The sequence below is a fragment of the Thioalkalivibrio sp. ALMg13-2 genome, from assembly GCF_000381185.1.
Lineage (GTDB): Bacteria > Pseudomonadota > Gammaproteobacteria > Ectothiorhodospirales > Ectothiorhodospiraceae > Thioalkalivibrio > Thioalkalivibrio versutus.
Window position 1 is genome coordinate 1 of sequence record NZ_KB906103.1, and the last position, 115,343, is coordinate 115,343.

100 protein-coding genes, 2 tRNA genes, 1 other RNA gene and 2 pseudogenes (1 of these 105 running past the window's edge) are annotated in these 115,343 nt (G+C 65.1%); 84 read left to right on the forward strand and 21 right to left on the reverse strand.

The genetic code is table 11. From position 1 onward, the window contains the following. From F618_RS14725 to F618_RS0103860, 10 genes are all read left to right on the forward strand, one after another. A partial coding sequence (locus tag F618_RS14725) for a cyclopropane-fatty-acyl-phospholipid synthase (RefSeq protein ID WP_019567786.1) occupies positions 1–878 on the forward strand: 878 nt, incomplete at its 5' end. Continuing rightward, positions 875–2,212 (forward strand): FAD-binding oxidoreductase, encoded by a 1,338-nt coding sequence (locus F618_RS0103820; protein ID WP_019567787.1) that lies wholly within the window; start codon positions 875–877, stop codon positions 2,210–2,212. The genes F618_RS14725 and F618_RS0103820, both read left to right, overlap by 4 nt. A 217-nt stretch (positions 2,213–2,429) precedes the next feature. Next, a tRNA-Val gene (locus tag F618_RS0103825) sits at positions 2,430–2,506 on the forward strand. 149 nt (positions 2,507–2,655) lie between these two features. Then, positions 2,656–4,218 carry a phospholipase D family protein gene (locus F618_RS0103830; RefSeq protein ID WP_019567788.1) on the forward strand — a complete coding sequence of 521 codons (1,563 nt, stop codon included), beginning with the start codon at positions 2,656–2,658 and terminating at the stop codon, positions 4,216–4,218. 49 nt (positions 4,219–4,267) lie between these two features. Then, complete coding sequence (locus F618_RS0103835) at positions 4,268–4,816, forward strand: RDD family protein (RefSeq protein WP_018145771.1); 549 nt, start codon at positions 4,268–4,270, stop codon at positions 4,814–4,816. Between the two features lie 49 nt (positions 4,817–4,865). Next, a complete protein-coding gene (locus F618_RS0103840) occupies positions 4,866–6,053 on the forward strand; it encodes an NAD(P)/FAD-dependent oxidoreductase (RefSeq protein ID WP_019567790.1) in 1,188 nt (395 codons plus the stop codon). 139 nt (positions 6,054–6,192) lie between these two features. Next, complete coding sequence (locus F618_RS0103845) at positions 6,193–7,197, forward strand: class I fructose-bisphosphate aldolase (RefSeq protein WP_018145769.1); 1,005 nt, start codon at positions 6,193–6,195, stop codon at positions 7,195–7,197. A 456-nt stretch (positions 7,198–7,653) separates the two neighbouring features. Continuing rightward, positions 7,654–9,387, forward strand: a complete 1,734-nt coding sequence (gene soxB / locus F618_RS0103850; protein WP_019567791.1) for a thiosulfohydrolase SoxB — start codon at positions 7,654–7,656, stop codon at positions 9,385–9,387. A gap of 103 nt (positions 9,388–9,490) precedes the next feature. Beyond that, positions 9,491–10,567 (forward strand): 23S rRNA (cytidine(2498)-2'-O)-methyltransferase RlmM, encoded by a 1,077-nt coding sequence (gene rlmM, locus F618_RS0103855; RefSeq protein ID WP_019567792.1) that lies wholly within the window; start codon positions 9,491–9,493, stop codon positions 10,565–10,567. Between the two features lie 224 nt (positions 10,568–10,791). Then, on the forward strand, positions 10,792–12,201 hold the full coding sequence (locus F618_RS0103860; RefSeq protein ID WP_018650178.1) for a magnesium transporter: 1,410 nt from the start codon (positions 10,792–10,794) through the stop codon (positions 12,199–12,201). Between the two features lie 300 nt (positions 12,202–12,501). On the opposite strand, the gene F618_RS0103865 is transcribed toward F618_RS0103860, so the two are convergent. Further along, positions 12,502–13,410 carry a competence protein CoiA family protein gene (locus F618_RS0103865; protein WP_026331132.1) on the reverse strand — a complete coding sequence of 303 codons (909 nt, stop codon included), beginning with the start codon at positions 13,408–13,410 and terminating at the stop codon, positions 12,502–12,504. A gap of 24 nt (positions 13,411–13,434) precedes the next feature. Between F618_RS0103865 and F618_RS0103870 the strand changes: the two genes are divergently transcribed. The 9 genes and pseudogenes from F618_RS0103870 to F618_RS14735 all read left to right on the forward strand — a co-directional run bounded on the left by F618_RS0103870 (position 13,435) and on the right by F618_RS14735 (position 26,521). Further along, positions 13,435–14,535: a hypothetical protein gene (locus F618_RS0103870; protein ID WP_019567793.1), complete on the forward strand. Its 1,101-nt coding sequence runs from the start codon at positions 13,435–13,437 to the stop codon at positions 14,533–14,535. 240 nt (positions 14,536–14,775) lie between these two features. After that, a complete protein-coding gene (locus tag F618_RS0103875) occupies positions 14,776–16,755 on the forward strand; it encodes a class I SAM-dependent DNA methyltransferase (RefSeq protein WP_019567794.1) in 1,980 nt (659 codons plus the stop codon). Beyond that, positions 16,752–18,167: a restriction endonuclease subunit S gene (locus F618_RS14730; RefSeq protein ID WP_019567795.1), complete on the forward strand. Its 1,416-nt coding sequence runs from the start codon at positions 16,752–16,754 to the stop codon at positions 18,165–18,167. The genes F618_RS0103875 and F618_RS14730 overlap by 4 nt, the downstream gene beginning before the upstream one ends. Further along, on the forward strand, positions 18,164–19,111 hold the full coding sequence (locus F618_RS0103885; protein WP_019567796.1) for a GIY-YIG nuclease family protein: 948 nt from the start codon (positions 18,164–18,166) through the stop codon (positions 19,109–19,111). Before F618_RS14730 ends, F618_RS0103885 begins: the two co-directional genes overlap by 4 nt. A gap of 149 nt (positions 19,112–19,260) precedes the next feature. Further along, positions 19,261–19,590: a type II toxin-antitoxin system RelE/ParE family toxin gene (locus F618_RS0103890; RefSeq protein ID WP_019567797.1), complete on the forward strand. Its 330-nt coding sequence runs from the start codon at positions 19,261–19,263 to the stop codon at positions 19,588–19,590. Beyond that, positions 19,583–20,677 carry a helix-turn-helix domain-containing protein gene (locus F618_RS0103895; RefSeq protein ID WP_019567798.1) on the forward strand — a complete coding sequence of 365 codons (1,095 nt, stop codon included), beginning with the start codon at positions 19,583–19,585 and terminating at the stop codon, positions 20,675–20,677. The genes F618_RS0103890 and F618_RS0103895 overlap by 8 nt, the downstream gene beginning before the upstream one ends. 41 nt (positions 20,678–20,718) lie before the next feature. After that, positions 20,719–23,913, forward strand: a complete 3,195-nt coding sequence (locus F618_RS0103900) for a type I restriction endonuclease subunit R (RefSeq protein WP_019567799.1) — start codon at positions 20,719–20,721, stop codon at positions 23,911–23,913. 577 nt (positions 23,914–24,490) lie between these two features. Next, positions 24,491–25,171 (forward strand): hypothetical protein, encoded by a 681-nt coding sequence (locus tag F618_RS0103905; RefSeq protein WP_019567800.1) that lies wholly within the window; start codon positions 24,491–24,493, stop codon positions 25,169–25,171. A gap of 626 nt (positions 25,172–25,797) precedes the next feature. Then, positions 25,798–26,521 (forward strand): annotated as a pseudogene (locus F618_RS14735) (transposase). A 129-nt stretch (positions 26,522–26,650) separates the two neighbouring features. Here the strand turns inward: F618_RS14735 and F618_RS0103915 are convergent. The 4 genes from F618_RS0103915 to ssrA all read right to left on the reverse strand — a co-directional run bounded on the left by F618_RS0103915 (position 26,651) and on the right by ssrA (position 29,412). Next, positions 26,651–27,616, reverse strand: a complete 966-nt coding sequence (locus tag F618_RS0103915) for a YihY/virulence factor BrkB family protein (RefSeq protein ID WP_019567802.1) — start codon at positions 27,614–27,616, stop codon at positions 26,651–26,653. 501 nt (positions 27,617–28,117) lie between these two features. Further along, entirely contained in the window at positions 28,118–28,336 is a 219-nt protein-coding gene (locus F618_RS0103920) for a hypothetical protein (RefSeq protein ID WP_019567803.1), read from the reverse strand. Between the two features lie 236 nt (positions 28,337–28,572). After that, positions 28,573–28,992 carry a secondary thiamine-phosphate synthase enzyme YjbQ gene (locus F618_RS0103925; RefSeq protein ID WP_019567804.1) on the reverse strand — a complete coding sequence of 140 codons (420 nt, stop codon included), beginning with the start codon at positions 28,990–28,992 and terminating at the stop codon, positions 28,573–28,575. 59 nt (positions 28,993–29,051) lie between these two features. Next, positions 29,052–29,412, reverse strand: a transfer-messenger RNA (tmRNA) gene (gene ssrA / locus F618_RS15360). A 133-nt stretch (positions 29,413–29,545) separates the two neighbouring features. Between ssrA and purL the strand changes: the two genes are divergently transcribed. The 34 genes and pseudogenes from purL to F618_RS0104095 all read left to right on the forward strand — a co-directional run bounded on the left by purL (position 29,546) and on the right by F618_RS0104095 (position 63,802). Further along, positions 29,546–33,421 carry a phosphoribosylformylglycinamidine synthase gene (gene purL, locus F618_RS0103930; RefSeq protein ID WP_019567805.1) on the forward strand — a complete coding sequence of 1,292 codons (3,876 nt, stop codon included), beginning with the start codon at positions 29,546–29,548 and terminating at the stop codon, positions 33,419–33,421. 59 nt (positions 33,422–33,480) lie between these two features. After that, positions 33,481–34,017, forward strand: a complete 537-nt coding sequence (locus F618_RS0103935) for a PilZ domain-containing protein (protein WP_019567806.1) — start codon at positions 33,481–33,483, stop codon at positions 34,015–34,017. 93 nt (positions 34,018–34,110) lie between these two features. Further along, positions 34,111–35,490 (forward strand): sigma-54-dependent Fis family transcriptional regulator, encoded by a 1,380-nt coding sequence (locus tag F618_RS0103940; protein ID WP_026331135.1) that lies wholly within the window; start codon positions 34,111–34,113, stop codon positions 35,488–35,490. A 211-nt stretch (positions 35,491–35,701) separates the two neighbouring features. Next, positions 35,702–37,060, forward strand: a complete 1,359-nt coding sequence (locus F618_RS0103945) for a sigma-54-dependent Fis family transcriptional regulator (RefSeq protein WP_019567808.1) — start codon at positions 35,702–35,704, stop codon at positions 37,058–37,060. Between the two features lie 113 nt (positions 37,061–37,173). Further along, the gene (gene fliE / locus F618_RS0103950) at positions 37,174–37,512 is read left to right on the forward strand and encodes a flagellar hook-basal body complex protein FliE (RefSeq protein WP_018949572.1); all 339 of its coding nucleotides are present in this window, start codon (positions 37,174–37,176) and stop codon (positions 37,510–37,512) included. A gap of 32 nt (positions 37,513–37,544) precedes the next feature. Beyond that, positions 37,545–39,218, forward strand: coding sequence for a flagellar basal-body MS-ring/collar protein FliF (gene fliF / locus F618_RS0103955; RefSeq protein WP_019567809.1), 1,674 nt, complete (start codon positions 37,545–37,547; stop codon positions 39,216–39,218). Further along, entirely contained in the window at positions 39,208–40,218 is a 1,011-nt protein-coding gene (gene fliG, locus F618_RS0103960; RefSeq protein ID WP_018949570.1) for a flagellar motor switch protein FliG, read from the forward strand. The genes fliF and fliG overlap by 11 nt, the downstream gene beginning before the upstream one ends. Continuing rightward, entirely contained in the window at positions 40,215–40,937 is a 723-nt protein-coding gene (locus F618_RS0103965) for a FliH/SctL family protein (RefSeq protein WP_018949569.1), read from the forward strand. Before fliG ends, F618_RS0103965 begins: the two co-directional genes overlap by 4 nt. Beyond that, a complete protein-coding gene (locus F618_RS0103970) occupies positions 40,934–42,313 on the forward strand; it encodes a FliI/YscN family ATPase (protein WP_019567810.1) in 1,380 nt (459 codons plus the stop codon). The genes F618_RS0103965 and F618_RS0103970 overlap by 4 nt, the downstream gene beginning before the upstream one ends. Then, the gene (gene fliJ / locus F618_RS0103975; protein WP_019567811.1) at positions 42,310–42,756 is read left to right on the forward strand and encodes a flagellar export protein FliJ; all 447 of its coding nucleotides are present in this window, start codon (positions 42,310–42,312) and stop codon (positions 42,754–42,756) included. The genes F618_RS0103970 and fliJ overlap by 4 nt, the downstream gene beginning before the upstream one ends. Before the next feature lie 65 nt (positions 42,757–42,821). Next, the gene (locus F618_RS0103980) at positions 42,822–43,934 is read left to right on the forward strand and encodes a flagellar hook-length control protein FliK (protein ID WP_026331136.1); all 1,113 of its coding nucleotides are present in this window, start codon (positions 42,822–42,824) and stop codon (positions 43,932–43,934) included. A 308-nt stretch (positions 43,935–44,242) separates the two neighbouring features. Further along, on the forward strand, positions 44,243–44,740 hold the full coding sequence (fliL, locus tag F618_RS0103985) for a flagellar basal body-associated protein FliL (protein WP_018949565.1): 498 nt from the start codon (positions 44,243–44,245) through the stop codon (positions 44,738–44,740). A 10-nt stretch (positions 44,741–44,750) separates the two neighbouring features. Next, positions 44,751–45,725, forward strand: a complete 975-nt coding sequence (gene fliM, locus F618_RS0103990) for a flagellar motor switch protein FliM (RefSeq protein ID WP_018949564.1) — start codon at positions 44,751–44,753, stop codon at positions 45,723–45,725. 10 nt (positions 45,726–45,735) lie between these two features. Beyond that, on the forward strand, positions 45,736–46,338 hold the full coding sequence (fliN, locus tag F618_RS0103995) for a flagellar motor switch protein FliN (RefSeq protein ID WP_018949563.1): 603 nt from the start codon (positions 45,736–45,738) through the stop codon (positions 46,336–46,338). Between the two features lie 2 nt (positions 46,339–46,340). After that, positions 46,341–46,787, forward strand: coding sequence for a flagellar biosynthetic protein FliO (gene fliO / locus F618_RS0104000; protein WP_026331137.1), 447 nt, complete (start codon positions 46,341–46,343; stop codon positions 46,785–46,787). Beyond that, a complete protein-coding gene (gene fliP, locus F618_RS0104005; RefSeq protein WP_018949561.1) occupies positions 46,787–47,539 on the forward strand; it encodes a flagellar type III secretion system pore protein FliP in 753 nt (250 codons plus the stop codon). The genes fliO and fliP overlap by 1 nt, the downstream gene beginning before the upstream one ends. A gap of 9 nt (positions 47,540–47,548) precedes the next feature. After that, entirely contained in the window at positions 47,549–47,818 is a 270-nt protein-coding gene (fliQ, locus tag F618_RS0104010; protein ID WP_018937634.1) for a flagellar biosynthesis protein FliQ, read from the forward strand. A gap of 4 nt (positions 47,819–47,822) precedes the next feature. Further along, positions 47,823–48,596, forward strand: coding sequence for a flagellar biosynthetic protein FliR (gene fliR / locus F618_RS0104015; RefSeq protein WP_018949560.1), 774 nt, complete (start codon positions 47,823–47,825; stop codon positions 48,594–48,596). A 1-nt stretch (position 48,597) separates the two neighbouring features. Beyond that, complete coding sequence (gene flhB / locus F618_RS0104020) at positions 48,598–49,749, forward strand: flagellar biosynthesis protein FlhB (RefSeq protein ID WP_019567813.1); 1,152 nt, start codon at positions 48,598–48,600, stop codon at positions 49,747–49,749. Then, on the forward strand, positions 49,749–51,851 hold the full coding sequence (gene flhA, locus F618_RS0104025; RefSeq protein ID WP_019567814.1) for a flagellar biosynthesis protein FlhA: 2,103 nt from the start codon (positions 49,749–49,751) through the stop codon (positions 51,849–51,851). Before flhB ends, flhA begins: the two co-directional genes overlap by 1 nt. Before the next feature lie 43 nt (positions 51,852–51,894). Next, positions 51,895–52,987: pseudogene (gene flhF / locus F618_RS0104030) on the forward strand (flagellar biosynthesis protein FlhF); the annotation flags it as partial. 168 nt (positions 52,988–53,155) lie between these two features. Next, positions 53,156–53,980 (forward strand): MinD/ParA family protein, encoded by an 825-nt coding sequence (locus F618_RS0104035; protein ID WP_018949556.1) that lies wholly within the window; start codon positions 53,156–53,158, stop codon positions 53,978–53,980. Further along, on the forward strand, positions 53,977–54,744 hold the full coding sequence (locus tag F618_RS0104040) for an RNA polymerase sigma factor FliA (protein WP_018949555.1): 768 nt from the start codon (positions 53,977–53,979) through the stop codon (positions 54,742–54,744). Before F618_RS0104035 ends, F618_RS0104040 begins: the two co-directional genes overlap by 4 nt. A 41-nt stretch (positions 54,745–54,785) precedes the next feature. Beyond that, positions 54,786–55,166 (forward strand): chemotaxis response regulator CheY, encoded by a 381-nt coding sequence (gene cheY, locus F618_RS0104045; RefSeq protein WP_018145741.1) that lies wholly within the window; start codon positions 54,786–54,788, stop codon positions 55,164–55,166. Positions 55,167–55,261: 95 nt separating this feature from the next. Continuing rightward, the gene (locus F618_RS0104050; RefSeq protein WP_019567816.1) at positions 55,262–56,038 is read left to right on the forward strand and encodes a protein phosphatase CheZ; all 777 of its coding nucleotides are present in this window, start codon (positions 55,262–55,264) and stop codon (positions 56,036–56,038) included. A gap of 44 nt (positions 56,039–56,082) precedes the next feature. Beyond that, positions 56,083–58,122 carry a chemotaxis protein CheA gene (locus F618_RS0104055; RefSeq protein WP_019567817.1) on the forward strand — a complete coding sequence of 680 codons (2,040 nt, stop codon included), beginning with the start codon at positions 56,083–56,085 and terminating at the stop codon, positions 58,120–58,122. Positions 58,123–58,124: 2 nt separating this feature from the next. Further along, complete coding sequence (locus tag F618_RS0104060; RefSeq protein WP_018949552.1) at positions 58,125–59,240, forward strand: chemotaxis response regulator protein-glutamate methylesterase; 1,116 nt, start codon at positions 58,125–58,127, stop codon at positions 59,238–59,240. Between the two features lies 1 nt (position 59,241). Continuing rightward, positions 59,242–59,985: a flagellar motor protein gene (locus F618_RS0104065; RefSeq protein WP_018949551.1), complete on the forward strand. Its 744-nt coding sequence runs from the start codon at positions 59,242–59,244 to the stop codon at positions 59,983–59,985. A gap of 7 nt (positions 59,986–59,992) precedes the next feature. Next, positions 59,993–60,895: a flagellar motor protein MotD gene (motD, locus tag F618_RS0104070; RefSeq protein ID WP_019567818.1), complete on the forward strand. Its 903-nt coding sequence runs from the start codon at positions 59,993–59,995 to the stop codon at positions 60,893–60,895. Continuing rightward, positions 60,892–61,692: a ParA family protein gene (locus F618_RS0104075; protein ID WP_018145735.1), complete on the forward strand. Its 801-nt coding sequence runs from the start codon at positions 60,892–60,894 to the stop codon at positions 61,690–61,692. The genes motD and F618_RS0104075 overlap by 4 nt, the downstream gene beginning before the upstream one ends. Further along, entirely contained in the window at positions 61,689–62,399 is a 711-nt protein-coding gene (locus F618_RS0104080; RefSeq protein WP_019567819.1) for a chemotaxis protein CheW, read from the forward strand. The genes F618_RS0104075 and F618_RS0104080 overlap by 4 nt, the downstream gene beginning before the upstream one ends. 127 nt (positions 62,400–62,526) lie before the next feature. Further along, positions 62,527–62,985, forward strand: a complete 459-nt coding sequence (locus tag F618_RS0104085) for a chemotaxis protein CheW (protein WP_019567820.1) — start codon at positions 62,527–62,529, stop codon at positions 62,983–62,985. A gap of 63 nt (positions 62,986–63,048) precedes the next feature. Continuing rightward, positions 63,049–63,234 (forward strand): hypothetical protein, encoded by a 186-nt coding sequence (locus F618_RS0104090; RefSeq protein WP_018145732.1) that lies wholly within the window; start codon positions 63,049–63,051, stop codon positions 63,232–63,234. Between the two features lie 142 nt (positions 63,235–63,376). Next, a complete protein-coding gene (locus tag F618_RS0104095) occupies positions 63,377–63,802 on the forward strand; it encodes a DUF2802 domain-containing protein (protein WP_019567821.1) in 426 nt (141 codons plus the stop codon). Here F618_RS0104095 and F618_RS0104100 read toward each other — a convergent pair. Both F618_RS0104100 and F618_RS0104105 read right to left on the reverse strand, forming a co-directional pair. Continuing rightward, positions 63,797–64,159 carry an EscU/YscU/HrcU family type III secretion system export apparatus switch protein gene (locus tag F618_RS0104100; RefSeq protein ID WP_019567822.1) on the reverse strand — a complete coding sequence of 121 codons (363 nt, stop codon included), beginning with the start codon at positions 64,157–64,159 and terminating at the stop codon, positions 63,797–63,799. The genes F618_RS0104095 and F618_RS0104100 overlap by 6 nt on opposite strands. 4 nt (positions 64,160–64,163) lie before the next feature. Then, positions 64,164–65,432 (reverse strand): flagellar hook-length control protein FliK, encoded by a 1,269-nt coding sequence (locus tag F618_RS0104105; RefSeq protein WP_019567823.1) that lies wholly within the window; start codon positions 65,430–65,432, stop codon positions 64,164–64,166. Positions 65,433–65,552: 120 nt separating this feature from the next. Between F618_RS0104105 and F618_RS0104110 the strand changes: the two genes are divergently transcribed. Continuing rightward, the gene (locus tag F618_RS0104110; RefSeq protein ID WP_026331139.1) at positions 65,553–66,044 is read left to right on the forward strand and encodes a low molecular weight protein-tyrosine-phosphatase; all 492 of its coding nucleotides are present in this window, start codon (positions 65,553–65,555) and stop codon (positions 66,042–66,044) included. A gap of 207 nt (positions 66,045–66,251) precedes the next feature. Here the strand turns inward: F618_RS0104110 and F618_RS0104115 are convergent, their stop codons facing one another. Continuing rightward, complete coding sequence (locus F618_RS0104115) at positions 66,252–69,287, reverse strand: Rne/Rng family ribonuclease (protein ID WP_019567825.1); 3,036 nt, start codon at positions 69,285–69,287, stop codon at positions 66,252–66,254. A gap of 435 nt (positions 69,288–69,722) precedes the next feature. Between F618_RS0104115 and F618_RS0104120 the strand changes: the two genes are divergently transcribed. Genes F618_RS0104120 through F618_RS0104130 form a run of 3 tightly spaced genes read left to right on the forward strand, consistent with a single transcriptional unit; the run spans position 69,723 to position 72,374 of the window. Beyond that, the gene (locus F618_RS0104120) at positions 69,723–70,703 is read left to right on the forward strand and encodes an RluA family pseudouridine synthase (RefSeq protein WP_019567826.1); all 981 of its coding nucleotides are present in this window, start codon (positions 69,723–69,725) and stop codon (positions 70,701–70,703) included. After that, complete coding sequence (locus F618_RS0104125) at positions 70,700–71,395, forward strand: HAD family hydrolase (RefSeq protein ID WP_019567827.1); 696 nt, start codon at positions 70,700–70,702, stop codon at positions 71,393–71,395. Before F618_RS0104120 ends, F618_RS0104125 begins: the two co-directional genes overlap by 4 nt. A 13-nt stretch (positions 71,396–71,408) precedes the next feature. Beyond that, the gene (locus tag F618_RS0104130; protein ID WP_018949540.1) at positions 71,409–72,374 is read left to right on the forward strand and encodes a S49 family peptidase; all 966 of its coding nucleotides are present in this window, start codon (positions 71,409–71,411) and stop codon (positions 72,372–72,374) included. A gap of 30 nt (positions 72,375–72,404) precedes the next feature. On the opposite strand, the gene F618_RS0104135 is transcribed toward F618_RS0104130, so the two are convergent. From F618_RS0104135 to F618_RS0104155, 5 genes are all read right to left on the reverse strand, one after another. After that, positions 72,405–73,082 (reverse strand): CsiV family protein, encoded by a 678-nt coding sequence (locus F618_RS0104135; RefSeq protein ID WP_019567828.1) that lies wholly within the window; start codon positions 73,080–73,082, stop codon positions 72,405–72,407. Further along, positions 73,083–76,553, reverse strand: coding sequence for a transcription-repair coupling factor (gene mfd / locus F618_RS0104140; protein ID WP_026331140.1), 3,471 nt, complete (start codon positions 76,551–76,553; stop codon positions 73,083–73,085). 134 nt (positions 76,554–76,687) lie between these two features. Next, positions 76,688–77,584 (reverse strand): carbon-nitrogen hydrolase, encoded by an 897-nt coding sequence (locus tag F618_RS0104145; RefSeq protein ID WP_019567830.1) that lies wholly within the window; start codon positions 77,582–77,584, stop codon positions 76,688–76,690. A gap of 22 nt (positions 77,585–77,606) precedes the next feature. Continuing rightward, complete coding sequence (locus tag F618_RS0104150) at positions 77,607–78,680, reverse strand: agmatine/peptidylarginine deiminase (protein WP_019567831.1); 1,074 nt, start codon at positions 78,678–78,680, stop codon at positions 77,607–77,609. After that, the gene (locus F618_RS0104155; RefSeq protein WP_018937610.1) at positions 78,677–79,042 is read right to left on the reverse strand and encodes a hypothetical protein; all 366 of its coding nucleotides are present in this window, start codon (positions 79,040–79,042) and stop codon (positions 78,677–78,679) included. The genes F618_RS0104150 and F618_RS0104155 overlap by 4 nt, the downstream gene beginning before the upstream one ends. Before the next feature lie 111 nt (positions 79,043–79,153). Between F618_RS0104155 and F618_RS0104160 the strand changes: the two genes are divergently transcribed. Both F618_RS0104160 and F618_RS0104165 read left to right on the forward strand, forming a co-directional pair. Then, complete coding sequence (locus F618_RS0104160; RefSeq protein WP_018937609.1) at positions 79,154–80,404, forward strand: lipoprotein-releasing ABC transporter permease subunit; 1,251 nt, start codon at positions 79,154–79,156, stop codon at positions 80,402–80,404. Beyond that, positions 80,397–81,119 (forward strand): ABC transporter ATP-binding protein, encoded by a 723-nt coding sequence (locus F618_RS0104165; protein ID WP_018145717.1) that lies wholly within the window; start codon positions 80,397–80,399, stop codon positions 81,117–81,119. The genes F618_RS0104160 and F618_RS0104165 overlap by 8 nt, the downstream gene beginning before the upstream one ends. Before the next feature lie 61 nt (positions 81,120–81,180). Here F618_RS0104165 and F618_RS0104170 read toward each other — a convergent pair whose 3' ends face one another. After that, a complete protein-coding gene (locus F618_RS0104170; protein WP_018145716.1) occupies positions 81,181–81,777 on the reverse strand; it encodes a DUF2062 domain-containing protein in 597 nt (198 codons plus the stop codon). 215 nt (positions 81,778–81,992) lie between these two features. Between F618_RS0104170 and F618_RS0104175 the strand changes: the two genes are divergently transcribed. The 17 genes from F618_RS0104175 to galU all read left to right on the forward strand — a co-directional run bounded on the left by F618_RS0104175 (position 81,993) and on the right by galU (position 101,493). After that, positions 81,993–84,296 (forward strand): DNA internalization-related competence protein ComEC/Rec2, encoded by a 2,304-nt coding sequence (locus F618_RS0104175; protein ID WP_019567832.1) that lies wholly within the window; start codon positions 81,993–81,995, stop codon positions 84,294–84,296. A gap of 9 nt (positions 84,297–84,305) precedes the next feature. Continuing rightward, the gene (mtnA, locus tag F618_RS0104180) at positions 84,306–85,382 is read left to right on the forward strand and encodes an S-methyl-5-thioribose-1-phosphate isomerase (RefSeq protein WP_019567833.1); all 1,077 of its coding nucleotides are present in this window, start codon (positions 84,306–84,308) and stop codon (positions 85,380–85,382) included. A 142-nt stretch (positions 85,383–85,524) separates the two neighbouring features. Further along, a complete protein-coding gene (gene gyrA / locus F618_RS0104185) occupies positions 85,525–88,152 on the forward strand; it encodes a DNA gyrase subunit A (protein ID WP_018937606.1) in 2,628 nt (875 codons plus the stop codon). Further along, positions 88,149–89,228 carry a 3-phosphoserine/phosphohydroxythreonine transaminase gene (gene serC / locus F618_RS0104190; protein WP_019567834.1) on the forward strand — a complete coding sequence of 360 codons (1,080 nt, stop codon included), beginning with the start codon at positions 88,149–88,151 and terminating at the stop codon, positions 89,226–89,228. The genes gyrA and serC overlap by 4 nt, the downstream gene beginning before the upstream one ends. A 50-nt stretch (positions 89,229–89,278) precedes the next feature. Then, a complete protein-coding gene (locus F618_RS0104195) occupies positions 89,279–90,442 on the forward strand; it encodes a 3-phosphoglycerate dehydrogenase family protein (protein WP_019567835.1) in 1,164 nt (387 codons plus the stop codon). 3 nt (positions 90,443–90,445) lie between these two features. After that, positions 90,446–91,561: a prephenate dehydratase gene (gene pheA / locus F618_RS0104200; RefSeq protein WP_018176813.1), complete on the forward strand. Its 1,116-nt coding sequence runs from the start codon at positions 90,446–90,448 to the stop codon at positions 91,559–91,561. 17 nt (positions 91,562–91,578) lie between these two features. Then, positions 91,579–92,736 (forward strand): histidinol-phosphate transaminase, encoded by a 1,158-nt coding sequence (gene hisC, locus F618_RS0104205; protein ID WP_019567836.1) that lies wholly within the window; start codon positions 91,579–91,581, stop codon positions 92,734–92,736. Next, positions 92,733–93,614 carry a prephenate dehydrogenase/arogenate dehydrogenase family protein gene (locus tag F618_RS0104210; protein WP_019567837.1) on the forward strand — a complete coding sequence of 294 codons (882 nt, stop codon included), beginning with the start codon at positions 92,733–92,735 and terminating at the stop codon, positions 93,612–93,614. The genes hisC and F618_RS0104210 overlap by 4 nt, the downstream gene beginning before the upstream one ends. Before the next feature lie 6 nt (positions 93,615–93,620). Further along, positions 93,621–94,925 (forward strand): 3-phosphoshikimate 1-carboxyvinyltransferase, encoded by a 1,305-nt coding sequence (gene aroA, locus F618_RS0104215; protein ID WP_019567838.1) that lies wholly within the window; start codon positions 93,621–93,623, stop codon positions 94,923–94,925. After that, positions 94,922–95,629: a (d)CMP kinase gene (gene cmk, locus F618_RS0104220; RefSeq protein ID WP_018937600.1), complete on the forward strand. Its 708-nt coding sequence runs from the start codon at positions 94,922–94,924 to the stop codon at positions 95,627–95,629. The genes aroA and cmk overlap by 4 nt, the downstream gene beginning before the upstream one ends. An 85-nt stretch (positions 95,630–95,714) precedes the next feature. After that, positions 95,715–97,385 (forward strand): 30S ribosomal protein S1, encoded by a 1,671-nt coding sequence (gene rpsA, locus F618_RS0104225; protein WP_018650149.1) that lies wholly within the window; start codon positions 95,715–95,717, stop codon positions 97,383–97,385. Between the two features lie 93 nt (positions 97,386–97,478). After that, positions 97,479–97,775 carry an integration host factor subunit beta gene (locus F618_RS0104230; protein WP_018937599.1) on the forward strand — a complete coding sequence of 99 codons (297 nt, stop codon included), beginning with the start codon at positions 97,479–97,481 and terminating at the stop codon, positions 97,773–97,775. A 9-nt stretch (positions 97,776–97,784) separates the two neighbouring features. Next, the gene (locus tag F618_RS0104235; RefSeq protein ID WP_019562483.1) at positions 97,785–98,102 is read left to right on the forward strand and encodes a lipopolysaccharide assembly protein LapA domain-containing protein; all 318 of its coding nucleotides are present in this window, start codon (positions 97,785–97,787) and stop codon (positions 98,100–98,102) included. A 69-nt stretch (positions 98,103–98,171) separates the two neighbouring features. Continuing rightward, the gene (locus F618_RS0104240) at positions 98,172–99,404 is read left to right on the forward strand and encodes a tetratricopeptide repeat protein (protein WP_019567839.1); all 1,233 of its coding nucleotides are present in this window, start codon (positions 98,172–98,174) and stop codon (positions 99,402–99,404) included. Beyond that, complete coding sequence (gene pyrF / locus F618_RS0104245) at positions 99,401–100,120, forward strand: orotidine-5'-phosphate decarboxylase (protein ID WP_019567840.1); 720 nt, start codon at positions 99,401–99,403, stop codon at positions 100,118–100,120. The genes F618_RS0104240 and pyrF overlap by 4 nt, the downstream gene beginning before the upstream one ends. Before the next feature lie 99 nt (positions 100,121–100,219). Then, on the forward strand, positions 100,220–100,501 hold the full coding sequence (locus F618_RS0104250) for a ComEA family DNA-binding protein (RefSeq protein ID WP_018937596.1): 282 nt from the start codon (positions 100,220–100,222) through the stop codon (positions 100,499–100,501). 113 nt (positions 100,502–100,614) lie between these two features. Further along, complete coding sequence (gene galU / locus F618_RS0104255; RefSeq protein ID WP_018169761.1) at positions 100,615–101,493, forward strand: UTP--glucose-1-phosphate uridylyltransferase GalU; 879 nt, start codon at positions 100,615–100,617, stop codon at positions 101,491–101,493. Positions 101,494–101,523: 30 nt separating this feature from the next. Here the strand turns inward: galU and F618_RS0104260 are convergent, their stop codons facing one another. From F618_RS0104260 to hspQ, 3 genes are read right to left on the reverse strand one after another with little or no spacing between them, the layout of a single operon-like run. Next, complete coding sequence (locus F618_RS0104260; protein ID WP_018145698.1) at positions 101,524–102,210, reverse strand: rhomboid family intramembrane serine protease; 687 nt, start codon at positions 102,208–102,210, stop codon at positions 101,524–101,526. Between the two features lie 22 nt (positions 102,211–102,232). Beyond that, positions 102,233–103,918 (reverse strand): dihydroxy-acid dehydratase, encoded by a 1,686-nt coding sequence (ilvD, locus tag F618_RS0104265; protein WP_019567841.1) that lies wholly within the window; start codon positions 103,916–103,918, stop codon positions 102,233–102,235. A 21-nt stretch (positions 103,919–103,939) separates the two neighbouring features. Further along, on the reverse strand, positions 103,940–104,260 hold the full coding sequence (gene hspQ, locus F618_RS0104270) for a heat shock protein HspQ (protein WP_018169763.1): 321 nt from the start codon (positions 104,258–104,260) through the stop codon (positions 103,940–103,942). Positions 104,261–104,402: 142 nt separating this feature from the next. On the opposite strand from hspQ, the gene F618_RS0104275 reads away from it, so the two are divergent. Further along, positions 104,403–104,957 carry an NUDIX domain-containing protein gene (locus F618_RS0104275; RefSeq protein ID WP_019562491.1) on the forward strand — a complete coding sequence of 185 codons (555 nt, stop codon included), beginning with the start codon at positions 104,403–104,405 and terminating at the stop codon, positions 104,955–104,957. A gap of 22 nt (positions 104,958–104,979) precedes the next feature. Here F618_RS0104275 and F618_RS0104280 read toward each other — a convergent pair whose 3' ends face one another. Beyond that, positions 104,980–105,651, reverse strand: a complete 672-nt coding sequence (locus F618_RS0104280; RefSeq protein WP_019567842.1) for an L-fuculose-phosphate aldolase — start codon at positions 105,649–105,651, stop codon at positions 104,980–104,982. A gap of 209 nt (positions 105,652–105,860) precedes the next feature. Between F618_RS0104280 and F618_RS0104285 the strand changes: the two genes are divergently transcribed. Together F618_RS0104285 and F618_RS0104290 are read left to right on the forward strand one after the other, a co-directional pair. Next, positions 105,861–106,328, forward strand: a complete 468-nt coding sequence (locus tag F618_RS0104285; protein WP_018937592.1) for a cytochrome c — start codon at positions 105,861–105,863, stop codon at positions 106,326–106,328. 39 nt (positions 106,329–106,367) lie between these two features. After that, positions 106,368–107,249, forward strand: coding sequence for a cytochrome c (locus tag F618_RS0104290; RefSeq protein WP_369772988.1), 882 nt, complete (start codon positions 106,368–106,370; stop codon positions 107,247–107,249). A 65-nt stretch (positions 107,250–107,314) separates the two neighbouring features. Here F618_RS0104290 and F618_RS0104295 read toward each other — a convergent pair. Then, positions 107,315–107,390, reverse strand: a tRNA-Asn gene (locus F618_RS0104295). Between the two features lie 83 nt (positions 107,391–107,473). Next, complete coding sequence (locus tag F618_RS0104300; RefSeq protein ID WP_019567844.1) at positions 107,474–108,664, reverse strand: pyridoxal phosphate-dependent aminotransferase; 1,191 nt, start codon at positions 108,662–108,664, stop codon at positions 107,474–107,476. A gap of 84 nt (positions 108,665–108,748) precedes the next feature. On the opposite strand from F618_RS0104300, the gene uvrB reads away from it, so the two are divergent. From uvrB to F618_RS0104325, 5 genes are all read left to right on the forward strand, one after another. After that, a complete protein-coding gene (uvrB, locus tag F618_RS0104305) occupies positions 108,749–110,779 on the forward strand; it encodes an excinuclease ABC subunit UvrB (RefSeq protein ID WP_019567845.1) in 2,031 nt (676 codons plus the stop codon). A 42-nt stretch (positions 110,780–110,821) separates the two neighbouring features. Then, positions 110,822–111,865 carry a beta-N-acetylhexosaminidase gene (gene nagZ / locus F618_RS0104310; protein ID WP_018951442.1) on the forward strand — a complete coding sequence of 348 codons (1,044 nt, stop codon included), beginning with the start codon at positions 110,822–110,824 and terminating at the stop codon, positions 111,863–111,865. A 114-nt stretch (positions 111,866–111,979) separates the two neighbouring features. Continuing rightward, the gene (locus F618_RS0104315) at positions 111,980–112,348 is read left to right on the forward strand and encodes a DsrE family protein (RefSeq protein ID WP_018145688.1); all 369 of its coding nucleotides are present in this window, start codon (positions 111,980–111,982) and stop codon (positions 112,346–112,348) included. A 140-nt stretch (positions 112,349–112,488) separates the two neighbouring features. Beyond that, complete coding sequence (locus F618_RS0104320) at positions 112,489–113,040, forward strand: hypoxanthine-guanine phosphoribosyltransferase (RefSeq protein WP_019567846.1); 552 nt, start codon at positions 112,489–112,491, stop codon at positions 113,038–113,040. A 22-nt stretch (positions 113,041–113,062) separates the two neighbouring features. Continuing rightward, the gene (locus F618_RS0104325; protein WP_018937586.1) at positions 113,063–113,815 is read left to right on the forward strand and encodes an S-methyl-5'-thioinosine phosphorylase; all 753 of its coding nucleotides are present in this window, start codon (positions 113,063–113,065) and stop codon (positions 113,813–113,815) included. Positions 113,816–114,063: 248 nt separating this feature from the next. Here F618_RS0104325 and F618_RS0104330 read toward each other — a convergent pair whose 3' ends face one another. Further along, positions 114,064–115,343, reverse strand: the 3' portion of a protein-coding gene (locus tag F618_RS0104330; protein ID WP_026331141.1) for an adenosylmethionine--8-amino-7-oxononanoate transaminase. It continues 79 nt past the right edge of the window; 1,280 of the gene's 1,359 nt are visible here — the last part of the coding sequence; the start codon falls outside the window, past its right edge — the gene reads right to left on this strand; its stop codon occupies positions 114,064–114,066.

The window sequence follows — 115,343 nt, forward strand, 5'->3', positions numbered from 1 at the left end:
TGCTGAGCTGGCTCGCCAACGAGCAGAGTCGCCGGCGCTCGCGGCGGGTCGCGGAGCAGCACTACGACCTCTCGAACCGGCTCTACGAGGCCATGCTCGGGCCGACCATGCAATACACCTGCGCCTATTACGGCCCCGACGGGGCCGACGCGACCCTGGACGAAGCCCAGCGCGCGAAGCTGGACCTGATCGCGCGCAAGCTGCACCTGGAGCCGGGTATGCGCGTGCTCGAACTGGGCGGCGGGTTCGGCGAGCTGGCCCGGTTTCTGGCCGCGGAGCACGGATGCGAGGTGGACAGCTACAACATCAGCAGTCAGCAGGTGGAGTACGCGAGAGGGCTTTGCGAGGGCCTGCCGGTCGACGTTCGGCAGCAGGACTACCGCGAGGCGGCCAATGAATCCCGGCAATACGACCGTGTCCTGAGTGTCGGTCTGATGGAGCACGTCGGGCCGAAGAACTTTCGCGCCTTCTTCGATCTGGCCCGGGCCCGCCTGAAGCCCGGCGGCCTGGCGCTGGTCCACACCATCGGCGGCAACATTAGCCGTGGCGGCACCGACCCCTGGATCGCGAAATACATCTTCCCCGGTGGCGTGATCCCATCCGAGGCGCAGCTCACCCGGGCCAAGGAGGGGCTGTTCGTGCTCGAGGACTGGCACAACTTCGGCCCGGACTATGACCGCACCCTGATGGCCTGGGACGACAATTTCGTCGCCGCCTGGCCGGAGCTGAAACAAAGCGAAGGCCTGGATGAACGCTTCTACCGGATGTGGCGCTATTACCTGCTGAGCTGTGCCGGCGCCTTCCGGGCGCGCCAGCTGAATCTCTGGCAGCTCGTGCTCAGCCACGGGGATCTGCCGCGTTACGAGCCGGTCCGATGAGCAGCGCCGCCTGGGCCGCCCACCGCAATCGTGTGGAGGCGATGGCCGCGGCGCTGGCCGGGTCGGACGGACCGGTGCGCCTGAGAAAGTCCACCAGCAACCTGTTCAGGCCGCGCCAGGAGGCCCGCCGGACCGAGATCGACGTGGCTTCGCTCAACCACGTGATCGAGATCGACGCCGAGGCCGGCGTTGCCGAGGTGGAGGGCATGACGACCTATGCCGACGTGGTCGACGCAACCCTGCCGCACGGCCTGGCACCGGCCATCGTGCCGGAACTCAGGAGCATCACGGTCGGCGGCGCGACCACCGGGATCGGCATCGAGTCGGGCGCGTTCCGCTACGGCCTGGTGCACGACACGGTGGACGAGCTCGACGTCATGGTCGCCGACGGCCGCGTGTTGACCTGTTCGCGCGAGCAGCGCCCGGAACTGTTCTACGGCTTTCCGAACTCCTACGGCAGCCTCGGTTACGCCACCCGGGTCCGGCTGCGGCTGATTCGGGTGGGGCCTTATGTGCGGCTCGAGCACACCCGCTTCCGCGACCCCGAAGAACTGTTCGCCGCGATCGCCGAGGAATGCGCGCACCCGACCTGTGCGTTTCTCGATGGCGTGTACTTCGCACCCGGCGATTACGTGCTGACCCGCGCGCATTGCGTGGAATCGCTGCCGGCGGGCACCGAGGCCAGCGACTACACCTGGATGCGCCAGTACTGGGAGAGCCTGCGCGAACGGCGCGAGGATTATCTGAGCATCCACGACTACCTCTGGCGCTGGGACACCGACTGGTTCTGGTGCAGCAGGAATGTCGGCGCCCACCTCAAGCCGGTGCGGCTGCTTCTCGGGCGCAAACGCCTGTCGAGCGTGACCTACCAGAAGATCATGCGCGCCAGCCGCCGCTGGCCGCTGAGCCTGCTCCACGCGGTTCGCCCGCGCAGCGAGGCGGTGATCCAGGACGTCGACATCCCGATCGCCAGCGCCGCGGCGTTTCTGGCCGATTTCGAGGCCGAAATCGGGATCCGTCCGGTGTGGATCTGCCCATTTGTCGTGCCCGAGGCCGGGTTCTCGTTGTTCCAGCTGCGTACCGATACCGCGTACATCAACTTCGGCTTCTGGGACATGGTCCGCTCCAGCGAGCCCGACGGCTATTACAACGCGAGGGTCGAGGCACTGGTCGCGAAGCACGGCGGCAAGAAGAGCCTGTACTCGCGCAGCACCTACGACGAAGCGACCTTCTGGCAGAACTACGACCGCCCGGCCTACGAGGCCCTCAAGCGCGAATGCGATCCCGAAGGACGCTTTCCGGGACTCTATGAAAAGGCGGTGCAACGGGGCTGAGGCCGGTTGGGTCTCGAGGCCGGAACCGCTCGTCCACACCCTGGTGCGTCGCGCGCCGGGAAACCGCGGCGACCGGCAAGAGCGCGATCGACGGTCAACGCAGCGTTGCGCGTCCAGGGTGCCGCGGGCCGACCCCGTTAACGCGGCACGCAAAATGAGTTAACGGATGCTTTGACAGGGGGCGGGGAGTCGGTAGAATACGCGGCTCGAAGACGACAGGCGCGTAGCTCAGCTGGTTAGAGCACTACCTTGACATGGTAGGGGTCGTTGGTTCGAGTCCAATCGCGCCTACCAATTTGTTGAAAAAAGCGAGTCAGGGTCCGCCCGGCTCGCTTTTTTTATGCCTGGGCGGTCGGTATCGACAGGGCGCGTACGCGGCGTCAGGCTGGCACCGGGCGTGCCATTCGATATAAGGGGGCATCGCGTCGGGCGATTGCTTGTTCATGCTTGATTCGTATCGGTTTTCCTGGCTTCTGGCAGTGCTGTTTCTGGCACTCGCGGCCGGTTGTGCGCCGTTGCAGCCGGCGCCGGAACGCGGATGGCAAGCGCTGGAGCCCCCCGCCTCAGAAGGACCGCTGGCGGAGTGGCTGGAAGGATTTGCGCCGGCCCGCGATCACGGCAAGACGGGATTCCGGCTGCTGGACGAGGGGGCCGAAGCCTTCCGCTGGCGGGTGATGAGCGTGCGCATGGCGCGCGAACGAATCCAGGTGCAGGCCTATATCTGGCGCGACGATGCTGCCGGACGGGTGTTGATGGGCGAATTGCTCGGGGCGGCCGATCGTGGCGTTCGGGTCTCGTTGCTCCTGGATGACGTCGACGCGCGTGGGCGGGACGCGACGCTGGCCGCGATTGCGCAGCATCCGAACGTTGAGGTTCGGATCTTCAATCCCTTCCGTACGCGCGAGGGCCTGCTGCGGGCCAGTGCCGAGTTCTTTTTTCGTGGTAGCGACCTGAACCACCGGATGCACAACAAGGCCTGGGTGGTGGACGGGCGCCTGGCGATTACGGGCGGGCGCAATGTCGGGGACGAGTACTTCGAGGCGAGCCCCGATTACAATTTTGCGGATCTGGATCTGGTGGTGGTGGGGCCGCTGGTGCGCGAGATCGACCGGTCGTTCGTGGAATTCTGGAACAGTCCGGGCGCGATCGGAGTCGAGCGCGTTGCGCGAAAGGACGGTTCGCCGGAGCGCCTGGCAATGCAGCAGGGGTCCTTGCGAGCCTGGCTGGCGCAGAATCACACCCATCCCCTGATGCAGATGGAACCCCTGAATGGGCAACCGGTGCCGCAGCCGATTGCCGACCCGGCGGCATATGTGTGGACGACGCAAGCCGAGTTCGTGGTCGATGACGAGGCCAAGGCGCGTGCACGAGGCGATGGCTCGCGCGTTGCGGACGCCCTGGGTGAGCGGCTGCTGGGGGTGGAGAAGGAACTGCTGATCGTCTCGCCGTACTTTGTGCCGGGGCGCGACGGGACGGCCCAGCTGTCGCGGATGAGCGAGTCGGGGGTGCGTGTACAGGTGCTGACGAACTCGCTGGCGGCCAACGATGTGGCCTTTACCCATGCCGGCTATGCGCGACGGCGACATGCGTTGCTGGATGCACGCGTCGAGCTGTTCGAGCTGCGTCCGACCGGGCCGCCGCGCTGGGCGCGCCTGGAGCGCGATCGCGGCATCGACGCCTCGCAGGCCAGCCTGCATTCCAAGCTGCTGGTTTTCGACCGCGAGGAGGCCTTTGTCGGCTCGTTCAACCTGGACCCGCGCTCGGCGCATACGAACAGCGAGTCCGGTGTGTTCCTGTCCGAGCCGGTTTTGGTGGAGCAGCTGGCCGCGCTGCATCAACGGGGGATTCGGCCGCAGGTGGCCTACCGGGTGGAGCGGGATGCATCCGGTGGTCTGGTATGGCGGGACGGTTCCGGAAATGCCTACCGCCAGGAGCCCAAGGCCGGTCTGTGGCGTCGGTTTGTGTCCGGGATGACCCGGATCCTTCCCGTCGAGCCGTTATTGTAGGCGGACCGTCCCGGCGAGAGCGCACAACATAAAGGGAGAGCGAGACATCATGGATTGTGGACAGTGTGGCAAGCAGAACCCGCCAGAGGCGCGGTTTTGTATTCAGTGTGGTGCGCCACTGGCGGCCGGAGTCGGTAGTGACGACGGCCCGCCCGAGGCGCGCGCAGCCTACGGTGGCTTCTGGGTGCGCGTGGGGGCCTATCTGCTGGATGCGGTGATTATCGGTGTGCCGCAGATCGTGGCGCAGGCGCTGATCAGTCCGGAGACCCTGGCTGCGCGCGGGCCGGATGATCCCGTGCCGCCGGGGGAGGCGGCCTGGTTTCTGGTGAATGTTGTGGTGGCCTGGCTGTATTGGGCCGGCATGCACAGCTCCCAGTACCAGGCGACGTTGGGCAAGATGGTGTTCGGGCTGCGGGTGGTGGACTTCCAGGGCGAGCGGATCTCGTTCCTGCGTGCGACCGGGCGGCATTTCGCGACCATCCTGTCCGGGCTGATCCTGATGATCGGCTACATCATGGTGGCCTTTACCAAGCGTCGGCAGGCCTTGCATGACCTGATCGCGCAGACCCTGGTGGTGCGCAAGGAGTGGGTGCGCTGATTGTGCTAGGGACGACGCCCGACTGCCGGTTCGAGCCGCAGCGCGCGCCATGAGTGAGGCGGCGAAGCATTTCGATGTGGTCGTGATCGGGGGCGGAGCGGCCGGGCTGATGTGTGCCCTGACGGCGGGCGACCGCGGGCGCCGGGTGCTGGTGCTGGACCACGCCAACCGGGTCGGGAAGAAGATCCTGATGTCGGGCGGCGGCCGCTGCAACTTCACCAACATGTACTGCGAGCCGGAGAATTTCATCTCCGCGAACCCGCATTTCGTGAAGTCCGCGCTCAGCCGCTACAGCCAGTGGGACTTCGTCGCCCTGGTGGACAAGCACGGCATTCCCTACCACGAGAAGAAGCTGGGCCAGCTGTTCTGCGACCATTCGTCGAAGGACATCGTGCGGATGCTGCTGGACGAGTGCGCGGCGGCCGGTGTCGCGGTGCGCACCGACACGCCGGTGACGGATGTAGAAACGGGCACGCCGCACCGCCTGCAGGCCGGTGCGGAGGCCATTGCCTGCGAGTCGCTGGTGATTGCCACGGGCGGCTATTCCATCCCGCGCATGGGGGCCACCGGATTCGGGCTGGACCTCGCGCGCTCGCTGGGGCTGCCGGTGCAGCCAACCCGTCCGGCCCTGGTGCCGTTCACCCTGAGCGGGCGGCCCCTGGAGGAGCTGGAGGGGCTGTCGGGGGTGGCGCTGGATACGGTGACGACGGCCGGGGGCATGGGGTTTCGCGAAAATCTGCTGTTCACGCATCGGGGATTGAGCGGGCCGGCGGTGTTGCAGGCGTCGTCCTACTGGGAGGAGGGGCAGGCGGTGGCGATCGACCTGTTCCCGGGCATTGATCTGGCGGCGCATTTGCGCGAACTGCGCGAACAGCGACCGAAGCTGGAGCTCAAGAGTGTGCTGGGCGAGCAGCTGACGCGCCGGGTTGCGCAGCGCTGGTGCGAGCTGTGGGTGGAGAACCGGGCGCTGGAGCACTTGAGCAACGCGGATATCGAGCAGGTAGTGGCCGCTTGTCAGCCATGGACGGTGTGGCCCGCAGGGACCGAGGGTTATCGTACGGCGGAGGTCACCCTGGGCGGGGTGGATACCGCTGCGCTGTCATCCAAGACGATGGAGTGCCGGACGATCCCGGGCCTTTACTTCATTGGCGAGGTGGTGGATGTAACCGGGCACCTGGGTGGCCACAACTTCCAGTGGGCTTGGGCCTCCGGACACGCCGCGGGCGAGTACGCCTGAGCGGTTTTCGTGCGCCGTGCACACGGCCTTTCGTGCTGTTCCGGAAACTGTGGTGGGGTTTTCCCTGTCGGGTTGGAAGAACCCGCGGAGGGTGACTACTCTTCGAAGGCAGTCCCACGCAGAAACCCAAGGAGCAGGCATGAAGATCGATCAGTTGGTAGAGACGGCCGAAGCGATGGTGGCCCCCGGCAAGGGCATCATCGCCATTGATGAATCCACCGGGACGATTGCCAAGCGCCTGGGCGCGGTCGGTGTCGAGAATACCGAGGAGAACCGTCGCACGTACCGCGAGCTGTTGCTGACGACGCCGAAGCTGAAGGAGTACATCTCGGGCGCGATCCTGTATGACGAGACGCTTCGCCAGTCCACCCGTGACGGCAAGCCGTTCGTGGACGTGATGAACGAGGCCGGCATCCTGCCCGGCATCAAGGTCGATACCGGCGCGAAGGATCTGGCCGGCTTCCCCGGGGAGAAGGTGACCGAGGGCCTGGACGGGCTGCGCGAGCGGCTCGAGGAGTACGCGCGGATGGGGGCCCGGTTTGCCAAATGGCGCGCGGTCATCACCATTGGCGAGACCATGCCCACGGATACCTGCATCGAGTCGAATGCGCATGCCCTGGCACGGTATGCCGCACTGTGCCAGGAGCACGGGATCGTGCCGATCGTGGAGCCGGAGGTCCTGATGGATGGCGACCATGACATCGAGACCTGTTACGGCGTGACCGAGGCGACCCAGCGGGCCGTGTTCCGGGCGCTGTACGAGCATCACGTGCTGCTCGAGGGCACCATCCTCAAGGCCAGCATGGTGCTGCCGGGCAAGGACTGCCCCGAGCAGGCCAGTGTCGAGGACGTCGCCCATGCGACCCTGCGCTGCCTGGAATCCGCCGTGCCGGCGATCCTGCCGGGGGTGGTGTTCCTCTCGGGCGGGCAGAGCGACGCCGATGCCACCAATCACCTGGACGCCATGAACCAGATCGGTGGGACACCGTGGCCGCTGTCCTTCTCCTATGGCCGTGGCATGCAGCAGGCCGCGATGGAGCTTTGGGGCAAGGATCCCGCCGCCAATTTCGAGAAGGCCCAGCAGACGGTGTTCGAGCGCGCCCGGGACAACGGGCTGGCGGCCCAGGGAAAGTACGGGGCCTGAGGTCGCCGCCTGCCAACCGCGGTGCGCAAGCGCGGCAAACGGATCGCCGTATATATTGATCTGGATCAAGAAAGACCGTCGGAAGGCTGGCTAGCCTGAGATCGTCGGATCCGATCCTCGGCCCAGCAAGGGATGCACGATCCCCCAGCGTGCGCTGCGGGCCGATTGCTTCCGACGGTGTATGTCGCGTCTTGGCCTGCTATCTCCGGATAGCAGGCTTTTTTGTGTCTGCACCGGTGCGAAATGTGACGGGCGTGGCAAAAAGATGGAAATTCGCCAACACTCAGGAAATGGCGTGTTTTCCTCCCGATCTCCATCAAACAGCGCCAAAATACGCTGTTGTTGTGCGCATTCCCCCGTCCGGTCCGGGGAACATTCGCGGTGGCCGTGCGTCGTGAGCTTGGTAAGGGGTGCGATTGGCGTCCCGGATAAAACCAAGCCACCAAGGAGATCCATATGAGTCTTACGCGCAGAGAGTTTCTCGAAGCCATGGTCGCGGCCAGTGCCGCCGGCTTCTCGATGAATGCCTGGGCAGGCGAGAAGGGGTCCTGGAAGCCGGCCGATGCAAACATGTACGACCTGCCGAAATTCGGCAACGTGTCGCTGCTGCACTACACCGACTGCCACGCGCAGCTGAAGCCGGTGCACTTCCGCGAGCCGGACGTGAACATCGGCGTGGGCGATATGCAGGGCAAGCCGCCAGTGCTGGCCGGCAAGGAAATGCTGGAATATTTCGATATCCAGCCGGGCACGCCGCTGGCGCATGCTGTCACCCATATGGACTTCAAGTATGCGGCCGAGAAGTACGGTCGTCTGGGTGGGTTCTCCCATCTGTCCACGCTGGTCCAGAAGCTGCGCGCGGATCGCCCGAATTCCCTGTTGCTGGATGGTGGGGATACCTGGCAGGGCTCCGCCACCTCGCTGTGGACGAACGGGCAGGACATGGTCGATGCGCAGAAACTGCTGGGCGTGGACATCATGGTCGGCCACTGGGAGTTCACCTTCGGCGACGACCGGGTGATGGAGATCATCGAGAACGACTTCAAACCCAATAACATCGAGTTCCTGGCGCAGAACATCGAGGATCGCGACTGGGGCGACCCGGTCTTCGAGCCCTATACCATCCGCGAGATGAATGGCGTGCCGGTCGCCGTGATCGGCCAGGCGTTTCCCTATACATCCGTGGCCAACCCTGACTACATGTTCCCGGACTGGAGCTTCGGTATCCGCGACGAGAACATGCAGCGCATGATCGACGAGTGCCGCGAGAAGGGCGCCAAGGTGGTGGCGATCCTGTCGCACAACGGCATGGTCACCGACATGGAGATGGCTCGTCGCCTGCGCGATGTGGACATCATCATGGGCGGGCACACGCATGACGCGGTGCCGGGCGCGATGGAGATCGAGAATGCCGGCGGCGAGACCACGCTGGTCACCAATGCCGGCTCCAATGGCAAGTTCCTTGGTGTGATGGATCTGGATGTGACCGATAGCGGCATCCGCGACTACAAGTTCACCCTGCTGCCGGTGTTCTCCAACCTGATCGAGCCGGACGCCGAGATGGAGGAGCACATCCGCACCGTGCGCGAGCCCTATGAGGACAAACTGAATGAAGAACTGGCCGTAACCGACGGTGTTCTCTACCGCCGCGGCAATTTCAACGGCACCTTCGACGAGGTCATCATGGATGCGATGATCAAGGAAATGGATGCCGAGGTGGCCCTGTCGCCCGGCTTCCGCTGGGGCATTAGCGTCCTGCCGGGTTCGCCCATCACCTTCGAGGAGTTGATGACGCAGACCGCGACCACCTACTCGGAGACGCAGCGCAACGAGATGACCGGTGCGCAGCTGAAGAATGCCCTGGAGGACGTGGCCAACTCGATCTTCAATGCCAACCCCTACCATCACCGCGGCGGGGACATGGTGCGGACCTCCGGCATCGAATACACCATCGATCCGCACGAATCGATGGGTAGCCGTATCAGCGACATGCACATCAACGGTGAGCCGCTGGACCCGGACAAGAACTACGTGGTGGCCGGCTGGGCCAATGTCCACGAGCCGCTGGATACCGATCCGGTATGGGATGTGGTCGCCGGGTATCTGCGCGATCGCGACACCATCAGCCCCGGCAAGCCCTACCTGCCGAAGCTGAAGAACGTGGCGGGTGATCCTGGCCTGGATCGCTGATCGGCGTTTGGCTTGGCCTGTGCAAGCGGGCCGGGTAGTCTCGCAGCCGCCGTGCACCATTGGGGTGTGCGGCGGCTTTTTTGTGTGGGAGAGGGGTTCTGGGATGGGAACGAGCGGATCAGGCTTTTCCGGCCTGCTGCTGTATTGTCGCGCGGGCTTCGAGGCGGACCTGACGGCCGAGCTGACCGACCGCGCAGCGCGCGCGGGGCTGGGTGGCTTTGCGCGGGTGCAGCCAGGCAGCGGGTACGTCCATTTCGAGCCGGCCGGCTGCACGGTGGAGGGGCTGGCGCGCGCCTTGCCCTTCGAGGAATTGATCTTTGCGCGGCAGGTCTTTCCGGCGTTGCCCGCACTCGAGGGCCTGGATCGCGCGGATCGGCTGACGCCCATCATCGAACAGGCGTTTGCAGCCGGATGCCCGGTGGATTCCATCTGGCACGAGATGCCCGATACCAACGAGGGCAAGGGCCTGCGCCGGTTGATCAAGGCCGTGGAACGCCCGCTGGCCTCCGTCCTGCGCAAACGCGGGGTGCTGCGGGCGCAGGCAGGCGGGCTGCGCCTGCATGTGTTCTGGCACTCCGGCGACTGCGTGCAACTGGGCCTTAGCCGGCCCGGTGAACGCAGCGAATGGCCGGGCGGGATCTTGCATCTGCGCTCGCCGCGCGAGGCGCCCAGCCGGTCGACCCTGAAGTTGGAGGAGGCCTGGCACACCTTCATCCCGCGGGGGGCCTGGGACACCCGCCTGGCGCAGGGGATGCAGGCCGTGGACCTGGGCGCGGCTCCGGGCGGCTGGACCTGGCAGCTGGTGCGACGCGGTATGTACGTGCACGCAGTAGATAATGGCCCGATGGATGCCCCGTTGATGGCAACCACCCAGGTGGAGCACCACCGCGAGGACGCCTTCTCCTGGGTGCCACCGAAATCAGTCACCTGGCTGGTCTGCGACATCGTGGACAAGCCCTCGCGGGTGGCCGCACGCATGGCGGACTGGCTGGAGGCCGGCTGGTGCCGCGAGGCCATCTTCAATCTCAAGCTGCCGATGAAACAGCGCTGGCAGACCGTATACGACTGCCTCGACCACATCGAGGAACGCCTGCTGGATGCCCGAATCACCCACCGGATGCGGGCGCGCCAGCTCTATCACGACCGCGAGGAGATCACCGTGCATGTAGAGCGGGGCTGAATTGGATGTACTCGCCCTGACGCGACCGTTTTGCGTCCGAAATTGCACGAATAAGCGTCCCATTGGGCGGTTTTTGTGGGCATAAAAGATTTGGAGTCAGGTGGTTACCGTGGTCCGACCCTGGCGGTCACCCGTCGGGCCGGGCGGTGGCCATGTACCATATTCCAGGACCGCAGGAGAGGGTTGCGGTCGGACCCCTGCACCTGGACTGAAGAGGCCTGCTAATGACTCCCGCCACCGAAGACGCCCCTGATCCGCAACGGGAGACTTCGGTTCCGGCCAGTGACGGTTCCGCCACGATCGAAGAGTTGTTGCTTGGCCTGCAGGCGCAGCTCGCCGAATCCGACTCCCAAGCCGCTGTCTGCGATTTCCTGCAAGGCCTGGATGAACAGGCCATCGCCTTGTTGCTGGAATCGTTTCCATTCCGTGAGCGGGAACGCATCTGGTCCTGCATACCTCAAGACCAGCGCGGGGAGGTATTGGCCGAAGTCGGCGTGGATGCCCGCGAGCATTTGATGGCGGACATGCCGGTCGAGGAGGTCACGGCCCTGGCGCAGGATCTTCCACCGGAAACGGTGGCGGAGCTCCTGGACACGATCGACGATCCGATCCGAGAATCCGTGATCGAAACGCTGGCCGCGGGAGTGCGACACCATGTCACGACGCTTCATGGCTACGATGACGATGCGGTCGGGCGTTACATGGATCCCGAAACCACCAATGTGAAACCGGATGTAACACTCGAGGCCGTTCAACGGTTTGTCCGCATTAGTCACTCGCTGGACAGCGAGTCGCAGGAATTGCTGGTCACGGACAAGGATGCCCGCCTCGTTGGCTCGCTACGTCTGGTCGACCTCGTGCGCAACCATCAAAAAAGGACGGTTGCCGATTTCATGTACATGCCGACGTGCCTGCTCGACACCATGGATATCCGCAAGGCGGCAACCATCCTGCGTGCCCGGGAACTGCCGTTTGCGCCCGTGGTAGACGCCGAAGGCGTCCTCGTAGGTCAGCTGAACATGAGCCACATCATGGAGATCGTGCGCGAGGATGCGGACGCGACCCTGCTCGGGATGGCCGGGGTCAAGGAAGAAGGCGAGCTGTTCGCACCGATCCGGTTCAGTATTCGCAGTCGGGGTATCTGGCTCGGCATCAATCTGGCAACGGCCTTTCTGGCCGCCTACGTCATTGGCCAGTTCGAGGCCGTGCTCTCGCAGGTCGTCGCCCTGGCGGTACTCATGCCCGTGGTGGCCAGCATGGGGGGTATTGCCGGGAGCCAGACCCTGACCGTGGTCATCCGTGGCCTGGCCATGGGTCAAATCGCCGGTACGAATCGCTGGTGGCTCTTGAACAAGGAGCTGTGGGTCGGCCTGGCCAACGGGATTATCTGGGCATTGGTTGTCGGCCTAGTGGCCCATTTGTGGTTCCAGGACCTGGCGATCAGCCTCATCATCACGCTGGCGATCATCATCAACATGACGGTGGCCAACGTGGCCGGGATCACCATACCGCTGACCTTGAAACGCCTCGGCATGGACCCCGCTCTTTCCGGAGCGGTCATCCTGACGACCGTCACCGACGTGGTCGGGTTCCTGTCATTCCTGGGGCTGGCGACGCTGCTGATTCTGGTCTGAGCTTCGTGTTTCAAGCCTTCCCGGGCCTCGCGGCATTCGCCGATCCGGGTACGCGTTGATGAGGTCCGGGATTACGGTGCACGTGGAGCGGGGTTGAGGCGGGTTCTACTCGCCCTGGACCGTAATCGTGAGCTTGCGCGAGTGGGCGGCGCCAGCGGTGCTCCCAGATATGGTTCGTGGGATCAACGGTCGTACCCTGCGTTAGGTTGACCGAAAGCCGCGATTCGCCCTGGACCGCGCACCAACTGTCGGTAGAGCCGCATCGGCCGTCGGGTTGACCGTACAGCGCGAATGTGGCGCCTATTCGCGCTGAGCGCCCCCCTCGCGCAGGGTTTCTTCGAGTAGTGTCTTCACGCCGGACGGAAACGACCAATTTGTGTATCGGGGTTTCCAGCGACCACCAAGGTTCCGGGCGGTTTCCTTAAGCCGTGCGTTGAGATCTTTGTCGAAGGCCGACCACAGCGTGATACCCCAAGGGTAAGTGCGGATTACGATGGGCACACCATCCCAACGCCATTTTTCTTGCTCGGGTTTCGTCTTGCGTTCTGAGGTCTCCGCCGGAACAGCCGGCTTGCGGGCATTCTCTCGGATTTGTTCAAGGATGGGATGGTAAAGCCACAGCCGGTTAAGAGGGTCCTCCAGAACTTGCTGGCGCAGCAGCTCCCAGCTCCATTCAAGGTTCGGGTTGCCCGCCAAGTGGATTTCCATGGCGGGATGTCCAAGATTGGCCAGGCGTTGTCTTTTCCCCTGGTCTGCGAAATGGCTGACGGCGATCTCGATCAGAATCGGTTGGCCGGCGTACTCAGCGACAACGTCCGCGCGGATCAGCCCGGAGGCAAGGGCCACTTCGGGCTTCGGGTCATGGAGGTTGGCAATCCCGTCGGGCGGCATCCATGCGCCGCCAGAGTCGCTCGGTTCACATTCCAAGCTCGTTAGTTCTCGCGCAAGTGGGGGCAGGGTGATCCATCTTTCTTGCAGGAGGATCTGCTTGGCCGCTTGATGCAGTGCGCTCTCTCCGGTGCCCCCGCAGTCCGCACCGCTGCTGTGGGCGAAGTGCCATTGCCGTACCTGACCCTGCCGCGCGATGACGACCTCGCCGCACTCGGGGCAGCAACAGTCGCAGGCCTTGCCCTTGGTAACGTCGTGGATGGAAACGATCTGGCCCGCGTTGTTGCGGGCAAAGGACTGCAGTAGCGTGGACTTCTCCATGGTGACCTCCAGAAGGACCTGTTGATGGAACACTCAGAGGCAAAGTTGGCTTCGATTGCCGCGCCAAAACAGGGAGTAGAAACCGGAAAAACCGGTTTTCACGAGCGCGCGGCGGCGCGCAAGCTGCTGGAAATCTCGGAGGAATGGCTGGCTTCGGAGTCGAAACCAAACCCCGTCAGGCTCCTGCGCTGCCTATGTGAAATGACCGCAAAGTCCGAGGACTCGGAAGAGCCCTGGTTTACAAATAAGGCCTTGGCTCAATGCGCGGTTCGCGAGGGCGTAAGCGCCTCGATGTGGGGCGTCGGATCCGATGGCCGTATCGACGACGAGGAATCCGCAAGAAAGGCAGTCACGAACACATGGAAGGATGTGGAAGACCTTTGGTCCAGGAAGTCGCAAGGAGTGCAAGAGCGATTCAAGGATGCGGGTTGGCCGTCCTGTCCCCGACCCGAAAAACAGAAGAGCGAGGGCGGGAGAAACAAGCCAGCCAAGTACTTCATCAAGCTGGATCCGATTTCCGAGTCCGAGGGGCCCTCGGACTCTCCGCCTGACACCGTTTCACCGTACGGGGTGCGTTACTACACTGAAGATCTTCAACTCGGACGGGGGGCTAGAGCCGCTTTGGTTCGAGGCTGGCCGATCACGGGTTGGCGAGCGGTTCTGACAGGATTCCTCATCTTTCTCGTTGTCTCACTGGGTGCTGTTGGAGCCTGGGTGTCGCTGGTGTCGATCGCACAGGCGTCCACTACCGGCCACGTCGTTGCCGTGGCAATGGTGGCGGCGCTGGCGGCAGGACTGGCTTGGTGGGTCGTAGGGCCGCTGGAAAAACTCTCTCGAAACCGGATCGCCCTGGCTCCCTTCTGGATGCAGCGCGCCACCAGCGGCTGGGATGACCGTGTGCTGGAACTGCGCACGGACTTTGCCCATGGAGTGAATCGTCTCTATCTCGCCCATTATTCGGCCGATTGCCCGATCTGCTCCGCACCGGTACATGTCGCCGCCGGTGGTCGCGAGTTCTATGGGCGATTAGTCGGGCGCTGTGCGGCTTCACCTGCTGAGCATGTTTTCTCGTTCGACCACGTGACGCGGACGGGCTTGCCCCTGCGAAGACATATCCAGCTCTGATTGCGCGCTGGATCCTCTCCTTGCGACAGGCCTGTTTTCGCGGTCCAGTCACGTAGGAATGTGCTGTTCAGGTAAGTCCGCGATGGACGGCGGCTGCCTACGCCATGAGCGTCCACAAGGAGGTATTGCCGTTGGCCACGTCGGACGCTGATCGCGCTGAGCGCTCATTGCTGCAACAATCGCGTGGGGATTGTGGCTCGGGGTAACCCGCATATCGAGTTCATTGAGGGAGAGCTGTAGTTGAACACGGAGAATCATTCGGAGACGGCGGCGTGGATCTGGTCGGTGGCGGATCTGCTGCGGGGGGACTTTAAGCAGTCGCAGTACGGGCGGGTGATCCTGCCGTTCACGCTGCTGCGGCGGCTGGAGTGCGTGCTGGAGCCGACCAAGGACGGCGTCCTGGCCGCCGCGAAGGAGCACGAGAACAAGTCGGAAACGGTTCGCGAGCAGCTTCTGCTGCGCAAGGCGGAGCAGCCGTTCTTCAACACCTCGCCGCTATCGCTGGGCAGTCTGTCGGACACGCAGACGGCCGAGGACCTGATGAGCTACATCGAGTCCTTCAGCTCGCATGCCCGCGAGATCTTCGATCACTTCCACTTCGAGGACTTCGTCGAGCAGCTCGCGGCCAACAACCTGCTGTACCAGGTGGTGCAGCGCTTCGCTGCCATCGACCTGCGCCCGGCGCGCATCTCCAACTTCGGCATGGGCCTGATCTTCGAGGAGCTGATCCGCAAGTTCGCGGAGAGCTCCAACGAGACGGCGGGGGAGCACTTCACCCCGCGCGACATCGTGCACCTGACCACCTCGCTCGTGCTTACCGGGCAGGAGCACAAGCTCAAGCCGCACGGCATCGTCACCGTATACGACCCGACCTGCGGCACCGGTGGCTTCCTGTCCGAGAGCGATGAATACGTCCAGCAGATCAGCCAGGACGTGACCGTGTCCCTCCACGGGCAGGAACTGAACCCCGAGTCCTACGCCATCTGCAAGGCGGATATGCTGGTGAAGGGCCAGAACGTCGAGAACATCAAGCTCGGTAACACGCTCTCCGACGACCAGCTCGACGATCTACAGGCCGACTTCATGCTCGCCAATCCGCCGTTCGGCGTGGAGTGGAAGAAGGTCCAGAAGCAGGTCACCGACGAGCACAACCACAAGGGCTTCAACGGCCGTTTCGGCCCCGGCCTGCCGCGCGTGTCCGACGGATCGCTGCTGTTCCTGCTGCACCTGGTCAGCAAGATGCGCGACCCGCGCAAGGGCGGCTCGCGCATCGGCATCATCCTCAACGGCTCGCCGCTGTTCACCGGCGCCGCCGGCAGCGGCGAGTCCGAGATCCGGCGCTACCTGCTGCAGCACGACATGGTGGAGGCCATCATCGGCCTGCCCACCGACATGTTCTACAACACCGGCATCGCCACCTACATCTGGGTGCTGAACAACAACAAGCCGGCCGAGCGCCGTGGCCGGGTGCAGCTCATCGACGCCACCGACCGCTACGCCAAGATGCGCAAGTCGCTGGGCTCCAAGCGCCAGTACATCGACGACGCCAACATCGACGCCATCGTGCGCACCTACGGCAGCCTGGAGGAGAGCGACAAGAGCAAGTTCTTCCTCAATGAGGCCTTTGGCTACCGCCGCATCACCGTCGAGCGCCCGCTGCGCCTGAACTTTCAAGCCAGCCCCGCGCGCATCGAACGCATGCTGGCCGAGAAGCCGATCCAGAAGCTCGACGAGACCACCCGCCTCGGCGTGCAGGCCGCCTGCGAGCGGCTGGACGCCGAGCGCGTCTACACCAACCGCGAGGCCTTCCTGAAAGACCTGAAGGCCGAGCTGAAAGACCTCGGCATCAAGCTGGGCGCGCCGGCCCTCAAGTCCATCTGGAACGCACTGAGCGAGCGCGACCCCGAAGCGGACATCTGCACCGACAACAAGGGCAACCTGGAGTCCGACAGCGACCTGCGCGACACCGAGAACGTCCCGCTGGGCGAAGACGTGTTCGATTACTTCGAACGCGAGGTGAAACCGCACGTGCCCGACGCCTGGATCGACGAATCCAAGCGCGACGAGCAGGACGGCGACATCGGCATCGTTGGCTTCGAGATCCCCTTCAACCGCCACTTCTACGTGTTCCAGCCCCCGCGCGCGCTGGAGGAGATCGACGCGGACCTCAAGGCCGTCACCACCCGCATCAAGCAGATGATCGAGGAGCTGTCGGCGTGAGCTTCCCGAGGTACCCCGAGTACAAGGACTCCGGTATCGAGTGGCTGGGCGAGGTGCCGGCGCATTGGAAAGTGAAACGACTGCGATATGTGGCGGAGCTGAACCCATCAAAATCCGAGATCCGATCATTGCCGGAAGAGACCCGGGTGAGTTTCATCCCGATGGAGGCCGTGGGTGACGATGGCTCCCTTGTCCGGGGTCAGACCCGTGCGCTTCACCATGTGATTGATGGCTACACGTACGTCCGTGAAGGTGACGTGGCTGTGGCGAAGATCACGCCCTGCTTCGAAAACGGGAAAGCGGCAATGATGCGTGGTCTGACCAATGGAGTGGGACTTGGCACGACGGAACTAACTGTTCTTCGTCCACGAGGCCCGGTTACCACGAGCGCTTATCTTTTCCGGATCGTCACGTCGGAGCCGTTCCGGTGGTTGGGTGAATCACACATGTACGGAGCCGGCGGGCAGAAGCGTGTTCCGGACGATTTCCTGCGCGATTTCTCAATTGCATGGCCATCTAGGGAGGAGCAGGCCGAGATTTCCGCCTTCCTCGACCACGAGACTGGAAAGATCGATGCGCTGATCGAGGAGCAGCGGCGGCTGATCGAGCTGCTGAAGGAGAAACGGCAGGCGGTGATCTCCCACGCCGTCACCAAGGGCCTCGAACCTAACGTGGCCATGAAGGACTCCGGCGTCGAGTGGCTGGGCGAGGTCCCGGCGCATTGGGAAGTTCATCGGCTAAAATACGTAAGCCCGGAAATTACCGTTGGTATCGTGGTGGAGCCGTCCAAATACTATGTGGATGAAGGTGTTCCTGCGCTTCGATCGGTGAATGTAAAACCCGGAGGGGTGTCCCGAGATAACCTTGTGTTTATCTCCCTTGAATCAAATGACCTGCACTCGAAGTCTAAGATTTACTCTGGTGACCTTGTAGCGGTTCGGTCTGGGCAGCCAGGAACAACCGGTGTGGTCCCAGAAGATCTTGACGGATGTAACTGTATCGATCTGATTATAATCAGAAAGCCGGACAGAGGAAGTGAGTGGTTCTTGAGTTGGTATCTAGGTTCCGATAGCGCGATCCGGCAGTTTTCTGAAGGGTCTGGCGGTGCGATACAGCAACATTTCAATATTGGAACGGCGTCCAATTTGTTGATTGCCTGGCCGCCATTTGATGAGCAATTTCGGATCGTTCAGTTCATCGAGCGAGAAGCAACCAGGCTCGATAGGCTCATCGATGAGGCCGAGCAGGCAATGTCCCTTTTGTCCGAACGCAAATCAGCGCTGATCTCCGCGGCCGTCACCGGAAAGATCGACGTGCGGGGCTGGTCGGTTGGGGCCGAGTCGGAAGAGCCGGAGCTGGCGATGGTCGCCGAGGAGTCGGCCGGGTATTCGACGCAAGGTGGTGCGGCATGACCCAGGGTCGCAGCATCCGCTTGTTCCTGGTCGACGGCACGCCGCACGGGCTGTTGACGGCGGAGATCATGAACTGGACCGGGCATGTGCTCACCGGACCGCGCGGCAAGCTGAGCGAGCTGGTGCAGCGCCCGGAGTGCGGGCGCACCGGTGTGTACTTTCTGGTGGGGCCGGATGCGGAGAACAGCGTGCGCCCGCAGGTCTACATCGGCGAGTCGGATGATGTCGGCAAGCGGCTCAAGCAGCACAACCGCACCGAGGAGCAGGGCGGCAAGGACTTCTGGGAGAAGGTCTGCCTGATCACCAGCAAGGACCAGAACCTGACCAAGGCCCACGTGAAGGTCCTGGAGAGCCTGCTGATCCAACAGGCCCAGCGCGTGGGCCGCTGCACCCTGATCAACGGCACTCGCCACGACTACATCGGCCTGCCCGAGGCCGACCAGGCCGACATGGCCTTCTTCCTGGAACAGATCCGCACCGTGCTGCCGGTGCTCGGTTTCGAGTTCCTGCGCGATGCCAGCCGTCCGCCTTCACGGGATGTGGCGGAGGGCGCCACGGCTGCCAGTGATGAAACTCCGGCCTCGCCACGGTTCCGCCTGAGCTTCCCGAAATACGGCATCACCGCCTACGGGCAGGAGGCGGAGGGCGAATTCTTTGTACTGGAGGGTTCGCAGGCACGTCGGGAGTGGGCCGCCTCGGGTCACAACTACCAGCGCCTGCATCAGCAACTGCGCGAGGAGGGCGTGCTGGTCGAGGGTGAGAACGACCTGCTGCGCTTCTCCCGCGACTATGCATTCTCCAGCCCCAGTGCCGCGGCGGCCATGGTGGTTGGGAGATCGGCCAACGGGCGTACCGAGTGGAAGCGGGAGGACAACGGCCAGTCCTACGCCGAGTGGCAGGACCAGTTGGTGAGCCGAGCAGGGGCTGTCATCGATGAAGACTGATGATGACGGGCCACTGGGCGGACCGGGATGCGGACAGGCCCCTCGGCATCGGCCCCGTTCCTGCAACCGGGCCTGGCGCGAGGGCTTTCTTTCGGCTAAATAGTTTACCGGATAGGTAAACGTGTATATTCTTGTACATAGGTCCCGGCATGGAAGTCGATTACAAGGACGCACCACTGGAGGCCCTATGCCTGCAGCAACGCAGGGCCCAGAAGGAACTGGGGAGCGCCTCTGCCCGCAAGCTGCGCGCGCGTCTGGCGGACTTGTTTGCTGCGGACAATCCCACCGAGCTGGTGGCCGGACATCCGCATCCGTTGAAGGGGGATCGCGAGGGCTGGTTCTGCGTATCCCTGAGTGGTGGAGTGCGGTTGTGCTTCGAGCCCGCGGAGCAACCCTGGCCGCGAAAGCCGGATGGCGGGATCGCGTGGGGTGCGGTGGATCGCGTCCTTGTTGTATGGATCGGTGATTACCATGACTGAATTTGCGCAAGCCAGAACGCCGGACTGGGTGTCTCCGCCTGGAGAGACCATTGCCGATCTGCGCGAGGAGCAGGGCTGGACACAGCGGGAGCTAGCCCAGCGGCTGGATTACAGCCCCAAGCATGTCAATCAGCTTATTAAGGGGAAGGTGCCGCTTTCGGAAGAGACCGCGCTGCGGCTGGAGCGCGTACTGGGTGGTACCGCCCGCTTCTGGCTGGAACGCGAGGCACAGTATCGCGAGGCCCTGACACGGAAGGAGGAACTCGAGACGCTGGCAACGCAGGCATCCTGGCTGAAAGAACTGCCCCTGACGGAGATGATGCGCCTCGGGTGGATACGGCGCTTTTCGCACAAGGGCCAGCAAGTCGCCGAGTGCCTTGGCTTTTTTGGCGTGGCCTCGGTGGACGCCTGGCGTGGGCGGTACTCGGAGGGTGCCGCGGCTTTCCGGGCCTCACCAACCTTCGAGCGGAAGGGTGCGGCCGTGGGGGCGTGGTTCCGGGAGGCAGAACGGTTGGCGTCCAAGATCGACTGCGGGCCCTTCGACCGAAAGGGGTTTGAACAAGCTTTGGAGCGCTTACGGGCACTGACCAGTCAATCAAGTCCGGCAGCATTCATTCCCCCGCTGGTGGAGCAATGCCGCCGAGTCGGCGTAGCGGTCGTTTTCGTGGAAGCGCCAAAAGGGTGTCCGGTCAGTGGTGCAACGCGCTGGCTGGCTCCGGACAAGGCACTCATTGCCTTGAGTCTGCGGCACAAATCGAATGATCACCTGTGGTTTTCGTTTTTCCATGAGGCGGCCCATCTTTTGCTCCACGGCAAGCGCGTGGCTTTCGTGGACGCGGAAGGCGAACTCGATGGCAAGGAAGAACAGGAAGCCAATGCCTTCGCCGAAAATCACCTGATCCCGCCGGAAACCTGGCAGGAGCTAACCGGTTCCGCCTTGTCGCGAGATGCCGTGTTGCGGTTCGCTCAGCAAGTCGGTGTGGCACCGGGTATCGTGGTCGGGCGTTTGCAAAAGGAGGGCCTCCTGCACTGGGGTGCGATGAACGATCTAAAGGTCCGATATACACGGGAGCGCAAGACCGGCTGAACGGTTAGGCGCAGGGGCGAACGAAGGCCACAGGGAGCAGCATGGCGGACAGCAGGGAAGCACAGTTCCAGCAGGACATCATCGACGCGATGACCGCCGATGGCTGGCTGACCGGTCCGGCCGGCGGTTATGACGCGGCGAACGCGTTGTATACCGAGGACCTGGTCGGCTATCTGCAGGAGGCCTGGCCGGAACGCTGGGAGAAGTTCGCCGCGAAGAACCCGCAGGACCCGCAACGGGCCCTGGTGCGCGCGGTTACCCGCGAGCTGGAGCGCGGCGGCACGCTGGACGTGCTGCGCCACGGCATCAAGACGCCCGGCGTGAAGCTGGATCTGTGCAGCTTCAAGCCCGACCACGGCATGAACCCCGAGTCCCAGGCCCGCTACGGCGCCAACCGCCTGCGCGTGGTGCCGGAGGTCTCGTACTCGCCGCATGCCCGCAGCGGGGAGTACAACCCACGGCTGGATCTGGTGCTGTTCGTTAACGGTATCCCCACCGCCACGCTGGAGCTGAAGAGCGAGTTCAAGCAGTCGGTGGAGAACGCCAAGCGCCAGTACCGGCGCGACCGCCCGCTGAAGGACCCGGTCACCCGCAAGCCCGAGCCGCTGCTCACCCCCAAGCGTGGGGCGCTGGTGCATTTTGCGGTCAGCCAGCACGAGGTAGCGATGGCGACCCGCCTGGCCGGCAAGGACACCTTCTTCCTGCCCTTCAACCAGGGCACCGAGGACGGCGGGGCCGGCAACCCCGCGCCCCCGGACCCGGACAGCTATGCCACCGGCTACCTGTGGCAGCAGGTGTTCCAGCCCGATGCCTGGTTAAAGGTGCTCGGGCGCTTCCTGCATCTGGAGCAGAAGACGGTCGAGGACTTCCACGGCAAGCGCAGCAAGAAGGAGACCCTGATCTTCCCGCGCTTCCACCAGTGGGACGTGGTGAACCAGTTGATCGCAGCCACGCGGGAGGAAGGCGCCGGCCAGCGCTACCTGATCCAGCACAGCGCGGGCTCCGGCAAGTCCAACTCGATCGCCTGGATCGCACACCAGCTCGCCTCGCTGTACGACGAGAGCGGCCAGAAGCTGTTCAACTCCGTGGTGGTCGTCACCGACCGCACGGTGCTGGACAGCCAGCTCCAGGACACCATCTACCAGTTCGAACACGCGCATGGGGTGGTGCGGCCCATCACCCGCGATGTCGGCAGCCAGAGCAAGTCGGAGCAACTGGCCGAGGCGCTGGCCGAGCAGACCCGCATCATAATAGTGACCATCCAGACCTTCCCGGCACTGTTCGATGCGCTGGACAAGCGCCCGGAGCTGGCCACCGGGCGCTACGCGGTGATCGCCGACGAGGCGCATTCCTCGCAGACCGGCTCCTCCGCCACCAAACTGAAGGCCATCCTGGGCACCGACAAGCCGGAGGGTGAAGAGATCAGCGCCGAAGAGCTGATGGATGCCGCCGTCGCCTCGCGCAAGCCGACCGAGCGCATCAGCTACTACGCCTTCACCGCGACGCCCAAGGCGAAGACGCTGGAGCTGTTCGGCCGTCCGCCGGATCCGGACCTGCCGGCTTCGGCCGACAACAAGCCCGAGCCGTTCCACCTGTACTCCATGCGCCAGGCGATCGAGGAAGGCTTCATCCTCGACGTGCTGAAGAACTACACCACCTACTCGACCGCCTGGAAGCTGGCGCACCCGCATGGCGATGACGAAGAGGTGGAGTCGCGCAAGGCCTCGACCAAGATCGCCCGCTGGGTGCGGCTGCACCCCCACAACATCAGCCAGAAGGTCGAGGTGATCGTCGAGCACTTCCGCGCCAACGTGCGCCACCTGCTGGATGGCCAAGCCAAGGCAATGGTGGTGACCGGCAGCCGGCAGGAGGCGGTGCGCTACGCCCTGGCGATGCGCGAGTACATCCAGGACAAGGGCTATGGCGACGTGCACGCACTGGTGGCGTTCTCCGGTTCCGTACTGCCGGACGAGGTGATCCCCGAGGAGGTGACCGAGCACAGCTCGCTGCTGAACCCGGGCCTGAAGGGGCGCGACCTGGCCGACGCGTTCAAGACCGCTGAATACAACGTGATGATCGTCGCCAACAAGTTTCAGACCGGGTTCGACCAACCCAAGCTCTGCGCCATGTACGTGGACAAGAAGCTGCAGGGCGTGGAGTGCGTGCAGACGCTCTCCCGTCTGAACCGCACCTTCCCGGGCAAGGAGGACACGTTCGTCCTCGACTTCTTCAACGATGCCGAAGACATCCTCGAAGCCTTCCGCCCCTACTACAACAAGGCCGAACTCGCAGACGTCTCCGACCCGAACGTGGTCTACGACCTGCAGCATAGCCTGGACGCCTCAGGCATCTACCACTGGGACGAGGTCGAGAACTTCGCCCGCGCATTCTTCGATCCCAAGGTCAACGCAAGCCAGCTCAGCTACTACTGCCAGCCGGCAAAGGAACGCTACACCACCCGCTACAAGGCCGTGCTGGAACAGATCCAGACCTGGAAGGCCGCCTACGCCCAAGCCGAGCGCAATGGCGACAAGCCCGGCCTACACCGAGCCGAGCAGGAGCTGAAGGACGCCCACACCACCCGCGACGAGCTGGACCTGTTCCGCAAGAACCTCCAGAGCTTCGTGCGCAGCTACGAGTTCCTCTCGCAGATCGTCGACTTCGAAGACCGCGAGCTGGAACAGCTCAACGTGTACGCCCACGAACTGCACCCACTCCTTCGCCCCGAAAATCTAGAAGAAGACGGGATCGACGTCTCCGAGCTGGAGTTGACCCACTACCGCCTGAACAAGCGCGCCGAACACCAACTCAACCTCGGCGAAGAGGGTGAGGACTACGACGGCCTCAAACCCCTCTCCGACGTCGGCTCTGGCAAGCCCCACGACCCGGAGAAGAAACGCCTCTCCGAGATCATCGACCAGCTCAACGACCTCTTCGGCGCCGAAGTGAGCGACGAAGACAAACTCCAGTTCGCCAACGGCATCGCCGACCGCATCCGCCGCGACGAGTCCGTGATGGCCCAGGTCGAGAACCACAGCCCCGACCAAGTGATGCACGGCCTGTTCCCCAAACGCGTCACCGACACCGTCCTCGACGCCATGACCGACCACGAAAAACTCTCCATGCAGGTCCTGGACGATCCCGAACGGCAACGTGACTTCGCCCTGCTGATCCTGCGCCTGCTGACCGCGGGCACAGGCGATCAAGGACAGACCGCCACGAGGATCGGTCGATGATGATCGCTCTCACTCATGCGGCGCGACTCTTCCCGTCGCGTTCCCGGTCGGAGCGACGGGCTGAGCCGTCGATACCGCTCCCCGACCAGCTTGCCAGCTACGATATGCACGCCAAGCGCGCAGGTGCTCCCTTCGCAGCGCCTGGCGGGTATATCGGAGTTATATGGAATCCGTATGGCTCCAATACCCCCGATTCTGTCTAACAAACCGATATGCGCGAAGAGGTGATCAGAAGTGCAACTAAAGTACGATTCAAGAATAGAGGGTGAGTTTGAAGGCTGGAACGGTGATCGTGTCTTCGAGCTCACGAATGGTAGTAAATGGCAGCAGAAGAGGCACAAGTACAAGTATAGATACAAGTATCGTCCAAAAGCAAAGATTTGGCAGGACGGCAGTACCCACTATCTTGAAGTCGACTGTATGAATGAAAATATCGAGGTTCGGCGAGTCTATTGAATCATCAGGTGCGGACAGGTTTGACGCATAACACGTCGCTCAAGTTCGTTCCGACCCTATCGGTCCTCCATCGGACGCGCGTGCGCGCGCCGATTAGCTAAATCGTTAGAGCGAAAAACGAATGAACGAACTTGCGATCGCTGTCGTCGTAATCCTATTCCCAGGCCTGATTGCCGCTGTAATCTGCGACAAGATCACTGTTCATTCGCCACGATGGGGCTCGTTCAAGTACAGCGTCTACTCGTTTGTTTTGGGAGTATCATCCTACGTAGCGTTGCAAGGGATTGTCTACATTTGGAACTGGTTTTCTGGTTTGTTCGTGCCGACGGTTTCGTTTGTATCGAAAACCCTGGACGTCTGGACAATCGTAACAACGCAGACAGTCTCCATTGATCCTTCTGAGGTGTTTTGGGCAACTATTTTATCGCCTGTCATCGCCGTCTTGGCTGCGTTCACCGTAAATCATAAAATTATCCATAAAGCTGCGCAAAGATTGCGCGTATCTGGCAAGTACGGTGATGAGAATCTATTTTCATTCTTTCTCAACGCCCAAGATATTAATTGGGTCTATGTGCGCGATATTCCAAGCAAGTTGACGTATCAGGGGCGCGTCGTCTCGTTTTCCGAAGCAGATGACATGCAAGAGCTTGTACTGTCAGAAGTAACGGTCTTCGCATACGAGACATCCGACGAGTATTACTCCGTTCCACTGCTGTATCTGTCGAAAGAGCGTGGATCGTTTATTATTGAAGCAATTCCACAGCAACTACTGGAGGCAGAAGATGAAAAAGAAGCCCATTAATGAGGGCCTTACCCGTGGAGGAATAAAGGGTGGCGTCCAAAAGGGTAATACGAAACCAATTCCGACCCAGAATGTTAGGCCCTCTGGGCCGCCCCCAGCGCCCACACCGAAGAAGACGTGAGACATGCGCTCTAGCCAGGCATTCCTCCGACGGATCAGGCGCTGCGCGCCCGGTCCGCGGCCGAACGCGGCCGTTAGATGAGTAAGGAACCAAATGGGTACATCATCAAATATTACAGTCGTCAACTCCTTGGAAGACTACGTGCGTGCTATCAATGGAATCCAGGTGCGCAAGGACCGGGTAATAGCGTTTCGTGGCCACAACAAATGTGGTGAGTACGAACCTCAACCGCTTGTGTATCGTGAGCCGGAGTATATAGCGAATGAACCTGAGCTGATTCGTGAGTCAATAGCAAGGTCGCCGGATGACTTCGTGTCGGATCAAAACTTCTTGGAAAGATTGGTGAGGTTGCAACACTACGGCCTCCCTACGAGGTAAGTCGGATAGACGGGGTCGGACCACGGTAACCGACTGAGAAAACGACAGAATATTGGGAACTGAGCCCTAAATCGGGGCTTAAAGCGGCAATTGCCGTTTACAAATGGCCATTCCAGGGAGGGAAGCCATGCCACGCGCGCATTGCCATAAGCTGCCGGGCCATGTCTGGCATGTCACGTATCGTTGTCACAAACAGGAGTTCCTGCTCAAGTTTGCCCGTGACCGGAGGCTCTGGCTGTACCAGGTACGCCAGCGTTACGGACTCTGTGTGCTGAACTACATAGTGGCCTCCAACCATGTTCACCTGTTGGTGCGCGATGAGGGCAAAGGCGAGATTGCGCGTTCCATGCAGTTGATCGCGGGCCGGGTCGGCCAGTCATACAACCGGCGTAAGGCGCGTAAGGGCGCTTTCTGGGAAGACCGCTACCATGCCACTGCCGTGGAGAACGGAACCCAACTCGCGCGCTGCCTGGTATACATCGACCTGAACATGGGGCGGGCGTGGTGAAGCATCCATCGGAGTGGGAGACCAGCGGCTATCGGGAGACCCAGGCGCCGCCGGATCGTGACCGTGGGCGATCGTGGTCCGACCTTTGCCTAAAGGGCTGGCGAGCGGCGCCGAGCCCAGCCAGCGACCCGGGTACCTGCGTTCGGACTACCATCCTGCTGCTCGTAGTCGCGGTAGGGAACCGGTCGTATATGGACGAAGTGCACCGGGCTCTGGGGGTACGGTCGCCGGCTCGGCAGGTCGGCAGGTCGGCAGGTCGGCAGGTCGGCAGGTCGGACAGGCGGGGGACACCGCGTGGGTTCGCGACGATAGGGCGAGTTATCCGGTAGATCAGCGGTTTTGATCCCGAAATCGGCCCGATAAGCGTCCCACTGGAGGGTGTGTCCGGTATAAGGCGCTTGGAGTCAATGAGTTATTGTGGTCCGACCCTGGCTATTCCTTGGATGTTCGGCAGTAGTTCGCGGGCATGAGGTCAGGAGCCGCCGGGCGGTGGCTCCTCGACCAGCTCGCGATGGACGATCACGGCGTTCGTGCCCGGCCGGATGTGTTTGCCGCGCGCCTCGAAATGCGCACGAGTGACCGCTGCCCCGTAGAGCAGGATCAACGAGGAATAGTTGACCCAAATTAGCAGTAATGCCAGCGAGCCGGCCGCTCCATAAGTGGAGGCAGTCGCGGTATTGGCGATGTACATCGCGATCAGCGAACGGCCCACGGTGAACAGGATCGCGGTAATAAAGGCGCCGGCCAGCACATCGCGCCAGCGCAGTACAACATCGGGCAGGACCTTGAAAATCGCGGCGAACAGCAGCGTGACGATGACGAGGGAAACGAAGATTTCCATGCCTTCCATGGCCCAAATCGGCACCGGCATCCACTGGTCGGCAAAGTTCATCACCAGATGCATCGCCACGCTGAGCAGCAGCGACACCATCAGCACGAAACCGATAGCCAGCACGATGGTTAGCGAGAGTACGCGTGCCTTGAAAAAGATCCACAGGCTGTTTTTCGACGGGCGCGGTGCCACGTCCCATATCTGGTTGAGCGATTGCTGCATCTGGGCAAAGACTGTGGTCGCACCGACGACGATCGCTACGATGCCCAACAGCGTCGGCCAGATGCCGCTCTGCTCGATCTGGGAGTTGACGACCGCAGTCTGCACCACCTCGGCAGCCTGCGGCCCCAGCACTTCCTCGAGCTGGGCCATTAGTTCGCCCCTGGCAGCCTGCTCGCCCAGCACCAGCCCGACGATGGCCACCACAACGATGATGACCGGGGCGATCGAGAAGACGGTAAAAAATGCCAGAGCAGCGGCATAAATGAAGGCCTGGCTTTGCAGCCAGTGTCCTGCCGCCGCAGCAAGGATTGCCCCCCAGTATCGCAGCGGCGAGGGAATCTTTTGCACGATGCGCTCTTTGATGAGCCTGATACGCTCTTTCATGACCCAAGCATCTCGTAGATAACGGGGTCGGACCATGTTAACTGATGGAAACGGCGAAGGAAGACGCCGAATTGGGGCCCGAGTTTTGGCTTAAAACTGCAATTTCTGTCTTCAAATGGCCATTCCAGGGAGGGAGGCCACAAAGGTCTCTGGGCCGCAACCTTGCCGTTTGCCCTTTCTGAAGCGGATGTACGCCGAGCCGGTGATTGTTTCCCCTCAGGATCGGGTGCGATCCAGACTCCGTGGCGGTACCTGTTCTCCGTGCCCTGGGTGTATCAGGAAATAGAGCCGGAGTTTGCTCGCGATGCATTGGAGTCGGATCGGATCCAGGGACGGGCGGCGGACCTGCGAGCGCGCAAGGGGGTCTAGGCTCGGATTTGTCAGGCCGGCATACGGGCAGAAGGCAATGGCATAAGGTGAGGGTTGCCCCCGGGCACGCTGCTTCGCCTTCTCGGGGCGTGCATCAAACGATAACCGGCGTGGGAGTCAGATCCGGGCGGATTAGTCGTCGGCGTTGTCATCCTTGTCTTTCTTGCCGCTCGGGGTGATGGTCCGTCCGACAGCGGCAGCGGTCTTGCCGGTTGCCTTGACGGTCCCGGTAGTGACACTGACGGCGGCGCTGCCGGCCGTGCTGGCGACCTTGACTGCCGTGCAGCCACTGGCCATCGGCAGGGTCACGGCGAGGATGATGAGCATGCGCGTGAAATGGTGCTTTGGCATTGGGAAGCCTTTCGGCATGGATATGGGCAACAGGTTAGACCGATCCCCGGAGCCTGAAAAGGGACGTGTAACCACCAAGTAGCGATGTGCCTTTCCGGGACATGCCCGCCGTGACTCCGCGGGCCGCCGCCAGGGGCGGTTCGGCTCGGGTCTGGTTCCGGCGGGGTGGGCGGCAAGGGCGGATCGAGCGTTTTGGAGGAGCTCACGGTGCATGTGGAGCGGGGCTGAGTCGCGTTCTACTCGCCTTGCACCGTGATCGTGAGCTTGCGGGTGTGGGCGGCGTAGCGGTGTTCCCAGAGGAAGAGGCCCTGCCACGTGCCGAGGATCAGGCGGCCCTGGCCGACGGGGACGGTCAGGTCGTTGTGCGTGAGCATGGCGCGGGCGTGGGCGGCCATGTCGTCGTCGCCTTCCATGTCGTGGCGGTAGGCGGGGTCGCCGTCCGGGGCCATGCGTTCGATCAGGGTCTCCAGGTCATGGCGGACGTCGGGATCGGCGTTCTCGGTGACGAGCAGGGAGGCGCTGGTGTGATGCTGGAAGACGTGGCAGGTGCCGGTGGTGATGCCGGAGGCGCGCACGATGTGCTCCACGGCGGTGGTGATGTCGTGGGTGCCGCGGCCTCGGGTCTGCTGGGTCAGGGTGTCCTGGTAGACGGCCATGCGCTTCCTCGAATGCAAACAAAAAAGCGCCCGTAGGCGCTTGATTGGTCGTTCTAAATTGGTGGAGGCGGCGGGAATCGAACCCGCGTCCGCAAGACCTCCGCCTTCGGCTCTACATGCTTATTCTGTCTTTTAATTTAACCAGCGACTACCCGACAGGCAGGGAATGTAGCTGGCGATCCCGGTTTAGTTTTAATGGATCCACGCCGGGCGCGCTTCACCACGATCTTATGAGAGTCGACGCCCGATACTGGACGCATAAGAACGGCTCCAGTCGGACGGCATCTACCGGTTTTTAAGCGGCGAGTGCGTAGTTGTCGTCGTTGGCAACTATTTTTTTGCAGTGGTTTTTACGAGGTCCACTACAGCCTCGGCATGCACCTCAGGTTTCGCGACCCGCGTCGAAGCCATGTCGCCCCCAAGTACTACATGGACAGGGTAACGCATCGGGAGTTCCTCAACCAGCGCAATTGCGGTCACGTACCGGTCCCGCGCGGCAGGCGCCTCCGGTACAATGCGCGGCTTTCGGTACGTCCGGTTTCGAGGAAGCGCAATGCGGGTTGTGGAAGGGGGCGCGGCGGTCTCGCCGTTTCGGCTGCGGGCTCTGGAGGCAGGGCTGCGGGCAAGCGTACCGGGCGCCGGCCCGCTGGCGGCACGGTTTATCTATTTCGTGGAGACGCGCCGCCGGCTGGGGCCGGACGAGGAGGCGGTGCTGGCGCGCCTGCTGCGCGAGGGCGACGCCTGGGAGGCCCCCGAGTTTGCGGTGGAACGCGAACTGGTGGTGATCCCGCGCTTTGGCACGATCAGCCCGTGGTCGTCCAAGGCCACCGAGATTGCCCACCATGCCGGGCTGGAGGACGCGGTCGAGCGCATCGAGCGCGGCATCCACTGGCAGATCGGGGGTGAAGCGGCGGCGAGCGCAGATCTGGAGGCGCTGGCCGACCTGCTCCACGATCGCATGACCGACGCGGTGATCGAGGACCCGGCGGCCGCCGCCCAACTCTTTCACAACGAGACGCCACGGTCGTTGGGGCGTGTGGAGCTGGGCGAGGATGCTCGCGCGGCGCTGGAGCGCGCGAATGGCGAGCTGGGCCTGGCGCTGTCCCCCGACGAGATCGATTACCTGGCCGATGGGTTCTCCGCGCTTGGGCGCGCGCCGACCGATGCCGAACTGATGATGTTCGCGCAGGCCAACTCGGAACACTGCCGCCACAAGATCTTCAATGCAGCCTGGGTGCTGGATGGCGAGGCGGATGAGCGCACGCTGTTCGGCATGATTCGCCAGACCCATGCACGCCATCCCGAGGGCGTGTTGTCCGCCTACAGCGACAATGCATCGGTGATCGCCGGGCATGACGGGACGCGCCTGACGCCGGATGCGATTACCGGCGAGTATCGTCGCGAGTCGCTGGATCTGGCGATCCTGATGAAGGTCGAGACGCATAACCATCCGACTGCCATCTCGCCGTTTCCCGGGGCTGCGACCGGCTCCGGTGGCGAGATTCGCGACGAGGGCGCCACGGGGCAGGGGTCCAAGCCCAAGGCGGGGCTGACCGGGTTCTCCGTGTCCAACCTGCGGATCCCGGGCTTCGAACAGCCCTGGGAGCGGGATTTTGGCCGTCCTGGCCGGATCGAGAGCGCGCGCCAGATCATGCTGGACGGCCCGATCGGCGCGGCTGCGTTTAATAATGAGTTCGGGCGGCCGGCGCTGGCTGGCTACTTTCGCACCCTGGAGATGGCGCTGCCGGATGCCGCGGGTGGCGAGACCCTGTACGGCTACCACAAGCCGATCATGCTGGCCGGCGGGGTCGGCTCGATCCGTGGCGAGCATGTGCACAAGCAGGATGTGCCGGCCGGTACCCCGATCGTGGTCCTGGGCGGTCCGGCGATGCTGATCGGCCTGGGCGGCGGGGCGGCCTCGTCCATGGCGAGCGGTGCGAGTTCGGAGCAGCTGGACTTCGCCTCGGTGCAGCGCGGCAACCCGGAGATGGAGCGGCGCTGTCAGGAAGTGATCGACCGGTGCACGGCCCTGGGTGCCGGCAATCCCATCTTGTCGATCCACGACGTAGGTGCGGGCGGGTTGTCCAACGCCATTCCGGAGATCCTGGATGACGCCGGGCGCGGTGGGGTGATCCAGTTGCGCGACCTGCCGACGGCCGAGCCGGGGCTGTCGCCGATGGAGCTGTGGTGCAACGAGGCGCAGGAACGCTACGTGCTGGCGATTGCCAGCGAACACCTGGAGACGTTCCGTACTCTGGCGGCGCGCGAGCGCGCCCCGTTCGCGGTGGTGGGCGAGGCCACGGACGAGGGGCACCTGAAGGTCGAGGACGACCTGTTCCACGAACCGCCGGTGGACATGCCCATGGGCATGTTGCTGGGCAAGATGCCGTTAATGACCCGCGAGGACCAACGCCGGGCGCCGCCGGTGACGGACTTCGACCCGGAGGCCTGTCCGTTGGCGGAGGCCTTGGAGCGCGTGCTGCACATGCCTTCGGTCGCGGCCAAGCACTTCTTGATCACGATCGGGGATCGCAGCGTGGGTGGTCTGGTCGCGCGCGATCAGATGGTCGGTCCCTGGCAGGTGCCGGTGGCGGACTGCGCCGTCACGCTGACGGATTTCGATGGGTATACCGGCGAGGCGATGGCCATGGGCGAGCGCACGCCGCTGGCGATCCTGTCGGCGCCGGCCTCCGGGCGCATGGCGATCGGCGAGGTGGTGACCAACCTGGCCGGGGCCGATATCGACGGCACGCAGGCGATTCGCCTCTCGGCTAACTGGATGGCCGCCGCCGGGGTGCCGGGCGAGGACGCCAACCTGTTCGACACCGTGCGCGCCATTGCCGAGGACCTGTGCCCGGCACTGGGGATCTCGATCCCGGTAGGCAAGGACTCGCTGTCCATGCGCACGGTATGGGAGACCGAGGACGGGCAGGCGCGGCACATGCACGCGCCGGTATCGCTGATCGTGTCGGGCTTTGCCCGGGTCGCGGATGCACGCCGGACCCTGACGCCGCAGCCTGACCCGGCGGCGGATGACCGGCTGTGGCTGATCGATCTGGGCGAGGGTCACGCGCGCATGGGCGGCTCGGCGCTGGCCCAGGGTTACGGGCATGTCGGCGAGACCGCTCCGGACGTGGTGGACGCCGGTCGTCTGCGCGCCTTCTTCGACGCCATCGGCACCCTGCGCCGCAATGGCCTTTTGCGCGCCTACCATGACCGCTCCGACGGCGGACTGGTCACCACGTTGCTGGAGATGGCCTTTGCCGGGCGTTGTGGGCTGGATGTGGAAATCCCCGGTGGCCAGCCGGTAGCGGCCTGGCTGTTTAACGAGGAACTGGGTGCGGTGGTCCAGATGGCCGCAGGCGCCGAGTCGGCGCTGCGCGACGCCCTGGCGGAGGCCGGGCTGGAGGCGCACCTGCACCCGGTGGCGCGCCTGCGCAAGGATGAACAGGTTCTGATCCGCCAGGACGGGCGGGATCTGTTCATCGGTGACCGTGCCGGCCTGCAGCGCCAGTGGCAGGCAACCTCGGCGCGTATGCAGCGGCTGCGCGATGATCCGGAGTGTGCCGACGAGGAGCTCGCGCGGGTGGAGGCCGATGGCGGTCTGCAGCCGCGGGTGAATTTCGATCCGGCCGAGGATGTCGCCGCGCCGATGATCGCGCGCGGCGAACGTCCGCGCATTGCGATCCTGCGCGAGCAGGGGGTCAACGGGCAGCTGGAGATGGCGGCGGCCTTCGAACGCGCCGGGTTTGCCCCGGTGGACGTGCACATGACCGACCTGCTGGACGGGCGCCAGGACCTGGGTTCGATGCAGGGGATGGCGGTCTGCGGCGGGTTCTCCTACGGCGACGTGCTGGGTGCTGGTGGTGGCTGGGCGCAGACCATCCTGAATCATCCGGCCCTGCGCGATGCCTTCCAGGGCTTCTTCGAGCGCCCCGAGACCTTCACGCTGGGGGTCTGCAACGGCTGTCAGATGCTTTCGCATCTCGCACCGCTGGTCCCGGGGGCCGATCACTGGCCGCGCTTCGTGCGCAACCGTTCCGAGCAGTTCGAGGCGCGCCTGTCGCAGGTGCGCATCGAACCAGGCCCGGCGGTGCTGCTTGATGGAATGGCCGGCTCGGTGCTGCCGGTCGTGGTCTCGCACGGGGAGGGGCAGACCCGGTATGCCGATGGGGTCCCGGTTCACGATCAGGCTGCGTTGCGCTACGTGGAGGCCGATGACACCCCGGCAACGGTTTATCCGGCCAACCCGAATGGCTCCGCCGGCGGGGCCACGGGGTTCGCCAGTGAGGATGGGCGCGCGCTGATCATGATGCCGCACCCGGAACGGGTGTTCCGCGGCGTGCAGCACAGCTGGCACCCGGCGGACTGGGGCGAGGATGGCCCGTGGTTGCGACTGTTCCGTAATGCCCGGGTGTTCGTTGGCTAAGGCCTCGATGGTCTATAACGGAAACATTTGTTCCGGCGACGAGGGAGGCGGGAGCGCACATGGATGACGCCAGTCAGGACGAGTTTCTCGGCGAGGACCTGCGTGTGACGACCGCGCTGATGATCGGTCCGTCGGCCCGGCCCGCTACCGATCCGGTGCTGGCGCAGCGCCTGATCGAGAGCCTGGACCTGTTCGACGACGCACACCCGCGCGGGGCGATGCCGCATGAGGACGAGTCCTCGCCCGAGGTGCAGCGCCTGGAACACAAGCTGGATCTGTTGTTGCATCTGGTCGCGGAGTCACTCCACCCCGATCGCCCCGATCCGGTGGAGGTGACGCTCAGTGGTCACGGGATTGCGCTGCCAGCGGGCACGTTGCCGGAAGATTGTGACCGCGTGGAGGTCTATCTCAGCCGCCTGTTGCCCCAGCCCTGCGTCCTGGGCGTCGAAAGTCCGACGACACGCGGAGGCCTGCAGATGACTCGCTGGACAGGGGTTGAAGGTCCCCTGGAAGAGGCGATTGGTCGCTGGATCTTCCGGTTGCATCGCCGCGAAGTCGCCGAGAAACGCCAGAAAGTTGACGGCAATCGCAACTAGGCTGGATACTGTGAACTCGATCACACCATTGGATGCCGGCCGGGACCTTTCTCGGGTGGGGGCATCCGTTCGCGGCAATCGGGGCACAGCGGTATGCGGGATCCTGGGGAACAACAGCAGGCGATGCGCATTGCACTTAGCGGCGATGCGGGAGCCGCGGACGCAACACGGGCGATCCTGAACTGCCTCGGTTGCGTGGCCGAGACCCACAGCAACCCCACTGACCTGATGGACGGCACGTCCGCCGCAGCCGTGTGGCTTTGCGGGCCTGCCGCCGACCTCTCCGCGCGGCTGCAGGGACCGCGCGGCGATTCGGCGCTGATTGTCGTGCAGCCGACTGATGGTGGCCAGGTGCAGGCCGACGGAGTGGACTGCATCGTCGAGCATCCGCTCTCGATTGGCCGGGTTTCTCAGGTCCTCCAGTGGCTGCGCTTCGGTCGCGAGCCGGGGTACGACGATATCCCCGGGCTGGTCGGGTCGCACCCGACCATGCAGGCGGTCAAGCGCCTGGTCGGGCAAGTGGCGCGGACCGATGCCACCGCGCTGATCCTGGGCGAGACCGGATCCGGCAAGGAGGTCGTGGCCCGCGCGATCCACAATGCCTCCGAGCGCGCGGACAAGCCGTTTGTGGCAGTCAACTGCGGCGCCATCCCGGCGGAACTGCTGGAGAGCGAGCTGTTCGGCCACGAGAAGGGGGCATTTACGGGCGCCTTCACCGCGCGCGCCGGCCGTTTTGAACTGGCCGAGGATGGCACGCTGTTCCTGGACGAGATCGGCGACATGCCGTTGCCGATGCAGGTGAAACTGCTGCGCGTATTGCAGGAGCGGGTGTTCGAACGGGTCGGCTCCAACAAGTCGATCCCGGCCCGCGCGCGAATCATCGCGGCCACCCACCGGAATCTGGATGCCGCGGTGGCGGATGGCAGCTTCCGGCAGGATCTTTTTTTCCGCTTGAGTGTATTTCCGATCGAGATGCCGCCGCTGCGCGAACGCACCAGCGACATGCCGCTGTTAATCGCCGCTCTGGAAGACCGGCTGCGCGAACAGGGCATGGCCCCCGCCCATCTGACGCCGGCGGTGGTTGCCCACCTGGGACAACTCGAGTGGCCGGGCAATATCCGCGAGCTGGCGAATCTGCTGGAGCAGATGGCCATCATCTATCCGGATTTACCGGTGGACCTGGCGCAGCTGCCACGGCGGGTTCGTCCGGACGGGATCGAGGATCTGACCCTGCCGCCGACCACGCCGAAGGGTCTCGAAGGTGGCTCCGCTGCGGGCGCCAACCTGCTGGCCGGTGGTCTGCCACCGGAGGGCGTCGATCTGCGCAGTTTCCTCAACGACCTCGAACGCGACATGATCACCCGCGCCCTGGACGAGACCGGGCACGTGGTGGCGCGCGCCGCACGCCGTCTGGGCATGCGTCGGACCACCCTGGTTGAGCGCATGCGCAAGTTCGGGCTGGGCAAGGCCTGAGAAGACGCGGATGCGGGCGTGAACGCGCCCGGACACGGGTGTTTTCAATGGGACGGAATCCCGTCACCTGATGGAGCCGAAATCGGCAACCCTCGCGTCATAGGCTTGACGGGTCCCGCGTCGAGCCAGATAAAACCCCTATAACTCAATAGCCTGTTTGAATGGCTCGATTTTTGCTGGATCTCTCCCGAATCGATACGGGAAGACCTTCATGTCGCGAGCCACGATCCTGCTGGTGGATGCCGAACCCGAGCTGCGAGAGGCCGTGGTCCAGGTGCTGGCCACGATCCCGCGGGTGCGTCTGCAAACGTGTACTGCCGACGAGCTGGTGCAATCTGTGGAGGTGTCCGCCCCGGCAGTCATCCTGCTGGCGCACCCTGCGGAGCGGTCCCTGGATGCCCTGCCGCAAGCCACGGCAGCGTTGGCGGCAGTCAGCCGCGAGGCGAGCCAGGATCAGGAACTGGCCGCAATGCGACACGGGCTGGAGGCCCACTTCGCGCTCCCGCTTATGGCGGAGGAGCTGGCCGGGTGGCTGCGACCGCGGGTGCGGCCGGAGCCGTCGCTCGAGGTCCCTGCATTGGTGACACGCAGTGCCGTGATGCGCGGCATCGATCGCTTTGTTACGCGAATTGCCGGCAGCACGGCGACGGTCTTTGTTACCGGTGAGTCGGGGGTGGGCAAGGAAGTCCTGGCGCGTCAGCTGCACGCGCGCTCGCCGCGGCGGCGCGGACCATTCGAAGCGATCAACTGTGCCGCACTCCCCGAGGCGATGCTCGAGGCCATGCTGTTCGGGCATGCCAAGGGGGCCTTTACCGGCGCGGTCGAGGCGCGACCGGGCAAGTTTGTGCGCGCCGACGGCGGCACGCTGCTGCTGGACGAAGTGACGGAGATCCCGGTGCATTTGCAGGCGAAGCTGCTGCGTGCGCTGCAGGAGCGCGAGGTCGAGCCGCTGGGTGGGCGGCGCCCACAACGCGTGGACGTGCGCGTGATCGCCACCTCCAATCGGGATTTGCGCGAGGCCGTGGCCGAAGGGCATCTGCGCGAAGACCTGTACTACCGCCTGAACGTGTTTCCCCTTTGCATCCCGCCACTGCGAGAGCGTGCGGAGGATATCGTGCCCTTGGCCGAGGCCTTGCTCCGACGTCTGAGTGGCGGTCGGCTCCAGGCCCTGGACGACGGCGCACAGCGACGGCTGCGCGAACACGACTGGCCGGGCAACGTGCGTGAACTGGCGAACGTGATGGAACGCGCGGTCACGCTGCATGACAGCGCGGATCCGCGGGTGAGTGCGGAGTCGGTTTGGCTTGATGCGGACATGGTGAACCCCTGGAGTACCGGGGCGGGCGAGGTGACCACCGGGGCGCATTCGATGCCGAATGACGAGAACCCGACACCGATGCTGGAGCAGACCCTGCAGACGCAGGAGAGCCGGGTGATCATGAACGTCCTGCGCGAATCCGGTGGGCGCCGCAAGGAGGCCGCCGACCGGCTGGGAATCAGCCCCAGAACATTGCGTTACAAGATTGCGCGTCTGCGCGAGCACGGCTTCGCGGTGCCCGCGTCGGGCTAATGTTTGGTCGTCTGGCATATGGATTGCTTGAGAGTTTCCATCGAATACGAGAATACGACGGGCCCGTCCTGGTCGGTCGACCGGCGTAACGAGACGCCCCGGGGGTAGTGATCATGAGCGAGATGCAGATCCAGAACGTCCTGCAGCAGATGCGTCAGCTGACGCAGGCCAACGGCGTGGACAACGCGAATGCGGCCCAGCAGACGCGCGAACCCCAGCGCGCCGGCGGTGCGGACTTCCAGAATGTCCTGACGGAGTCGCTGCGGGGTGTCAATCAGGTGCAGCAGCAGGCGACCGATCTGCAGACGCGCTTCGAGCTGGGCGACGAGAATGTGAGCCTGCCGCAGGTGATGACCGCGATGAGCAAGTCCGGTATCGCCTTCGAGGCGACCAACCAGGTGCGCAACCGTCTGCTGACGGCGTATCAGGAAATCATGCGGATGCAGGTCTGATCGGCCGATCGGGCTGAGGGAGAGAACGGACGATGGCCGACAATGCACAATCCCTTCCCGCGGTGGTGACCGGCGGGATCAAGGAGTTTAACGGGATGCCTGCGGGCCGCCAGCTGGCCCTGATCGGCATGCTGGCGGGTGCCATTGTGGTGATCGTGGCGCTGCTGTACTGGGCGCTCCGCCCGACCTACGTACCGCTGTTCCCGCGCATGGATGCGGAGGATGCGGCGGAGGTCGTGCAAGTCCTTTCGCAGGCCGGTATCCAGTATCAGGTCGATTCCATGACGGGGCAGGTGAAGGTGCCCCAGGGCGAGGTGGCTGGCGCGCGGCTGCAGTTGGCCGGCGAAGGGTTGCCGCGTTCGGGCGACATGGGCTTCGAGCTGCTGCAGGAGGATACCGGCCTGGGTACCAGCCGGATGATCGAGGGGGCGCGCCACCACCGGGCGATGGAGGGCGAGCTGGCGCGTACCGTGGCATCGCTGGACGCAGTGGACCGGGCGCGTGTGCACATTGCCGAGGGTGAGCAGTCGGTGTTCGTGCGTGATCGGCGCCCGGCCAGCGCGTCGGTGGTCGTGCATCTGCGCGGCGGGCGGTCCCTGAGCGACTCGCAGGTCGGCGCGATCGTGCATCTGGTCGCGTCCAGCACCTCTGATCTGGATCCCGATCGGGTCACCGTGGTGGACCAAAGCGGGAGGCTCCTGACCCAGGATGGCGGCGAGGCGGGGATGGGTGGTAGCGGCGACCGTCTGAGTTTCACCCGCGACGTGGAGACCCGCTATACCGACCGTATCCGTGACCTGCTGATTCCGATTGTCGGGCGCGACAAGGTACGGGTGCAGGTAAATGCGGACATCGACTTCTCGAGCGTCGAGCGCACCGAGGAACTGTATGACCCCGAGACGATTGCCCTGCGGTCCGAGCAGACCCGCGAGGACGAGCGCACGGGGCCCGAGGGCGGGATCGGCGGTGTCCCCGGGGCGCTGACCAACCAGCCGCCCGCTGGCGGGGTTGTTGGCGAGGAGGGCGAGGAGGGTGATGGCCCGCCCGCGGCGCTCCCGGGCAGCCGCAGCACGAATATCACCCGCAACTACGAGGTGGATCGCCGCATTAACCATATCCGCGAGATGCCGGGTGGCGTGCAGCGCGTGTCCACGGCCGTGGTGGTGGACTTCCGTCAGGACGTCAACGAGGACGGCGAGACCGTGCAGGTGGCGAGGGATGCGGAGGAACTGCAACGGATCGAGGCGCTGGTGCGCGAGGCGGTTGGATTCAATGCCGAACGCGGGGATACGATCAATGTGGTGACCGCCCCGTTCGAGGCGCCCATCGAGGCGCTGCCGGCGGACGAAATCGCTTTCTGGGAACAATCCTGGTTCCTCGAGGTGGTCAAGATCGTGGCGGCATTGATGCTGGCTCTGATCATCCTGTTGACCGTGGTGCGTCCGGCGATGAAACATTTGATGAAGCGGCCGGCCCCGCCGCCGCGGCGCGAGGAAGAACGCGAAGCGCTGACCGACGAATCCGGGGGCGGCGCGATGGGCATGGGGATGGGCCAGGGCGAGGGTTCGGCCGTGGCCGCGCTGACGGGTCCCAAGGGTCCGGATCAGCAGGAGATGGATCTGGATGCCGTGCGCGAGATGGTCCGCGAGGACCCCAAGCGCGTGGCACAGGTGATGAAGACGTGGTTGGGTGACGATGGCCGCTGACAAGAACGCCAAACAGGAAGGTGCCGAGCGCGCCGCCGTGTTCATGATGAGCCTCGGCGAGGAGGCCGCGGCCGAGGTCATGCGCCATATGGGGCCCAAAGAGGTGCAGAAGATCGGCACCGCCATGGCCGCGATGGACCGGATCTCCCGTAGCGACGTCAACGCCGCGCTGCATGAATTCTCCACCCACGTGCAGGAGCAGACCGCCCTCGGTGTGGGAGCGGACGAATATGTACGCAGCGTCATGGAGAGCGCGCTGGGTGACAAGGCCTCGGGTCTGATCGACCGCATCCTGCTGGGGCGCAACTCCAAGGGGATCGAGGCACTCAAGTGGCTGGACCCGCGTGCGATCGCCGACATGCTGCGCAATGAACACCCGCAGATCGTTGCCATCGTGCTGTCGCATCTCGACTCCGACCAGGCATCGGACACCCTGCAGTACCTGCCGGGACGCGTGCAGTCGGACATCGTGATGCGCATTGCGACCATGGACGGCGTGCAGCCTCAGGCCCTGCAGGAGCTGGACGAGATCCTCGACCGTCAGCTTTCCGGCAATGCCGCGAGCAAGACGTCGATGCTGGGCGGCGTGCGTTCGGCGGCCAACATCATGAACCTGATGGAGGGCTCGCGGGAGGCGGAGATCATGGACACGATCAAGGAGTCCGATTCCGATCTGGGTTCGCGCATCGAGGAAGAGATGTTCGTGTTCGAGAACCTGGTGGAGATCGAGGACCGCGGTATCCAGACGCTGATGCGCGAGATTCAGACGGAATCGCTGGTGCTCGCCATGAAGGGTGCCGACGACGACATGAAGGACAAGATCTTCCGCAACATGTCCAAGCGCGCCGCCGAGATGCTGCGCGAGGACCTCGAGGCCAAGGGCCCGGTCCGGGTCAGCGAGGTCGAGGCCGCACAGAAGGAGATCCTGTCCGTGGCCCGCCGGCTCGCGGAGAATGGCGATATCGTGCTGGGTGGCGGTGGTAGCGAGGCGATGTTGTGACCGACGCCCCGGCGGCCAGGCTTTACACCGACGCGGCGGCATCGCGGTGGGAGCCGCCGGAGATTGGCGACAATGGGATCCATCCCCCGCGTCGCCTGCCCACGGCCGCCGAGATCGAGGCGATCGAGGACGAAGCACGCAAGAACGGGTTCGAGGGTGGCTATGCCGAGGGGCATGAACTTGGCAAGCAAGAAGCCGAGAAGGCCACCCGGGCGCGCGAGGACAAGAAACTGCGGGAGACGGTGGCCCAGCTTGAATCCGTGGCCGGCGGGCTTGCCGACCCCCTGGCGGATGCCGCCGATGCCCTGGAGCCGGAGTTGCTGGCGCTGGTGACGGCGCTGGCGCGCAAGGTGGTCCAGAGCGAGCTGGAGACGCGACCGGAGCAGATCCGGACGGTCCTGGAGGGGGCATTGGCCCAGCTTCCGGGGCGCAACCAGGAGGTGCGGGTGCACTTGAACCCGGAGGACCAGGCGCTGGTCGAGGCCTATGGCGAGCGGGCGGATGCGCGGATCACCTGGGTCCCGGACCCGGGCCTTGCGCGCGGTGGTTGTCGCCTCGAGTCGGGCGCGGCGAGTGTCGACGCAAGCCTCGAGCGGCGGCTGCAGCACGCGGTGGAAGCCCTTTGGGATGGCGAGTATCCGGAGACGGATGGCGCGCCGGATGAGGAAGATAATCAGCCCGCCGATTCCGTGGACAGCGCGGCCCCGGAGGATTCATGAGTACTCCGATCGACGAGGTGCGCCGCAAGGGCCGCGAACGGCTGAGTAGCGGCTTGCTGGACCGTCTCCAGCAGTCGCGCGGGCGGGTCGAGCGGGTCAATCCGCCGCAGTCGGAGGGCCACCTGTCGCGCCTGACCGGCCTGACACTGGAAGCGGAAGGCCTGCGCTTGCCCATTGGGGGGCGCGCGCTGATCCACGGCGAGAACGGAGACACGGTGCCGGCCGAGGTCGTCGGCTTCCAGAATGAACGTACCTTCCTGATGCCCGAGGAACTCGCAGCGGGCCTGACGCCGGGCGCGCGCATCGAGCCGCTGGACAACCAGCGTCAGATTCCGGTCGGGGAGGGGCTGCTGGGCCGGGTGATCGATGCCAACGGGCAGCCCCTGGACGGGAAGGGCCCGATCCGTACCCACGACTTTGGCCTGCTGGCCGGACGGCCGATCAACCCGCTGCAACGTGCACCGGTACGGGAGCCGCTGGATGTCGGGATCCGTGCAATCAATGGCCTGCTGTCGGTGGGTCGTGGTCAGCGCCTGGGTCTGTTCGCCGGATCCGGGGTCGGCAAGAGTGTGCTGCTGGGGATGATGACCCGCAACACGACGGCGGACGTGATCGTGGTGGGCCTGATCGGCGAGCGCGGGCGGGAGGTGAACGAGTTCATCCACGAGATCCTCGACGAGGAATCGCGCACGCGCACGGTGGTGGTCGCGGTGCCGGCCGACCAGTCGCCGCTGCTGCGCCAGCACGGGGCCTGGGTGGCCACTGCGGTTGCGGAACATTTCCGCGACCAGGGCCTGCACGTGCTGTTGCTGATGGATTCCCTGACCCGCTTTGCCCAGGGCGCCCGAGAGATCGCGATGGCGATCGGCGAGCCACCGGCCTCCAAGGGCTATGCGGCATCGGTATTCGCGCGCCTGCCGCAACTGGTGGAGCGTGCCGGCAACGGCGACGTAGGTGGCGGCTCGATTACCGCCTTCTACACCGTGCTGGCCGAGGGCGATGACCAGAACGATCCGATTGTGGACGCCGCGCGCGCGATCCTGGACGGCCACGTAGTGCTCTCGCGCGAGGTAGCGGAGACCGGGCGTTACCCGGCGATCGACGTTGGCGCATCGATTTCGCGCGTAATGTCCTCGCTGATCTCGCCGGAGCACGAGCGCGCAGCGCGGCGCTTCCGCGACCTTGCCACGACCTACATGCGCAACCGCGATCTGATCGCGGTGGGGGCCTATCGCAAGGGCGCCGACCCGCACCTGGACGAGGCGGTGGTGATGCACGAACGCCTGGAGGCGTATTTGGCGCAGGGTCGCGAAGAGGCCGTCGGCTTTGACCGGTCGCGGGATGACCTGTTGGCGCTGGTCGGCGGGGCGGCATGAACCCGAAGCGCCTGGAACGACTGTTGCGCCTGCGCCGGATCGAGGAAAGCGAGGCGACCCGGCAGCTGGGCGAACGTCTGCAGCAACTGGATGGCATCGCCGGTCAGCGCGAGCGCCTGGAAACCTATCAGCGCGAGTATCTGCAGGCGACCCTGCCGGATGACGCCAACGCCCTCAAGTGGCTGGCGGGCATGCGCGACCAGTTGCGCTCGGCGCTGGAGCAGCAGGATCTGCGGATCCAGGCGGCGGAGTCGCAGGTGGAGACCGCGCGCCAGGAGTGGCTGGAGCGTCACCGCAACTGCCTGTCGCTGGAGAAGCTGCTGCAGCGCCGGAAGGCCGAGACGGCGCTGCACGACGCCCGGCGCCAGCAGACCGAACAGGACATGTGGGCGACCCGCCAGGCCTATGCGCGCGAGGAAGACGCCCGTTGGCAGGGTTCTTGAATGGACCGTGAATATCGATTGAGGCAAGGGCCCGGGGATGACCCCGGCATACCGAGGATCCGGACATGATCGCGACACAGAACACCGGTCAGGGAATGTTGCCGCTGCTGCAACTGCTGGGCGGCGGGGGCTCACTGCAGGACCTGGACGACCTGAAGGGGCTGGACGGCGGCCTGAAGGGGCTGAAGGGCAAGGACGGGGAGGGGTTCCTCGCGGTCCTGGAGCCGCAGATGGAGGCCTTGCTGGCGAACCTGGGCGTGCCCGCCGACGAGCTGGAAGGGCTGGATCTGGAGGCCATGCTGGCGCGACTGCAGAATCTCCTCGACGGGCAGGAGTTCGCCGCGGGCGACGAGGCGGGTGGCAAGGGCTTGCCGGTGGCCAGCCTGATGGCAGCAGTGCAGGAACCGGGGCGTGTGGACGCGGCCCGCGGGGAGGCGGGCGCCTCTGGCCGCGGTGGCGCCGAGGGCCAGGCGTTGCCGGTCAAGCCCCTGCCTGCGGCCGTCATGCGCCTGTTTGTCGAGGCCAGCCAGGCGGCGGGCGGTCGCGACGGCCTGGCCGCATTGAAGCCCGAACTGCTTGGCGTCCAGGGCGGGTTGTCGCGGGAGAACGTGCTCGATGTCCTCGCCCAGTGGATGACCCAGGGCGGCGGGGACGACGAGTCGCGCCGCGGGCGTACGGATCCCCTGGGGGGCGTCCTGCCGGCTCTCTCCGGTTTGCAGGCCGAGGGGGCGGAGGCCGCGCGCGCGCTGCCGCGACTGGACCTGACCCGGCTCCTGCAACAGCCCAATGGGGCCCGCGAGCTGGCCGACCAGGTGCGCATGCTCGCCCAGGCACAGGGTGGGCGAACCGAGCTCAAGCTGCATCCCCCGCAGCTGGGCAGTCTGGATATTCGGGTGCTGGTCGAGGGTGACCGCACAAGCATCCAGTTCATCAGTGCCAATCCGGTGACCCGCGAGGTCCTGGAGGCGGCCATGCCGCGCTTGCGCGACAGCCTGGCCGAAAGCGGGCTGATGCTCGAGGACGCGACCGTTTCTGACCAGGCGGCCGAGGAGCAGGCCGAGCAGGATGAACGCCAGGCAGCCGCCGAGGCCGCTTCCGAGCTGGCCGAGGTCGAAGACAACGAGAATGAGGGCAGCACGCTCTCGATGCTGAATCGGCGCCTGGATCTGTTTGCCTGAGTCGCGCCGGGCGCCGCCCGGTCTCGTGATATCGGGTTGGCCGCCAACGGTGTAGCTCCTGCCCCATGCGGTACATGTTCGCTGCCGTAGCGCTTTCCCGCGACTGCCGCCAAGATTCCGTCTTTCCCGCGCGGCGGGCGGCCGATTCTTGACGTTATCGCCCGTGCCTTCCCCCGAAGTATCCTTCATTGCCTTCCAGCATTGTCCCCTAACTATCGAATAAACCAATAGAAAGTCTATGCTGGCATCCGCCTTGCTAAGGTCTTTGCCGAGAGCAAATCCTCGGTTTACCGGACAGCGAGTGCGACATGGCGGATAAAGAAGTCAATCTGGACGACGACGAAGGCGGCGCCCCCAAGAAGGGCGGCATGGGCAAGCTGATTCTGCTGTTGCTGATCGTGATCCTGCTGGTGGGTGGTGGTGCCGCTGCGGCCTGGTTCTTCCTGGTTGCGGGCGACGATGACGCCGAACAGGTCGAGGAAGGCCCCCCCGAGCGCTTCTACACCAGCCTGGAGCCGATGACCGCGAACATCGATGCACCGGGCCGCATCCGCTATCTGCGTGCCGAGGTGAGTCTGGTGACCCACGATGCGCCGGTGATCGAGGCGTTGGAGCGGCATATGCCGGCGATCCGCAACGACATCCTGGGCATCCTGTCGGAACAGCGTTACGAGGATCTCAATACGCGTGGTGGCAAGGACGCGCTGGCGGAGGAGCTGAAGGAAGCGATCCGCGGGATTCTGCGCTCGCGGGATGCGCCGGACGCGGTCGAGGCCGTGTTGTTCAACGAACTGGTGATGCAGTAGGAGCCCGGTTATGGCGCAGGCGGATATCCTTAGCCAGGACGAGATCGATGCCCTTCTGCATGGTGTGGACGACGGGGACGTCGAGACCGAAGACCCGTATCCGAGTGACGGTGAGGCGCGGGACTTCAACTTTGCCACGCAGGATCGGATCGTCCGTGGGCGCATGCCCACGCTGGAGATGATCAACGAGCGCTTTGCGCGTCAGCTCCGGGTCCGTCTGTTCAATGTACTGCGCCGCTCGGCCGAGATCTCGGTGGTCGGCACCCGTATCACCAAGTTCTCCGAGTACATGCACTCGCTGTTTGTCCCCACCAGCCTCAATCTGGTGCGGGCGCATCCACTGCATGGCACCGGCTTGTTCGTGTTCGATCCCAAGCTGGTGTTCATCCTGGTCGACAACTTTTTCGGTGGCGACGGACGCTACTACACCCGCATCGAGGGACGAGACTTCACCCCGATGGAGATGAAGGTCGTCCACGGTGTGCTGGAGGGGGCCTTCGAGGATATGCAGAAGGCCTGGCAGCCGGTGATGGAGCTCAAGTTCGAGTTCCTGAACTCCGAGGTCAACCCACAGTTCGCGAACATCGTCTCGCCGACCGAAATCGTGGTTATCAGCGAGTTCCACATCGAGCTCGACGGGGGCGGCGGCAATCTGCACGTGACCCTGCCGTACTCGATGATCGAGCCGATCCGCGAGCAGCTGGATACCGGGATCCAGTCGGATCGCTCCGATGTGGACCAGCGCTGGATGCACGCGCTGCAGGAGGAGATCCAGACCGCCGAGGTCGAGATCAGCTCCATGCTGGCGCAGACCGAGGTCACCGTGCGCGAGCTACTGGATATCCAGCCGGGCGACATCATCCCGGTAGACCTCCCCGAGAAGATCACCTTGCAGGTCGAAGACATCCCGATGTTCCGCGGGAAGTTCGGCGTATCCAATGGCATGAATGCGATCCAGGTTTCGGAACGCATCATCAAACGATAGAGGGCGCAGCATGGCTGACACCGACGATCCCAAGCAGGACACCCGCACCCCGGATGAAGAAGGGGTGGAAGAACAGACCACGGCCGAGTCGGAAGGCGGTTCCGACGACCAGGCGCTGGCCGACGAATGGGGGGCCGCCCTGGCCGAACAGTCCGCCCTGGCCGAACAGAAGGGCGACGAAGAGGCCGCCGACCCGGACGCCCTGCTGAATGAGGCGCAAGGCGGTGGGGGTGCCGCGTCCGCGCAAGAGGCGCCGAAGACCGAGAAGAAGGAACGCAAGCACAAGCCGGATTCGGCCGCGGAGGCGCTGCAGCCTGAACAACTGTCGGGCGTGGTGCAGGGCGACGGCGAGGAGATGAACCTGGAGATGGTGCTGGACGTGCCGGTGACCATCGCCATGGAGATCGGTCGCACGCGCATCCCGATCCGCAACCTGCTGCAGCTGAACCAGGGCTCGGTGGTGGAATTGGACCGTCTGGCCGGGGAGCCGCTGGACGTGCTGGTGAACGGCACGCTGATCGCTCATGGCGAGGTCGTGGTGGTCAACGAGAAGTTCGGTATCCGGCTGACCGATGTGATCAGCCCCAGTGAGCGCATCCGCAAGCTTAAATAGCCATGAATCCACGTAATACGCGCATATCGGCCCTCGTCCTGGCGGCCGTCACGGGGACCCTCTGGCCTTTGACCGCCCTAGCGGAGGGTGGCAGTGGCGGGGCCGCGGCCTATCTGACCCAGCTAATCGGCGGTCTGGTGCTGGTGATCGGCGCCATTGTGGTGCTGGGCTGGATCCTGCGCCGGACCCAGGGCGGGTTGAACCGCGGCTCGCAGGTGATCGAGATCGTCGCGGCACGCTCGGTGGGCACGCGCGAGCGTCTGGTGCTGGTCCAGGTGGGCGATGAACAGGTGCTGGTGGGCGTGGCGCCCTCCGGCATGCGCACCCTGCACACGATGCGCGAGCCCGTTGTGGCGCCGGTAGGCGAGACCCCGGACTTCTCCAGTGCGCTCAAGCGCGCCGTGACCCGCCGGGCTCCGCACGGTAGCAGCGAGCGGGGGCAGTCGTGATGGCGCTGTTCCTGCGGTTCGCGCTGGCACTGGGCCTGCTGCTCCTGCCGGGCCTCGCCGGGGCCCAGGTGGCGCAGGGCATCGAGGCCCTGACGGTGACCACCAACGGAGACGGGGGCGAGACCTACTCGGTCACGCTGCAGATCATCCTGTTGATGACGCTGCTGACCCTGCTGCCGTCGATCCTGATCATGATGACCTCCTTCACCCGGATCATTGTGGTGCTGGCGATCCTGCGCCAGGGCCTGGGCACGACCCAGACACCCTCGAACCAGATCCTGATCGGTTTGGCCTTTTTCCTGACCCTGTTCGTGATGGCCCCGGTGCTCGACGAGATCTACGAGACCGCGTTTGTGCCCTACGTGAACGAGGAGATCGGGACGGAGGAGGTGATCGAGGCGGGGGTGCAGCCGTTGCGCGAGTTCATGCTGGTGCATACCCGCGAGAGCGATATCGCGATGTTTGCCGAGATCAACGGGATCGACGGATTCGAGGAGGCGGATGACATCCCGTTGAACCTGCTGGTGCCGGCGTTCATTACCAGCGAGCTGAAGACCGCATTCCAGATTGGCTTCCTGATCCTGATCCCGTTCCTGATCATCGACCTGGTGGTGGCCTCGGTCCTGATGTCGATGGGGATGGTGATGCTCTCCCCGCTGATTATCTCGCTGCCGTTCAAGGTGATGCTGTTCGTTCTGGTGGACGGCTGGGCGCTGATGATGAACACCCTTGCCACCAGTTTCTTCGTGTAGGAGAGCGCGATGACACCCGAACTCGTTGTGGACATCGGTCGCGAGACGCTGACCGTGGTGGTCCTGCTGGCCGCGCCGCCGCTGCTGACGGCGCTGGCCGTGGGTCTGACCATCGGGATGCTGCAGGCAGCGACCCAGATACAGGAAATGACCCTGTCGTTCATCCCCAAGCTGCTGGCGATGTTCGCGGCGCTGCTGATTAGTGGGCACTGGATGCTGGCGTTGTTGATCGACTACACCGAGCGCCTCTACGAGAGTGCGCCGGGGATGGTGGGATAGGCATATGACCCTGGCGGCGGAACAGCTGGTGCTGTGGGTGGGGGCGGTCCTGTGGCCGTTCGCCCGCATTGGCGCCATGCTCGTCGCCATGCCGATCTTCGGGGCGGATACGGTCAATGCGCGGGTGCGCATGGGGCTGGCGCTGCTGCTGGCGATCTTCGTGGCCATGCAGGGGCCGGTCCTGCCGGATATCGATCCGCTCAGCCTGGAGGGCGTGCTGGTCACCCTGCACCAGATCGCGATCGGCGTGTTCATGGGTTTCATCCTGCAAATGGTGTTCTCGGCCGTGACCCAGGCCGGCGAGGTGGTCGCACTGGGCATGGGCCTGGGTTTTGCCTCGATCATGGATCCGGCCCAGGGCGTGCAGGTCCCGGTGGTCTCCACCATCTTTGTGATCTTCTCGACCCTCCTGTTCCTGGCGATGAACGGCCATCTGATCGCTCTGGAGCTGATGCTGACCAGCTTCGAGACCATGCCGATCGCGCCGACCGGTCTGAACGCCGAGGCCTTCTACGCCCTGGTGGGCTTCGGCTCCACGATGTTTGTGGGAGCGGTGCTGGTGGCGTTGCCGGCGGTTGCCTCGCTTCTGTTGGTGAATATCTCCATGGGGGTCATCACCCGCGCGTCCCCGCAACTCAACATCTTCGCGGTGGGTTTTCCGATGATGATCCTGATCGGGTTCGTACTGATGATGTTGATCCTGCCGGGCCTGCCCGAACGCTTCGGCGAGCTGATGCTCGAGGGCTTCAACCTGATGCAGACCCGGATGGGCTTCTGAGATGGCCGAGAACGAGAGCGGACAGGAAAAAAGCGAAGAGCCCACTCCGAAACGCCTGCGCGAGGCGAAGGAGAAGGGCCAGGTCCCGCGCTCGCGCGAGCTGAGCACCTTTCTGGTGCTGATGGCGGGCGGGAGCTTCCTGCTGATGTACGGCCCGAACATGGGGGCGCAACTTACTGAACAGATGAGCAGTCGCCTGGATTTCGAACGCGAGATGGCCTACGACTCGTCGCTGTTACTGCCTTATCTGGCTGATGAGATCTTCCGTACCCTGCGGACCCTGTTCCCGTTGTTCGGCGTACTGATCGTAGCCGCGGTACTCGCGCCGATCGTGATCGGCGGCGCCAATTTTTCCTGGAAGGCCGCCGCGCCCAAGGCCTCCAAGCTGAATCCCGGGAAGGGCCTCAAGCGAATCTTCTCCTGGCAGGGGCTGATGGAGTTCGGCAAGACCTTCGCCAAGTTCGTACTGATCAGCAGTGTCGCGGTCGCCGTGCTGGCCACCTTCTCCGACCGGCTGCTGATGCTTGGCTACGAGCCCATCCATCAGGGCATTAGCCATGCCGCCCAGCTGGTGCTGGGAACCTTCATCGCGGTGTCCGCGGCGCTGATCGTCGTAGCGGCCATCGATGCGCCGTTCCAGATGTGGAATCACCAGAAACAGCTGCGCATGACTCGGCAGGAAGTGAAGGACGAGTACAAGGAGACCGACGGGAAGCCGGAGGTCAAACAAAAGATCCGCCAGTTGCAGCAGGAGATGGCGCAGCGGCGAATGATGGAAGAGGTCCCCAAGGCCGACGTGATCATCACCAACCCGACCCACTATGCCGTGGCTATCGTCTACGAGGCCTCGCGCATGGCGGCGCCGAAGGTGGTGGCCAAGGGCGTCGACGAGGTGGCCGCCTCGATCCGTGCAGTCGGGGACGAACACGCGATCATCCGCATCGAGGCCCCGCGCGTGGCCCGCGCCATCTATTTCACCACCGATCTGAATCAGGAAGTTCCCAACGGTCTGTTCGTGGCCGTGGCCCGCATCCTGGCGTACGTCTACCAGCTCAAGCGGGCCGATGCCGAGGCGCAGATGCCGGATGACCTGCCGGTGCCCGAGGACTATCTGGATCCTGACAAGCAGCGCGGCAAGCGGAGGGATCACTAATGGCCTTCTTTGACCGTTTGGGTAACGTCGGCAAGTGGGGTCTGGGGGCGCCGATCCTGCTGATCGCGATGCTCTCGATGATGGTTCTGCCGCTGCCGCCGCTGGCGCTGGACGTGCTGTTCACCTTCAATATCGCGCTGTCGCTGGTCGTGATCATGGTTGCGGTGTACACCCCGCGGCCGCTGGAATTCGCAGTCTTCCCGACCGTGTTGCTGGTCGCCACGCTGCTGCGCCTGGCGCTGAACGTCGCCTCCACCCGCGTGATCCTGCTGGAAGGCCACACCGGCACCGATGCCGCCGGCAAAGTCATCCAGGCCTTCGGCGACTTCGTGGTCGGTGGCAACTACACCGTGGGGCTGGTGGTGTTCGCGATCCTCATCATCATCAACTTCGTGGTGGTGACCAAGGGGGCCGGGCGCGTGTCCGAGGTCAGCGCACGCTTCACCCTGGATTCCATGCCGGGCAAGCAGATGGCGATCGACGCCGACCTGAATGCCGGGATCCTCACCCAGGAAGAGGCGCGCAAGCGCCGCGAGGAGATCGCCAGCGAGGCGGACTTCTACGGCTCCATGGACGGTGCCTCCAAGTTCGTTCGCGGTGATGCGATCGCGGGGATCCTGATCCTGTTCGTGAACATCATCGGCGGGCTGACTATCGGTGCGGTGCAGCACGGCATGTCGATCGGCGATGCCGCCACCAACTACGTGCTGCTGACCATTGGCGACGGCATCGTCGCCCAGATCCCGTCGCTGGTGCTGTCTTCTGCCACCGCGATCATCGTGACCCGCGTGACCAGCAGCCAGGACATGGGTCAGCAGGTCTACGGCCAGATGTTCTCCAACCCGCGGGTCCTGTACGTCGCCGGTGGCGTGATCGGCGCGCTGGGCCTCGTGCCGGGCATGCCGAACGCCGTGTTCCTGGGGCTCGCGGCGCTGATCTTTGGCTGGGCCTACCTGCTCAAACGCCAGGGCCGCGAGGTCGAGGCGGAGGTGGAACGCATCCCGCAGGAAGACGAGGGTGGGGCACGCTCGGAGGATCGTGACCTGACCTGGGAAGATGTCCCGCCGGTGGACCTGGTCTCCCTGGAGGTCGGCTACCGCCTGATCCCGCTGGTGGACCGTACCCAGGACGGCCAGTTGATGGGGCGGATCAAGGGTGTGCGCCGCAAGCTGTCGCAGGAACTCGGCTTCCTGCTGCAGCCTGTGCACATCCGCGACAACCTGGAGCTGAGCCCGAACGCCTATCGGATCAGCCTGCTGGGCGTCACTGTGGCGGAGGCCGAGGTGTTTCCCGATCGCGAACTGGCGATCAATCCGGGCGAGGTCTTCGGCACCGTCCCGGGTACCCCGACCAAGGACCCGACCTTCAACCTGGATGCCCTGTGGATCGATCCTTCGGATCGCGACCAGGCCCAGGGTGCCGGTTATACCGTGGTCGACTGTTCGACGGTGATTGCGACGCATCTGTCGCAGGTGTTCCGCGAGAACGCCCACCGCCTGATCGGACACGAGGAGGCACAGCATCTGCTGGATCAGCTGGCGCGCCATTCGCCGAAGCTGGTGGAGAACCTCGTGCCCAAGACGCTGTCGTTGTCGATCGTGCTGAAGGTGTTGCAGAACCTGCTGGCGGAGCAGGTCTCGATCCGCGATCTGCGGACGATCGCCGAAACCCTGGCAGACGACGGGGTGAAGAGTCAGGATCCCGGCACTTTGACCGCTGCGGTGCGCGTCGCGCTGGCGCGCTCCATCGTCCAGGACCTTGTAGGACCGGAGGATGAGCTGCCACTGATCGCCCTGGACCCGTCGCTGGAACAGCTCTTGCATAAGTCCCTCCAGGGCAGCTCGGGCGGCACGGTTGGACTGGAGCCCGGGCTGGCGGAACGGCTGCAGCGTTCGGTTGCTGACGCGGCGCGCCGCCAGGAGACAGCCGGTCAACCGGCGATCCTGGTGGTGGCACCGGAGATCCGTTCCTGGATTGCCGGCTGGTTGCGCGGCGCGGTTCGCAGCCTGACCGTCCTGGCGTTTACCGAGATCCCCGACAACCGGCGGATTCGGGTAGTGGCCACGGTCGGTCAGGAAGAAACGCAAAAGCAGTCCGCATGAGACATAGGGGTTCCGCCGCGTGAGCGGCGCAGGAGATCAAAGCATGAATGTCAGACGATATCGGGCCCGGGACATGCGCGACGCCATGCGTCAGGTGCGCGAACAACAGGGAGAGGATGCCGTGATCCTCTCCAGTCGCCGGGTGGATGGCTGGCTGGAGGTGGTCGCCGCCCTGGAGGATGGCGAGTCCTCGGAGCCAGTTCGCGAGCAGGAGGCTGCAAATCCGGCCCGCGAGGCACGTACCGCCGACCGCGCGCCGAATTCGGTGGCGCCTTCCTGGCCGGCCGACCCCGAGCTCACGGCGATGCGCCAGGAGTTGCGCGACCTGCGCAGCCTGATGACGCGTCAGTATGCGGAGAGCGACCAGGCCCGCTGGGCGGCCCGCCATCCGCTGGCTGCGGAATGCAAGGCACGCCTGATCGACCGGGGCTTCAGTGAATCGCTGGCCCGCAGTCTGGCGGGCAGCATCCTCGATGACAGCTCCCCCGAGCAGGCTTGGGAACGTCTCCGCGCGCGGCTTTCGGGCGCGATTGCCACGCATCGCCCGTCGATCCTGGACGAGGGTGGGTTGCTGGCGATGGTGGGGCCGACCGGGGTCGGAAAGACCACCACGCTGGCGCGGATCGCGCTGCGCCAGATCCGTCGGATGGGACCGGATTCGGTTACGCTGGTGACCCTGGATAGCCAGCGCATCGGTGCAACACGGCAGTTGCAAGCCTTCGCTCAGATGGCGGGGATCTCGGTGCGCGTGCTGCAGAATGCGCGCGAACTGCGCGAGTTGGCGCGGCGCGTGGACGATGGCCACCTGATCCTGGTGGATACCGCCGGGCAGGCGCCGCGCGCGGTGGAAGAGGAGTCGCTGTTCGCGCATCTGCCGCCGGATATCCGCGCCGAGAGCTGGTTGGTCGTGTCGGCCACGACTCAGGGCAGTACGTTGCGGCGGGTACTGGAGGCATTTCGCAAGGCGGATCCTTCGGCGTTGGTGCTGACCAAGCTGGACGAGGCGGAACAGCTGGGCGAGGTCCTGTCGGTACTGCTGGATCAGCACCTGGGACTTGGGTTCGTGAGCGATGGCCAGCGCATCGCCGAGGATTTTCACCGGGTCGATACGGGGTATCTGACCCGCATGGCGCTGGACGACGACGCGGAGGGCGCGCGGGCGGCTGGCAATGCACGCGAGACCTGGGCCGCCGAGCGGCTTGCGGAAATGGAACCGCCGCGACGCTCGCGCTCGCCTCTGCGCCCGGCGCAAGGGGCCGAGCCGGCAACACTGGAACTGATTCAGCCGGTTGGAAAGGGGCGCTATGCCACGCACTAACAAGCCGTTAAAGGTCATTGCGGTCGCCTCGGGCAAGGGCGGGGTGGGCAAGACCAACGTCTCGGTCAATCTGGCGGTCGGCCTGGCCCGGTTGGGCCGCGAGGTGATGCTGTTCGATGCGGATCTGGGCCTGGCCAACGTGGACCTGTTGCTCGGGATGCGCCCGGAGCGCACCCTGCATGACCTGGTGACCGGCACGGTGGACAGCCTGGACGATGTCCTGGTCCAGGGGCCGGACGGGGTGAAGGTGGTCCCGTCGGCCTCGGGTATCGCGGCGATGGCGAACCTCACGCCGGCCGAGCACGCGGGCCTGATCCATGCCTTCAGTGCCTACCGCAAACCGCTGGATGTCCTGATCGTGGATACCGCTGCGGGCCTGCAGGAGTCGGTGACTTCGTTCTGCCGGGCGGTACAGGAGACCCTGGTAGTGGTCTGCGACGAGCCGGCTTCGATTACCGATGCCTATGCCCTGATCAAGGTGCTGCACCGCGATCATGGGCTGCGGCGTTTCCGCATGGTCACCAACATGGTCAGTGGCCGCGAGGGTGCGGAGCGGCTGATGCAGAAACTCAATACCGTCTGTGGCAATTACCTGCCGGAGGTGGTTCTGGACCTGGCCGGCTATATCCCCATGGACGAGCATCTGCGCAAGTCCGTGCAGAAAAGGGCGCCGGTGGTTCAGCAGTATCCCGGCAGTCCGGCCGGCAAGGCGTTTGCCGAACTGGCGCGGACGGTGGACCGCTGGCCAGTAGGTGGGGGTGACCACGGGGGCGTCGGGTTCTTCGTGGAACGAATGCTGCAGAGCGCATGATGACGACGCGTAATCGACTTTCCGGCTACCAGGCGACGTCCACCGCGACCGGTGGACACGAGAAGTTGATTGCCGATCACGTCGAACTGGTGCACCGCATTGCGCACCACCTGATGGCCCGCCTGCCGGCCTCGGTCCAGGTCGATGACCTGATCCAGGCCGGCATGATCGGTCTGCTGGAGGCGGCGCGGCAGTTCGAGGGTGGGCAGGGGGCGACCTTTGCCACCTACGCCGGAATCCGCATCCGCGGTGCGATGATCGACGAGCTGCGTCGCAGCGACTGGACGCCGCGCTCGGTGCATCGCAACAGCCGGCGCATTGCCGCCGCGATTCAGAGCGTCGAGGCCCGCGAGGGGCGTGCGGCGCGTGGGAGCGAGGTGGCGGCCGAGCTGGATGTGCCCATTGATGATTATTACGACATGCTCAAGGACCACGCCGGAGCCCATCTGTTTGCACTGGACGATCTCGGCGGCGGGGATGACGGGGCCGATCGCGTGATTGAGGGGCAGGAAGTCTCTCCGTCGCGTAGCCTTGAGGCTGGCGAGTTTCGCGAGGAGTTGGCCGAGGCCCTGGGGGACCTGCCTGAACGCGAACGCCTGGTGCTGTCGCTGTATTACACCGAAGAACTGAATCTGCGCGAGATCGGAGCTGTTCTGGGCGTGACCGAGTCACGCGTGAGCCAGATTCGCAGCCAGGCGGTCATTCGGCTGCGTGCGCGCATGGGGTCGTGGCTCGAAGACGGCTCGGCTTTGCAGTTATTCTAAAACTCACCTTACGAATCCCGGAGTGACGTGTGGACAAGGGAATGAAAATTCTCATCGTGGACGACTTTTCCACGATGCGGCGCATTATCAAGAACCTCTTGCGCGATCTTGGCTTCAATAATACGCAGGAAGCCGACGACGGCAGCACCGCGCTGCCGATGCTGCAAAATGGTGATTTCGACTTCCTGATTACCGACTGGAACATGCCCAACATGCCGGGCATCGACCTGCTGAAGGCCGTCCGGGCGGACGCCAACCTGAAGTCGATGCCGGTGCTGATGGTGACGGCCGAGGCCAAGCGCGACCAGATCGTGGAGGCTGCGGAGGCGGGTGTGAACGGTTATGTGGTCAAGCCGTTTACCGCCGAAACGCTGAAGGAAAAGATCGACAAGATCTTCGAACGTATTGAAGCACAGGGCTAAGGATCGCCCGGTGGTGAATACGGAGTCCGTCCATCTCGCTTGCGCGGGTGGACGGACTCCGGCTCCTTCAGCGCCGTACCAGCAAGAGGCTCCTCATGACTGAACAGGAACACCCCCCACGCGACGGCCAGCTCGAGCTGGCCCGGCAACTGGTGCAGACGCTCGAGGCGGGCGACGACGTGGCGGCGCGCGCGCTGGTGCAGGATCTTGCGCGCCCTTACGACCGCGAGCTCTTCGATGAACTGGGCAAGCTGACGCGCGACCTCCACGAGGCCTTGCAGAGTTTCCGTGGCGACTCGCGTCTGGTAGAGCTGACCCAGGCGGAGATCCCGGATGCGAAGGAACGCCTGAACTACGTGGTCACCATGACGGAGCAGGCCGCGCACGCCACGATGGGCGCCATTGAGTCGAGCCTGCCGATCGCCGAGTCGTTCAGCCAGCAGGCGGCCGACTTGACCGCCAAATGGACGCGCTTTCGCAACCGGCAGCTCTCGGTGGACGAATTCCGCGATTTCGCGCGTGAGCTGGATAGCTTCTTCGGGCAGGCGGGGGAGGACGCCGAGGAGTTGCGGCGTCTGCTCTCCGAGGTGCTGATGGCACAAAGTTATCAGGACATTACCGGCCAGGTGATTCGCCGGGTGATCCAGTTGGTGACCGATCTCGAAGAGAACCTCGTCACCCTGATCCGGCTCTCTAGCGGGCGCATGGAGCAGGTGGAAGCGGCCGAGGCGTCCCTGGATCGTGGCGAAGAAGACCGCGAGGCGGACCGCAAGGGGCGCGGTCCCAGTGTGCCCAAGACTCAAGATTCCAGCGCGGATGTCGTTCAAGGACAGGACGAGGTGGACGATCTGCTATCAAGCCTGGGCTTCTAGCAGTGCACCTCATACGACTGGCGCCACGGGACCGGAGAGACTGAATGGCCATCGACCCCAATGACGAAATCCTTCAGGACTTCCTGATCGAGGCCGGGGAACTGCTGGAGGGGCTCAACGAGCAACTCATCGACCTGGAGCAGAACCCGGACGACCGGGATCTGTTGAATGCGGTATTTCGAAGCTTCCATACCATCAAGGGTGGCGCCGGGTTTTTGAGCCTGGATGCGCTGGTGACGGTGTGTCACCACGCCGAGGATGTTTTCAATTTGCTGCGCAACGGCGAACGCCGTGCCGACAGCCATCTGATGGACACCATGCTCCGCGTGCTGGACTCCCTGAACGTCATGTTCGGGGATCTACGCTCCGGAGTGGATCCGACCCCGGCCGAGGCCGACGTGGTCGAGGACCTGCGGCGCATGGCGAAGAACGAAGACGTCGCCGGGGATACCGCCGCGGCGCCGCCAGCGCCTGAACCGGCTCCCGAGCCGGTGGCCCCGGCCTCGGCCGCCGGTGACGCCATGGTGGGCGGTGGGGAGGAGATCACGGACGACGAGTTCGAGGCCCTGCTGGATACGCTGCATGGCGACGGTGCCCCGGCGCCCGTGGATGCGGCCGCGCCGGGCGGCTCCGGGGCCGGCGAAGGCCCGGGTGGCGGCCAGGATCCCGCGAGCGGCGACCTGATCAGCGACGACGAGTTCGAGAATTTGCTGGACGAGTTGCAGGCCAAGGGCGGAGGTCCGGCGACGCCCGGGCCTGCTGCGGGCGACCCTGCGGAACCGATGCCGGTCGAACCCGCCGCAGCGGCGGCAGAGCCGGAAAAAGCGGTAACGCCGGAACCGGCGGCCGCCGGTGGGCGCTCGGCGCCGCAGGGCGAGACCTCCGTGCGCGTGGATACCGAGCGCCTGGACGAGATCATGAACCTGGTGGGCGAGCTGGTACTGGTGCGAAATCGCTTGAGCATGCTGCGTTCGCAGCATGTCGACGACGAACTGGGCAAGGCGATCAGCTCCCTGGCGCTGGTGACCTCCGACCTGCAGAGTTCGGTGATGAAGACCCGGATGCAACCGGTGAAGAAGGTCTTCAACCGCTTCCCGCGCGTGATCCGGGATCTGTCGCGGAACCTCGGCAAGGAGATCGAACTGGAGATCTTCGGTGAGGAAACCGACCTCGACAAGAATCTGGTCGAGGCGCTGTCCGATCCGCTGGTGCATCTGGTGCGTAATGCTGTGGACCATGGCATCGAGACGCCCGATGTGCGCGAGGCGGCGGGCAAGCCGCGCAAGGGTACGGTAGTGCTCGGGGCGGCCCAGGAGGGCGATCACATTGCGCTGCTGATCAAGGACGACGGCGGTGGCATGGATCCACAGGCCCTGCGGCGCAAGGTGGTGGAGAAGGGGCTGATGGAGTCCGCGATGGCCGAACGCATGACCGATCGCGAGGCCTTCAACGTGATCTTCATGGCCGGATTCTCCACCAAGACCGAGATCTCGGACGTCTCCGGCCGCGGGGTCGGCATGGACGTGGTCAAGACCAAGATCTCGCAGCTCAACGGCACCATCGAGATCGATTCCGAGATCGGCGTGGGGACCACGCTGCGGGTGAAGCTGCCCCTGACCCTGGCGATCCTGCCCGCCCTGATGGTGATTCTGGACGGCCGCCGTTTTGCGATCCCGCTGGCCTCGGTCTCCGAGATCCTGGACCTGGATCTGACCAAGACGAATTACGTGGATGATCAGGAAGTCATCATGGTGCGCAAGCACGCCCTGCCTATCCATTACCTCAAGCGCTGGCTGAAGCCGGGGCACGAGCCCGAGCCGCGCAAGGATGCCCACGTGGTCGTGGTCCATACGGCCGACCGCAAGGTCGGGCTGGTGGTGGATGATCTCGTGGGGCAGGAAGAGGTGGTCATCAAGCCGCTGGGCCAGAATCTGCAAGGCGTAAAGGGCCTGGCGGGAGCGACGATCACCGGAGATGGCGGCATCGCCCTGATCCTCGACGTCTCCGACCTGGTGACCATCCTGATGCGGCAACTGCAAATGTCCGGTCGACCGCGCCGCGCGTCGCGCTCGAGCGAGGGCTGAGGATGCCGATCAAGGTTCTGGTTGTCGACGACTCGGGCTTCTTTCGTCGGCGTATCACCGAGATCCTGGACTCCGATTCCGGCATCGAGGTCGTGGGTTCGGCCGAAAATGGCGAGCAGGCGATCGCCAAGGTCCGGGAGCTCGATCCCGATGTCGTGACCATGGATATCGAGATGCCGGTGATGGACGGCATCACCGCGGTGCGCAAGATCATGGCCGAGCGCCCGCTTCCGATCCTGATGTTCTCCAGTCTCACGACCGAGGGAGCCCAGGCGACCCTGGATGCGCTGGAGGCGGGGGCGGTGGACTTTCTTCCCAAGCGCTTCAGCGACATGGCGGGGGACGAAGACAGCGCGCGCATGCTGCTTCGGCGTCGCGTGCGTTCACTGTCACGCAGCCGGGCGCGCTCCGTCAGTGCGCCGGGCACGACTACGCCCGCCCGGGAGGCGCGGCCGTCCGCGCGGCGCGAAGAGACGGACCGTCAGGCTGCGGCCGACGCGCGCAAGCCGGCTCCGCCGCTGGCCAGTACCCGGCCGCCGACGCCGCTGCGGCAGTTGCGCGCGGTTCTTATTGGCACCTCCACCGGCGGTCCAGTGGCACTGCAGGAGGTGCTGAAGCCACTGCCGGCGAATTTCCCGCTGCCGATCCTGCTGGTGCAGCACATGCCCGCCAGTTTTACCCCGGCCTTCGCCGAGCGCCTGAATGCCATGTGCAATATCGAGGTGCGTCAGGCGAAGGACGGTGACGTGTTGAAACCGGGCGTGGCGCTGCTGGCCCCGGGCGGGATGCAGACGACGCTGGAACGCGGCAGCCAGACGCATGTGCGGATCGCGGAGAGCCCTCTGGGGACCATCTACAAACCGAGCGTGGATGCGGCTTTCGGTTCCGCCGTGGATGCGCTGCGCGGACAGGTGCTCGCGGTGATCCTGACCGGCATGGGTGCCGATGGTCGCGAAGGCACGCGGGCGCTGAAAGGCGCGGGCGCCCAGGTGTGGTCGCAGGATGCGGCGACCTGCGTGGTGTACGGGATGCCGGCGGCAGTGGCCGAGGCCGGCCTGACCGATCATGTGTACCCGCTGCCCGAAGTTGGGCCCGCACTGGTGAAGGGGTTCTGCTGACATGGATATCCTGAGCCTCATCGGGATAACCCTGGGGCTAGTGGCGGTGCTCGGCGGCAGTATTGCCAAGGGCAGTGGCCTGGGTGCGCTGTGGAATGCGGCGGCCTTCCTGATTGTGGTCCTGGGGACCTTGGGGGCCACCCTGGTGCAGGCACGGATGGCGGTCTTCATGCACGGTATGCGCATCTTGCCGTGGGCCTTCAAACCGCCGAAGGTCGACAATCGCGCGACGGTCGAGCAGATCGTCGAGTGGTCCCACGTGGCGCGCAAGGAAGGCCTGCTAGGCCTGGAGACGCTGGCCGACGAGGAGACCGACGGCTTCGCCCGCAAAGGGCTGCAATTGCTGGTGGACGGCAGCGAGCCGCAGACCATCCGCCAGATCATGGAGGCCGACCTCGACAACCGCGAGCACTTCGACCTGCAGGGCGCGAAGATCTTCGAGAGCATGGGGATCTATGCCCCGACCCTGGGGATTGTCGGCGCAGTGATGGGGCTGATGGCGGTGATGCAGAACCTCGCGGATCCGAGCAAGCTCGGGGCAGGCATCGCGGCGGCGTTTGTCGCCACGATCTACGGCATTGCCTCGGCCAACCTGCTGTTCCTGCCGGTGGCCAACAAGTTGAAGTCGATTATTCAGAACCGCTCGCAACACCAGCAAATGCTGATGGAAGGCCTGATCGCCATTGCAGAAGGGGAAAACCCGCGGAACATCGAAAGCAAACTGAGTGGCTTCATCCACGAGTGAGGTCACCATGGCGCGACGCAAACGGGCGGAAGAACACCAGAATCACGAGGCGTGGGCCATCCCTTATGGAGATCTGGTCACGCTGCTGCTGGCGTTCTTCGTGGTGATGTACGCCATCTCCTCGGTGGACGACGGCAAGTACCGGGTACTGTCCGAGTCGCTCGTGGACGCCTTTCGCGCACCGATGCAGGCCGACCCGATTCAGGTCGGGGATCCCACCGTGGCCCAGGAACGCACACCGCAGGATCTGCGTGCCCTGGTGCCTATCGAGGTCCAGCCGGGTCTGGTGGAGGATGGTCCGCAGCCCATCGACATGGCCTTGAGTGGGATGCTTGACGACGGCCCGGATGATGCTGGGATGCAGGCCTTCCTGGACGACCTGGCCGATACCGCCCGCGAGATCGAACAGGCGATGGCGCAATGGATCGAGGATGGCGATCTGCGCGTGACGCGCGAGGCCTATTGGCTGGAGATCGAGATCACCAGCCGTCTGCTGTTTGCGTCCGGAGCGGCGACCCTGAACCCACAGGCGGAAGCTCTTCTGCAAGAGGTTGGCGGGATTCTTGCGCCACGTGTCTCCCGCGTTCACGTGGAGGGGCACACGGACAATGTGCCGATTCAGACCGCGGTCTATCCATCGAACTGGGAACTGTCGTCCGGACGGGCGGCCGCGGTGGTCAGCGTGTTCGAGGAGGTCGGGGTCGATCCGGAGAACCTGGTCGCCCTTGGCTATGGCGAGCACCGGCCGGCGGCCAGCAACGACACCGCGGAGGGGCGGGCCGAGAACCGGCGCGTGTCCATCGTGGTACTGCCCGGGGCGCGTCCGCGCGCCGAGGGCGCGCAGGAACCGGAGCGCCTGCGCGAGGATCTTCCGCCCGCACCGCTCCCGACGGATGGAGACACACCATGAAGGTCTGGGCGGTTGCAAACCAAAAGGGGGGCGTAGGCAAGACCACCACCACGGTGACGCTGGGCGGGCTCCTGTCGGGCCCGGAGCAGCGCGTGCTGCTGGTGGATGTGGACCCGCACGGATCGCTGACGGCGTATTTCGGTCATGATCCGGAGACCGCCACGCGCGGGGTGTACGAGCTTTTCAGCCAGTGCGCCGAAGGCGCGGACCCGGACCCGAACGGCCTGATCCGCGAGACCCGATTCCCGGGTCTGGATCTACTGACCGCCAGTACTGCGTTGGCGACGCTGGATCGCCAGTTGGGCACCCGCAGTGGCATGGGGCTGGTGCTGCGTCACGCTCTGGAGAAGATCTCGGAGCAGTACGACTACGTGCTGCTGGATTGCCCACCGATGCTTGGCGTGTTGATGGTCAATGCGCTGGCCGCCTGTGACGAATTGCTGGTGCCGGTGCAGACTGAATTCCTCGCCCTGAAGGGGCTTGAACGGATGATCAATACACTGAAAATGGTACAGAAGTCGCGCAAGTCGGAGCTGGCGTACCGAATTATTCCGACCCTGTTCGACCGTCGTACGCGCGCGGCGCACGAGGCCCTGTCGGAACTGCGCCGCTTGTACGGCGACGACGTCTGGCCAGGCGTAATCCCGGTGGACACGAAATTCCGCGATGCCTCCAGTGCCGGGCAGCCGCTGTGTTTCATGATCCCGGACGCCCGGGGTGTGCTCGCCTACTCGGATCTGCTGGAGGCCATCGGTGGCCGGCTGTCCGAACCCCATGAACGGAGGCGACGCGGATGAACCGTTCCATAGTCGACAACCTGGCCCTGAAGGCCGAGCCGGAGGCGCTGGACGACTACTTCGGCAGCCTGCTGGACGAGCCGGAGCCCGTTCGCCCGCTTCTGCGACCGGACATCCTGGAGCCACGGCCGCCGGTAGCAGAAGCCGCGCCCGCGGTGGAGTTGGAAGCCCCGGTCCGCGAAGCGGATCCGGTGGAGGTTCCGGTGCCGGTAGCCGCCTCGACCCCGCCAGCCCCGCCGGCCGATCCGGCGGACCGCGAGTATGCGCGGCCGGAGCAGCCGTTTTCGGCCCTCGTGATCGAGGCCGGCAACCTGACCCTGCTGGCGCCGCTCCATGCGCTGGGAGGGGTTGCGCCGCTGGACAGTCTGGAGGTGCGGCCCACCCCGAATCACTCGGTCTGGTACCTTGGATTGGCGGATACCAAGCAGGGGCGGGTTCAGCTGATTGACCTGGCCGCAGTGGTGACGCCGGAAGATCGCGACTACGAGCCGGATACGGCCCGGCAGGTGGTGTTTCTCGCAGGTTCGCGGTTCGCGCTGGCCTGCCGCGCGATTCACGGTACCCGGGTGATCCAGCCGGAGTCGCTGCGCTGGCGCAACCAACGCAGGCGCCTGCCCTGGCTGGCCGGCGTGGAACGCGAGAAGATGGCGACGTTGCTCGACCTGGAGGCGCTGGATCGTACCCTCGACGAGGGTGGCTGGGACTGATCCTTGCCGACGCCATTCAAGCATGGCGGTAATCGGCCGATAACCCGGTCAAGACGACACCACAGGGCGGCCCCCGCCGGCACGGAACATCGAGGATGAGATGAGCAGCGCACAAGACGTAGAAGCTATGACCAAGGCCGACACCGCTCCGTATGTGACTTTCAGTCTGGCGGAGGAAACCTATGCGATCGACGTTCTGCAGGTTCAGGAGGTGCTCAAGGTTACCGAGATCGCCCCGGTACCCGGCGTGCCGGACTACATCCTCGGGATCATCAACCTGCGCGGGAATGTGGTCACGGTGATCGACGCCCGGCGCCGTATGGGGCTGGATGATCGCGAATCGGATGAGGCCTCGCGCATCGTGATCATCGATGTGGACAACCAGAACGTGGGGATTTTGGTGGATTCCGTCTCGGAGGTCGTGCGGATCTCCCCGGATTCGGTCGAACCGGCGCCCGAGGTGGGTAACGACGACAGCAGCCGCTTTATCCAGGGCGTGACCAGCACCGAGCAGGGCCTGACCATCCTGGTGGATCTGAACAGGCTGCTGTCGGACGAGGAGTGGGCGCAGTTGCGCGAACTGTAGCCGCGCACCTCGGGTCTACAGTCAACAGACCAGGACCATGAGGCGCAAGCCGGGAGGTGAGCCATGGTCGACGAACTCCAGCCGGACCGGACCGTTCGTCCGGTCCATACCACCGTTCCCGGGCGCAATTTGAGCGACGACCATGACCGCGATCCGGTTTTTCGTCCTGCAGTGCGTCCCACCCAGCAGCGTCCGCCGCGCAAGGAAGAGCGTCGCCAGCGGCGAGGCCTGATCGACGACTACGCCTGAAGATCCCACCGGGGACTGGCGCGAACTCGGTGCGGGCGCCGTTCCGTGTCCGATTTTTCTCCATGGCTGGTCACGCCCTCACGAATCACGCGACAATCGGCAGGCCCCGGGTTTCAGGAGAGTGCAGGCAATGGGAGAGGGAATGCTGATCTGGCTCGCCGCGTTGATTGCGTTGCTGGCGACCATCGTCGCCGGATTTTCCGTGGGGCTCGTGATTCTGTTGCGTCGTCAGTTGGTGGCCCTGCGCCAGGATTATCAGCGCCAGGCCACCTCGGTGATGGCCCTGCAAGGGGCAATGAAGGCCCTGTCCGAGGGAGTCGCGACCCATGGGCAGGCGCAGGCCTCGGTACAGCGTGCCCTGGAACGCCTTCATGACCAGCACAGCGAGTTGCGCGCCCGCGAGGGCGACAGCGGCGCCTATGAGCAGGCGATTCTTCTGATCCAGCAGGGCCTGGGTCGTGAAGAGGTACGTCGGCGTTGCGGCCTCACTTCCACCGAACTCGATTTGTTGTTCAGCCTGCACGGCTCCGGGAATGCCGGCGGTACCGGGTTCGCCGGGCGATCATGAGCCCCGGTCCGGACCCTCGCGGTCCGGATTGGAGCGGCGCGAGGGATCCTGGTACCCGCTGGCCCGGTCGTCGGGTGTGATCCCTGCCAGCAGGAACACAAAGGCCAGGATCTCCGCGACCGCGACGTAGAGCTCTTCCGGGATCTCGCTGCCGACAGGGACCTGCGCAAGCGCCTCGCTCAGGGCCGGGTCCTGATGCAGCGGGATCCCGTGTTCTTCGGCAATGCGCAGGATGGCCTCGGCCGTCAGACCCGAGCCGCTGGCGGTGATCCGCGGGGCCTGCCGACGATCCCAGTCCAGTGCGACCGCCTTTGCAGGTGACTGGCCCCGGTCGTCCCCATGATCCTTGCGTGCCATCGGTTCAGGCCTGTTCGTCCAGCATGCGATGCGAATTCGCGGGGCGCGGGTCAGTATCAACCTCGCCCTGACGCACCGACAGCCCCGTCACATTCAGGTCGCGCTCGCCCAGCCGATCGCGGAGATAGGCCATTTCGCTGCGCAGCCGCGTGACGGTCCCGGCTTCGAGGGCGGTGAAATGCACGCTGACACCCCCATTGCGCGATGCCAGGGCGATCCGCGTCGGGCCGAGGTCACCGATATCCAGTGTTAGCACGATGGACCAGGGCGGTTCGGCTTCGTCATCGCTTCCGCCTTCGCGGTGGATCTCGCCGTAGACGCCGTGGATGCCCTGCTCGCTGCGCAGCGGCAATTCGAAAAACCAACGACTGTTGCCGGGTTCGTCACTTGCGAAGGATTGCAGCGACTGCAGCTGCAGGGACGTGACACGTTTCAGGAGCCCCTCCAGCAGCCCGGACAGTGCGGCCATGGCAGGGGGAGCCGAGGCGGTGGCGGGGGGTGCGTGCGCCGCAGGGCGTGCGTCAGCCCCTTGGCGAACTTGGTCGGCGGCACGCAGCAGCTGGGCCTTGAGATCAGCCGCGAATGGATGTATCGGGCCCTGACTGCGTCCCGCTTGTCCCAGCATGGCCTCCATCCAGAGTCCCGATTGCTGGATGTGCTGGCGCAGGGTCTCGGGCTGTGCCAGTTGGCCCGGCGTGGGCAGGAGTTCCAGGATACGTTGCAGTGCGGGCGGCGCCTGGGCCCCGGGGATGGCGTTGGTGGCTGGCGCCCCGGTGGCCGGTGTCAGCAGGCCGTGCAGAGCCGGCCCCAGCGGGCGTGCCCCGGGGAGCTGCTGGCGCAGTTCTTGTCCCAGCCATTGCTGGGCCGAGTTGGCCGATGAGCCGCCACTGGCGGGGCGGGGTGCGGCACGATCCATGGTCAGGGGTAGCAGGCGGACCTCCAGACGTGGCTCGGTGCGGGTGATCTCGGCCAGCATGGCCGTGGCGGAAGCGCCCGGACCGGGCCGGTTCAACAGGGCCGTGGGCAATGCGCCGGTCAGCTGGGCGGTTACCACCGGTGCGGGTGCGGAGGGGCGTGCTGCGGTCGGTGCGCCGCCGCGGCCCGTGGAGGGTTCGAGACGCAGCCGCACCCCGCGATCGGCCAGAACTTCCAGAACACGAACCTCGATGCGCGTTCCGGTCTGGAAGGATTGCCGCGCTCCGCTGCCCACCCCACTGGTCACATTGCCGGGGGGCGTCCAGCCGGGGATGCGTGGACCGCCAAGGTCGACCATCAATGGATCTCGTGATGCAAAGCCTCAGCATGGCATACCGGAGGGCGAGGGACGAAATGGCACCGGTCGGGATGTCCGGTTTGTTATCCTGATGTCTTTCTCGATTCGGATTGTGGAGCCATGTCGAAGATACGTGTACTGATGGTTTGCCTGGGCAATATTTGTCGCTCGCCGATGGCCCATGGGGTATTCGAGGCGCGGGTGCGCGATCATGGACTGGACGAGGCCATCGAGGTCGATTCGGCCGGAACCGCCGGGTATCACGTGGGGGCGAAGGCGGACAGCCGGGCTCGCCAGGAGGCGCGCTCGCGCGGCTACGACCTCGAGCATCTGCGGGCGCGTCGCCTGGAGCCGGAGGATTTCCTGGAGTTCGATTACATCCTGACCATGGACGACGCGAATTACCGCAATGCAGAGCGCATCCGGCCGGCGGATGCGCGGGCGGAGTTGCTGCGGTTTCTGGATTTTGCGCCACAGTTCGACGAACACGAAGTCCCGGATCCGTACTACGGCGGGGACGAGGGGTTTGTGCACGTCATGGACCTGGTCGAGGCTGCTGCCAACGGGCTTCTGGAGCATATCCGCGCGCGCCACACGCTGAAGGCTTCCTGATGCCACTGCCGATTTATGGGCCGGGCGGGGGTTGGAGGCGTTTCCGAAGTCGGTCGTCGTAGCGTCCGGTTCAAGTTGCGCCAAAGGCATTCGGATGACCTGGATCAGCGTTTCGCAAAGCGCTTCCTCCCGGAATCCCGAGGCCGGAATGACAAAGGGCCCGCCAATAGGCGGGCCCTTTGTGATTTGACGAGGGACCTTGTCCCGTCAGTCGTCGCCCTTGCGGTTCGGACTTTCGGGGGCCGGTTCCGCTGGCTCGGCAGTGGGCTTGGGCGCAGCAGGTTTGTCCTCTTTCGCCTCAGCGGGCTTGGGTTTCGCGGGCTTTTCCGCTTTCACCTCGTCGGGCTTTGAAGCAGCAGCCCCTTCATCAGTCGGGGCGGTCTCCGCCTTGGCCGCCTTCGGCCGTCGGGTTCTCGGCTTGGGCGTTGTGTCCGGCTGATCCGTCGGCGTCGCATCGGTCTTGTTCGCGGCGTCCCCGGAATCGGTTGCGGCCTTCTTGGCCCGCGCCGGGCGCTTGGCTGGGGCCTTGTCGCTTTGGCCTTCCGTGGGGGCGGCGTCCGCCGTGTCCGGCTTCGCAGCCGGCTCGGATTTCGGGGCCGGATCCTGGGAATCCGAAACAGCCGGCTTGCTCTCCGCCGGGGCGTTCGGCTCGCTGGAGGCCGGGGTCACTTCGCCGGGCGAGGTGTCAGCGGGGGCAGGGGCCGGCTTGCGTCCGCGTCCACCGCGGCTACGCTTGGCGGGTGCGGCGTCCTTGGGGGCGCCATCGTCGGTGCTGGCCTTTTCCGATGGCTGGGTGCTCTCGCCACCGTCCCTGGTTGGGGTCGAGGGCTCGGGTTTTTGACCTTCGTTGGAACTCTCGGCGCGCGCCTTTCCGGTGTCGGGAGAGGGGGCTGCGTCCGGGGCTGCCGTATCGCTGTCGGATTCCGGAGCGGAACCATCGTTTGCAGCGTTCTGGGCGCTGTCGGTGCCGGTTTCGTCGGCGTTCTCGCCAGAACGTCCACGACCGCCACGACGCCGGCCACCGCGACGGGAGCGGCGGGAACGCGTGCTGCGACCCTTGCTGCCGTCATCCTCGTCCGACTTTTCGGGTCCGTTACCCGCGGGAGTGTCACCCGCCTCGCTGGCGGCGGCATCGTCCTTGTCCCGTGCCGGCTTCTCGGCCGGTTTCGCGTCTGCGGACTTCTCGGGTCCCCGGGTGTCAGGTGTCCGGCTTTCGGCTGTTTGTTTCGGCGATTCGTTGCTCGCGCCCTTCGCGGTATCGCCATCCTTCTTGCCGCCACGACGGGAACGGCCCTTGGCGTTATCGGGCTTGGCGCTATCGGGCTTGGTGTTACTGCCCTTGGCGCTTTCCGTCTTGTCGGGCGCGGCCTTCTTTCCGTTGTCGGCGTCGTCACGCTTGTCGCCGGTATTGCGGCCGCCGTTGTCGGCCTTTTTCTGGTTGCCACCGCGGCCGCGACCGCCGCCCTTGCCTTCGCCGCCGCGCGCGCGACCACCGCCCTTGCGGCTGTCTTCCTGTTCCTCGTCCGGTTCGGTAGCCGGACGCGCGTTGGGGAACAGCGAGGACCAGATACGGGTGAAGAATCCGGGCTGGGCCACTGGCTGTGACGTCTCGGGAGCGGACGGGGCCCTGTCGCTGACCGGGGCCGGGCCGGTCATCTTCACACCCTGGACCAGTGGCTTCTCGACCTTGCTGCGGCGTTCCTGATGCGGATCGCTTGCGTCCTCGGTGGTCTCCACCAGTTCGTGCGAGCCGCGGTCGCTGATCGCCTCTTCGCGTTCGTCGCCGCGCACACGGCGGACCTCGAAGCGCGGGGTAAGGTACTGCGGGTTGGGGATAATGCTGATGTCGACCTTGTGGCGATCCTCGATGTCGTTGATCGATTCGCGCTTCTCGTTCAGCAGGAAGGTGCCCACATCGACCGGGACCTGACCCATCACCAGGCCGGTGCGGTCCTTCATCGCCTCTTCCTCGATCAGGCGCAGGATCGACAGGGCGAGGGATTCCACGCTACGGATCTGGCCGTGGCCCTGGCAGCGCGGGCAGGTGTTCTGGCTGGATTCACCCAGCGACGAACGCAGGCGCTGGCGCGACATCTCCAGTAGGCCGAAGCGGCTGATGCGCCCGACCTGGACCCGGGCGCGATCCATCTCCAGCGCCTCGCGCAGGCGGTTTTCGACGTCGCGCTGGTGCTTGTTGGCGTTCATGTCGATGAAATCGATCACGATCAGGCCGCCCAGGTCGCGAATGCGCAGCTGGCGCGCGACTTCTTCCGCCGCCTCCAGGTTGGTGTGGAAGGCGGTCTCCTCGATGTCGCCACCCTTGGTCGAGCGGGCGGAGTTGACGTCGATGGAGATCAGGGCTTCGGTGTGGTCGATGACCAGTGCACCGCCGGAGGGCAGGGTGACGTCGCGGTCGAATGCGCTCTCGATCTGGCTCTCGATCTGGTAGCGATTGAACAGCGGGACCGGGTCGTCGTAGCGCTTGAGCTTGCGCAGGCTATTGGGCATGACCAGACGAACGAATTCTTCGGCCTGCTGGTAAACGTCGTTGTCATCGATGATGACCTCGCCGACGTCGTTGCGCATGTGGTCGCGCAGGGCGCGGATGATGACGTTGCTTTCCTGGTGGATCAGCGCCGGGGTCTTGGCCTTGTCCGCAGCCTCGGTGACCGCCGCCCACAGGGCCGTCATGTAATCCAGATCCCACTGGAGCTCTTCGGTGCTGCGCCCGACGCCCGCGGTACGGGCGATTACGCCCATGCCGTCGGGCATCGTCAGTCCGGAGAGCGCGTCACGCAGGGAGGCGCGGTCTTCGCCCTCGATGCGGCGCGAGACCCCACCGGCCTTCGGATTGTTGGGCATCAGGACCAGATAACGGCCGGCCAGGCTGATGTAGGTGGTCAGCGCGGCGCCCTTGTTGCCGCGCTCTTCCTTCTCGACTTGGACGAGGAGTTCCGTGCCTTCCTTCAGGAAGTCTCGGATCGGCTTGTCGCTGTCGGCAGGGGCGCCAACGGCGGAATGAGCGATCTCCTTGAACGGGAGGAAGCCGTGGCGATCAGCACCAAAGTTGACGAACGCGGCCTCCAGGCTCGGTTCGACGCGGGTGATCTTGGCTTTGTAGATGTTCGCCTTTTTGCGCTCGCGCGAAGGCAGTTCGATATCCAGGTCGTACAGCCGCTGGCCGTCGACCATGGCGACCCGCAACTCTTCTGGCTGCGTGGCATTGATCAGGATGCGTTTCATGCATTGGACTCGGTAGGGCGTCCTGGCGTCCGGCGGGTAAGATCGGTGTCCGGGGTGCGGCGATCGAGCGGCGGCACGGCAACGCTTGCGCACGCGTGCTCGCAGCGGCGGCGCGTAGCAGAAGCCAACGCGCCAGCCAGGTGTTCACCAGCAACCACGGGATCAGTCGCCTGCGGGAGGCGGAGCCGGGGAGACAGGACTGGGTTAGAAGAAATAGCGTCACAGTGTCGCTTTGTGGCGATGGCCCTTCGACCGGAGGCTGCGTTCAGCCTGTGGGTCGAAGTGGCGGGTGATTCGAGGCGCGTTGCAGGCGTAGCACAGCAACGTACCGTGGGCCAATGTAGGGCATAACCCCCCGCCCGGGCAAGTTTTTCCGCCCGCAAGGGTGATGGGTGCAGTAGCCCGGTGAGCGCGGCTCCGGTAGCATCCCGCGCCATGAAAGCAACGCGCGAACCCTCCGGCCCACGTACCTTCCGGGTCACCGACCGTGGTGACGGTCAGCGGCTCGACAATTTCCTGCTGCGCGAACTAAAGGGCGTGCCCAAGGGCTTGATCTACCGCCTGGTGCGGCAGGGCGCCGTGCGTGTGGACGGACGCCGGGCCAAGGCGCACAAGCGTCTGGCCGTCGGCAACGAGGTCCGGGTGCCGGATCTGGATCGACCGGAGGCGGTAAGCAGCGAGATCCCGCCGAAGGTGCTGGACCGGTTGCGTCGGGCGATTATCCACGAGGATGACGATGTGCTGGTGCTGGACAAGCCGTCCGGCCTGGCCGTGCACGGCGGGAGCGGGCTGGCGTTCGGCATTATCGAGGCGATGCGCCAGTTACGGCCGGATATCGAGCTGGAACTGGGGCACCGTCTGGATCGCGAGACCAGTGGCTGCCTGCTGCTGGCCAAGCGCCGCTCGGCGCTGCAAGAGTTCCATGCCGCGCTGCGCGAAGGGCGGGTCGAGAAACGCTACTTGGCGCTGCTGGTGGGGCGGTTCCCGGGCGAACAGGCAGTCGAATGCGATGCCCCGGTCGCCAGTGGCCGACAGGAAGACGGCCGCCGCCGGATGAGTGCGGGCGAGACCGACAGCGACGGGCCGCGGGCACGGGAAGCCCGGAGCGTCTTTGTGCCGCTGGAGGCGCACGGTGCCTTCCAGTTGGCGGAGGTCAAGATCGGGACCGGGCGCACGCACCAGATTCGCGTCCACGGTCAGTCGATCGGCCATCCGGTGGGGGGCGATCACGATTACGGCTTGCCGGATGCCAATCGCAGCCTGCGGCGCCATGGCCTGAAACGACTGTTCCTGCATGCACAGGCACTTGCATACCAGTCGGCGGACGGCGAGCGGCATATCTTTTCGGCCCCTTTGCCCGATGAGCTGACCGATGTGCTCGCGAGCCTGGATGCCGGGGCGGAGGACGGCGCATGACGACCCCGTTGCTGCCACCGGAGGAGGGCGACCTGCGCCTGGTTGTGTTCGACTGGGATGGAACGCTGATGGACTCGCCTCGCCGGATCGTGCACTGCCTGCAGCGTGCGGCGAAGGATACCGATGTCCCGGTGCGGGACGAGGCGACGCTGCGCAATATTATCGGGCTCGGGGTTCAGGCGGCGGTCCGCGAGCTCTATCCGGACGCCGATGATGCCTTCGTGCAGCACTTTTCCGAGACCTATCGCGAGTGTTATCTGGAGGCCGACGATGCCCCGGAGACCCCGCTGTTCGCCGGCGTGTGCGACCTGCTCGACTGGCTGGATACGCGCGAGATCCTGCTGGGCGTGGCGACCAGCAAGTCGCGACGTGGGCTGGACCAGGCCCTGGAAGCGACCGGTCTGGGCAGGTATTTCGTGGCAACCGCCACGGGCGATGAATACCCGTCGAAGCCGAATCCGTCCATGCTCCAGTCCGTGATGGGGCGAGCGGGGGTGGAACCGGCCCGTACGCGCATGGTCGGTGATAGCGTTTATGATCTTGAAATGGCGCGGCATGCAGGAGTGCCGGCCGTGGCCGTCACCCACGGGGTACATTCGCCGGAACGCCTGAGTGACGAATCCCCGCTGGCCTTGCAGCCAGATCTGGAATCGCTGCTGAAGGCATTCCGGCGGGCTGAAGGTACAACTTAGAAAAGGAATGACGATGGGCTGGGCGAACGAGAACAAACCGGGCTGGGAACGCGAGGCCCTGGAGAACCTGGTCCAGGCACAGGTGATCGAGCAACGCCGGTCCCGGCGCTGGGGCATCTTCTTCAAGCTGTTGTTTTTCTTTTACCTGGTGGCGCTTCTGATTCTGGTGCGAGGCGGCGATCTGGGCCTTTCGGGGATGTTCGAGAGCGAGCGCGAGCCCACCGAACACGTTGCCGTGGTCGAGGTCGAGGGACTGATTGCCTCCAGTGCGGCGGCCAATGCCGAGGACATCTCCAAGGTGCTGAAAGAGGCATTCGAGGCGGATGGCACCCAGGCGGTGATGCTGCGTATCAACAGTGGGGGCGGGAGCCCGGTGCAGGCGGCCAACGTGCACGACGAGATCCTGCGGCTAAAGGAGAAGCACGCGGATATCCCCGTGTATGCGGTCATTGGGGATGTGGGCGCCTCGGCGGCCTATTACATCGCGGTAGCGGCAGACGAGATCTACGCCAGCCAGGCCAGCATGGTGGGCTCGATCGGCGTGCGCATGGACAGCTTCGGGCTCGTGGACCTGATCGACAACATCGGCGTGGAACGACGCCTGTTCACCGCCGGCGAGAACAAGGGGTTCCTGGACCCTTTCCTGCCGTTGGACGATGACCATGTGAATCACCTCGACGGTGTGCTGCAGGGCGTGCACGAGCAGTTCGTGGACGTGGTGCGTGCCGGTCGTGGCGATCGCCTGGTCGAACGCGACGATCTGTTCAACGGCCTGATCTGGACGGGCGATCGGTCGCTGGAGCTTGGCCTGATCGATGGCATTGGCACGGACCGTAGCGTGGCGCGCGACGTGATCGGTGTGGAGAAGATGGTGGAGTTCAAGCCGCGGCGCAGTGCGCTGCAGTTACTGTTCGAAGATCTCGGCATGGCGGCCTTCCAGCAATGGATGACCTGGGAGTCCACGCCGCAGTGGCGCTGAGGCGCGGGGCGCGGCCTTCCTTCAGACAGGTCAGCTGCGATCGATGCGGGTGACGCGGGCGATGATGCCGATCACCGGGTGGTCCAGGTAGAACAGCTCGTCGCCGGAGTTCATGCGCTGGCTGCCGCGTACCGTAATCGCGCGCGGTGGTTGGTCGCCCTGCGGTTCCTCGACGTGGTAGATCAGGTCGCTCTCCAAGTGCAGGAATCGCCCGACCCAGATACGCAGTCGGCCCTCCAGCTCGAAGCGTTCTTCCTGTTCCTCTATCAGCGGACGGGGCATCCGGTCGGCCTCGTCCCGCAAGAGATCGCGTGTGCCCAGGCGCCGACCCTGCTGCACCCGAAGCCAGGGGGCGGAAGCATGGTCGCGTCCGGTCTGATCCCAGGCCAGGCTCGCCAGGATGCGCCCGGCGCCGGATTCCTCCACCCGGCGCACGACGCGCTGCAGTTCGAAACCCTTGCGCGAGTTGCGATAGAGTCGCCCACCCAGTTCGGATTCCCCGAGAATGGCGTCGCGCGGCGCGGCGAGCTCCATCTGCAGGCGCCGACTCTCGTCGGTGCGATGCTCGAAGATCACCAGTTCGATGCGATATTCGCGCCCGGCTTGTGCGAGCACCGGGCCCGCGGCACCGGCCAGGGGCAGGGCGGCTAGCCCGCCCAGCAGGCGGCGCCGTAGGGGGTTGTGGGATTCGGATGGGTCGTTGCGCATTCAGGCGGCCTGTTGTTCGGGGCTGATGGTGTTCAAGAGGCGCAGGACGGCCTGCGCACGGGCCTCCAGTGTCTCCATCGGCGCGAAGAAGCGGAAGGCCTTCTGACCATCCAGTTTGTACATTTGCGGGTCGGTTTGCACCAGCTGGATCAGGGCCGCGATGTCCAGATTGGGACTCGGGCCAAAAACCAGGCGTCCGCCGGCGGGACCCAGTTCCAGCTTGCGAATCCCGAGCGGGGTCAGCTTCAGGCGCAGGCGGGCTGCTTCGAACAGGGCCTTGGCCGGGTCCGGAAGCAGGCCGAAACGGTCCACCAGTTCGACTTCAAGCTCGCGAAGGGCATCGGAGGATGACGCGCTGCTGATGCGCTTGTAGAGGATCAGCCGGGTGTGCACGTCGGGTACGTAGTCGCCCGGGAGCAGGGCGGGCAGGCCCAGTTCCACCTCGGTGCCGGTGGCCGCGGGCCCTTCCAGTTCCGGCATATTTCCGGAGCGCAGGGCATTCACGGCGCGGTTGAGCAGGTCGTTGTACATCGAGAACCCGACCTCGTGGATCTGCCCGCTCTGCTCGTCGCCGAGCAGCTCGCCGGCCCCCCGGATCTCCAGATCGTGGCTGGCCAGGGTAAAGCCCACGCCCAGGTCTTCCAGCGACGCGATGGCCTCCAGCCGTTTCTTCGCATCGGCGGACATGGCCTTCTCCGGTGGCGTGATTAGGTAGGCGTAGGCGCGGTGGTGTGAACGCCCGACGCGGCCACGCAACTGGTGCATCTGTGCCAGGCCGAGCTTGTCCGCACGGTTCATCACGATGGTGTTTGCGGTGGGGACGTCGATGCCGGTCTCGATGATGGTGGTGCACACCAGGATGTTGTAGCGCCGGTGATAGAAGTCGAGCATCACCTGTTCCAGTTCGCGCTCGCGCATCTGCCCGTGGGCAATGCCGACCCGTGCCCCGGGCAACAGCTCCTGCAGGCCCTGGGCAGTTCGCTCGATGGTGTTGACCTCGTTGTGCACGAAGTACACCTGGCCCCCGCGCCGGATCTCGCGCAGGCACGCCTCCTGGATGATGGCGTCGTTCCATTCGTTGACGAAGGTCTTGATCGCCAGGCGGTCGCGCGGCGGCGTGGTGATCACCGACAGGTCGCGCAGGCCGGCCAGGGCCATGTTCAGGGTGCGCGGGATCGGCGTGGCGGTCAGCGTGAGCATGTCGACCTCGGCGCGCATCTTCTTCAGCGCCTCCTTGTGGCGCACGCCGAAGCGCTGTTCCTCGTCGACGATGACCAGGCCAAGATTGGAGAAGTCCAGGTTGGCCTGCAGCAGCTTGTGGGTGCCGATCACGATGTCGACCTTGCCGTCCTTCAGACCCTCCAGTACGCCCGCCTGTTGCTTGGCGCTGCGAAAGCGTGACAGCGATTCGATGTGGACCGGCCAGTCGGCGAAGCGGTCGGTGAAGTTCTGGTGGTGCTGCTGGGCGAGCAGGGTGGTCGGGACCAGGACCACGACCTGCTTGTTGTTCTGCACCGCGACGAAGGCGGCGCGCATCGCGACCTCGGTCTTGCCGAAGCCCACGTCCCCGCAGATCACGCGATCCATGGGCCGGGGGTCGGCCATGTCCGCGAGTACCGCGTCGATGGCCTGCTGCTGATCCAGGGTCTCCTCGAACGGGAACCCGGCGGCGAAGGCGTGATACTCGGCGGTGTCGGTATCGAAGGCCGTGCCCTGTTTCGCCGCGCGCCGGGCATGAATGTCGAGCAGTTCGACGGCCACGTCCCGCGCCTTTTCCGCCGCCTTCTTGCGCGCCTTGCCCCATTGCTCGCTGCCGAGCCGGTGCAGGGGGGCGTGCTCGGCGTCCGCGCCGGTATAGCGGCTGATGAGGTGGAGCGAAGATACCGGGACGTAGAGCTTGGCCTCGTCGGCGTATTCCAGCGTCAGGAACTCCGAAGGCTGGCCGTTGAAGTCCAGGGTCTGCAACCCAAGATAACGGCCCACGCCCTGTTCCTCGTGGACCACCGGCGCGCCGATGGTCAGGTCGCTGAGGTTCTGGATGACCGCATCTGCGTCCCGCGTGGTGCGGTTGCGCCCGCGGGTCTGGCGCGCGCGCTCTCCGAGCAGGGCGGCCTCGGGGGCGACGGCTACGCCGTCGGGCAGTACGAAGCCCTCCCCGAGGGCGGCCACGGTGACGTGCAGACCCGGCTCCGCGGCGAGGAAGGCGTCCCAGTCATCCACGGCATCATGGGGTACGGCTTGATCCCGCAGCAGCGTCAGCAGGGCCTCGCGGCGACCGGCGGACTCCGCGGTCAGGAGCACGCGCTGTTGCCCTTCGACAAAGGCCTTCAGCTGCTGAGCCGGGTCGTCACGGCCCTGTTGCATGCCGACTTCCGGCAGCGCGTCGCAGGCAAATGCGATATCCGCGCCGCGTCCCGCCGGGAGCGGGGCGGCCGGGTCGCCCAGGGCGATGCCGGAGTGCTCGCGCAGGGCGGCGGCCAGGCCGTCGATGTCGAGGTAGAGCCGCTCCGGCGGCAACAGCGGTCGATCATGCTGATGGCTGAGCTGTTCGAAGCGGTCGCGGATCTCCTGCGCAAACTCCTCGGCCGCCCCGGCGATGTTGCCGATCTGCACGATCTGCGCCCCGGGGCAGTAGTCGAATACCGTGTCCATGCCCTCGAAGAACAGTGGCAGGTAGGCCTCGATGCCTGGCGGGACCAGCCCCTCGCTGATGTCGCGGTAGATCGGGTGCTTGGCGGGGTCGCCGGAGAAATGCGCCCGGTAGCGGGTGCGGAATTCGCTGATGGAGGTGTCGTTCAGCGGGAATTCGTGGCTGGGCAGGATCTCCAGGCGCTCGACCTTCTCCGTGGAGCGCTGCGACTCGGGGTCAAAGCGGCGCAGGGAATCGATCTCGTCATCCAGAAACTCGATACGCACGGGTTCGTCCGCGCCCATCGGGAACAGGTCGAGGATCTCCCCGCGGGCGGCAAATTCACCATGGCTGATGACCTGCTGAACGGCGCTGTAACCGGCCTCGGTGAGGTTCTCGCGCAGGGTCATGCGGTCCAGGCGCTGGCCGGTTTGCAGCGAAAGGCCCTGGGTGGTCAGCCAGTCGCGCGGTGGCAGGCGCTGCATCAGGGTCGAGACCGGCATCAGCACGATGCCGCGTTCCAGCCCCGGCAGGTGATACAGCGTGCGCAGGCGCTCGGAGATGATGTCCTCGTGCGGGGAGAAGACATCGAACGGCAGGGTCTCCCAGTCCGGCAGGCGCAGCAGCGGCAGGTCGCGGTCGCCGGCGAAGAATTCCCATTCTTCCTGCCAGCGGTCGGCGGCCTCGTTGGATTCCGTGATTACCAGCAGCGGCCGGGCGAACTCGCCGGCGTTCCGCGCAAGGGCGAGGGTGGCCGCCGAGGCATTGAGCCCCGACCACACCTCGAATCCGGAGCCGGGGAGCCGGCCTGGGTGGAGCGGGTTGCGCCTTTGTTCGGACATGGGCCTGTGCGGTCGGGGGCGGAAAGGGCCGCGATTATACGGATTCCGCCTGAGGGGTGCGCGTGAACCCAAGGAGGTCACGGAGAAGGCAGCGGATTGTCCGGGGCTGATCGCGCTAACTCACGTTCATCATCTCAGGTGGGATCGATGTAGCGTTGCAGGATCGGGCCGTAGGCGTCGATACGGCGATCGCGGAGAAAGGGCCACTGCCGGCGCACGGCCTCGGTCCGGCCGCGATCCAGTTCGGCGGTGACGGTTTCCGGCCGCTCCTCGCCGGCGCGGGCCAGGATCTCGCCCTGGGGCCCGGCGACGAAGCTGGCGCCCCAGAAGGTCGCGCCGGGCGAGTGCCCGGAGGGATCCGGTTCCTGCCCCGTGCGGTTGCAGGCGAGCACTGGCAGGTTGTTGGCAATCGCGTGGCCGCGCTGGACGGTCATCCAAGCATCCTGCTGGCGCGCCTGTTCTTCGGGGGTGTCCTGCGGGTCCCAGCCAATGGCGGTGGGGTAGATCAATACCTCGGCGCCGGACAACGCCATGATCCGGGCGGCCTCCGGGTACCACTGGTCCCAGCAGACCAGGACGCCAAGGCGACCGACCGAGGTGTCGATCGGGACGAAGCCGGTGTCGCCAGGGGTGAAATAGTACTTCTCGTAATAACCGGGGTCGTCCGGAATATGCATCTTGCGGTAGGTCCCGACCTGGCGGCCATCGGTCTCGAAGACCACCGCGGTGTTGTGATAGAGCCCAGCGGCGCGACGCTCGAACAGGGAGCCGACCAGGACCACCCCGTTGTCCCGCGCGATGACGCTCAGGCGCTCGCAACTCGGGCCGGGGATCGCCTCGGCGCGATCGAAGGTGGCGAGGTCCTCGGTCTGGCAGAAGTAGGGGCCGGTGTGCAGCTCCGCCAGTACCACCAGTCGGGCACCGTTCGCGGCGGCCTCGGCGACCGCGGCAGCGGTGGCGTCGAGATTGGCCTCGACGCTCCCGGCATCGCGGTGCTGGATCAGGGCGACGGACAACGTGTTGTTGGACATGGCGGGCGCTCGGTGCAGAAGGTTATTCCTGCGGGATGCCGAGGGCGGCCGCAGGGTATTGCATGGTCAGGCAGTGCAGGCTGCCCCCCTGGCGAATGATCGTCCGGCAGTCGATCTCCACGATCTCGCGTCCCGGAAAGGCCTCGGCGAGCCGGTCGCGGGCGACGGCATCGGCGGGGTCATCGTAGACTGGCAGGAGTACCGCACCGTTCAGAATCAGGAAGTTCGCATAGGTGGCGGCCAGCCGTCGGCCGTCCTCGACGATGGGTGCCGGCCATGGGAGCGGGATCAAGCGGTATGGTTCGCCGGAGGTCTGGCGCAGGGCCCGGAGTTCCTGTTCCATCGCCTGCAGTTCGGGGTGATGGGGGTCCTGCGGATCGTCGCACTGGACGTAGGCGATCGTATCGCGGGCACAGAAGCGGGCCAGCGTGTCGATATGGGCATCCGTGTCGTCGCCCTCCAGCTGCCCGTGTTCCAGCCAGAGGATCCGCTCCGCACCCAGCCATTCGCCGAGGCGCTGTTCCAGCCCGGTGCGATCCAGATCGGGGTTGCGGGTGCTGGAGAGCAGGCAGCGCGTTGTAGTGAGCAGTGTGCCGGCGCCGTCGGATTCGATCGACCCGCCTTCGAGGATCAGCCCGGTGGGTTCCGGTACACAGCTGCCGAATACGCCCTGGCTGGCCAGGGCCCGAGTGATCGCATCGTCCAGATCGGCGGGGTATTTGCCGCCCCAGCCGTTGAAGGTAAAGTCCAGCAGGCGTGGCTGATTGCCGTCGAATACCGTGATGGCGCCATGGTCGCGCGCCCAGGTGTCGTTACTCGAGGCCAGGGCAAACCACAGCCGGTCGGGCCGGATGGCGGTTTCGGTCAGGAAGCCGGAGATCTCCTCGATGTGCTCGGGATCGCGCGCGACGATGATGACCGGCTCGTACTGGCTGATGCTCGCGGCAATGGTGGCAAATACCGGGTGCACCTGATCCAGGACCGGTGCCCAGTCCGTGGCGTCATGCGGCCAGGTCAGCTGGATCGCACCCTGGGGCTCCCACTCGGCGGGGAGGCGGCGTTTGGGCGGCACCGGGGTGGCGTCCCCGGTACTCATGGACGGTCGGAGCGGGATCCGTTGCGCACTGCGCTGTGCAGGACGTACTCGCCCTCGAAGAACACGGAGAAGTCGGCATAGTCCCAGCGCGTGATCGGCGGATCGCCCACGGTGGCGTGGCGTTGTTCCGGTTCGCCGTGCTGGCGGATGACCGCTGACTGGCTCTGACCACGGGTTGGGGCCCCTTCACGTTCCTTTACCGTGAAACCCCCTTCGGGGCTGCGCAGGATGTCGGCCGAGGCGGTGGCCATGGCCCCGGCGAAAAGCGCCAGCACAAGGGCGCTGGCCGCGGCGCGCACGGTGCTGCCCCGGCGTGCGCCGGACTTCGAGGTGGGGTTCGCTGCGTTGCATTTCCCTGGCATGGCCAACTCTCCGTTTGCTGGATGGCTCCATGGTAGCGTCAACCGCGACGCCATGCCTCCCCCGACGCGTCCCCTATAGGCGCGACCCGGTATCTCTGGCATGCTTTCGCGATGTTTCGCCCCCTGACCCTTGCCATCGGCCTGCGCTATACGCGTGCCAAGCGGCGTAACCACTTCATCTCGTTCATCTCGGTGGTGTCGATCATCGGGCTGGTGCTCGGCGTGATGGCGCTGATCACCGTGTTGTCGGTGATGAACGGGTTCGAGCGCGAATTGCGCGAGCGCATCCTGGGGATGGCCTCGCATGCGACCATCGGTGAGGCCAACGGAGGGCTGCGTGACTGGGAGCGCCTGCAGCGCGAGGCGCCGGACATCGATGACCGGGTGGTGGCCGCGGCCCCTTATGTTCAGGGCGAAGCGATGCTGAGTGCGCGCGGGAACATCTCCGGGGCGCTGATCCGCGGTGTGGAGCCGGAGGCGGAGGAACGGGTGGCGCGCATCGGTGAACACATGATCCGGGGCGAGCTGGGGAGCCTGGAGGGCGGTCGCTACCGCGTCGTGCTTGGGCGCGAACTGGCGGCGGAACTGCGTGTGCAGGTTGGCGATTCGATCATCCTGATGGCTCCCCAGGCCTCGGTGTCGCCGGCCGGGGTGATGCCGCGCATGCGGCGCTTCGAGGTGTCCGGCCTGTTCGAGGTCGGCATGTATGAATACGACCGGGGGACTGCCTTCATCCATCTGGAGGATGCCCAGGCGGTGTTCCAGATGGGCGATCAGGTTACCGGGCTGCGGCTGCGGCTGACCGACATGATGCAGGCCGGGGTGATTGCACGCGACGTCGCGGCGCAGCTGGACGGGCTTTTCCGGGTGTCCGACTGGACCCGTCAGCACGCGAATCTGTTCCGCGCCATCCAGATGGAGAAGATGGTGATGTTCATCATCCTCTCGCTGATTGTGGCGGTGGCCGCCTTCAATATCGTCTCGACCCTGATCATGCTGGTGACCGACAAGCAGGGGGATATCGCGATCCTGCGAACGCTCGGGTTGTCGCCCGCAGGCATCATGGTGATCTTCATGGTCCAGGGGGTCGTGATCGGGGCGATCGGCATCCTCCTGGGCACCGCGGCCGGGGTCGCCCTGGCGTCCAATATCGATGTCGTCGTGCCCTTCATCGAGCGGCTGGTGGGCGTCGAATTCCTGTCCGCTGAGGTCTATTACATCAGTGATTTGCCATCTGAACTTAAACTGTCGGATGTTCTCCGGGTCGGCATTCTGGGCTTCCTGCTGACGGTCGTGGCCACACTATTCCCGGCCTGGCGCGCGGCCCGTACCCAGCCGGCGGAGGCGCTGCGCTATGACTGACCGCGAGACCCCGGTCCTCGAGGCCTTGGGCGTGGAACGCCGTTTCCGCGACGGCAAGCTGGATGTGGCCGTGCTGACCGGGGTCGATTTCGCCCTGCAGCCGGGGGACCAGACCGCGATTATCGGCGCCTCGGGCAGTGGCAAGAGCACGCTGCTGCACCTGCTCGGTGGTCTGGACCGCCCGACCGCCGGCGAGGTGCGCTTGCTGGGCACGGACTGGACCCGCATGAGCGAGGCGCGGCGCGGGCATCTGCGCAACCAGCATCTGGGGTTCGTTTATCAGTTCCACCACCTGTTGCCGGAACTGACGGCCGCCGAGAATGTGGCCCTGCCACTGCTGATCCGGCGGATGTCCAACCGCAAGGCGCGGGAGGAGGCCCGCCACTGGCTGCAGCAGGTGGATCTGGGCCACCGCCTGGAGCACAAGCCTTCGGAGCTCTCCGGTGGCGAGCGTCAGCGGGTCGCGATCGCCCGTGCGTTGGTCACCCGACCCTCGGCGATCCTGGCGGATGAGCCGACCGGGAACCTGGACCAGGAGCGGGCAGCGCAGGTGTTCGAGCTGCTGCGCGCGATGAATCGCTCCACCGGCACCGCGCTGGCCCTGGTTACCCACGACATCACCCTCGCCCGCGAGCTGGACCGCTCGGTGCAGCTGGTCAAGGGACACCTCGAGCCGGAGGTCTTCGACGGCCAATTGGCGGCGGTCCACGAATAGGCTCCCGTGCAGCGCGCATCCGCGCGCCTGGCAGCATCCGACCCTGAACGGGCTCGGTTGATCAGCCCAACGGTGGTTGCTTCTTGTTCGATTTTTCCTCTTCGCTGCGTTCCGCGGCTTCGCGTTCCGCCAGTTCCTTGCGCAACCGCCGCAGATAACGGCGGCTGCGCACGCGCTGGACCACGTTCAGCCGCCACAGGAAGCGCACGAGCAAATAACCCGACAGGCTCGCGACCGAGCCCAGCAGGACGCTCCCCAGGAGCAGGGGCTGCCAGATGGTCAGTAACTCCGTGCTGAACCACTCCCAGCTCCAGTCCAGGCGGATATCGCGACGGGGTTCGTCCAGAAGCTTGCGCCCGATCGTGTAGGCCGTATACAACATGGGCGGCATGGTGATCGGGTTGGAGATCCAGACCAGGATCACCGAAATCGGCAGATTGACGCGGACGATAATGGCCACGGCCGCCGCGATCAGCATCTGCATGGGCAGTGGCAGGAAGGTCACGAAGAGCCCCACGGCAAACGCACCAGCCACGGAGCGGCGGTTCAGATGCCACAGATCCGGCGACCCCAGGCGCGGCCCCAGCGGGGCGAGCGCCTTGTGCCCACGCATGCGCTCCATGCCGGGAAACATCTTCTTGATGATGTGTCTTGCCATGTTCCGGGTTGCCGATGGTGCGCCTGGCGCGGGCTCGCGACCGCGCATGTGGGTTCCATTCTCGCTGATTTGGGCCGGCGAATGCCCGTGTCGCCCGGCACTTGGGTCTTGGGCCACGCAGTGGGCCGGGCGTTCAGGGCCTCAACGTGACCGCTTTCACCCTCGGACTTCTGGTCACGGCGTGGTGGCTGCACCGGGTACCGGAGCCGCTTCCGATGGCCCCGGGTCTGGTGCTCGCGCTGCTCGTGGTCACCGCGGGCGCCAGTGCCGGCCTGCGACGCTACGGCTACCGGGCCACTGTGCCATGGGCGATGGCGCTGGGTGGGGTGGTCGCCTGGGGGAGCGTCTCCATGACCGCGAGCATCTGGCTCGAGGAGGCCTTGGCGCCTTCGCTTGCGGGAGAAGAGGTCACCGTTCTTGCCACGGTCACCAGTTTGCCGGAACACGCCGGGCATCGCAGCCGGTTCCGGGTCACGGTGGAGGCGGTCATCGCGGGGCCGGAGGCATTCGCTGCCCGTGAGCTACTGGTGACGGCGTATCCGGCGCGGCCTGAGGTCGAGGCAGGCACACGCGGCCAGATGATCCTGCGCCTGCGCCCGGCCGAAGGGCCCGCGAATCCTGGCGGATTCGATCGCGCGGGGTGGTTTTACCGCGAGGGCCTGCATGGCTCCGCGACGTTGCTTGATCTGGAGTCGATCGGGAACGGAGTGCCGGCCGCACCGGCACGGCCCTGGCGGGCCGACTTGCACCGCGTCCGCGGCTGGCTGCGCGGGCGGCTGGAAGTCGCGGCCCCGGAGCTCCGCCATCCGGGGCTGGTGCAGGCCCTGGTGATTGGCGACCGTCAGGGGATGACCGCGCCGGAATGGCAGGCCTTTCTGCGCACCGGAACCAACCACCTGATGGCGATCTCCGGCTTGCATGTGGGGCTGGTTGCCGGTTTTGTCGGGTTGCTGTCGGGGTTGGTCTGGAGCGGTTTGTTGCCGCTGCAACGGGGTCTGCGGAAGGCGGCCTTCATGGCGCTGGCCGGTCTGGCGGGGGCTGCGGTGTATGCCGCGTTGGCCGGCTTCAGCATCCCGACCCAGCGGGCGTTGATCATGCTCGCGGCCTTCATGGCGGCCCTGTTGTGGCGCCGCGAGGCGTTCGCCTGGCGAGGTCTGATGCTGGCCGCGATCGCGGTCGTGCTGTGGCAGCCGACGAGTGTACTGGCCCCCGGTTTCTGGTTTTCGTTTGGCGCGGTCGCGGTCATTCTTCTGTTGTTGCAGGGGCGCTCGGGGCGTCCGGGCTGGCGCGAGGCGGGGAGTATCCAGGTGATGCTGGCACTGGCGATGCTTCCGCTCAGTCTCGCCTGGTTCCAGTTGGGTTCGTGGGTCGCGCCGGTGGCCAACCTGGTGGCAGTGCCCGTGATCAGCCTGCTGGTGCTGCCGGTGTTGCTGGTCGGGGCAGGGCTGGCCGCCTTGTGGGCCCCTTTGGGTCAGCCGTTCCTGCACGCGGGCGACGGCGTACTGGCTCTGCTCGTCGGGTTGCTGGATCTCCTGTCCGGATTGCCCGTGCTGGTGGACGAGCGGCGGGTCCCGCTGGCTGCGAGCCTGCTGGGCGGGCTCGCGGTGCTCGTGGCCTTGCAGCCGCGGCTGCGCCTGGGTGCCGTTTGGGTCGTGCTCGCAGGCATGGCGCTGGCCTTGCCCATGCGACCAGATATCGAGCCGGGTGCCGTGCACGTCCTCCTGATGGATGTCGGGAACGGGCAGTCGGCCTTGCTGCAGACGCGTAACCACAACCTGTTGTTCGATGCGGGTCCCGGGCGTGCGGGTGGCTACAGCGCGGGTGAGCAGATTGTGGTCCCGACCCTTCGGGCCGAGGGGGTGCGGCGGCTGGATCGCATGATCCTCAGCCACGAACACGCCGCGCACGCCGGAGGCAGCGCCGGGGTCCGGGATTCCATACCCGTGGTCGAGACCCTGCGACGGGTGCCGGCAGAGGCCGATGAGCGGGCGTGCGAGGTCGGAGAGCGCTGGGAATGGGACGCGGTGCGATTCGAAGTGCTGCACCCGCCGCCCGGATGGGATGGCAGCGCCTCGGCCTCCTGCGTGCTGGCGGTGGAGACGGCCGGTGGCGTCCGTCTGCTGCTGACGGGCGGGCTCGGAGGACTGGGCGAGGCAGTGCTGATGCGTGATGTGCTGGACGGGCGTGCCAGTGATCTTCTGGTGCTGCCGCGCGGGGCTGGCACGGGCAGCTTGAGCCGGGGCTGGCTGGTGGATGCGCCGCCGCGCATGGCCTGGGCGAGTACCGATGGGCGCGGGCGCGGTCTGGAGGGCGCTGTCCGCGAACGTCTGAAGGCGGCCTGTGTGCCACTGCAGGAGACCGGGCTGCATGGCGCCTTGCGCCTGGAAGCGAACTCTGAGCTGGAGGTGGGGCCCGGTCATCGGGCCCGCCACCGGAGGCTCTGGCAGCCTGCGCCCTGGCCACCCTTGCGCGGGCAGGAGGGTTGCACCCCCACGCCGACGGACGAGACACGCTGGTAGAATGACCGGATGAATCGCGAACATTCCGACACCATCCGTCCCATCCGCTTCCGCGAGGGCGCGCTCCAGTTGCTGGACCAGCGCCGCCTCCCGCAGGAGAGCGTCTGGCAAACCTATCAGGATGCGCCCGCCGTTGCCGTGGCGATCCGCGACATGGTCGTGCGCGGGGCGCCGGCGATCGGCATCACGGCGGCATTCGGTGTGGTGCTGGCTTGTCAGCGCGCGACAGGTCAGCACGACTGGCGTGCGCGGGTGGCCGCCGATATCGAGACCCTGCGCGGTTCGCGCCCCACAGCGGTGAATCTGTTCTGGGCGCTGGATCGCATGCAGGCGGTCGTGGTCGCCAGCGAGTCGGTGGATGCTGCCGTGAACGAGACCCGGGCGGTAGCCGAGCGGATGCTGGAGGCGGACATTGCCGGCAATCGGCAATTGGGCGCCCTGGGTGCGCAATTGATCGAGCCGGGTCGCGGCGTGCTGACCCACTGCAATACGGGTTCGCTGGCAACCGGGGGCTATGGCACCGCGCTCGGTGTGATCCGGGCCGCCTGGGATGCCGGGCGTATCAAAGAGGTGTTTGCCGACGAGACCCGCCCCTGGCTGCAGGGCAGCCGACTGACCGCCTGGGAACTGGTGCACGACGGCATTCCGGTGCAGGTGCTGTGCGAGGGTGCGGCGGCCAGCCTGTTGCGCTCCGGCCGGGTGGGCTGGGTGATCGTCGGGGCGGACCGGATTGCCGCCAACGGCGATACCGCCAACAAGATCGGCACCTATGGCCTGGCGTTGCTGGCGCGGGCCCACGGGGTGCGTTTCATGGTTGCGGCGCCCGTGGCGACCATCGACTTCGAGATGGCAGACGGATCGGGCATCCCCATCGAACAACGCGGCGAGGACGAGGTGCTGGCGCTGGCCGGCCAGCGTGTGGCCGCCGACGGTGCGCGGGGATACAACCCGGCCTTTGACGTGACCCCGGCGGACCTGATTGATGCCATCGTCACCGAACGCGGTGTGGTCGAGGCCCCGACGCGGGAGCGCCTGGCCACACTGCGCGAGCCCGCTGCCGCGGAATCCGCCACGACCGGGGCCTGACACCCGGGAAAATGGGGCCGGCACCGGCCGGTGTCGGGCCTGAGAGCCTCGGAGAACCGTTTTGAGGGGAGAAAAGGGCGCCCCCAGTGGTTACCCCTGTGGTATCATCGCGAGCTTGTTCAGACGGACGGCGTAACCCTCGATGGCTGAATTTGCCAAGGAAGTTTTTCCGGTCAATCTCGAAGACGAGATGCAGCAGTCTTACCTCGATTATGCGATGAGCGTAATCGTGGGCCGGGCCCTCCCCGATGTCCGTGACGGCCTCAAGCCGGTCCATCGCCGCGTGCTCTACGCGATGCGCGAGCTGGGCAACGACTACAACAAGCCGTACAAGAAGTCGGCGCGTGTGGTCGGTGACGTGATCGGTAAATACCACCCGCATGGCGACTCCGCTGTCTACGACGCCATCGTGCGCATGGCGCAGCCGTTCTCGATGCGCTACATGCTCGCAGACGGGCAGGGTAACTTCGGTTCCATCGACGGCGACTCGCCGGCGGCCATGCGCTACACCGAGGTGCGCATGGCGCGCATCGCGGCCGAGCTGCTGGCCGATATCGAAAAGGAAACGGTCGACTTTACCGACAACTATGACGGCTCCGAGAGCGAGCCGGCCGTGTTGCCGAGCAAGTTTCCCAACTTGCTGGTCAATGGTTCCGCCGGCATCGCGGTGGGGATGGCGACCAATATCCCGCCGCACAACCTGCGCGAGGTCGTCAACGCCTGCGTGGCGCTGATCGATGACCCCGACATCTCCATCGACGGCCTGATGGAACACGTGCCGGCGCCGGATTTCCCCACCGCCGGCATCATCAACGGCATCGATGGCGTGCGCGAGGCCTATCGGACCGGTCGCGGCCGGGTCCTGATCCGGGCGCGCTCGCACGTGGAGCCGCTGGAAGGCGGCCAGCGCGAGGCGATTGTCGTCACCGAGCTGCCCTACCAGGTGAACAAGGCGCGTCTGACCGAGAAGATCGCCGAGCTGGTGAAGGAAAAGCGCATGGAGGGCATCTCCGAGCTGCGCGACGAGTCGGACAAGGACGGCATGCGCCTGGTCATCGAGCTCAAGCGTGGCGAGATGGCCGAGGTGGTCCTGAACCACCTCTACATGCACACCCAGATGCAGAATGTCTTCGGCATCAATATGGTCGCGCTGGTAGATGGCCAGCCGAAGGTGCTGGATCTGCGCCAGGTGCTGCGGGCCTTCCTGCGTCATCGCCGCGAGGTGGTGACCCGGCGCACGATCTTTGATCTGCGCAAGGCGCGCGAGCGCGCCCACATCCTGGAAGGCCTGGCGATTGCGCTGGCCAATATCGATCCGGTGATCGAACTGATCCGTGCCGCGCCGAACCCGGCCGAGGCCAAGGCCGGGCTGCTGGCGCGCGCCTGGCCGCTGGGCGTGGTCAGCGACATGCTCGATCGCGCCGGGGCCAGTGCCTCGCGTCCCGAGGACATGGCGCCGGAATATGGCGTGAGCGAGGATGGTTATCGGCTGTCGGAGGCCCAGGCCCAGGCGATCCTGGATCTGCGTCTGCACCGGCTCACCGGGCTGGAACAGGACAAGATCCTCGACGAATACCGCGACCTTCTGGAGCTGATCGAAGACCTCCTGGATATCCTCGGGTCGGGCGACCGCCTGCAACAGGAAATCCGCAACGAACTGCTGGGGGTGGCCGAGCAGTTCGGCGACGAACGCCGTAGCGAGATCCGCGAGCGCCAGGCCAACCTGACGCTGGAGGACCTGATTGGCGAGGAAGACGTGGTCGTCACGCTTTCGCACGCCGGCTACGTGAAGTACCAGCCCGTGGCCGACTACCGCGCCCAGCGCCGGGGCGGTCGCGGCAAGGCGGCGACCAGCTTCAAGGAAGAGGATTTCATCGACCGGCTGGTGGTGGCCAATACGCACGACACGATCCTGTGCTTCTCCAGCCGCGGCCGGGTGTACTGGCTGAAGGTTTACGAGTTGCCGCAGGGGTCGCGGGCCGCGCGCGGCAAGCCCATCGTCAATCTGCTTCCGCTGGAAGCGGATGAACGCATCAGCACGATCCTTCCGGTGCGCGAGTACGACCCGGATCACTATGTATTCATGGTGACCGCGCAGGGAACGGTGAAGAAGACCCCGCTGACGGATTTCTCGCGCCGTCGCGCCTCCGGCATCATCGCGGTGGATCTGCGCGAGGGGGATCATCTGGTCGATGTCTCCCTGACCGACGGCACCCTCGACGTGATGCTGGTGACCACGGCCGGCAAGGCCGTGCGTTTCCACGAGAGCGACGTGCGCGCCATGGGGCGGACGGCCTGCGGCGTGCGCGGCGTGCGCATGGAGGATGACCAGCGGGTGATCGCGCTGCTGAATGTCGACGAGGGATCGGCGCTGCTGGCGACCGAACACGGTTACGGCAAGCGCACCCGTTTCGACGAATTCCCGGTGCATCGCCGTGGTGGCCAGGGCGTGATCGCGATCCAGACCGAGGGCCGCAATGGCCTGCTGGTCGGGGCAGCACGGGTGCTGGACGACGACGAGGTCATGCTGATCACCAATGGCGGGACGCTGGTGCGGACACCGATCGACCAGATTCCATTGATCGGTCGCAACACGCAGGGCGTGCGTCTGATCCGTCTCGATGAGGACGAAAACCTGGTCGAGCTCGCCCGGGTCGCCCAGTTGCAAGGCGAGGACGGCGTCGAAGACGATGAAGAGCCCGGTCAATCGGAAATCGGGACGGACCCGGAGACGGGTCCCGAATCCAGTGACGATGGAGAACAGGCATGACGCGAGTGATGAACTTCAGCGCGGGGCCGGCGGCCCTGCCTCAGGTGGTGCTCGAACGGGCGCGTGACGAGCTGCTGGACTTCCGCGGGTCCGGGATGTCCGTGATGGAGATGAGCCACCGCGGCAAGCCCTTCATGGCCGTGGCCGAGAAGGCCGAGCAGGACCTGCGTACGCTGATGGACATCCCCGACAACTACACGGTGTTGTTCCTGCAGGGCGGGGCGACCGGGCAGTTTGCCGCCATCCCGATGAACCTGGCGAATGGCCGGGGTATGGACTACATCGATACCGGGGCCTGGTCCGGCAAGGCCATCAAGGAGGCTCAGAAGTACGGGCCGGTGAATATCGTGGCCAGCTCGCAAGCGAGCGGGTACGACTCGATCCCGGATCGCGCCTCGTGGAAACTGGACCCGAACGCCGCCTACGTGCACTACACCCCGAACGAGACCATCGGCGGGGTCGAGTTTCCGGAAATTCCGGATGTGGGGGACGTACCGCTGGTGGCGGACATGTCCTCCACCATCCTGTCGCGTCCGATCGACGTCTCGAAGTTCGGCGTGATCTATGCCGGGGCGCAGAAGAACATCGGCCCGGCTGGCCTGACCGTGGTGATCGTGCGCAATGACCTGCTGGAGCGCGACAAGGGCAACGTGCCGGCGGTGCTGGACTGGGCACTGCAGGCCAAGAACGATTCGATGTACAACACCCCGCCGACCTTTGGCTGGTACCTGGCCGGGCTGGTGTTCGAATGGTTGCTGGAGCAGGGCGGTCTGGAGAGCATGGGCAAGACCAACCAGCGCAAGGCTGCCAAGCTGTACCAGTACATCGACAACTCCGCCTTTTATCGCAACCCGGTCGAGCCCACGGCCCGGTCGTGGATGAATGTGCCGTTTATCCTGGCGGACGATTCCCTCGACGGGACGTTCCTCAACGAGGCGGATGCGGCCGGCCTCTCCTCGTTGAAGGGACATCGCTCGGTGGGCGGGATGCGCGCAAGTATCTATAACGCCGTGCCGGAAAGCTCCGTGGATGCCCTGATCGATTTCATGGCGGACTTCGAGAACCGCCACGCCTGATCCTGTTGAATCGTGGTCGCCGGGCGTAACTACCGGGCCAGGAGGTCGTGATGTACCGAATTCAGACCTACAACAACATCGCCGTGCGTGGGCTGGACCGCTTCCCGCGCGACCACTACGAGGTCGCGTCGGACATCAACCAGCCAGACGCCTTGATGCTGCGGTCGTTCGACCTGCATTCGGTGGAGATCCCGGATTCCGTCCTGGCTGTCGGGCGCGCCGGCAGCGGGGTGAACAACATCCCGGTGGAGGCGCTGTCCGAGCGCGGGGTGGCGGTGTTCAATGCCCCGGGCGCCAATGCCAACGCCGTTAAGGAATTGGTGATTGCCGGTCTGCTGTTGGCCGCGCGCAATCTGTTGCCGGCGGCAGGCTATGTGCAGGGGCTGGACCCCACCAAGGAGGACTTCATGTCCTCGGTGGAGCACGGCAAGAAGAAGTTCACCGGCTTTGAACTGCCCGGCCGGCGCCTGGCTGTGCTCGGCCTGGGTGCGATCGGTGTGGGTGTGGCCAATGCCGCGCGGGCGCTCGGCATGGAGGTGGTGGGCTTCGACCCCAAGGTGACGGTCGAGAACGCATGGCGTCTGGACTCCGGCATCGAGCGCGCGCGCTCGGTGGAAGCCGCGATGGAGGGGGCCGATGCGGTCACCGTGCATGTGCCACTGACCGAGAACACCGCCAACCTGGTCAACGCGAAGAACCTGAGCGGGATGAATCCCGGGGCGATGGTGCTGAACCTGGCGCGCGAGGGCATCGTGGACGACGCCGCTGTGCACGAGGGGCTGGACGCCGAACGCCTGCACGCCTACATCACCGATTTCCCGGTGCAGGGCATGATGGGGCACCCGCGGGTAATCACCCTGCCGCATCTGGGGGCCTCGACGACCGAGTCAGAGGAGAATTGTGCGGTGATGATCGCGGATCAGCTGCGTGACTACCTGGAAAACGGCAACGTGGTCAATTCGGTGAATCTCCCGACCCTGGTGCTGGATCGCAAGGGAGACACCCGGATCGCCGTCGTCAATCGCAACCTGCCGGACCGGGTCGGGCGCATCTCGCATACCCTGGGTGAGTCCAACATCAACATCCTGCACTTGATGAACGACTCCCGCGGTGACATTGCGTACACCCTGCTGGATGTGGATGGCCAGCCGGACCAGGCGACCCTGGATGCACTGCATGAGATCGACGGCGTGCTGCGGGCGCGGGTGCTGTAGATCGTGGCCGGGGACCCGCATTCGTCGCAGCCCGCCGACGGCCAGGAAGATCTGGCTGCCCTGCGGGCGCGCATCGACGCGCTGGATGCCGAGCTGCTCGAGCGGCTGAGCGAGCGTGCCCGCTGTGCCGAGGCCGTGGCCCGGGTGAAGCGCAGCCAGGAGAGCAATCCGGTGTTCTATCGTCCGGAGCGTGAAGCCGAGATCCTGCGCCGGGTGCGTGAGCAGAACCCCGGCCCGCTATCCGGCGAAGCGATCACCCGGCTGTTCCGCGAAATCATGTCCGAATGCCTGGCTCTGGAGCATCCGCTCCATGTGGCCTATCTGGGACCGGTGGGCACCTTTACGCATCTGGCGGCGCGCAAGCATTTCGGCCATGCGGTCGAGACCCAGCCGCTGGCCTCTATCGATGCCGTGTTCGACGCCGTGGAGACCGGTCGCGCGCAGTTCGGCGTGGTGCCCATCGAGAACAGCTCCGAGGGGGTGGTGACCCATACGGTCGACTGCTTCATGGATTCTTCGCTGCAGATCTGCGGTGAGGTCGTGACTCCGATTCATCACCATCTGCTGACGCACGCCGAGGATCTCGGTCAGGTCCGGCGCGTGCTGGCCCACGCCCAGGCGCTGGCGCAATGCCGCCAGTGGCTGGACGCGGAGCTGCCGAACGCCGAGCGCGAGGCGGTCTCCAGCAACGCCCGCGCAGCCGAGATTGCGGCGCAGGACCCGACCGTGGCGGCACTCGCCAGCCAGGCCGCGGCCGACCATTACCAGATCCCGGTGCGGGCGCCGCACGTGGAAGATCGCGCCGACAACACCACACGTTTCCTGATTATCGGTTCCGGCACCACGGAACCCAGTGGCGCGGACCGCACCTCGGTGATGCTGACGACCGCCAATCGCCCGGGATCGCTGTATTCGCTGCTCAAGCCGATTGCCGAGTCGGGTATCAGCCTGACCCGTATCGAATCGCGTCCGTCGCGCTGCACGCCGTGGAACTACGTGTTCTTTCTCGACCTGGTCGGCCACCAGCAGGATCCGCTGATCCGCGAATGTCTGGAGCAGCTGCGCGCGAGCGCCGATACCGTCAAGGTGCTGGGGAGCTATCCCCAGGCCGCCACCTGAATCCCCGAGGTTTCCGCATGGCATCCAATCCTTCCGTATCCGCTACGGCCGGCCCGGCGTTTGATCCGGTGACTCTGGCGGTTGCTGGCGTCCAGGGGCTTAGCCCCTACCAGCCGGGCAAGCCCGTGGCCACGCTGGAACGCGAACTGGGGATTACCCAGGCAGTCAAGCTGGCCTCCAACGAGAATCCGTTGGGCCCGTCGCCCCTTGCGGTGGAAGCCGGGCGCGCGGCGCTGGCCGATGCGCATGTCTATCCCGACGGCAATGGCTTCGAGCTGAAGGCACGTCTGGCCGAACGCCATGGCGTGACCCCGGAGCAGATCACCCTCGGCAATGGCTCCAACGAGGTGCTGGAGTTGGTTGCACGGACCTGGCTGGCGCCGGGGCGTGCTGCCGTGTTTTCTGCCCACGCGTTTGCGGTCTATCCGCTGGTGACCCAGGCGGTGGATGCCGTGGCCCGAGTGGCCCCGGCGCTGCCCGCCGACCATCCGGAACAGCCCTTCGGGCACGATCTTGACGCGATGCAGGCGCCGGTGGATGGCGATGTGCGGGTCGTGTTCGTGGCCAACCCGAACAACCCGACCGGCACCTGGCTGGATGCGGCGGCGCTCGAAGCCTTCGTGGCCGCGATGCCGGTCACGACCGTGGTTGTTATGGACGAGGCCTATTTCGAATATGTCGAGGAGGCCGAGTATCCGGACACCACGCAATGGCTGGATCGCTATCCGAACCTGATCGTCACCCGGACTTTCTCCAAGATCCAGGGCCTGGCCGGACTGCGCCTCGGCTATGCGGTTAGCTCGCCGGCCATCGCGGACCTGCTGAATCGAGTGCGCCAGCCGTTCAATGTGAATGCGATTGCCCAGGCGGCCGGCCTGGCCGCGCTGGACGACCACGAGCATGTGGAAAAGTCGGTGGCCATCAATCGGGAGGGGGTTCGCCAGGTGAGCGCCGCCCTGCGCGAGCTGGGCTTGCGTGTGATCCCGTCGGTGGGCAATTTCGTGACCTTCGATACCGGCCGGGATCCGGGCCCGGTATATGACGCCATGCTGCGCGACGGCGTGATTACGCGCCCGGTAGAGAATTACGGTCTCCCCGGGCATCTGCGCGTCACGGTCTCGACCCGTGCGGACAATGACCGCTTTCTCGCGGCCCTGAAAAAGGCCCTGGCGTGATCGAACGGCTGGTCATCTTCGGCGTTGGGCTGATCGGCGGTTCGCTGGCCCTGGCCCTGCGCGAGGCGGGGGCCGTGCGCGAGATCGTGGGTTGTTCGCGCAATGCAGACAACCTGCGCGAGGCGCAGCGCCTGGGCGTGATCGATCGCTGGACCACCGATGTCGCCGAGGCCGCCGAGGGGGCGGACCTGGGCGTGCTCGCCGTCCCGTTGGGGGCGATGGAGCCACTGGCGCGCGACCTGGCAGCGGCGTGGCCCGAAGACAGCCCGCTGACCGATGTGGGCAGCAGCAAACAGGCCGTAATCGATGCGGTGGGTGCCGGCTTCGGCAAGGTCCCGCGCGCGTTTGTCCCCGGCCATCCGATTGCGGGAACCGAGAAGAGCGGGGTGGGAGCGGCCTTTGCCACCCTGTTCCGTGAGCGCCTGGTAATCCTGACACCGGTCGATGCCACGAATGCGCTGGCGACCGACCGAGTGGCCGAGATGTGGCAGGCCGCCGGGGCGCGGGTCGAGTACATGACCCCGGCGCACCACGACCGGGTGCTGGCCGCGACCAGTCATTTGCCCCATGTGCTGGCCTTCACGCTGGTGTCGTCGCTTGCGAACATGAGCGAGCGCGACGAGATCTTTCATTACGCCGCCGGGGGGTTTCGCGATTTCACGCGCATCGCCTCCAGCGATCCGGTGGTCTGGCGGGATATCTGCCTCGCCAATCGCACCGCCATCCTCGAGGTGATCGGGCAGTACCAGGCCGACCTGGAGGGTTTGCGCAGCGCCATCGAACACGGCGATGCCGCGACCATCGAACAGAGCTTTGAACACGCCAAGGAAACCCGCGATCGCCTTTGCGACCCCGCGGACGCACAACTGGATACCTGAAAATCGATGAATACCTTTACCGTACAGCCCGGAGGGCAGCTTTCGGGCCGCGCCCGCGTGCCGGGCGACAAGTCGATCTCCCACCGGGCGATCATGCTGGGTGCGCTGGCCGAGGGCGAGACGCGTGTGACCGGATTCCTCGAGGGGGCCGATTGTATTGCGACACTGGAGGCGTTTCGTGCGATGGGCGTGGCGATCGAACGTACCGGTCCAGGCGATGTACGCATTCAGGGTGCCGGCGTGCACGGGCTCAAGGCCCCGGCAGCGGCGCTGGACATGGGCAACTCGGGGACCGCGATGCGGCTGCTGTGCGGCGTACTGGCCGGCCAGGCGTTTGACAGCGAGCTGGTCGGTGATCGCTCCCTGAGCGGGCGCCCGATGCGCCGAGTCACCGACCCGCTCGCGCACATGGGTGCGCACATCGATACCAGCGAGGCCGGGACGCCACCGTTGCGGGTACACGGCGGGGCCCCGTTGCGGGGGACGGACCATGTATTGAAAGTCGCCAGTGCCCAGGTGAAGTCGGCCCTGTTGTTGGCAGGTCTCTGGGCGGACGGCAAGACCTGCGTGACCGAGCCGGCGCCCACCCGCGATCACACCGAGCGGATGCTGGCCGGATTCGGTTATCACGTGGAGCGCGACGGACCCCGTGCCTGTGTAGAGGGCGGCGGTCGCCTGGTCGCAAGCCCGGTGGATGTGCCAGCGGATATCTCGTCGGCGGCATTTTTTCTGGTCGGTGCCTCGATTGCCACCGGCTCGCGCATGCGCCTGGAACATGTGGGGATCAACCCGACGCGCACCGGCGTGATCGACATCCTGCGTCTGATGGGCGCCGAGATCCGCGTCCTCGATGAGCGCGAGGCCGGTGGCGAGCCCGTGGCCGATCTCGAGGTCGAGGCGGCCACTCTGAAGGGGATCCAGATCCCCGAGCACCTGGTGCCACTGGCAATCGATGAATTCCCGGCCATCTTCGTCGCCGCGGCCTGTGCCGAGGGCGAGACGGTCCTGACCGGCGCGGAGGAGCTGCGGGTCAAGGAAAGTGATCGTATCCAGGTGATGGCCGATGGTCTGGCCGCGCTGGGCGTGGACTGCGCAGTGCAGCCGGATGGCATTCGCATCCAGGGCGGTGACGGTTTCACTGGGGGCGAGGTCGACAGTCATGGCGATCACCGCATCGCCATGTCGTTCGCGATGGCCGGGCTGCGTGCCCGAGCGCCGATCCGCATCCGCGATTGCGCCAACGTGGGGACCTCTTTCCCCGGCTTCGTGGCGCTGGCGCGTGAGGCCGGACTGCAACTGGAGGCGGCATGAGTACGGCCATTCCGGTACTGACCATTGATGGCCCCGGCGGTGCAGGGAAGGGCACGGTCTGCATGCGCGTAGCGGCGGCGATGGGCTGGCATCTTCTGGATAGCGGAGCCCTCTATCGGCTGTTGGGGCTGGCTGCGCGACAGCACGGCGTGGAACTGACCGACGAGGAGGCACTGGCCCGGCTGGCCGCGGGTCTGGATGTGGATTTCGAGGTCAATCGGGATGCCACGGCCGTGACCACGCTGCTGGAAGGCGCACCCGTGGACCAACTGCTGCGCACGGAGCAGACGGGCAGTGACGCCTCCCAGGTGGCTGCGATTCCGGCGGTGCGCGAGGCGCTGCTGGAGCGTCAGCGCGGGTTCGCGAAGGCCCCGGGGCTGGTCGCCGACGGGCGCGACATGGGCACGGTCGTGTTCCCCGAAGCGGACCTGAAGATCTTCCTGACGGCCTCGGCCGAGGAGCGGGCCAGGCGGCGATACATGCAGTTGAAGGAACAAGGACTTAGTGCTAATCTCTCCGCCCTTCAGGACGAGATGGAGGCCCGCGACCGGCGTGATCGCGAACGCAGCGTGGCCCCCCTCAAGCCCGCCGAAGATGCCTGGGAAGTGGATACCACGGACCTGGACATCGTCGGCGTGGTCGACATGATCCTGGAACGCCTCCGGGACGTACTCCCGGAACAAAGCCCCCGCCCCGCGGAATAAGCCGTCGGAAGCGGGATCATAAACGTCTAGAACTGGTTGCAGGAAGTATCTGCAAGCATTTGTTAAACCACAGGTTCACAAATCCATGAGTGAAAGTTTCGCGCAACTGCTCGAAGAGAGCATGGCCTACACCCAGATGCAGCCGGGTGCCATCCTCAGTGCCACCGTCATTGAGGTCACCCCGGAAGTCGTCGTGGTGAACGCCGGCCTGAAGTCCGAGGGGGTCATTCCCACCGAGCAGTTCATGAACGAAGAGGGTGAGCTCGAGGTCAAGGTCGGCGATGTCGTCGAAGTGGCCCTCGAAACCCCGGAAGACGGTTTCGGCGAGACGCGCATGTCGCGCGAGAAGGCCAAGCGAGCCAAGGCCTGGGACCGTCTCGAAGGTGCGATGGAAGAAGAGCAGTACGTCACCGGCAAGATCTCCGGCAAGGTCAAGGGTGGCTACACCGTCGAGCTGGGCGATATCCGGGCGTTCCTGCCGGGTTCACTCGTGGATGTCCGTCCGGTGCGTGATACCGCGTATCTGGAAGGCAAAGAGCTGGAATTCAAGCTCATCAAGCTGGATCGCCGTCGCAACAACGTGGTTGTGTCGCGTCGTGCCGTGGTCGAGCAGGAATACAGCGCCGAGCGCGAAGAGCTGCTGAAGAACCTGCAGGAAGGCGCGCAGGTCAAGGGCATCGTCAAGAACCTGACCGACTATGGTGCGTTCCTGGATCTGGGCGGCATCGACGGCCTGCTGCACATCACCGATATGGCCTGGAAGCGCGTCAAGCACCCGTCCGACGTAGTCGAGATCGGCCAGGAAGTCGAGGTCAAGGTCCTGAAGTTCGACCGCGAACGCATGCGCGTATCGCTGGGCCTGAAGCAGCTGGGCGAGGATCCGTGGGAAAACATCACCCGCCGTTACCCGACCGGCACCCGGATCTTCGGCAAGGTCACCAACATCACCGATTACGGCTGCTTCGTGGAGATCGAAGACGGCGTGGAAGGCCTGGTGCACGTGTCCGAGATGGACTGGACCAACAAGAACGTCAACCCGGGCAAGATGGTTGCCATCGGTGACGAGGTCGAGGTGATGATCCTCGACCTGGACGAAGAGCGCCGCCGCATCTCGCTGGGTATGAAGCAGTGCCAGTCCAACCCGTGGGACGACTTCGCCGCCAACCACAACCGGGGCGAGAAGGTCAGTGGCCAGATCAAGTCGATCACCGATTTCGGTGTGTTTGTTGGCCTGGAAGGCGGCATCGACGGCCTGATTCACCTGTCCGACCTGTCCTGGCACGAGGCCGGCGAAGAGGCGATCCGCAACTTCAAGAAGGGTGACGAGGTCGAGGCCGTGGTCCTGTCCGTGGATCCCGAGCGCGAGCGCATCTCCCTGGGTCTGAAGCAGCTGGACCGCGATCCGTTCGCCAACTTCGTGGCCGAGCACAGCAAGGGCAGCATCGTGTCCGGTACCGTGAAGGAAGTGGACGCCAAGGCCGCGGTGATCGAACTGGCCGACGGCATCGACGGAATCCTGCGTGCCGCCGACATCTCCCAGGATCGTGTGGAGGATGCCAGCACCGTGCTGAAGGTTGGCGAAACCGTCGAAGCCCGATTCATGGGCGTGGACAAGAAGACCCGCGCCATCAGCCTGTCGATCAAGGCCAAGGATCGCGCCGAGGAAGCCGAGATGGTGTCCGATTACGGCAGCAATGCGGGTACCGGTACCACCCTGGGCGATCTGCTCAAGGAGCAGATGGACAAGAACGACTAAGCCCGTTCTGCGTTGGCCCACGGTGCCGGAAGGTGCCGTGGGCCATTTTGTTCCGGGAAACCGGGTTTCCTTCCTGTCTGTGACGAGTGCCTGATGACCAAATCGGAATTGATCGAGAACCTCGCCCGGAAATCGCCTCATTTGCCTGCCAGGGATGTCGAGATGTCGGTCAAGGCATTACTCGAACGGATGAGTCATGCGCTGGCCAATGGGCAGCGGGTAGAGATTCGCGGCTTCGGCAGTTTTTCCCTCCATTTCCGGCCCCCAAGGCTGGGACGTAACCCCAAGACCGGTGAAAGCGTTGCCTTGCCCGGTAAGCATGTCCCCCATTTCAAGCCCGGCAAGGAATTGCGCGAACGGGTAAACGGCTCCATCGACGGGAACGACTAGGGACCGTCCGTGAACGACCGACGTCGACAGCAGATTCGCAATGCCGTGGCCTTTGCCGCGCTTATCGTGATTTCGTCCGCTGTTGGCATTCTTGTTGTATTGAACGAAGACCTGGTGACCCTTGCGTTACCCGGTGTGCAGATCGAGGCGCCGCTCGTGGTGTTCCTCGGGATTGCGGCCCTGTTCGGGGTCGTTTTAGCTTCGCTCGTACTCTGGCTGCGGCTGCGCCGGTTGCGTCAAAAGATTGCAGACCTGCGCGAACAGAACCATGCCCTCAAGGTCGAGGTCGAGCAGTTGCGTACCGCACCCATGCGGGATTTCTACTAGTCTCGTGGCGCGCATGCGGCCACTGACGCCCCACACGTTTTTCTTCTCATCCAGGACCCATTCTCGCTCATGATCGACGACTGGTTCTGGTTGCTGCTCCCTATTGCGGCTGCGAGTGGCTGGTGGCTCGCGCGTTACGGCGTGCCGGAAGACCGTGAGGAACGGGAGCCGTCACTGGATCGCTACCTGGAAGGTGTGCGCCACCTCCTCGACGACCGCACGGATGATGCCCTTCAGGCCTTCATCGAAATGGTGGAAGTCGATCACGAAACGTTCGAGACCCATGTAATCCTGGGCCGGCTGTTCCGGCGTCGGGGCGAGGTCGATCGCGCCATCCGCATCCATCAGAACCTGGTCGCGCGGCCCACGCTGCCCGCGGCGCAGCGAGCGCAGGCCCTGTGCGAACTGGGTGAGGATTTTCTCCTGGCCGGCGTATTGGATCGGGCGGAGGCGGTGTTTCGCGAATTGGCGGATTCGCCGCATCAGGCGGTCGCCGCACTGGAAGGCCTGCGGCAGGTCTACGAGACCCAGCGGGAATGGGAGCGTGCGATCGAGGTGGGCGACCGGCTGAAAGAACATGGGGTCGCGCACGAGCATCAGAGGATCGCGCATTATCATTGCGAACTGGCCCAGATCGCGCTGGACAAAGGTGACTGGGAAAGCGCCAGAGCGCGCGCGGAACAGGCCGAGGGCCTCGTGCCGGGGCTTTCGCGGGCACTGCTGATCCAGTCGGAGATCGCGGCACGCAGGGGCGAGATCCGCGAGGCGATCGGATTCGGACGCGATGCGGTGGCGCGTACCCCGCAGCTGGCGCCCTTGCTGGTACCGCGTATCGAGCGGTTGCACCAGGAGCTGCCTGGGGAGAATCGTCTGGGTCAGCTGGAGGAGCTCCTCGACGATCTTGCGCGCAACCGTGGGATCACGATGGCGCGCATTGCCCTGATGCGTCTTTACCGACGTACGGGCCGGCTGGATGCCGCGCTGATGGAGCTGGGTTCGATCCTGGCACAGCGTCCGGTGCCGACCTCGGGATTGCTGGAGGCGGTGCGCTGGATGAAGATTCTCCCGGCGGTCCAGCAATACAGCACGGAGTTTGCAGCATTCGAGAAGGCCCTGGCGGACCAGCTCGGGAGCCAGCATCTGTACCAGTGCGTGAACTGTGGCTATCAAGGGCGCGCGCATGTGTGGCAGTGCCCAAGCTGTCGTCGCTGGGATACGCTGCGCGGTCTCGACTTCGACATTGATCAGACGACGGAGGCCGCCGAGGAGGCGCTAATCCGCGAAGGGAGTCCCCGTTCATGAATCCGATTCCGGAACCTGCAACGCACCTGATTGTGGCGCTCGATTTTTCCGAAGCCGAAGCCGCACTGGCGTTCGCCCGAAAGCTTGATCCAGCCCAGTGCGCGCTGAAGGTCGGGTTTGAGCTGTTCGTGGTCGCCGGGCCCGACCTGTTGCACCGTCTGCACGGCCTGGGTTTTCGGGTCTTTCTGGATCTGAAGTTCCACGACATCCCGAATACGGTGGCGGCGGCTTGTCGGGCCGCGGCGCGGACCGGTGTCTGGTTGATTAACGTGCATGCCAGTGGCGGTGAAGAGATGATGCGCGCCGCGCACGCGGCGGTGCGCGAGACGAATGACACGACGGCGCTTCTGGCCGTAACGGTGCTGACCTCCAGTGACGCCGGTACCTTGCGTGAGATCGGCGTGAATCGGGAACCGGCCGAGCAGGTGCGTCTTCTGGGCGAACTGGCGGTGCGCAAGGCGGGCCTGGAAGGGCTGGTCTGTTCGGCGCAGGAGGCCGCCATGCTGCGCCGCCTGCTCGGCGAGGAACCGTTGCTGGTAACGCCCGGAATTCGGCTGGAGGACGCGGGCGGGGACGATCAGAAGCGGGTGATGACCCCCGAACGGGCGATCTCGGCCGGGGCCAGCGCCATCGTGGTCGGCCGGCCGATCACGCGTGCCGCGGACCCGAGCATGGCCATGGAGGCCTTCATCACACGATTGCAGAAGAGCGAATGACGGCTTGGATTGGAGGGGTTTTCGCAGGGCATCAATCCCGCTAGGATGCCGTTGGTGCATGGATGCACCGATCGTTCAATGAAGATAAGGAGCGTTTTCATGAGGAAGCTTTTTCAATGTGCGAAGTGCTGGGCCCTGGCGGGCCTCTGCGTCCTGCCGCTGGTGATGGTTACGGCCTCGGGAGGCCAGCCGCTCAACGTGAATGGCGCATCCGCCGAAGAGCTGGCCGCGCTGGACAACGTCGGTCCGGTGAAGGCCCAGGCGATCGTGGAGCACCGCGAGGCACACGGTGAGTTCGCTTCGGTGCAGGCACTGACCGAGGTCTCCGGAATTGGTGAACGCACCGTGGAGATGAATCTCGACCGCATCGTCGTCGAGTAACGTTGTAGCGTAGTGGGTGGCAGCGCGTGCTGCCACCCGGTTCCAGCCCCTGGTCAATGGGTCCGTGAGGACGCGTGGGCCAGGGGTTCGTTATTGAGCGCCCAGGAGATGGAATGAGCCAGAATCACCCACCGATCCGTACCGCCGTGTTCCCGGTTGCCGGCATGGGTACGCGCTTTCTGCCGGCCACCAAGGCGAATCCGAAGGAGATGCTGCCGATCGTGGACAAGCCGCTGATCCAGTACGCAGCGGAGGAGGCGGTGGAAGCGGGGATCGAGACCCTGGTGTTCGTGACCGGGCGCAACAAGCGCTCCATTCCGGACCACTTCGACAAGGCTTACGAGCTGGAACATGAGCTGGAGGAGCGCGGCAAGACAGAGCTCCTGGAGCAGGTGCGCAATATCGTTCCGCCGAACGTGACCTGCGTCTATGTGCGCCAGTCCGATGCGCTGGGTCTCGGCCACGCGGTGGCCTGCGCCCATCCGATTGTGCGTAACGAACCCTTTGCCGTGATCCTGGCGGACGACCTGATCGAGTCAAGTAATGGCGGGGCGACGCGGCAGATGGTCGAGCAATACGCCGAGCACGGGTGCAGCGTGCTCGGGGTGGAAGAAGTGCCGGGTGACCGCACACATCAGTACGGGATCATCGATCCAGTGAAGACCGGCCCGCGCAGCTGGGATGTGAAGGGGATCGTCGAGAAGCCCGATCCGGACCAGGCCCCGTCGAACGTGGCGGTGGTGGGGCGTTACATCCTGACCCCGAGAATATTCGAGATGCTGGCCACACAAAAGCCAGGGGCCGGCGGCGAGATCCAGCTGACCGATGCCATCGCGCGGTTGCTGGAGCTGGAGCGGGTAACGGCCTTCAACTTCGAGGGGCGCCGCTTCGATTGCGGTTCCAAGCTGGGCTATCTGGAGGCGACCGTGGAGCTCGCTCTGAACCACCCGGAGCTGAAAGACGACTTCGCCGAGTATCTCCGCAACCGCTAGTAGGAAGGCGCTGAGCCCCGGCGGGTCCTGTCACCACCAGAAACGGCGCTGACGCGGCCGGATCGGCAGGCGCCCGCGCCAGTACTGGATCAGCAGGAAGCCGAAGGCCATCCCGCCCAGATGAGCGAAATGGGCGATGCCGGCGAGCGTGCCGGAGATCCCCAGGTACAGCTCCAGCGCACCGTAGCCGATCACGAAATACTTGGCCTTGATCGGGATGGGCAGGAAGATCAGGAACAGGCGCTGGTTGGGGAACATCATCCCGAACGCGAGCAGAACGCCGAATACCCCGCCCGAGGCGCCGATGGTGGGGTAGATCATGTCACCGTTGCCGTGGGCAGTGATGACCAGCTGCACCAGCCCGGCACCGATCACGCACACCAAAAAGTAGGTCCCGAAGGTGCGTGAACCCCACGCGTTCTCGATCTGCACGCCCAGCATCCATACGGCGAACAGGTTCACGAACAAATGGACTGGACCGCCGTGCAGAAAGCCGTAACTGACCAGCTGCCAGAGCTGGAAGTCGGGCACCCGCATCCAGCTGCCATCCTGATGGACGGTGGCCGGCGTGCCGATGGGCCAGAGCCCGAAATGGGTGATCAACCAGTCACCCAGCCACGGCATGGTGAGGAACAGGCCGACGTTGGCGATCAGCAGGAAGCCGATCACCGGCGGCATCATGCTGAAGTCGGGGTGGCGGGGGTCCGGGTGCGTCATCGGACTCTTTTGCTCCCCGCCGTCAGGTGAAATCGTCGGTTACGGCACCGCGACTGGCCGAGCCCACGATACGCGAGTATTTCGCCAGGACCCCGCGGTCAAAGCGGGGCACCGGCGGCTCCCAGGCCGCGCGGCGGTGTTCCAGCTCGGCTTCGTCGACCTGCAGCGTGAGCCGGTTTTCTCCGGCATCGATCTCGATCGTATCCCCGTCCCGGACCAGCGCAATCGTGCCGCCGGTCGCGGCCTCGGGGGCAACATGTCCAACCACCATTCCGTACGTCCCGCCGGAGAAGCGCCCGTCGGTGATCAGACCAACGGAATCGCCCAGGCCCGCACCGATGATCGCGGCGGTCGGCGCGAGCATCTCGCGCATGCCGGGACCCCCACGTGGCCCCTCGTAGCGGATGACGAGGATATCGCCGGCCTGGATCTGGCCGTCGAGGATGGCATCCAGGCAGGCCTCCTCGGAGTCGAAGCAGCGCGCGGGGCCGGCGATGGCGGTCCGCTTGAGTCCGGTGATCTTGGCCACCGCGCCCTCGGTCGCGAGATTGCCCTTGAGGATGGCCAGGTGCCCGTGTGGGTACAGGGGCCGCTCCAGCGGGCGGATGATCTCCTGATCCGGGGAGGGCGTATCGGGGATCTCCGCCAGGGTCTCGGCCAGGGTGGCTCCGGTAATCGTCAGGCACTCACCGTGCATGAGCCCGGCATTCAGGAGCATCTTCATCACCTGGGGCGTGCCGCCCACCGCATGGAACTGGGTGGTCACGTAGCGCCCGGAAGGCTTCAGGTCGCACAGCACGGGGACCTTGCGGCGGATGCGCTCGACGTCGTCGATGTCCAGGGGGACCTCGGCGGCATGCGCAATCGCCAGCAGGTGGAGTACTGCGTTGGTGGAGCCCCCGATGGCCATCACCACTGCGAGGGCGTTCTCGAAGGCCTCGCGGGTCAGGATGTCGCGCGGGCGCCGGTTCGCGTGGATGGCCTCTACCAGGACCTCGGCCGACCGGGCGGCCGAATCGCCCTTTTCCGGGTCCTCGGCGGCCTGGGTGGACGAACCGGGGAGGCTCATGCCCATGGCCTCGAAGGCACTCGACATGGTATTGGCGGTGAACATGCCGCCGCAGGAGCCGGCGCCGGGGCAGGCGTTGCGTTCCACGCCCTGAAGGTCCTCGTCGGACAGATTGCCGGCACCATGCTGGCCCACGGCCTCGAAGGCGCTGACGATCGTCAGGTCCTGACCCTTGTAGTGCCCGGGCTTGATGGTTCCGCCGTAGACGAAGATGCCCGGCACGTTGAGACGGGCCAGGGCAATCATCGCCCCGGGCATGTTCTTGTCGCAGCCGCCGGTGGCGAGGATGCCGTCCAGGCTCTGGCCGTTGACTACGGTCTCGATGGCGTCGGCGATGACCTCGCGCGAGACCAGCGAGTACTTCATCCCCGGCGTCCCCATGGAGATGCCGTCGGAGATGGTGATGGTGCCAAAGGTCTGTGGCATGCCCCCGGCTTGCCGCACCGCCTGTTCGGCGCGGGCGGCGAGGGCACCAATGCCCATGTTGCAGGGCGTGATCGTGCTGTGCGCGTTGGCAATGCCCACGATCGGGCGCTGAAAGTCGTCGTCGCCGAAGCCGACTGCGCGCAGCATGGCGCGGTTGGGCGTGCGGCGGGGGCCTTCGGTGACGACGCGGCTGCGGCGGTTGTCCTGTGCCATGGTCTTCCCTGCGGTTGTGGGTTAGTGGGCGCCGGGCTCGCCGTGGCGCGAGTAGCGGCCGTTCATGAAACGATCGAAGAACTGCCCGAGGGCGGGGTGTTCGATCTGTTCGCCGCGAGTATCCGGCTCCAGGTGGCGTTCGGCCACGTAGGTGCTGTGCGAATAGCCGTCCACCAGCACGTGATACCACGGCTGGTCCTTGGGTGGGCGGCTCTTGGCCACGGTTTCGTACCATTCGTCCGACCCGGCGTACACCGGATCCACATCGACGATCACACCCCGGTAATCGAACTTGGTATGGTGAATGAGCTCACCAACGGTAAAGCGCGTGCGTGTGGTCATGTTCGCCTCTGTCCTGCCTCGGTGCGCAAGTCTCTATTGTGGACCGCGGCCACCGGCGCGTGTTCGAGCTCGGCTCTCGGGTGCACCGCATGGCACTGTACGACTTTGTATTTAAAGCTATAACGCCCCTAACGGTACCGCCATGAGTCGCAATCAAAACAGGCTGGATGCCAGCTTCCATCACCATATCCCCGAAGGCGATGATCGCGAACGGCGTGTCTGCGACCATTGTGGCTTCGTTGACTACGAAAACCCGCGAATCATCGTCGGCAGCGTGGCCATCTGGGAAGACCGCGTATTGCTTTGTCGAAGGGCCATTCAGCCGCGTCGTGGTTTCTGGACCCTGCCTGCGGGGTTCATGGAAAAGGGGGAAAGCCCGGCCGAGGGGGCCCGCCGCGAGGCCTGGGAGGAGGCGCGGGCCGATCTGGAAATCGGTCAGTTGCTGGGCGTCTATAGCGTCCCGCACATCGGGCATGTGCAGATGATCTATCGGGCGCGGTTGCTGAGCGATGCGATTGCGCCGGGCCCTGAATCGGAAGAGGTCGGCCTGTTCCGTTTCGACGAGCTGCCGGAGGAGCGCGCCTTCCCGTCGGTGACCTGGGCCCTGCAGCACTATCTGGAAACCCGAGACCGGGTCGATTTCGCCCCGCGCTCGGCCCCGCTGGCCGATGGAGAAGGTGTCACCCCCGGTCTTTGAGGGTGGCGCGCTCCACGCGTGTCTATTTCCTGTCGCGCTGCGGCCCGTAGTGGCGAAACTTTTCCAGGACGCGATCCATCTCCGCGTCATCCAGCAATTGCGGCCCTCCGATCTGCAGGCTCAGCACATATTGCCGTGCCAGAAGTTCAACCTCCTCGGTCAGCCACAGGGCGCGCTCCAGGTCCGTCCCGGTGGCAATCATCCCGTGATTCGCGAGCAGGCAGGCCGTGCGGTCCCGCAGGGCTGCCACCGCGAGCCGCGAGAGGGTCTCCGTTCCAAACGTGGCGTACGGGGCGCAGCGGATGGAGTTCCCGCCGGCGGCGGCGATCATGTAGTGCAGCGCGGGGATGTCGCGTCCCTGGATCGCCACGACACTGGCATGGACGGAATGGACATGGACGACCGCTCCCAGCTCTGGTCGCGCCTGCAGGATGGCGCGGTGGAAGTGCCATTCGCTCGAGGGCTTGCGGCCAGGCGCCCATTGTCCATCTGCATCGACATACACCAGGTCGTCCGGCTGTAACACCTCGTACGGGATGCCAGAAGGCGTAATCAGCATGCCGTCGCCGAAGCGCGCGCTGATGTTGCCCGAGGTGCCCTGGTTGAGCCCCCGACGATTGGTCTCCAGGCCGGTGTTGATGATGGCTTGGCGAAGGGCGGTCTCGTCGGTCGTGTTGGGGGAGTTCAGGGTCATCTTCTCGGAAGCGCTTGGGCGTAATGCGATTGTACCGGGTTCGTCCGGGAACCCCGCGCACGGGTTGTGGTCAATCGGGAAAGCCCGCAATCGTGATGGGTAATCCATTTCGCTCATGGAAATGGGGCGGGCCCGCCGTTTATAGTGGCTTCGCATATCCGGTTCGCCAGATATCCGCGAAGTCTTGATTGTTACAGGGAGGAAGCACCATGAAGAACGTCGCACGCCTGATTACCGCCACCTCCGTGGCCGCCGCACTGACCCTGGGGTTGGGTGCCGGAAGTACCGTTCACGCATTCGATGAGCACGAGGCCACGATCGACTACCGCCAGGGTGTGATGCGCGCCATTGGTGGCAACGTGGGCGCCATTGCCGCCGTGGTGGTGGACGGAGCCGAGTTCGGCGACAACCTCGAGATGCATACCAGCCAGCTGGTAGCGCTGAGCCAGGACATCCCGGGCCTCTTTCCGGAGGGGAGCGATTTCCCGGATACCGATGCCAAGGAAGAAATCTGGGATGACTGGGAACGCTTCGAGGAGCTCTCCAATGACACGCTGGAGGCCGCCGAGGCCCTGCACGCAGCCGTGGAGGCCGGTGACGAAGGCGAATACGCCATTCGTTTTCGCAACCTCGGGCAGTCCTGCCAGGCTTGCCACGACGACTTCCGCCGCGAGTAATCCGCAGTGCTAGCAGGTAACAAGGGGCTGGCAGCCTGTCTGTCAGCCCTTTTTCTGCTTGGATCGGCGGCCACGGTGCAGGCAGGGGTGCAGATTGGCGAGCACGACCCGTCCGCGGGTACCGACGAGCAGATCGCCTACGGTGAGTACGTCTTGCGAGCCGGTGGCTGCGTGACATGCCACACGGCAGAAGACGGGGAATTCCTGGCCGGCGGGCGTGCGATCGAGAGCCCGTTTGGTGCGTTCTATGGTCCGAACATCACCCCGGATGCGGAACACGGCATCGGGGACTGGTCGGAAGAGGACTTCAAGCGCGCCCTGCTCGAAGGCCGCAGCCCGGACGGGCGCCACTACTATCCGGCCTTTCCGTATACGTCGTACACCAAGATCCAGCCGCGAGACGTGGAAGCCCTGTGGGCCTTTCTGCAATCCGAGGTGGAGCCCGTCGCTCGAGAAAACACCCCGCATGACCTGGTCTGGTATGCCCGGTTCCGGTCATCCCTGATGGGCTGGAAGTGGCTGCATTTCGAACCGGGCACCTTCGAGGCCGACCCCGACCAGTCGGACGAATGGAACCGTGGGGCCTACCTCGCCAACGCCCTTGGGCATTGCATGGAGTGCCATACTCCGCGCACGCGGACCGGCGGTCTGGACCTCAAGCGCATTGGGGCCGGCGCCCGACTGCCCGATGGGGACGTGGCCTCCAATATCACCCCGGATCGCGAAACCGGCATCGGACGCTGGGGGGAGCGGCATATTGCGCGCTATCTGGAGATGGGCCTGACCCGCGACGGTGATTTTGCCGGCGGCGGCATGGCCGACGTGATCGATCACGGCACTGCCCATCTGACCGATGCCGATCGCCGCGCCATCGCGATTTATATCGGTTCTCTGGAGGCCATCGAACACGATCCCGAGTAATCGGCACCGCAGTACGCACCACGAAAAAGGGCCAGATCGCAATGACCTGGCCCTTTTTCTTTATCTGGCTCCCCGGGACGGGCTCGAACCGCCGACCTAGTGATTAACAGTCACCCGCTCTACCGACTGAGCTACCGGGGAATTGGGCGCAAATCCTAATGGGGCGGGGCGGGGGCGTCAAGGAAAATCTGGCCGCCCTTCGCGTTTTACCGCCGTTCGCGGCTTTAACGGTGGTTGGCCACGAACTGGCGCAGCCGTTCCAGGGCCTTGTCGAGCTGATCGACGCTGGTGGCAAACGAGACGCGGACATGACCAGGGGCCCCGAAGGCGCTGCCCGGCACCAGGGCCACCCCCACCTCGTCCAGCAGCTGCTTGGTCAGGGCCACATCGGTATCGATGTCCGCGGCCTGCATCAATCCGGTGACGCGCGGGAAGCAGTAGAACGTACCGTCTGGCATCAGGCACTCGATGCCGTCGATGGCATTGAGTCCGTCGACCACACGACGTGCCCGCTCGGCAAAGGCGGAGCACATGGCGACCACGCAGTCCTGATCGCCATCGAGGGCGGCCTCGGCCCCGGCCTGGGCAATGGAAGTCGGGTTGGAGGTGCTTTGCGACTGGATCTTCTTCATCGCCGCGATCAGGTTCTTCGGTCCACCGGCGTAGCCGATACGCCAGCCGGTCATCGCGTAGGCCTTGGAAACGCCGTTCAGGACGACGGTACGGTCCAGCAGGTCCGGGGCCACGTTGACGATGTTCACGAACGGCGTGGAGCCGAACAGGATGTGCTCGTACATGTCGTCGGTGGCGATGACGACGCGCGGATGACGCCGCAGGACCTCGGCCAGTTCCGTCAGTTGCTCGGCCGAATAGGCGGCACCTGTGGGGTTGGACGGGCTGTTCAGGAACACCAGGCGGGTGTTCGGGGTGATCGCCGCTTCCAGCTGTGCGCCGGTGACGCGGAAGCCGGCTTCCTGCTCGGCGCTGACGACCACCGGCCGGGCACCGGCGAGCAGGGCGATATCCGGGTAGGAGACCCAGTAGGGGGCTGGGATCACCACTTCGTCGCCCGGGTTCAGCAGGGCCTGGCAGAGGTTGAAGATGCTCTGCTTGCCGCCGGAGGAGACCAGGATCTGGTCGGGGGTGAACGTCAGGCCGTTGTCGCGATCGAATTTCCGAATGATGGCGGCCTTGAGACTGACCGTTCCGTCCACCGGAGTGTACTTGGTTTCTCCGCGGGCAAGCGCGTCGACCGCGGCCTGCTTGATATGCTCGGGGGTATCGAAATCCGGTTCTCCCGCCCCCAGCCCGACAATGTCCCGTCCCTCGGCTCGCAACTGGGCGGCCAGGGCGCTGACGGCGAGAGTGGGGGAGGGCTGGATGCGCTGGACGCGGTCGGAGAGCTCGATTTCCAAGGTGGGGCCTCTGTGTGATCGGGGCGAAGGGCCGCGCGGGCGGTCGGGTGCGAAATGATACTGAAATCAGGCGCGGAGGATAAGGTGCAGCCAGGCGAAGGCGAACAATTCCAGGTGGTGTCCGAATACCAGCCGGCTGGCGACCAGCCCGCTGCGATCGCGGCATTGACCGAAGGCCTCGAGGCGGGCCTGGCACATCAGATCCTGCTCGGGGTCACCGGGTCGGGCAAGACGTTCACCATCGCCAATGTGATCGAGAATATCCAGCGCCCCACCATTATCCTGGCGCCAAACAAGACCCTGGCCGCCCAATTGTACGGGGAATTCAAGGAGTTTTTCCCGAACAACACGGTGGAGTATTTCGTTTCCTACTACGATTACTACCAGCCGGAGGCCTACGTCCCGTCCTCGGATACCTATATCGAGAAGGACGCGTCGATCAACGACCACATCGAGCAGATGCGCCTGTCGGCCACGCGTGCGTTGCTGGAGCGCCGCGATGCGATCATCGTGGCCTCGGTCTCCGCGATTTACGGCCTGGGTGATCCGCGCAAGTATCTTTCCATGGTGCTGCATCTGGAGCGCGGCGAGCGTATTGACCAGCGCGACTTGCTGCGGCGCCTGGCGGAGTTGCAGTACACCCGCAACGATGCGGAGTTGCGCCGTGCGACCTACCGCGTCCGCGGCGAAGTCATCGACATCCACCCGGCGGAGTCGGACATCGAGGCGGTGCGCATCGAGCTGTTCGACGACGAGGTGGAACGCCTGTCGTATTTCGACCCCCTGACCGGCGAACAGCTGCGCACCGTCCCGCGCCTGACGATCTACCCGAAGACCCACTACGTGACGCCGCGCGAAACCCTGTTGGGGGCGGTGGACCACATCCGCGACGAATTGAAGGAGCGCCTGGATTTTCTGCGCAAGGAAGACCGGCTGGTCGAAGCACAGCGGCTGGAGCAACGCACGCTGTTCGATCTGGAGATGATCCTCGAGATCGGCTACTGCAACGGCATCGAGAACTACTCGCGCTACCTCTCCGGCCGCGCCCCGGGCGAGCCGCCACCGACCTTTTTCGACTACCTGCCCAAGGATGCGCTGTTGGTGATCGACGAGTCGCACGTGTCGGTCCCGCAGGTGGGCGGGATGTACAAGGGCGACCGTTCGCGCAAGGAGACGCTGGTGGAATACGGCTTTCGCCTGCCATCGGCGCTGGACAACCGGCCGCTGCGTTTCGAGGAGTTCGAGGCCTTGCAGCCGCAGACGATCTACGTCTCCGCCACCCCGGGGCCCTATGAGCGCGAGCATGCCGACGCGATCGTGGACCAGGTGGTGCGCCCGACCGGCTTGCTGGACCCGATCCTGGAGATCCGCCCGGCCGGTACCCAGGTGGACGACGCACTCTCCGAGATTCGCGATCGGGTCGAATGCAACGAGCGCGTCCTGATCACCACGCTGACCAAACGCATGGCCGAGGATCTGACGGATTATCTGTCCGAGCACGGGGTACGCGTGCGCTACCTGCACTCGGATATCGATACCGTCGAGCGCATGGAGATCATCCGCGACCTGCGCCTGGGCGAGTTCGATGTGCTGGTGGGGATCAACCTGCTGCGCGAAGGCCTCGACATGCCCGAGGTCTCGCTGGTGGCGATCCTGGATGCGGACAAGGAGGGCTTCCTGCGCTCCGACCGTTCGCTGATCCAGACCATCGGCCGCGCCGCGCGCAACGTCAACGGCAAGGCGATCCTGTACGCCGACAAGGTGACCGGATCCATGCGGCGTGCGATCGACGAGACCGAGCGCCGCCGGGCCAAGCAGATCGAACACAATGAGGCCCACGGGATCACGCCCATCGGCATCCGCAAGAACGTTGCGGACATCCTGGAGGCGCGCAACGCGATGCCCGGCGCCGGCGGCCGACGAGGTCGAAAGGTGGCGGAGGAGGGCGCCGATTACGTGGGCGCGCCGGACAACGCGGCCAAGGAGATCGAACGCCTGGAAAAGGAGATGTTTGCCAAGGCCCGCGACCTCGAGTTCGAGGAGGCCGCCCGGATTCGCAATCGCATCGAAAAGCTCAAGGCACTCGCCTTTCTCCCCGAAGCCTCGCTATCCTGAAAAGATGGCTCCCGCGGGAGCGCCGAATCGAGCCCCTGAGTGATGTCCAAGAACGACCCCTTGCCCCTGGGTCCGGTGATGCTCGATGTCGCCGGTACCGAACTGACTCCCGAAGACCGTGAACGCCTGCGTCATCCCGCCACCGGCGGCGTGATCCTGTTCGCCCGCAACGTCGGCACTGCGGAGCAGGTGAGCGCGCTGGTCGCCGCCATTCGCGCCGAGCGCCCCGGCATCCTGATTGCGGTGGACCAGGAGGGCGGACGGGTGCAACGGTTGCGCGATGGCTTCACCGCCATCCCGCCGATGCGTCAGTTGGGCCATGTCCACGATTACGACCGCAACAAGGCCTGCGAGCTCGCCCATGCGACCGGCGAACTTCTCGGGCGTGAGCTGCGCTCGGTGGACATCGACTTCAGCTTTACCCCGGTGCTGGATCGCGACCTCGACATCAGCGAGATCATCGGCGATCGTGCCTTCCATTACGACCCGGACGTGATCGCGCGCCTGGCCGGCGAGTTGATCCGGGGCCTGTCCGCGGCCGGCATGGCGGCCGTGGGCAAGCATTTCCCGGGTCACGGGGCTGTTGCCGCGGATTCGCATGTCGCCTTGCCGGTCGACGACCGTCCACTCTCCGAGATCGAGAATCAGGACCTGGAGGCGTTTCGCCCGGTGCTCGGGGACCTCGAGGCCATCATGCCGGCACACGTCGTATACCCACAGGTGGATGAACATCCCGCGGGCTTCTCGCGCGTCTGGCTGCAGGACATCCTGCGCCGCGAACTGCGCTATCGCGGGGCGATCCTCAGCGACGACCTCGCCATGGCTGGGGCAGAGGGCATCGGCGGTCCCGCCGAGCGCGCTGCGGCCGCACGGGCGGCCGGCTGCGACATGGTGCTGATTTGCAACCAGCCGGAACAAGCCGACATCATCCTTGCCGCCCAGGCGGATCAGCCGTTGTCACCTGAATCGCGGCGTCGACTGGAACGCTTGCGGGCGCGCCCAGTGGAGCCTGATCCACAGGGTCTCGTCGCACTGCGCGCGCGGTTGGCGCGCTGGACTCAAGCGAGCCAGATCGCCACTGCATAACCCCATGGAAAGGGCGCATTGGCACCCGCGTGCCGAGCCGCCTATAATGCGCCACCGGTTTGCAGTTGAGCAGCTAGTAATATTCACACTCACCACTGAAGTTGGAGATCCAAAATGGCCGATAAGCTCATGATCGTCATGGTCAACACCGACCCGAGCAACGCTTCCGAACTGGGTGCCCCGTTCTTCCAGGCCACCGTGGCTGCCGCCATGGAATACGACGTTGAAATCGTGATGACCGGCCGTGCTGGCGAGCTCGCCAAGAAGGGCGTTGCCGAGAACCTGTTCGTGCAGGAAGGCTCCAGCAAGAGCGTCTACGACTTCATGAAGGACGCCCACGAAGCCGGCGTCGTAATGAAGGTCTGCACCCCGACGCTGGATCTGTGGGGCAACGACCTGATTCCGGAGATCGAAGAAACCGTGGGCGGCGCCTACGTCATCTCCGAAGCGATGGACGACGACACGGTCACCTTTACCTACTAAGGTTATCGACGTTCGTTTTCAGCCGGCCGGCCCTTGTGCCGGCCGGTTGCGTTTCCGGGCCCCGAAAAGGCGAGGCCAACCTTGCCGAATGTTCGGGGCTCGGACATGATTTCCCCGCATCGACACCCTCAGGATATGCCATGAGCCCGGAACAGGCCCGAGCCACGCTGCGCGACGCCGACTGCCTCTTCAGCCGCGATGCCGTCGAGACGGCGATCGACCGCCTGGCGGAACGCACGGCCGCCACGCTGAAGGACCGCAATCCGTTGGTCATGGGCGTGATGAACGGGGGTGTGGTGCTGATGGGCGGGTTGTTGACCCGCTGGTCGTTTCCCATGCAGGTGGATTACCTGCACGCCACGCGCTATCGCGGTGGCACCCGCGGCGGCGAACAGCTGCACTGGTTGGCACGTCCGCAGGCCTCGCTCAAGGACCGAACCGTTGTCATCGTGGATGACATCCTCGACGGCGGGATCACCCTGGAGGGAATCAAGACGTTCTGCGAGGAGCAGGGCGCGGCGCAGGTGATCTCCATCGTCCTGGTGGACAAGCACAACCCGGAGCGGGACCCGGCGATCACCGTCGACTACGCCGCCCTGGAGGCCCCGAACCGCTACCTGTTCGGGTACGGTATGGATTATCAGGACTATCTGCGCAATGCGCCCGGCATCTTCGCCGTGGCCGACCACTAAACCACTGACGCCCGAGGCGCTCATGTCCACACCCCGTATCGCCGTCATCGGCGGCACCGGCCTGACCCGGCTGAAGGATCTGGAGATCACCCGGCGTCAGGTAATGCACACGCCGTATGGCGAACCCTCGGGGCCGCTGGTGTTCGGCCGCCTGAACGACACCGAGATCGTGTTTCTGCCACGGCACGGGGCCCGGCATACCATCCCGCCGCACGAGGTGAACTACCGCGCCAATATCTGGGCGCTGAAAAATGCCGGGATCGACAACGTGGTGGCCGTGGCTGCAGTCGGCGGGATTGGCGAAGAGATGAAGCCCGGTATGGTCGCGATCCCCGATCAGATCATCGATTACACCTGGTCACGGGCGAATACCTTCTTCGAGGGGAATGACCTGGAAGAGGTCACCCACATCGACATGACCTGGCCCTATAGCGACAGCGTCCGCCAGACACTGATCCGCGCGATTGACGACCTGGGTATCGAGGCCGTGGAGCACGGGACCTACGGGGCCACGCAGGGACCGCGCCTGGAGACGGCCGCGGAGATTGATCGCCTGGAACGCGACGGCTGCGATCTGGTGGGCATGACCGGCATGCCCGAGGCGGCGCTGGCGCGTGAACTGGGGCTGAACTACGCCTGCTGTGCCGTAATCGCCAACTGGGCGGCCGGACGCGCCGAAGGCGAGATCACCATGGACGACATCGCCGCGAATCTCGATGTCGGCATGGCGCGGGTGAAACAGATCCTCACGCACGTCATCAGCAGTCTTTCCTGACGCCACGGCGTTAACAATCCGGGGACCGGCCGGGGAGAGAACCCGGGCCGGGTGACCGCACGTGCATTGTCCAGGGGCTCGCTAAGGCGACCAAAACCGTCCCTTATCCAAGATTTAACATAATATGTATTATGCGACATTGAAGATGGGCGTGTCTCGAGCGGAATGACCGGGATGCTCCCGCCGAAGTCTTGAACGCGGCCTGCGCCAGGCCCAATCCCGTTCCCGTTTAGGCCTGATCCCGCACGTCAGGCGCGCACGGCCTTTTCGATCCCCTCGGTCATCACCTCGACGAGGAAGTCGATCTGTTCCTCGGTGATCACGTACGGCGGCATCAGATAGCTCACGTTCCCCAGTGGTCGCAACAGCGCACCGCGCGTCAGGCCGTGGCGATAGATGTGCAGTCCGCGACGTTCCTGCCACGGATACGGCGTGCGCCGGGACTTGTCCTGCACCAGTTCCACCGCCGCAATCATGCCGTGCTGGCGCACGTCGGCGACATGCGGATGTTCCCGCAAGGGTTCAAGTCGTTTCTCGATATGGGCGGCAAGCTCCCGGTTTCTCTCGAGAACGGGATCGGAATCGAAGATGTCCAGTGTGGCAAGTGCGGCCCTGCACGCGAGCGGATTCCCGGTATAGGAATGCGAATGCAGGAACATGTTGAGCTTTTCGTAATCGTCGTAGAACGCCTGGTAAATGGTATCTGTGGTCAACACGGCGGCCATGGGCAGATAGCCGGCGGTCAGGCCCTTGGACAGGCACATGAAATCGGGCGTGATTGGCCCCTGTTCGCAGGCGAACAGCGTGCCCGTGCGCCCGAAGCCGACTGCGATCTCGTCGGCGATCAGGTGGACGCCGTGACGGTCGCAGGCTTCGCGCAGTAGCCGCAGGTATTCAGGGTCGTACATGCGCATGTGGCCGGCGCACTGGACCAGGGGCTCCACGATGACCGCGGCGGCCTCATCGGCATGTTCCGCCAGCGCCTGCTCCATGTGGTCGAACTGGCGACGCGCCACATCGGCGCAGGTTTCGCCGTCTTCGCGGTCGAAACAATCCGGTGCCGGCACGGTGATGACGTCCAGCATCAGCGGTTCGTAGGTTGCACTGTACAGCGGTACGTCGCTCACGGACAAGGCGCCCAGAGTCTCGCCGTGGTAGCTGTTGGACAGGCGGATGAAGCGAGTCTTCTGCGGGCGATCGACGTTGCGCCAGTAGTGAAAGCTCATCTTCAGCGCGACCTCGACCCCGGCGCTGCCGTTGTCCGCCAGGAACACCCGGTCCAGGCCTTCGGGGGTGATGTCGATCAGGCGTTCGCACAACTCGACCACCGGCTCGTGGGTGCAGCCGGCGAGGATCACATGCTCCAGCCGGTCCAGCTGGTCCTTGACCGCATCACCGATGCGCGGGTTGGCGTGACCGAACAGGTTGACCCACCACGAACTGATGGCATCCAGATAGCGATTGCCGTCGAAATCGTACAGCCAGACGCCCTCCCCCCGCTGGATCGGAAGCAGCGGGAGGGTCCCCT

Bases quoted from the DNA above. Each gene is read 5' to 3' on its own strand.
- hspQ (WP_018169763.1), bottom strand. From the start codon at position 104,260: ATGACCACACGCACGCGCTTTACCGTTGGTGAGCTCATTCACCATACC.
- mfd (WP_026331140.1), bottom strand. From the start codon at position 76,553: ATGTCCGAACAAAGGCGCAACCCGCTCCACCCAGGCCGGCTCCCCGGC.
- F618_RS0104085 (WP_019567820.1), top strand. From the start codon at position 62,527: ATGACCAAGGCCGACACCGCTCCGTATGTGACTTTCAGTCTGGCGGAG.
- rpsA (WP_018650149.1), top strand. From the start codon at position 95,715: ATGAGTGAAAGTTTCGCGCAACTGCTCGAAGAGAGCATGGCCTACACC.
- F618_RS0104130 (WP_018949540.1), top strand. From the start codon at position 71,409: ATGGGCTGGGCGAACGAGAACAAACCGGGCTGGGAACGCGAGGCCCTG.
- F618_RS0103980 (WP_026331136.1), top strand. From the start codon at position 42,822: ATGATCGCGACACAGAACACCGGTCAGGGAATGTTGCCGCTGCTGCAA.
- F618_RS0103890 (WP_019567797.1), top strand. From the start codon at position 19,261: ATGGAAGTCGATTACAAGGACGCACCACTGGAGGCCCTATGCCTGCAG.
- fliM (WP_018949564.1), top strand. From the start codon at position 44,751: ATGGCGCAGGCGGATATCCTTAGCCAGGACGAGATCGATGCCCTTCTG.
- F618_RS0104230 (WP_018937599.1), top strand. From the start codon at position 97,479: ATGACCAAATCGGAATTGATCGAGAACCTCGCCCGGAAATCGCCTCAT.
- F618_RS0104175 (WP_019567832.1), top strand. From the start codon at position 81,993: ATGGCCCCGGGTCTGGTGCTCGCGCTGCTCGTGGTCACCGCGGGCGCC.
- F618_RS0104120 (WP_019567826.1), top strand. From the start codon at position 69,723: ATGAAAGCAACGCGCGAACCCTCCGGCCCACGTACCTTCCGGGTCACC.
- F618_RS0104195 (WP_019567835.1), top strand. From the start codon at position 89,279: ATGTACCGAATTCAGACCTACAACAACATCGCCGTGCGTGGGCTGGAC.
- F618_RS0104325 (WP_018937586.1), top strand. From the start codon at position 113,063: ATGTCCACACCCCGTATCGCCGTCATCGGCGGCACCGGCCTGACCCGG.
- flhA (WP_019567814.1), top strand. From the start codon at position 49,749: ATGGCCTTCTTTGACCGTTTGGGTAACGTCGGCAAGTGGGGTCTGGGG.
- F618_RS0104065 (WP_018949551.1), top strand. From the start codon at position 59,242: ATGGATATCCTGAGCCTCATCGGGATAACCCTGGGGCTAGTGGCGGTG.
- F618_RS0104080 (WP_019567819.1), top strand. From the start codon at position 61,689: ATGAACCGTTCCATAGTCGACAACCTGGCCCTGAAGGCCGAGCCGGAG.
- F618_RS0104155 (WP_018937610.1), bottom strand. From the start codon at position 79,042: ATGCCAGGGAAATGCAACGCAGCGAACCCCACCTCGAAGTCCGGCGCA.
- motD (WP_019567818.1), top strand. From the start codon at position 59,993: ATGGCGCGACGCAAACGGGCGGAAGAACACCAGAATCACGAGGCGTGG.
- F618_RS0103865 (WP_026331132.1), bottom strand. From the start codon at position 13,410: ATGGAGAAGTCCACGCTACTGCAGTCCTTTGCCCGCAACAACGCGGGC.
- F618_RS0104125 (WP_019567827.1), top strand. From the start codon at position 70,700: ATGACGACCCCGTTGCTGCCACCGGAGGAGGGCGACCTGCGCCTGGTT.
- F618_RS0104110 (WP_026331139.1), top strand. From the start codon at position 65,553: ATGTCGAAGATACGTGTACTGATGGTTTGCCTGGGCAATATTTGTCGC.
- hisC (WP_019567836.1), top strand. From the start codon at position 91,579: ATGGCATCCAATCCTTCCGTATCCGCTACGGCCGGCCCGGCGTTTGAT.
- F618_RS0104240 (WP_019567839.1), top strand. From the start codon at position 98,172: ATGATCGACGACTGGTTCTGGTTGCTGCTCCCTATTGCGGCTGCGAGT.
- fliG (WP_018949570.1), top strand. From the start codon at position 39,208: ATGGCCGCTGACAAGAACGCCAAACAGGAAGGTGCCGAGCGCGCCGCC.
- F618_RS0103915 (WP_019567802.1), bottom strand. From the start codon at position 27,616: ATGAAAGAGCGTATCAGGCTCATCAAAGAGCGCATCGTGCAAAAGATT.
- F618_RS0103970 (WP_019567810.1), top strand. From the start codon at position 40,934: ATGAGTACTCCGATCGACGAGGTGCGCCGCAAGGGCCGCGAACGGCTG.
- fliE (WP_018949572.1), top strand. From the start codon at position 37,174: ATGAGCGAGATGCAGATCCAGAACGTCCTGCAGCAGATGCGTCAGCTG.
- fliQ (WP_018937634.1), top strand. From the start codon at position 47,549: ATGACACCCGAACTCGTTGTGGACATCGGTCGCGAGACGCTGACCGTG.
- F618_RS0103860 (WP_018650178.1), top strand. From the start codon at position 10,792: ATGACTCCCGCCACCGAAGACGCCCCTGATCCGCAACGGGAGACTTCG.
- pyrF (WP_019567840.1), top strand. From the start codon at position 99,401: ATGAATCCGATTCCGGAACCTGCAACGCACCTGATTGTGGCGCTCGAT.
- F618_RS0103870 (WP_019567793.1), top strand. From the start codon at position 13,435: ATGGAACACTCAGAGGCAAAGTTGGCTTCGATTGCCGCGCCAAAACAG.
- F618_RS0104135 (WP_019567828.1), bottom strand. From the start codon at position 73,082: ATGCGCAACGACCCATCCGAATCCCACAACCCCCTACGGCGCCGCCTG.
- F618_RS0103920 (WP_019567803.1), bottom strand. From the start codon at position 28,336: ATGCCAAAGCACCATTTCACGCGCATGCTCATCATCCTCGCCGTGACC.
- ilvD (WP_019567841.1), bottom strand. From the start codon at position 103,918: ATGGCACAGGACAACCGCCGCAGCCGCGTCGTCACCGAAGGCCCCCGC.
- F618_RS0103885 (WP_019567796.1), top strand. From the start codon at position 18,164: ATGACCCAGGGTCGCAGCATCCGCTTGTTCCTGGTCGACGGCACGCCG.
- flhB (WP_019567813.1), top strand. From the start codon at position 48,598: ATGGCCGAGAACGAGAGCGGACAGGAAAAAAGCGAAGAGCCCACTCCG.
- F618_RS0104170 (WP_018145716.1), bottom strand. From the start codon at position 81,777: ATGGCAAGACACATCATCAAGAAGATGTTTCCCGGCATGGAGCGCATG.
- cheY (WP_018145741.1), top strand. From the start codon at position 54,786: ATGAAAATTCTCATCGTGGACGACTTTTCCACGATGCGGCGCATTATC.
- nagZ (WP_018951442.1), top strand. From the start codon at position 110,822: ATGTCCAAGAACGACCCCTTGCCCCTGGGTCCGGTGATGCTCGATGTC.
- fliO (WP_026331137.1), top strand. From the start codon at position 46,341: ATGAATCCACGTAATACGCGCATATCGGCCCTCGTCCTGGCGGCCGTC.
- soxB (WP_019567791.1), top strand. From the start codon at position 7,654: ATGAGTCTTACGCGCAGAGAGTTTCTCGAAGCCATGGTCGCGGCCAGT.
- F618_RS0104150 (WP_019567831.1), bottom strand. From the start codon at position 78,680: ATGAGTACCGGGGACGCCACCCCGGTGCCGCCCAAACGCCGCCTCCCC.
- F618_RS0104075 (WP_018145735.1), top strand. From the start codon at position 60,892: ATGAAGGTCTGGGCGGTTGCAAACCAAAAGGGGGGCGTAGGCAAGACC.
- fliF (WP_019567809.1), top strand. From the start codon at position 37,545: ATGGCCGACAATGCACAATCCCTTCCCGCGGTGGTGACCGGCGGGATC.
- F618_RS0104095 (WP_019567821.1), top strand. From the start codon at position 63,377: ATGCTGATCTGGCTCGCCGCGTTGATTGCGTTGCTGGCGACCATCGTC.
- F618_RS0104275 (WP_019562491.1), top strand. From the start codon at position 104,403: ATGAGTCGCAATCAAAACAGGCTGGATGCCAGCTTCCATCACCATATC.
- F618_RS0104040 (WP_018949555.1), top strand. From the start codon at position 53,977: ATGATGACGACGCGTAATCGACTTTCCGGCTACCAGGCGACGTCCACC.
- fliL (WP_018949565.1), top strand. From the start codon at position 44,243: ATGGCGGATAAAGAAGTCAATCTGGACGACGACGAAGGCGGCGCCCCC.
- F618_RS0104285 (WP_018937592.1), top strand. From the start codon at position 105,861: ATGAAGAACGTCGCACGCCTGATTACCGCCACCTCCGTGGCCGCCGCA.
- F618_RS0104115 (WP_019567825.1), bottom strand. From the start codon at position 69,287: ATGAAACGCATCCTGATCAATGCCACGCAGCCAGAAGAGTTGCGGGTC.
- gyrA (WP_018937606.1), top strand. From the start codon at position 85,525: ATGGCTGAATTTGCCAAGGAAGTTTTTCCGGTCAATCTCGAAGACGAG.
- fliN (WP_018949563.1), top strand. From the start codon at position 45,736: ATGGCTGACACCGACGATCCCAAGCAGGACACCCGCACCCCGGATGAA.
- galU (WP_018169761.1), top strand. From the start codon at position 100,615: ATGAGCCAGAATCACCCACCGATCCGTACCGCCGTGTTCCCGGTTGCC.
- F618_RS0104160 (WP_018937609.1), top strand. From the start codon at position 79,154: ATGTTTCGCCCCCTGACCCTTGCCATCGGCCTGCGCTATACGCGTGCC.
- F618_RS0104100 (WP_019567822.1), bottom strand. From the start codon at position 64,159: ATGGCACGCAAGGATCATGGGGACGACCGGGGCCAGTCACCTGCAAAG.
- cmk (WP_018937600.1), top strand. From the start codon at position 94,922: ATGAGTACGGCCATTCCGGTACTGACCATTGATGGCCCCGGCGGTGCA.
- fliR (WP_018949560.1), top strand. From the start codon at position 47,823: ATGACCCTGGCGGCGGAACAGCTGGTGCTGTGGGTGGGGGCGGTCCTG.
- F618_RS0104280 (WP_019567842.1), bottom strand. From the start codon at position 105,651: ATGACCCTGAACTCCCCCAACACGACCGACGAGACCGCCCTTCGCCAA.
- F618_RS0103835 (WP_018145771.1), top strand. From the start codon at position 4,268: ATGGATTGTGGACAGTGTGGCAAGCAGAACCCGCCAGAGGCGCGGTTT.
- aroA (WP_019567838.1), top strand. From the start codon at position 93,621: ATGAATACCTTTACCGTACAGCCCGGAGGGCAGCTTTCGGGCCGCGCC.
- F618_RS0104250 (WP_018937596.1), top strand. From the start codon at position 100,220: ATGAGGAAGCTTTTTCAATGTGCGAAGTGCTGGGCCCTGGCGGGCCTC.
- F618_RS0104090 (WP_018145732.1), top strand. From the start codon at position 63,049: ATGGTCGACGAACTCCAGCCGGACCGGACCGTTCGTCCGGTCCATACC.
- F618_RS0104260 (WP_018145698.1), bottom strand. From the start codon at position 102,210: ATGACGCACCCGGACCCCCGCCACCCCGACTTCAGCATGATGCCGCCG.
- F618_RS0104050 (WP_019567816.1), top strand. From the start codon at position 55,262: ATGACTGAACAGGAACACCCCCCACGCGACGGCCAGCTCGAGCTGGCC.
- F618_RS0104060 (WP_018949552.1), top strand. From the start codon at position 58,125: ATGCCGATCAAGGTTCTGGTTGTCGACGACTCGGGCTTCTTTCGTCGG.
- F618_RS0104145 (WP_019567830.1), bottom strand. From the start codon at position 77,584: ATGTCCAACAACACGTTGTCCGTCGCCCTGATCCAGCACCGCGATGCC.
- serC (WP_019567834.1), top strand. From the start codon at position 88,149: ATGACGCGAGTGATGAACTTCAGCGCGGGGCCGGCGGCCCTGCCTCAG.
- fliJ (WP_019567811.1), top strand. From the start codon at position 42,310: ATGAACCCGAAGCGCCTGGAACGACTGTTGCGCCTGCGCCGGATCGAG.
- F618_RS0104320 (WP_019567846.1), top strand. From the start codon at position 112,489: ATGAGCCCGGAACAGGCCCGAGCCACGCTGCGCGACGCCGACTGCCTC.
- F618_RS0103900 (WP_019567799.1), top strand. From the start codon at position 20,719: ATGGCGGACAGCAGGGAAGCACAGTTCCAGCAGGACATCATCGACGCG.
- F618_RS0104105 (WP_019567823.1), bottom strand. From the start codon at position 65,432: ATGGTCGACCTTGGCGGTCCACGCATCCCCGGCTGGACGCCCCCCGGC.
- F618_RS0103895 (WP_019567798.1), top strand. From the start codon at position 19,583: ATGACTGAATTTGCGCAAGCCAGAACGCCGGACTGGGTGTCTCCGCCT.
- F618_RS0103945 (WP_019567808.1), top strand. From the start codon at position 35,702: ATGTCGCGAGCCACGATCCTGCTGGTGGATGCCGAACCCGAGCTGCGA.
- F618_RS0103940 (WP_026331135.1), top strand. From the start codon at position 34,111: ATGCGGGATCCTGGGGAACAACAGCAGGCGATGCGCATTGCACTTAGC.
- F618_RS0104035 (WP_018949556.1), top strand. From the start codon at position 53,156: ATGCCACGCACTAACAAGCCGTTAAAGGTCATTGCGGTCGCCTCGGGC.
- F618_RS0103820 (WP_019567787.1), top strand. From the start codon at position 875: ATGAGCAGCGCCGCCTGGGCCGCCCACCGCAATCGTGTGGAGGCGATG.
- F618_RS0104055 (WP_019567817.1), top strand. From the start codon at position 56,083: ATGGCCATCGACCCCAATGACGAAATCCTTCAGGACTTCCTGATCGAG.
- F618_RS0103845 (WP_018145769.1), top strand. From the start codon at position 6,193: ATGAAGATCGATCAGTTGGTAGAGACGGCCGAAGCGATGGTGGCCCCC.
- mtnA (WP_019567833.1), top strand. From the start codon at position 84,306: ATGAATCGCGAACATTCCGACACCATCCGTCCCATCCGCTTCCGCGAG.
- F618_RS0103830 (WP_019567788.1), top strand. From the start codon at position 2,656: ATGCTTGATTCGTATCGGTTTTCCTGGCTTCTGGCAGTGCTGTTTCTG.
- rlmM (WP_019567792.1), top strand. From the start codon at position 9,491: ATGGGAACGAGCGGATCAGGCTTTTCCGGCCTGCTGCTGTATTGTCGC.
- F618_RS0103905 (WP_019567800.1), top strand. From the start codon at position 24,491: ATGAACGAACTTGCGATCGCTGTCGTCGTAATCCTATTCCCAGGCCTG.
- F618_RS0104315 (WP_018145688.1), top strand. From the start codon at position 111,980: ATGGCCGATAAGCTCATGATCGTCATGGTCAACACCGACCCGAGCAAC.
- fliP (WP_018949561.1), top strand. From the start codon at position 46,787: ATGGCGCTGTTCCTGCGGTTCGCGCTGGCACTGGGCCTGCTGCTCCTG.
- F618_RS0103925 (WP_019567804.1), bottom strand. From the start codon at position 28,992: ATGGCCGTCTACCAGGACACCCTGACCCAGCAGACCCGAGGCCGCGGC.
- F618_RS0103935 (WP_019567806.1), top strand. From the start codon at position 33,481: ATGGATGACGCCAGTCAGGACGAGTTTCTCGGCGAGGACCTGCGTGTG.
- F618_RS0104165 (WP_018145717.1), top strand. From the start codon at position 80,397: ATGACTGACCGCGAGACCCCGGTCCTCGAGGCCTTGGGCGTGGAACGC.
- purL (WP_019567805.1), top strand. From the start codon at position 29,546: ATGCGGGTTGTGGAAGGGGGCGCGGCGGTCTCGCCGTTTCGGCTGCGG.
- F618_RS0103840 (WP_019567790.1), top strand. From the start codon at position 4,866: ATGAGTGAGGCGGCGAAGCATTTCGATGTGGTCGTGATCGGGGGCGGA.